Source organism: Paraoerskovia marina, from assembly GCF_900105445.1.
Taxonomy (GTDB): domain Bacteria; phylum Actinomycetota; class Actinomycetes; order Actinomycetales; family Cellulomonadaceae; genus Paraoerskovia; species Paraoerskovia marina.
Genome location: NZ_LT629776.1, coordinates 1,767,891 through 1,881,535 on the forward strand (window position 1 = coordinate 1,767,891; position 113,645 = coordinate 1,881,535).

The 113,645-nt window shown below is 70.9% G+C and carries 105 protein-coding genes, 4 tRNA genes and 1 riboswitch (2 of these 110 cut by a window edge); of the genes, 73 read left to right on the plus strand and 36 right to left on the minus strand.

What is annotated here, in order from left to right:
• Window positions 1-592, plus strand: the final stretch of a protein-coding gene (acnA, locus tag BLU20_RS07880; RefSeq protein WP_083372178.1) for an aconitate hydratase AcnA. Its footprint begins 2,165 nt before the window's first position; the window shows 592 of its 2,757 coding nt (coding positions 2,166-2,757); its start codon lies beyond the left edge, outside the window; its stop codon occupies window positions 590-592.
• A 45-nt stretch (window positions 593-637) separates the two neighbouring features.
• On the opposite strand, the gene BLU20_RS07885 is transcribed toward acnA, so the two are convergent.
• The 4 genes from BLU20_RS07885 to BLU20_RS07900 all read right to left on the minus strand — a co-directional run bounded on the left by BLU20_RS07885 (window position 638) and on the right by BLU20_RS07900 (window position 4,179).
• Window positions 638-1,045: a DUF1801 domain-containing protein gene (locus BLU20_RS07885; protein ID WP_029253545.1), complete on the minus strand. Its 408-nt coding sequence runs from the start codon at window positions 1,043-1,045 to the stop codon at window positions 638-640.
• Between the two features lie 74 nt (window positions 1,046-1,119).
• Window positions 1,120-2,031, minus strand: coding sequence for an aminoglycoside phosphotransferase family protein (locus tag BLU20_RS07890; protein ID WP_083372179.1), 912 nt, complete (start codon window positions 2,029-2,031; stop codon window positions 1,120-1,122).
• A 4-nt stretch (window positions 2,032-2,035) separates the two neighbouring features.
• The gene (locus BLU20_RS07895; RefSeq protein ID WP_157270392.1) at window positions 2,036-2,734 is read right to left on the minus strand and encodes an NUDIX hydrolase; all 699 of its coding nucleotides are present in this window, start codon (window positions 2,732-2,734) and stop codon (window positions 2,036-2,038) included.
• Window positions 2,731-4,179, minus strand: a complete 1,449-nt coding sequence (locus BLU20_RS07900; protein ID WP_083372180.1) for a GuaB1 family IMP dehydrogenase-related protein — start codon at window positions 4,177-4,179, stop codon at window positions 2,731-2,733. Before BLU20_RS07900 ends, BLU20_RS07895 begins: the two co-directional genes overlap by 4 nt.
• 109 nt (window positions 4,180-4,288) lie before the next feature.
• On the opposite strand from BLU20_RS07900, the gene dxs reads away from it, so the two are divergent.
• From dxs to BLU20_RS07930, 5 genes are all read left to right on the plus strand, one after another.
• Window positions 4,289-6,184, plus strand: a complete 1,896-nt coding sequence (gene dxs, locus BLU20_RS07905; protein WP_083372181.1) for a 1-deoxy-D-xylulose-5-phosphate synthase — start codon at window positions 4,289-4,291, stop codon at window positions 6,182-6,184.
• A 123-nt stretch (window positions 6,185-6,307) separates the two neighbouring features.
• A complete protein-coding gene (pflB, locus tag BLU20_RS07910) occupies window positions 6,308-8,584 on the plus strand; it encodes a formate C-acetyltransferase (RefSeq protein ID WP_083372182.1) in 2,277 nt (758 codons plus the stop codon).
• A gap of 1 nt (window position 8,585) precedes the next feature.
• Entirely contained in the window at window positions 8,586-9,452 is an 867-nt protein-coding gene (pflA, locus tag BLU20_RS07915) for a pyruvate formate-lyase-activating protein (protein WP_083372183.1), read from the plus strand.
• A gap of 220 nt (window positions 9,453-9,672) precedes the next feature.
• Complete coding sequence (locus BLU20_RS07920; protein ID WP_157270394.1) at window positions 9,673-10,758, plus strand: site-specific integrase; 1,086 nt, start codon at window positions 9,673-9,675, stop codon at window positions 10,756-10,758.
• Window positions 10,759-13,558: 2,800 nt separating this feature from the next.
• Window positions 13,559-13,813, plus strand: a complete 255-nt coding sequence (locus BLU20_RS07930) for a PH domain-containing protein (RefSeq protein ID WP_231959150.1) — start codon at window positions 13,559-13,561, stop codon at window positions 13,811-13,813.
• A gap of 58 nt (window positions 13,814-13,871) precedes the next feature.
• Here BLU20_RS07930 and BLU20_RS07935 read toward each other — a convergent pair whose 3' ends face one another.
• The 7 genes from BLU20_RS07935 to BLU20_RS07965 all read right to left on the minus strand — a co-directional run bounded on the left by BLU20_RS07935 (window position 13,872) and on the right by BLU20_RS07965 (window position 22,711).
• On the minus strand, window positions 13,872-14,861 hold the full coding sequence (locus BLU20_RS07935; RefSeq protein ID WP_231959151.1) for an alpha/beta hydrolase: 990 nt from the start codon (window positions 14,859-14,861) through the stop codon (window positions 13,872-13,874).
• Window positions 14,862-14,920: 59 nt separating this feature from the next.
• Window positions 14,921-16,024, minus strand: a complete 1,104-nt coding sequence (locus BLU20_RS07940) for a carboxylate-amine ligase (RefSeq protein WP_231959152.1) — start codon at window positions 16,022-16,024, stop codon at window positions 14,921-14,923.
• Window positions 16,025-16,166: 142 nt separating this feature from the next.
• Window positions 16,167-18,269, minus strand: coding sequence for a 3-hydroxyacyl-CoA dehydrogenase NAD-binding domain-containing protein (locus BLU20_RS07945; RefSeq protein WP_083372186.1), 2,103 nt, complete (start codon window positions 18,267-18,269; stop codon window positions 16,167-16,169).
• A gap of 5 nt (window positions 18,270-18,274) precedes the next feature.
• Window positions 18,275-19,549 (minus strand): thiolase family protein, encoded by a 1,275-nt coding sequence (locus tag BLU20_RS07950; RefSeq protein WP_083372187.1) that lies wholly within the window; start codon window positions 19,547-19,549, stop codon window positions 18,275-18,277.
• A gap of 169 nt (window positions 19,550-19,718) precedes the next feature.
• The gene (locus BLU20_RS07955) at window positions 19,719-20,813 is read right to left on the minus strand and encodes a lipid II:glycine glycyltransferase FemX (RefSeq protein ID WP_231959153.1); all 1,095 of its coding nucleotides are present in this window, start codon (window positions 20,811-20,813) and stop codon (window positions 19,719-19,721) included.
• A gap of 45 nt (window positions 20,814-20,858) precedes the next feature.
• Window positions 20,859-22,124 carry an HRDC domain-containing protein gene (locus BLU20_RS07960; protein WP_083372188.1) on the minus strand — a complete coding sequence of 422 codons (1,266 nt, stop codon included), beginning with the start codon at window positions 22,122-22,124 and terminating at the stop codon, window positions 20,859-20,861.
• Window positions 22,121-22,711 carry a DUF3000 domain-containing protein gene (locus BLU20_RS07965; protein WP_029253531.1) on the minus strand — a complete coding sequence of 197 codons (591 nt, stop codon included), beginning with the start codon at window positions 22,709-22,711 and terminating at the stop codon, window positions 22,121-22,123. Before BLU20_RS07965 ends, BLU20_RS07960 begins: the two co-directional genes overlap by 4 nt.
• A gap of 146 nt (window positions 22,712-22,857) precedes the next feature.
• On the opposite strand from BLU20_RS07965, the gene gndA reads away from it, so the two are divergent.
• Both gndA and BLU20_RS07975 read left to right on the plus strand, forming a co-directional pair.
• Entirely contained in the window at window positions 22,858-24,294 is a 1,437-nt protein-coding gene (gene gndA / locus BLU20_RS07970) for an NADP-dependent phosphogluconate dehydrogenase (RefSeq protein ID WP_083372189.1), read from the plus strand.
• Window positions 24,291-25,565, plus strand: coding sequence for a carboxylate--amine ligase (locus BLU20_RS07975; RefSeq protein WP_231959154.1), 1,275 nt, complete (start codon window positions 24,291-24,293; stop codon window positions 25,563-25,565). The genes gndA and BLU20_RS07975 overlap by 4 nt, the downstream gene beginning before the upstream one ends.
• A gap of 66 nt (window positions 25,566-25,631) precedes the next feature.
• Here the strand turns inward: BLU20_RS07975 and BLU20_RS07980 are convergent, their stop codons facing one another.
• The gene (locus BLU20_RS07980) at window positions 25,632-26,117 is read right to left on the minus strand and encodes a hypothetical protein (protein ID WP_029253528.1); all 486 of its coding nucleotides are present in this window, start codon (window positions 26,115-26,117) and stop codon (window positions 25,632-25,634) included.
• A 56-nt stretch (window positions 26,118-26,173) separates the two neighbouring features.
• On the opposite strand from BLU20_RS07980, the gene BLU20_RS07985 reads away from it, so the two are divergent.
• Window positions 26,174-26,833, plus strand: a complete 660-nt coding sequence (locus tag BLU20_RS07985; protein WP_172829047.1) for an SDR family oxidoreductase — start codon at window positions 26,174-26,176, stop codon at window positions 26,831-26,833.
• Window positions 26,834-26,866: 33 nt separating this feature from the next.
• A complete protein-coding gene (gene zapE / locus BLU20_RS07990; protein WP_083372191.1) occupies window positions 26,867-27,943 on the plus strand; it encodes a cell division protein ZapE in 1,077 nt (358 codons plus the stop codon).
• Here zapE and BLU20_RS07995 read toward each other — a convergent pair whose 3' ends face one another.
• Window positions 27,944-28,804, minus strand: a complete 861-nt coding sequence (locus BLU20_RS07995; protein ID WP_083372192.1) for a polyphosphate kinase 2 family protein — start codon at window positions 28,802-28,804, stop codon at window positions 27,944-27,946.
• 132 nt (window positions 28,805-28,936) lie between these two features.
• Here BLU20_RS07995 and BLU20_RS08000 point away from each other — a divergent pair, with 132 nt between their 5' ends.
• Window positions 28,937-29,161: a hypothetical protein gene (locus BLU20_RS08000; protein ID WP_029253524.1), complete on the plus strand. Its 225-nt coding sequence runs from the start codon at window positions 28,937-28,939 to the stop codon at window positions 29,159-29,161.
• 24 nt (window positions 29,162-29,185) lie between these two features.
• Here BLU20_RS08000 and BLU20_RS08005 read toward each other — a convergent pair whose 3' ends face one another.
• Entirely contained in the window at window positions 29,186-29,494 is a 309-nt protein-coding gene (locus BLU20_RS08005) for a hypothetical protein (RefSeq protein WP_331713048.1), read from the minus strand.
• A 60-nt stretch (window positions 29,495-29,554) separates the two neighbouring features.
• On the opposite strand from BLU20_RS08005, the gene hrpB reads away from it, so the two are divergent.
• Entirely contained in the window at window positions 29,555-32,065 is a 2,511-nt protein-coding gene (gene hrpB, locus BLU20_RS08010; protein WP_172829048.1) for an ATP-dependent helicase HrpB, read from the plus strand.
• Here the strand turns inward: hrpB and BLU20_RS08015 are convergent, their stop codons facing one another.
• The 4 genes from BLU20_RS08015 to BLU20_RS08030 form a co-directional block, all read right to left on the minus strand.
• The gene (locus BLU20_RS08015) at window positions 32,066-33,487 is read right to left on the minus strand and encodes a DNA polymerase IV (RefSeq protein WP_172829049.1); all 1,422 of its coding nucleotides are present in this window, start codon (window positions 33,485-33,487) and stop codon (window positions 32,066-32,068) included. It abuts the gene before it with no gap.
• A 67-nt stretch (window positions 33,488-33,554) separates the two neighbouring features.
• Window positions 33,555-33,629 (minus strand) — tRNA-Val (locus tag BLU20_RS08020).
• A gap of 17 nt (window positions 33,630-33,646) precedes the next feature.
• Window positions 33,647-33,717 (minus strand) — tRNA-Cys (locus BLU20_RS08025).
• Between the two features lie 50 nt (window positions 33,718-33,767).
• Window positions 33,768-33,839 (minus strand) — tRNA-Gly (locus BLU20_RS08030).
• Window positions 33,840-33,999: 160 nt separating this feature from the next.
• Here BLU20_RS08030 and BLU20_RS08035 point away from each other — a divergent pair.
• The 3 genes from BLU20_RS08035 (at window position 34,000) to BLU20_RS08045 (ending at window position 36,082) form a co-directional block, all read left to right on the plus strand.
• Complete coding sequence (locus BLU20_RS08035) at window positions 34,000-35,094, plus strand: chorismate-binding protein (protein WP_231959155.1); 1,095 nt, start codon at window positions 34,000-34,002, stop codon at window positions 35,092-35,094.
• Window positions 35,091-35,942 (plus strand): aminotransferase class IV, encoded by an 852-nt coding sequence (locus BLU20_RS08040; protein WP_083372194.1) that lies wholly within the window; start codon window positions 35,091-35,093, stop codon window positions 35,940-35,942. Before BLU20_RS08035 ends, BLU20_RS08040 begins: the two co-directional genes overlap by 4 nt.
• A gap of 68 nt (window positions 35,943-36,010) precedes the next feature.
• A tRNA-Val gene (locus BLU20_RS08045) sits at window positions 36,011-36,082 on the plus strand.
• Window positions 36,083-36,238: 156 nt separating this feature from the next.
• Here the strand turns inward: BLU20_RS08045 and BLU20_RS13755 are convergent.
• The 4 genes from BLU20_RS13755 to BLU20_RS08060 all read right to left on the minus strand — a co-directional run bounded on the left by BLU20_RS13755 (window position 36,239) and on the right by BLU20_RS08060 (window position 41,029).
• Complete coding sequence (locus tag BLU20_RS13755) at window positions 36,239-36,643, minus strand: hypothetical protein (RefSeq protein WP_157270396.1); 405 nt, start codon at window positions 36,641-36,643, stop codon at window positions 36,239-36,241.
• A 1,066-nt stretch (window positions 36,644-37,709) separates the two neighbouring features.
• Window positions 37,710-38,285: an anaerobic ribonucleoside-triphosphate reductase activating protein gene (gene nrdG, locus BLU20_RS08050; protein ID WP_083372195.1), complete on the minus strand. Its 576-nt coding sequence runs from the start codon at window positions 38,283-38,285 to the stop codon at window positions 37,710-37,712.
• Entirely contained in the window at window positions 38,278-40,491 is a 2,214-nt protein-coding gene (gene nrdD / locus BLU20_RS08055) for an anaerobic ribonucleoside-triphosphate reductase (protein WP_083372196.1), read from the minus strand. The genes nrdG and nrdD overlap by 8 nt, the downstream gene beginning before the upstream one ends.
• Before the next feature lie 217 nt (window positions 40,492-40,708).
• Window positions 40,709-41,029 carry a DUF3467 domain-containing protein gene (locus BLU20_RS08060; RefSeq protein WP_052367103.1) on the minus strand — a complete coding sequence of 107 codons (321 nt, stop codon included), beginning with the start codon at window positions 41,027-41,029 and terminating at the stop codon, window positions 40,709-40,711.
• 174 nt (window positions 41,030-41,203) lie between these two features.
• Between BLU20_RS08060 and BLU20_RS13760 the strand changes: the two genes are divergently transcribed.
• The 9 genes from BLU20_RS13760 to BLU20_RS08100 all read left to right on the plus strand — a co-directional run bounded on the left by BLU20_RS13760 (window position 41,204) and on the right by BLU20_RS08100 (window position 49,080).
• The gene (locus tag BLU20_RS13760; RefSeq protein WP_155990709.1) at window positions 41,204-41,350 is read left to right on the plus strand and encodes a hypothetical protein; all 147 of its coding nucleotides are present in this window, start codon (window positions 41,204-41,206) and stop codon (window positions 41,348-41,350) included.
• A 128-nt stretch (window positions 41,351-41,478) separates the two neighbouring features.
• Window positions 41,479-43,446, plus strand: coding sequence for a threonine--tRNA ligase (gene thrS / locus BLU20_RS08065; protein ID WP_231959363.1), 1,968 nt, complete (start codon window positions 41,479-41,481; stop codon window positions 43,444-43,446).
• Window positions 43,447-43,448: 2 nt separating this feature from the next.
• A complete protein-coding gene (locus BLU20_RS08070; protein WP_029253499.1) occupies window positions 43,449-44,009 on the plus strand; it encodes an HIT family protein in 561 nt (186 codons plus the stop codon).
• Window positions 44,009-44,638: a phosphatidylinositol phosphate synthase gene (pgsA, locus tag BLU20_RS08075; protein ID WP_029253498.1), complete on the plus strand. Its 630-nt coding sequence runs from the start codon at window positions 44,009-44,011 to the stop codon at window positions 44,636-44,638. The genes BLU20_RS08070 and pgsA overlap by 1 nt, the downstream gene beginning before the upstream one ends.
• The gene (locus tag BLU20_RS08080; RefSeq protein ID WP_157270398.1) at window positions 44,635-45,600 is read left to right on the plus strand and encodes a phosphatidylinositol mannoside acyltransferase; all 966 of its coding nucleotides are present in this window, start codon (window positions 44,635-44,637) and stop codon (window positions 45,598-45,600) included. The genes pgsA and BLU20_RS08080 overlap by 4 nt, the downstream gene beginning before the upstream one ends.
• Window positions 45,601-45,608: 8 nt before the next feature.
• On the plus strand, window positions 45,609-46,802 hold the full coding sequence (locus BLU20_RS08085) for a glycosyltransferase family 4 protein (protein WP_083372984.1): 1,194 nt from the start codon (window positions 45,609-45,611) through the stop codon (window positions 46,800-46,802).
• Window positions 46,799-47,452 carry a hypothetical protein gene (locus tag BLU20_RS08090; RefSeq protein WP_083372198.1) on the plus strand — a complete coding sequence of 218 codons (654 nt, stop codon included), beginning with the start codon at window positions 46,799-46,801 and terminating at the stop codon, window positions 47,450-47,452. The genes BLU20_RS08085 and BLU20_RS08090 overlap by 4 nt, the downstream gene beginning before the upstream one ends.
• Window positions 47,453-47,525: 73 nt before the next feature.
• Complete coding sequence (pdxS, locus tag BLU20_RS08095; protein ID WP_029253494.1) at window positions 47,526-48,434, plus strand: pyridoxal 5'-phosphate synthase lyase subunit PdxS; 909 nt, start codon at window positions 47,526-47,528, stop codon at window positions 48,432-48,434.
• Between the two features lie 88 nt (window positions 48,435-48,522).
• Window positions 48,523-49,080: an NUDIX hydrolase gene (locus tag BLU20_RS08100; RefSeq protein ID WP_043109956.1), complete on the plus strand. Its 558-nt coding sequence runs from the start codon at window positions 48,523-48,525 to the stop codon at window positions 49,078-49,080.
• On the opposite strand, the gene BLU20_RS08105 is transcribed toward BLU20_RS08100, so the two are convergent.
• Window positions 49,077-50,885 (minus strand): chloride channel protein, encoded by a 1,809-nt coding sequence (locus BLU20_RS08105; protein WP_083372199.1) that lies wholly within the window; start codon window positions 50,883-50,885, stop codon window positions 49,077-49,079. The genes BLU20_RS08100 and BLU20_RS08105 overlap by 4 nt on opposite strands.
• A 52-nt stretch (window positions 50,886-50,937) precedes the next feature.
• On the opposite strand from BLU20_RS08105, the gene BLU20_RS08110 reads away from it, so the two are divergent.
• From BLU20_RS08110 to BLU20_RS08160, 11 genes are all read left to right on the plus strand, one after another.
• The gene (locus tag BLU20_RS08110; RefSeq protein ID WP_172829051.1) at window positions 50,938-51,399 is read left to right on the plus strand and encodes a MarR family winged helix-turn-helix transcriptional regulator; all 462 of its coding nucleotides are present in this window, start codon (window positions 50,938-50,940) and stop codon (window positions 51,397-51,399) included.
• Between the two features lie 37 nt (window positions 51,400-51,436).
• Window positions 51,437-52,042, plus strand: a complete 606-nt coding sequence (gene pdxT, locus BLU20_RS08115; protein WP_083372986.1) for a pyridoxal 5'-phosphate synthase glutaminase subunit PdxT — start codon at window positions 51,437-51,439, stop codon at window positions 52,040-52,042.
• Between the two features lie 8 nt (window positions 52,043-52,050).
• Window positions 52,051-52,806, plus strand: coding sequence for a YebC/PmpR family DNA-binding transcriptional regulator (locus BLU20_RS08120; RefSeq protein WP_029253489.1), 756 nt, complete (start codon window positions 52,051-52,053; stop codon window positions 52,804-52,806).
• Between the two features lie 53 nt (window positions 52,807-52,859).
• Window positions 52,860-53,423 carry a crossover junction endodeoxyribonuclease RuvC gene (gene ruvC, locus BLU20_RS08125; RefSeq protein ID WP_029253488.1) on the plus strand — a complete coding sequence of 188 codons (564 nt, stop codon included), beginning with the start codon at window positions 52,860-52,862 and terminating at the stop codon, window positions 53,421-53,423.
• A gap of 59 nt (window positions 53,424-53,482) precedes the next feature.
• Window positions 53,483-54,100, plus strand: coding sequence for a Holliday junction branch migration protein RuvA (gene ruvA, locus BLU20_RS08130; protein ID WP_083372201.1), 618 nt, complete (start codon window positions 53,483-53,485; stop codon window positions 54,098-54,100).
• Between the two features lie 10 nt (window positions 54,101-54,110).
• Window positions 54,111-55,160 (plus strand): Holliday junction branch migration DNA helicase RuvB, encoded by a 1,050-nt coding sequence (gene ruvB / locus BLU20_RS08135; RefSeq protein WP_407946485.1) that lies wholly within the window; start codon window positions 54,111-54,113, stop codon window positions 55,158-55,160.
• Window positions 55,161-55,320: 160 nt separating this feature from the next.
• Window positions 55,321-55,761 (plus strand): preprotein translocase subunit YajC, encoded by a 441-nt coding sequence (yajC, locus tag BLU20_RS08140; RefSeq protein ID WP_083372203.1) that lies wholly within the window; start codon window positions 55,321-55,323, stop codon window positions 55,759-55,761.
• 77 nt (window positions 55,762-55,838) lie between these two features.
• Window positions 55,839-57,770: a protein translocase subunit SecD gene (secD, locus tag BLU20_RS08145; RefSeq protein ID WP_083372204.1), complete on the plus strand. Its 1,932-nt coding sequence runs from the start codon at window positions 55,839-55,841 to the stop codon at window positions 57,768-57,770.
• Window positions 57,770-58,870 (plus strand): protein translocase subunit SecF, encoded by a 1,101-nt coding sequence (gene secF / locus BLU20_RS08150; RefSeq protein ID WP_083372205.1) that lies wholly within the window; start codon window positions 57,770-57,772, stop codon window positions 58,868-58,870. Before secD ends, secF begins: the two co-directional genes overlap by 1 nt.
• Window positions 58,867-59,436: an adenine phosphoribosyltransferase gene (locus tag BLU20_RS08155; RefSeq protein WP_083372206.1), complete on the plus strand. Its 570-nt coding sequence runs from the start codon at window positions 58,867-58,869 to the stop codon at window positions 59,434-59,436. Before secF ends, BLU20_RS08155 begins: the two co-directional genes overlap by 4 nt.
• A 69-nt stretch (window positions 59,437-59,505) precedes the next feature.
• Entirely contained in the window at window positions 59,506-61,782 is a 2,277-nt protein-coding gene (locus BLU20_RS08160; RefSeq protein ID WP_407946454.1) for a RelA/SpoT family protein, read from the plus strand.
• 17 nt (window positions 61,783-61,799) lie between these two features.
• Here the strand turns inward: BLU20_RS08160 and BLU20_RS08165 are convergent, their stop codons facing one another.
• From BLU20_RS08165 to BLU20_RS08175, 3 genes are all read right to left on the minus strand, one after another.
• Window positions 61,800-62,447: a hypothetical protein gene (locus BLU20_RS08165; protein ID WP_083372208.1), complete on the minus strand. Its 648-nt coding sequence runs from the start codon at window positions 62,445-62,447 to the stop codon at window positions 61,800-61,802.
• A 63-nt stretch (window positions 62,448-62,510) separates the two neighbouring features.
• Window positions 62,511-64,019 (minus strand): DUF349 domain-containing protein, encoded by a 1,509-nt coding sequence (locus BLU20_RS08170; RefSeq protein ID WP_083372209.1) that lies wholly within the window; start codon window positions 64,017-64,019, stop codon window positions 62,511-62,513.
• Window positions 64,016-64,735 carry a peptidylprolyl isomerase gene (locus BLU20_RS08175; RefSeq protein ID WP_083372210.1) on the minus strand — a complete coding sequence of 240 codons (720 nt, stop codon included), beginning with the start codon at window positions 64,733-64,735 and terminating at the stop codon, window positions 64,016-64,018. The genes BLU20_RS08170 and BLU20_RS08175 overlap by 4 nt, the downstream gene beginning before the upstream one ends.
• 112 nt (window positions 64,736-64,847) lie before the next feature.
• On the opposite strand from BLU20_RS08175, the gene BLU20_RS08180 reads away from it, so the two are divergent.
• Both BLU20_RS08180 and hisS read left to right on the plus strand, forming a co-directional pair.
• Window positions 64,848-65,558 carry an MBL fold metallo-hydrolase gene (locus BLU20_RS08180; RefSeq protein ID WP_083372211.1) on the plus strand — a complete coding sequence of 237 codons (711 nt, stop codon included), beginning with the start codon at window positions 64,848-64,850 and terminating at the stop codon, window positions 65,556-65,558.
• 39 nt (window positions 65,559-65,597) lie between these two features.
• Entirely contained in the window at window positions 65,598-66,989 is a 1,392-nt protein-coding gene (gene hisS / locus BLU20_RS08185; protein WP_083372212.1) for a histidine--tRNA ligase, read from the plus strand.
• A gap of 21 nt (window positions 66,990-67,010) precedes the next feature.
• Here the strand turns inward: hisS and BLU20_RS08190 are convergent, their stop codons facing one another.
• From BLU20_RS08190 to BLU20_RS08200, 3 genes are read right to left on the minus strand one after another with little or no spacing between them, the layout of a single operon-like run.
• Window positions 67,011-67,802 (minus strand): energy-coupling factor transporter transmembrane component T family protein, encoded by a 792-nt coding sequence (locus BLU20_RS08190; protein WP_083372213.1) that lies wholly within the window; start codon window positions 67,800-67,802, stop codon window positions 67,011-67,013.
• Complete coding sequence (locus BLU20_RS08195; protein ID WP_083372214.1) at window positions 67,799-69,490, minus strand: ABC transporter ATP-binding protein; 1,692 nt, start codon at window positions 69,488-69,490, stop codon at window positions 67,799-67,801. Before BLU20_RS08195 ends, BLU20_RS08190 begins: the two co-directional genes overlap by 4 nt.
• Window positions 69,487-70,152 (minus strand): ECF transporter S component, encoded by a 666-nt coding sequence (locus BLU20_RS08200; protein ID WP_231959158.1) that lies wholly within the window; start codon window positions 70,150-70,152, stop codon window positions 69,487-69,489. Before BLU20_RS08200 ends, BLU20_RS08195 begins: the two co-directional genes overlap by 4 nt.
• A 73-nt stretch (window positions 70,153-70,225) precedes the next feature.
• Window positions 70,226-70,332: riboswitch (TPP riboswitch) on the minus strand.
• Window positions 70,333-70,517: 185 nt separating this feature from the next.
• Here BLU20_RS08200 and aspS point away from each other — a divergent pair.
• Both aspS and BLU20_RS08210 read left to right on the plus strand, forming a co-directional pair.
• Window positions 70,518-72,314 (plus strand): aspartate--tRNA ligase, encoded by a 1,797-nt coding sequence (gene aspS, locus BLU20_RS08205; protein ID WP_083372216.1) that lies wholly within the window; start codon window positions 70,518-70,520, stop codon window positions 72,312-72,314.
• On the plus strand, window positions 72,311-73,132 hold the full coding sequence (locus BLU20_RS08210) for a GNAT family N-acetyltransferase (protein WP_083372217.1): 822 nt from the start codon (window positions 72,311-72,313) through the stop codon (window positions 73,130-73,132). Before aspS ends, BLU20_RS08210 begins: the two co-directional genes overlap by 4 nt.
• A 6-nt stretch (window positions 73,133-73,138) precedes the next feature.
• Here the strand turns inward: BLU20_RS08210 and BLU20_RS08215 are convergent, their stop codons facing one another.
• A complete protein-coding gene (locus BLU20_RS08215) occupies window positions 73,139-75,382 on the minus strand; it encodes an MMPL family transporter (RefSeq protein WP_083372218.1) in 2,244 nt (747 codons plus the stop codon).
• Window positions 75,383-75,465: 83 nt separating this feature from the next.
• Between BLU20_RS08215 and BLU20_RS08220 the strand changes: the two genes are divergently transcribed.
• The 8 genes from BLU20_RS08220 to BLU20_RS08255 all read left to right on the plus strand — a co-directional run bounded on the left by BLU20_RS08220 (window position 75,466) and on the right by BLU20_RS08255 (window position 83,713).
• A complete protein-coding gene (locus tag BLU20_RS08220) occupies window positions 75,466-76,857 on the plus strand; it encodes a replication-associated recombination protein A (protein WP_083372219.1) in 1,392 nt (463 codons plus the stop codon).
• A 188-nt stretch (window positions 76,858-77,045) separates the two neighbouring features.
• A complete protein-coding gene (gene rpsD, locus BLU20_RS08225; protein ID WP_083372220.1) occupies window positions 77,046-77,672 on the plus strand; it encodes a 30S ribosomal protein S4 in 627 nt (208 codons plus the stop codon).
• A gap of 119 nt (window positions 77,673-77,791) precedes the next feature.
• Window positions 77,792-78,166: a DUF948 domain-containing protein gene (locus tag BLU20_RS08230; protein ID WP_029253467.1), complete on the plus strand. Its 375-nt coding sequence runs from the start codon at window positions 77,792-77,794 to the stop codon at window positions 78,164-78,166.
• Complete coding sequence (locus BLU20_RS08235) at window positions 78,166-78,477, plus strand: hypothetical protein (protein WP_052367097.1); 312 nt, start codon at window positions 78,166-78,168, stop codon at window positions 78,475-78,477. The genes BLU20_RS08230 and BLU20_RS08235 overlap by 1 nt, the downstream gene beginning before the upstream one ends.
• Window positions 78,478-78,538: 61 nt before the next feature.
• Window positions 78,539-81,205 (plus strand): alanine--tRNA ligase, encoded by a 2,667-nt coding sequence (alaS, locus tag BLU20_RS08240; RefSeq protein WP_083372221.1) that lies wholly within the window; start codon window positions 78,539-78,541, stop codon window positions 81,203-81,205.
• Window positions 81,202-81,696 (plus strand): Holliday junction resolvase RuvX, encoded by a 495-nt coding sequence (gene ruvX / locus BLU20_RS08245; protein WP_029253464.1) that lies wholly within the window; start codon window positions 81,202-81,204, stop codon window positions 81,694-81,696. Before alaS ends, ruvX begins: the two co-directional genes overlap by 4 nt.
• 20 nt (window positions 81,697-81,716) lie before the next feature.
• Entirely contained in the window at window positions 81,717-82,868 is a 1,152-nt protein-coding gene (gene mltG / locus BLU20_RS08250; RefSeq protein WP_029253463.1) for an endolytic transglycosylase MltG, read from the plus strand.
• Window positions 82,847-83,713 carry a shikimate dehydrogenase gene (locus BLU20_RS08255; RefSeq protein ID WP_231959159.1) on the plus strand — a complete coding sequence of 289 codons (867 nt, stop codon included), beginning with the start codon at window positions 82,847-82,849 and terminating at the stop codon, window positions 83,711-83,713. The genes mltG and BLU20_RS08255 overlap by 22 nt, the downstream gene beginning before the upstream one ends.
• On the opposite strand, the gene BLU20_RS08260 is transcribed toward BLU20_RS08255, so the two are convergent.
• Window positions 83,710-84,300, minus strand: a complete 591-nt coding sequence (locus BLU20_RS08260; RefSeq protein WP_052367096.1) for a prepilin peptidase — start codon at window positions 84,298-84,300, stop codon at window positions 83,710-83,712. The two genes, BLU20_RS08255 and BLU20_RS08260, sit on opposite strands and share 4 nt — an antisense overlap.
• A gap of 115 nt (window positions 84,301-84,415) precedes the next feature.
• Here BLU20_RS08260 and aroC point away from each other — a divergent pair, with 115 nt between their 5' ends.
• The 3 genes from aroC to aroB are packed head-to-tail and all read left to right on the plus strand — an operon-like array spanning window position 84,416 to window position 87,340.
• Window positions 84,416-85,630: a chorismate synthase gene (aroC, locus tag BLU20_RS08265; RefSeq protein ID WP_029253460.1), complete on the plus strand. Its 1,215-nt coding sequence runs from the start codon at window positions 84,416-84,418 to the stop codon at window positions 85,628-85,630.
• A 1-nt stretch (window position 85,631) separates the two neighbouring features.
• Window positions 85,632-86,201: a shikimate kinase gene (locus BLU20_RS08270; protein WP_083372223.1), complete on the plus strand. Its 570-nt coding sequence runs from the start codon at window positions 85,632-85,634 to the stop codon at window positions 86,199-86,201.
• Window positions 86,198-87,340, plus strand: coding sequence for a 3-dehydroquinate synthase (aroB, locus tag BLU20_RS08275; protein WP_029253458.1), 1,143 nt, complete (start codon window positions 86,198-86,200; stop codon window positions 87,338-87,340). The genes BLU20_RS08270 and aroB overlap by 4 nt, the downstream gene beginning before the upstream one ends.
• 10 nt (window positions 87,341-87,350) lie before the next feature.
• Here aroB and BLU20_RS08280 read toward each other — a convergent pair whose 3' ends face one another.
• Together BLU20_RS08280 and BLU20_RS08285 are read right to left on the minus strand one after the other, a co-directional pair.
• Complete coding sequence (locus tag BLU20_RS08280) at window positions 87,351-88,139, minus strand: glycerophosphodiester phosphodiesterase (RefSeq protein WP_083372224.1); 789 nt, start codon at window positions 88,137-88,139, stop codon at window positions 87,351-87,353.
• Window positions 88,136-89,098 (minus strand): alpha/beta fold hydrolase, encoded by a 963-nt coding sequence (locus BLU20_RS08285; RefSeq protein ID WP_083372225.1) that lies wholly within the window; start codon window positions 89,096-89,098, stop codon window positions 88,136-88,138. The genes BLU20_RS08280 and BLU20_RS08285 overlap by 4 nt, the downstream gene beginning before the upstream one ends.
• 160 nt (window positions 89,099-89,258) lie before the next feature.
• Between BLU20_RS08285 and BLU20_RS08290 the strand changes: the two genes are divergently transcribed.
• From BLU20_RS08290 to BLU20_RS08305, 4 genes are all read left to right on the plus strand, one after another.
• A complete protein-coding gene (locus BLU20_RS08290; RefSeq protein ID WP_157270404.1) occupies window positions 89,259-90,020 on the plus strand; it encodes a DUF2975 domain-containing protein in 762 nt (253 codons plus the stop codon).
• Entirely contained in the window at window positions 90,020-90,235 is a 216-nt protein-coding gene (locus BLU20_RS08295) for a helix-turn-helix domain-containing protein (protein WP_083372227.1), read from the plus strand. The genes BLU20_RS08290 and BLU20_RS08295 overlap by 1 nt, the downstream gene beginning before the upstream one ends.
• Window positions 90,236-90,336: 101 nt before the next feature.
• Entirely contained in the window at window positions 90,337-90,621 is a 285-nt protein-coding gene (locus BLU20_RS08300; protein WP_197675385.1) for a MarR family transcriptional regulator, read from the plus strand.
• A gap of 180 nt (window positions 90,622-90,801) precedes the next feature.
• Window positions 90,802-91,257, plus strand: coding sequence for a DUF1579 family protein (locus BLU20_RS08305; protein WP_172829052.1), 456 nt, complete (start codon window positions 90,802-90,804; stop codon window positions 91,255-91,257).
• Here BLU20_RS08305 and BLU20_RS08310 read toward each other — a convergent pair.
• From BLU20_RS08310 to BLU20_RS08320, 3 genes are all read right to left on the minus strand, one after another.
• Window positions 91,254-92,405, minus strand: coding sequence for a N(5)-(carboxyethyl)ornithine synthase (locus BLU20_RS08310; protein WP_083372229.1), 1,152 nt, complete (start codon window positions 92,403-92,405; stop codon window positions 91,254-91,256). The two genes, BLU20_RS08305 and BLU20_RS08310, sit on opposite strands and share 4 nt — an antisense overlap.
• Window positions 92,406-92,689: 284 nt before the next feature.
• Window positions 92,690-93,901 (minus strand): Fic family protein, encoded by a 1,212-nt coding sequence (locus BLU20_RS08315; protein WP_029253451.1) that lies wholly within the window; start codon window positions 93,899-93,901, stop codon window positions 92,690-92,692.
• Window positions 93,902-93,954: 53 nt separating this feature from the next.
• Window positions 93,955-95,331 (minus strand): MFS transporter, encoded by a 1,377-nt coding sequence (locus tag BLU20_RS08320; RefSeq protein WP_052367094.1) that lies wholly within the window; start codon window positions 95,329-95,331, stop codon window positions 93,955-93,957.
• An 89-nt stretch (window positions 95,332-95,420) separates the two neighbouring features.
• Between BLU20_RS08320 and BLU20_RS08325 the strand changes: the two genes are divergently transcribed.
• The 19 genes from BLU20_RS08325 to BLU20_RS08415 all read left to right on the plus strand — a co-directional run.
• Complete coding sequence (locus tag BLU20_RS08325; RefSeq protein ID WP_029253449.1) at window positions 95,421-95,879, plus strand: type II 3-dehydroquinate dehydratase; 459 nt, start codon at window positions 95,421-95,423, stop codon at window positions 95,877-95,879.
• Between the two features lie 60 nt (window positions 95,880-95,939).
• Window positions 95,940-96,539, plus strand: coding sequence for a helix-turn-helix domain-containing protein (locus tag BLU20_RS08330; protein WP_083372230.1), 600 nt, complete (start codon window positions 95,940-95,942; stop codon window positions 96,537-96,539).
• Complete coding sequence (locus tag BLU20_RS08335) at window positions 96,536-96,934, plus strand: hypothetical protein (RefSeq protein WP_083372231.1); 399 nt, start codon at window positions 96,536-96,538, stop codon at window positions 96,932-96,934. The genes BLU20_RS08330 and BLU20_RS08335 overlap by 4 nt, the downstream gene beginning before the upstream one ends.
• Window positions 96,935-97,004: 70 nt before the next feature.
• Window positions 97,005-97,568 carry an elongation factor P gene (gene efp / locus BLU20_RS08340; protein WP_029253446.1) on the plus strand — a complete coding sequence of 188 codons (564 nt, stop codon included), beginning with the start codon at window positions 97,005-97,007 and terminating at the stop codon, window positions 97,566-97,568.
• A gap of 1 nt (window position 97,569) precedes the next feature.
• On the plus strand, window positions 97,570-97,986 hold the full coding sequence (nusB, locus tag BLU20_RS08345; RefSeq protein WP_029253445.1) for a transcription antitermination factor NusB: 417 nt from the start codon (window positions 97,570-97,572) through the stop codon (window positions 97,984-97,986).
• A gap of 183 nt (window positions 97,987-98,169) precedes the next feature.
• On the plus strand, window positions 98,170-98,784 hold the full coding sequence (gene pyrR / locus BLU20_RS08350) for a bifunctional pyr operon transcriptional regulator/uracil phosphoribosyltransferase PyrR (RefSeq protein WP_083372232.1): 615 nt from the start codon (window positions 98,170-98,172) through the stop codon (window positions 98,782-98,784).
• Window positions 98,781-99,794 (plus strand): aspartate carbamoyltransferase catalytic subunit, encoded by a 1,014-nt coding sequence (locus BLU20_RS08355; RefSeq protein ID WP_083372233.1) that lies wholly within the window; start codon window positions 98,781-98,783, stop codon window positions 99,792-99,794. Before pyrR ends, BLU20_RS08355 begins: the two co-directional genes overlap by 4 nt.
• Window positions 99,794-101,113 carry a dihydroorotase gene (locus BLU20_RS08360; protein WP_029253442.1) on the plus strand — a complete coding sequence of 440 codons (1,320 nt, stop codon included), beginning with the start codon at window positions 99,794-99,796 and terminating at the stop codon, window positions 101,111-101,113. Before BLU20_RS08355 ends, BLU20_RS08360 begins: the two co-directional genes overlap by 1 nt.
• Window positions 101,110-101,652: a PH-like domain-containing protein gene (locus BLU20_RS08365; protein ID WP_052367093.1), complete on the plus strand. Its 543-nt coding sequence runs from the start codon at window positions 101,110-101,112 to the stop codon at window positions 101,650-101,652. The genes BLU20_RS08360 and BLU20_RS08365 overlap by 4 nt, the downstream gene beginning before the upstream one ends.
• Window positions 101,649-102,866, plus strand: a complete 1,218-nt coding sequence (carA, locus tag BLU20_RS08370) for a glutamine-hydrolyzing carbamoyl-phosphate synthase small subunit (protein WP_231959160.1) — start codon at window positions 101,649-101,651, stop codon at window positions 102,864-102,866. The genes BLU20_RS08365 and carA overlap by 4 nt, the downstream gene beginning before the upstream one ends.
• Complete coding sequence (gene carB, locus BLU20_RS08375; protein WP_083372234.1) at window positions 102,850-106,167, plus strand: carbamoyl-phosphate synthase large subunit; 3,318 nt, start codon at window positions 102,850-102,852, stop codon at window positions 106,165-106,167. Before carA ends, carB begins: the two co-directional genes overlap by 17 nt.
• Window positions 106,164-107,006, plus strand: a complete 843-nt coding sequence (gene pyrF / locus BLU20_RS08380; RefSeq protein ID WP_083372235.1) for an orotidine-5'-phosphate decarboxylase — start codon at window positions 106,164-106,166, stop codon at window positions 107,004-107,006. Before carB ends, pyrF begins: the two co-directional genes overlap by 4 nt.
• A 123-nt stretch (window positions 107,007-107,129) precedes the next feature.
• Window positions 107,130-107,441 (plus strand): integration host factor, actinobacterial type, encoded by a 312-nt coding sequence (gene mihF, locus BLU20_RS08385; RefSeq protein ID WP_029253437.1) that lies wholly within the window; start codon window positions 107,130-107,132, stop codon window positions 107,439-107,441.
• Window positions 107,434-108,066: a guanylate kinase gene (gene gmk, locus BLU20_RS08390; protein WP_083372236.1), complete on the plus strand. Its 633-nt coding sequence runs from the start codon at window positions 107,434-107,436 to the stop codon at window positions 108,064-108,066. The genes mihF and gmk overlap by 8 nt, the downstream gene beginning before the upstream one ends.
• Window positions 108,067-108,145: 79 nt before the next feature.
• Window positions 108,146-108,424, plus strand: coding sequence for a DNA-directed RNA polymerase subunit omega (rpoZ, locus tag BLU20_RS08395; protein ID WP_029253435.1), 279 nt, complete (start codon window positions 108,146-108,148; stop codon window positions 108,422-108,424).
• A 6-nt stretch (window positions 108,425-108,430) separates the two neighbouring features.
• On the plus strand, window positions 108,431-109,639 hold the full coding sequence (gene coaBC, locus BLU20_RS08400; protein ID WP_083372237.1) for a bifunctional phosphopantothenoylcysteine decarboxylase/phosphopantothenate--cysteine ligase CoaBC: 1,209 nt from the start codon (window positions 108,431-108,433) through the stop codon (window positions 109,637-109,639).
• A 63-nt stretch (window positions 109,640-109,702) separates the two neighbouring features.
• On the plus strand, window positions 109,703-110,902 hold the full coding sequence (gene metK, locus BLU20_RS08405) for a methionine adenosyltransferase (RefSeq protein ID WP_083372238.1): 1,200 nt from the start codon (window positions 109,703-109,705) through the stop codon (window positions 110,900-110,902).
• 42 nt (window positions 110,903-110,944) lie between these two features.
• Window positions 110,945-113,113 carry a primosomal protein N' family DNA-binding protein gene (locus BLU20_RS08410; RefSeq protein ID WP_083372239.1) on the plus strand — a complete coding sequence of 723 codons (2,169 nt, stop codon included), beginning with the start codon at window positions 110,945-110,947 and terminating at the stop codon, window positions 113,111-113,113.
• Window positions 113,110-113,645 carry the 5' portion of an HAD family hydrolase gene (locus tag BLU20_RS08415; RefSeq protein WP_231959161.1) on the plus strand. Its footprint extends 100 nt past the window's final position, so only the first 536 of its 636 coding nucleotides appear in the window; the start codon lies at window positions 113,110-113,112; its stop codon lies beyond the right edge, outside the window. Before BLU20_RS08410 ends, BLU20_RS08415 begins: the two co-directional genes overlap by 4 nt.

A 113,645-nucleotide genomic window follows, 5' to 3' on the forward strand; every position in this document is an offset into this window, starting at 1 on the left:
TCGCAAGGACTTCAACTCCTACGGCTCGCGCCGCGGGAACCACGAGGTCATGATCCGCGGGACGTTCGCGAACATCCGTCTGCGCAACCAGCTCCTGGACGACGTCGAGGGTGGCTACACCTTCAACTTCGTCAAGGGCGAGCAGGACACGATCTACGACGCCGCGCAGGACTACGCCGCGCAGGGCACCCCGCTCGTCGTCCTCGGTGGCAAGGAGTACGGCTCGGGCTCGTCCCGCGACTGGGCGGCCAAGGGCACCGCGCTCCTCGGGGTCAAGGCCGTCATCACGGAGAGCTTCGAGCGGATCCACCGCTCGAACCTCATCGGGATGGGCGTCCTCCCGCTGCAGTTCCCGGCCGGGGAGAGCGTCGAGTCCCTGGGGCTCGACGGCACGGAGACGTTCGACATCGCGGGTGTCACGGCGCTCAACGAGGGCCGCACGCCGTCGACGCTGGCCGTGACCGCGACCAAGGAGTCGGGCGAGACCGTCACGTTCGACGCCGTCGTCCGGATCGACACGCCGGGTGAGGCTGACTACTACCGCAACGGCGGCATCCTGCAGTACGTGCTGCGGTCGCTCGTCAACGCCTGACCGACCCGAGTCCCGGAGGGGCGTCCACCGTCACGGTGGGCGCCCCTACGGCGTCAGGGCCTCGTAGGACCGGCGGATCAGCCGCTCCAGGACGTCCATGTCCACGCGCTCGAGGTTCGTCACGTACAGGCACCCGACACCACGCCGGTGCGGTCCGAGCTCGGCGAGCAGGTGGTCGTCGTCGTCCTGGCCGTAGAGGTAGAACGTCGTCGCCGCGGTACGCGGCGAGAACGCCGCCGCGGGCATGTCGCCCTCGTGCCCGGTCGCGTACCGGTAGTGGTGGCTGCCGTAGCCGATGATGCTCGGCCCCCACATCACGGGCTCCAGCCCGGTGATCTGCGCGTGCAGGTCGAGGAGCGTGTAGGCGTCGCGGCGCCGTGTCGGAGAGCGGACGGTCTCCACGAACTGCCCGACGTCCGCGTCGGTCGGACGGGTCTTCGCCTCGTACGCCATCTCCTGACGGTAGCGAGGATCGACCGCGGGCGCCGACCGGGGCGGTCGAGGAACGGCCGCATCGGGAACGTTCGTTACGGGAACAGTTGCGGTGCGTCGTCGAGCACGGCGTCGATCGCGGCGAGCCCGAGGCGGCGGTAGGCGGCGTGGTCGTCGCTGCTCTCGACGAGCGCGCTGGCCACGACGACCGCCCATCCCGCTGCCCGCCGCCACGTGGCCCTCGAGGTGTCGCAGAGCTCGGTCACGACGGAGCGGAACTCGTCGCGCGCGGAGCGGTCGAAGGTGAGCCACGCGGTGGCGAGGTCGGTCGCCGGGTCACCCGCACAGACGTCGCCGAAGTCGATCACCGCACGGAGCTCGTGCGGCGCCGCCGTGTCGAGGACGAGGTTTCCCGGGTGGAGGTCGCCGTGGAGCCATCGCGGTGGGCCGTCCGCGACCGGTGCGGCGCACGCGGCGTCCCACACCTGGGTCAGGTCGCGGGCACGCGGTACGACGCCGGCATCCAGCCGTCGGCGCACGTCGCCGTCGCGGTGCGTCAGCGGGACCCCGCGGTACGGGTTTTCCGGGGCACCGGCCGGGGCGGGCGTATGGAGCGCCGCGAGGAACGTGGCGAGCGGTCGGGCGGCCGCACCACGGCTCCGGCCGTCGAGGCTCAGCGCGCTCACCCCCTCGAACCACGGGACGACGCTCCAGGCCCACGGGAACGACGACGTGGGCCTGCCCACCCGGACCGGTGCTGGTACGGGACAGGGGACGAGCGCAGCGATCGACGGCAGCCAGCGCTGCTCGTGGCGGACGAGGTCGGCCGAGAGACGACGGCGCGGCAGTCGGACCGCGAGGTGGTCGCCGAGGCGCAGGGTCGCGTTGTCCCACCCGTCGGTCTCGGGTCGCAGGGGCAGGGTGGCGAGGTCCGGGTGCTGCTCGCGGAGTAGCTCCCGGACGAGGTCCGTGTCGATCCGGACGTCGGCGCGAGGGGTGTCGGCCACGGCGCTAGAGGACCGGACGTTCGTCTGCCGCGTCCCAGGGTTCCGCCCAGCCGAGCCGCTCGAAGAGAGCGTCCAGGACCCCTCCTGTGAAACCCCAGACGATGTGCTCGCCCTCGTTCCCGACGACGCGGAAGGCGGGGCTCCGGAACGTCCGCGAGCCGTGTCGCACGACGGCCGTGAACCGGGACCGGGGGTCGAGAAGGTCTGCGACCGGCGCACGGAACACGTACGCCGACTCGCGCTCGTCCACGACGGCGACGGGCGAGGGCTCGGCCCACCACGCCAGCACCGGGGTGACGCGGTGGTTCGAGACGGGGAGGGGGAGTGCGCCCAGCGGGCCCAGCACCTCGACCCCGGCAGGGTCGAGGCCGGTCTCCTCGACCGCCTCGCGCATCGCGGCGTCGAGCACCGAGTCGTCCTCGGGGTCGACCCGCCCGCCGGGGAAGGCGACCTGCCCGGGGTGGCTGCCGAGCGTCGTGGCCCGTGCCAGGAGGAGCACGTCCAGCTCGGCGGCCACGGCCTGCGAGCGGTGCTCGGCCGGGACGTGGTCCAGGGCCCCGAACAGGACGAGGACGGCCGCCTCACGGGCCGTGGCGTCCAGGCGTCCGACGGCGAGCCGCCACGGGCGAGGCCAGGCCCCGCCGTCGTCGGTCAGGTGAGCGAGCTCGTCCCGGGCCCGGCCGAGCGGTCGAGAGGCGCTCACCAGCCGGCGGGCAGCGGACGCCCCTCCTCGTACCCGGCCGCCGACTGGATGCCGACGACGGCGCGTTCGGCGAACTCCGGCAGGCTCGTGGCCCCCGCGTAGGTGCAGGAGCTCCGGAGTCCGGAGGTGATCTCGTCGATCAGGTCCTCGACGCCGGGACGCTGCGGGTCGAGGTACATCCGGGAGGAGCTGATGCCCTCCTCGTACAGGCCCTTGCGGGCACGGTCGAACGCTGATCCGCCGGCCGTCCGCGCGGCGACAGCCCGGGCCGAGGCCATCCCGAAGCTCTCCTTGTAGCGACGCCCGGTGCCGTCGTCGTGCAGGTCGCCCGGCGACTCGAACGTCCCCGCGAACCACGACCCGATCATCACCTGCGAGGCTCCTGCGGCCAGGGCGAGCGCGACGTCGCGCGGGTGTCGGACCCCGCCGTCGGCCCACACGTGCTTGCCCAGCTCGCGGGCGGCGGCGGCGCACTCGAGCACCGCCGAGAACTGTGGCCGCCCGACCGCCGTCATCATGCGCGTCGTGCACATCGCCCCGGGGCCGACCCCGACCTTGACGATGTCTGCGCCCGCGGCGACGAGGTCCCGGACGCCGTCGGCGGTGACGACGTTGCCTGCGGCGATCGGCACGGTCGGCTCGAGCGCCCGGACGGCGGCGAGCGCCTCGAGCATCTTGGTCTGGTGGCCGTGCGCGGTGTCGACGACGAGGACGTCGACGCCGGCCCGCAGGAGGTCGGCGGCCTTGGTGGCGACGTCGCCGTTGATCCCGACGGCGGCGCCGATGCGCAGACGGCCGGAGTCGTCGAGGGCGGGGGAGTAGATGCTGGACCGCAGCGCGCCCTTGCGCGTGAGGATGCCGACGAGGGCACCGTCCCGGACGACGGGTGCGACGTGGACCCGTGCGGTGTGCAGCTGCTCGAACGCGCGACGGAGCCCGTCGGTGCCGTCGAGGTCGGCGGCGTCTACGACGACGCTTGCGTCCGACATCACCGCGTGGACCTGGGTGAAGCGGTCGACACCCTCGCAGTCGCCGCCGGTGACGATCCCGAGGACCTGCTCGTCCTCCACGACGACGGCGGCCCCGTGCGCCCGCTTGCCGAGCAGCGTCAGGGCCGTGTGCACGGTGTCGTGGGGGCCGACCGTCACCGCCGTGTCGACCACCGGGTCCTTGGCCTTGACCGAGGCGACGACGTCCGCGACCACGTCGGTCGGCACGTCCTGCGGGATGATCGCGATCCCGCCGCGTCGTGCCACGGTCTCTGCCATCCGACGCCCGGCGACCGCCGTCATGTTCGCGACGACGAGCGGGAGGGTGGTCCCCGTGCCGTCGTCCGTCGCGAGGTCGACGTCGAACCGTGAGGTGACCTCGGAGCGGGACGGAACCATGAACACGTCGCCGTAGGTGAGGTCCGTCGTGGGGTGCTGATCGGAGAGGAAGTGCATACCCTGAGTCTACGGTGGTGGTCTGTGACACTGCGCACATGCCACGGCGGTGTCACCATCGGGCCGGTCGACCGCCTATGGTGGTCCGGCTATGGAGAACGGAGCACCCATGTCGTCAAGTCGCGGGCCACTGCTGGCCGGCATCACGTCGCCGGAGGACGTACGACGCCTCTCGAGCGCCCAGACCGTCCGGCTGTCCCAGGAGATCCGGGACTTCCTCGTCGACTCGGTCTCACGGACCGGGGGACACCTGGGGCCCAACCTCGGCGTCGTCGAGATGACGGTCGCGATGCACCGTGTCTTCCGCTCGCCGACCGACACCTTCGTCTTCGACACGGGCCACCAGTCCTACGTGCACAAGCTGTTGACGGGGCGTCAGGACTTCTCCGAGCTGCGGTCCAAGGACGGGCTGTCGGGCTACCCGAGCCGGGCGGAGTCCGCGCACGACGTCGTCGAGAACTCTCACGCGTCGACCGCGCTGAGCTGGGCCGACGGGATCGCCAAGGCCAACGTCGTGCGTGGTCTGACGGACCGCCATGTCGTCGCCGTCATCGGCGACGGCGCGCTGACGGGCGGCATGGCCTGGGAGGCGCTGAACAACATCGCGGAGTCGCAGGACCGCAGGCTGGTCGTGGTGGTCAACGACAACGGCCGCTCCTACTCGCCCACGATCGGCGGCCTCGCGCACCACCTGGACACCCTGAGGGTCACCCAGGGGTACGAGGCCTTCCTCGGGTGGGGCAAGCGTGCCCTGACCCGTGGCGGCGCGCCCGGCCGCTTCGCCTACGACTGGCTGCACGGGCTCAAGAAGGGCCTCAAGGACGTCGTCGCCCCGCAGGGCATGTTCGAGGACCTCGGGATGAAGTACATCGGTCCTGTCGACGGGCACGACGTCGAGGCGATGGAGCGCGCGCTGCGCGCCGCACGCGCGTTCGGTGAGCCGGTGATCGTCCACGCGATCACCGAGAAGGGCCGCGGGTACAGCCCGGCGGAGCAGGACGTCGCGGACCGGTTCCACGCGGTCGGCAAGATCCACCCGGAGACCGGGCTGCCCGTGGCACCGTCGCGGTTCGGGTGGACGTCGGTCTTCGCCGACGAGATCGTCGAGATCGGGCGCGACCGCAAGGACGTCGTCGCGATCACTGCGGCGATGCTGCACCCCGTGGGCCTGGCTCCGTTCGCCCAGGAGTTCCCCGACCGCACGTTCGACGTCGGGATCGCCGAGCAGCACGCGGCTACCTCCGCGGCGGGAATGGCCTTCGCCGGCCTCCACCCGGTCGTTGCCGTGTACGCGACATTTCTTAACCGAGCCTTTGATCAGGTTTTGCTTGACGTTGCCCTTCACCGGGCGGGTGTGACGTTCGTCCTGGACCGCGCCGGAGTGACCGGGTCGGACGGGGCGAGCCACAACGGCATGTGGGACATGGCGATGCTCCGCATCGTCCCCGGTCTGCGTCTCGCCGCGCCCCGGGACGAGAAGACCCTGCGCACGGCGCTCCGCGAGGCCGTGGACGTCGACGACGCACCGACCGTGGTCCGCTACCCCAAGGGTGCGATCCCCGCGCCGATCGAGGCGGTCGACACGATCGACGGCGTCGACGTGCTCGCACGGCACACGGGCGACCCGGACGCGCCGCGCGTGCTCGTCGTGGGCGTGGGCTCGATGGTGCCCGTCGCCCTCGACGCGGCCTCGTCCCTGGCTCTGCACGGCGTTGCCGCGACGGTCGTCGCCCCGACGTGGGTGCTGCCGGTGCCGCCCGCCGTGGTCAAGCTCGTCCCGGAGCACGACGTCGTCGTCACCGTCGAGGACGGGCTCGTCGACGGCGGGGTGGGTGCGGCGATCGCCCAGAGGTCGGCGGAGGCCGGGGCGGGCTCGAGGTTCGTCCATGCCGGCATCGGACACGAGTTCCTCGACACCGCGGAGCGGTCGGAGATCCTCGACGCACAGCGGATGACGGCCGGTGACGTGGTGCGCGACGTCCTCGGCGCGCTCGGCCGAGCCTGACGCCGCGCGGTGTGATCCGCGTCTATCTCCGACATCACGGAATCTTGACGCGCCTTGTGAATACATTCACGATATCCTAAAGGGGCGACGACGGACCGTCCTCGCCGCACGGAGGAGACACGAATGACGAGCGTTTCGCAGGCTGCGCAGACCACCGGTGACGACGCACCTGTCGCTGCCTGGGCCGGATTCACTCCGGGCCCCTGGTGCGACCAGGTCGACGTCAGGAACTTCATCCAGGAGAACTACACGCCCTACGAGGGCGACGGGACCTTCCTCGCCGGCGCCACCGCCCGGACCACGGGTATCTGGGACCAGCTGAGCGCGATGTTCCCGGCCGAGCGCGAGAAGGGCGTCTACGACGTCTCCTACGACGTGCCCGCCGGCATCACCGCGCACGAGCCCGGCTACATCAACGAGGCCGCGGAGCTCATCGTCGGCCTGCAGACCGACGCCCCCCTGAAGCGCGCCATCATGCCGAACGGCGGATGGCGCATGGTCGAGGGCGCGCTCAACACCTACGGCTACCCGGTGGACCAGAACCTCAAGAAGGTCTTCACCGAGTACCGCAAGACGCACAACCAGGGTGTCTTCGATGTCTACCCGCCGAACGTCCGCGCCGCACGCAGCTCGCACATCATCACGGGGCTGCCCGACGCCTACGGCCGTGGCCGGATCATCGGTGACTACCGCCGCGTCGCGCTCTACGGGGTCGACCAGCTGGTCGCCGCGAAGAAGGTCGACAAGCTCACGCTCGAGACCCAGCCGTTCAGCGAGAAGATCGCCCGCGAGCGCGAGGAGCACTCGGAGCAGATCCGTGCGCTCGGCGAGCTCAAGGAGATGGCGGCCTCGTACGGCTACGACATCTCGGGCCCGGCGACCACCGCCCGTGAGGCCGTGCAGTGGCTCTACTTCGGCTTCCTCGCCGCGGTCAAGGAGCAGAACGGCGCCGCGATGTCGCTCGGGCGCACCTCGACCTTCCTCGACGTGTACATCGAGCGCGACCTCGCGGCCGGCGTCCTCACCGAGGAGCAGGCCCAGGAGATCATGGACGACTTCGTGATCAAGCTGCGCATCGTCCGGTTCCTGCGCACCCCCGAGTACGACGCGCTGTTCTCCGGCGACCCGACGTGGGTCACCGAGACGATCGGCGGCATGGGGGAGGACGGGCGCCCGCTCGTCACCAAGAACTCCTTCCGGATGCTCCAGACCCTCTACAACCTGGGCCCGGCACCCGAGCCGAACATGACCGTCTTCTGGACGGACAAGCTGCCGCAGGGATTCAAGGACTTCTGCTCGCAGGTCTCGATCGACACCTCCGCCGTCCAGTACGAGTCGGACGACGAGATCCGTGCGGCCTGGGGCGACGACGCGGCGATCGCGTGCTGCGTGTCACCGATGGCCGTCGGCAAGCAGATGCAGTTCTTCGGGGCGCGGGTCAACCTGGCCAAGACGCTCCTCTACGCCATCAACGGTGGTCGCGACGAGGTGTCGGGCAAGCAGGTCTCGCCGACCGTCGCGCCCGTCCCCGAGGGGCAGCCGCTGGACTACGACGACGTCCGTGCGCGCTTCGACAAGACGATGGACTGGCTCGCGGAGACCTATGTCGAGGCGCTCAACTGCATCCACTGGTCGCACGACAAGTACGCGTACGAGCGACTCGAGATGGCGCTGCACGACAAGGACGTGCTGCGCACCATGGCCTGCGGGATCGCCGGACTCTCCGTCGCGGCCGACTCGCTCTCCGCGATCCGGTACGCGAGCGTCACCCCGGTCTTCGACGACCGCGGCGTCGTCGTCGACTACGTCACCGAGGGTGACTACCCCGCCTACGGCAACGACGACGACCGCGCCGACTCGATCGCCGTCGAGCTCGTCGAGTCGTTCATGGAGAAAATCCGTCGGCACACGATGTACCGCGACGCGGTGCCCACGCAGTCCGTGCTGACGATCACCTCGAACGTCGTGTACGGCAAGGCGACGGGCAACACGCCCGACGGCCGTCGGGCCGGCGAGCCGTTCTCCCCGGGGGCCAACCCGATGAACGGCCGTGACACGCACGGCATGCTCGCCTCGGCGCTGTCGGTGGCCAAGCTGCCGTACGAGGAGTCCCAGGACGGGATCTCGCTCACGAACACGATCGTGCCCGCCGGGCTCGGCCGGACGCGCGAGGAGCAGATCACGAACCTCTCCGGCCTGCTCGACGCCTCGTTCGGCGGCGGTGGCTACCACATGAACGTCAACGTGCTGGTGCGCGAGACGCTCGAGGACGCCATGGCACACCCCGAGAAGTACCCGCAGCTCACGATCCGTGTCTCCGGGTACGCCGTGAACTTCGTCCGCCTCACCCGCGAGCAGCAGCTCGACGTGCTCTCGCGGACCTTCCACGGCACCGTCTGACATGACCTGCCAGGTCGAGACGACCGACCTCGAGGCCCCCACCCGCCGTCGTGCGGGTGCGGGGCTTCGGGGGCTGTCCACCTCAGAGGTTCCGCGTGCAGAGAAGTTCGCACTGATGCGGACCGGCGAGCTCGGGTCGATGCACTCGTGGGAGCTCGTCACGGCGGTGGACGGCCCGGGGACCCGGATGACGATGTTCCTGTCCGGCTGCCCCCTGCGCTGCCTGTACTGCCACAACCCCGATACCTTCGCGATGAAGGACGGCGACCCCGTCCTCGCCGACGAGGTGCTGGCACGGATCAAGCGGTACCGCGGCGTCTTCTCCGCGACGAACGGCGGCATCACGCTCTCGGGCGGCGAGGTCCTCATGCAGCCGGCGTTCGCCGGCCGGATTCTGCGCGGCGCCAAGGAGATGGGCGTCCACACGTGCATCGACACGTCGGGATTCCTGGGCGCCAACGCCTCGGACGAGATGCTCGACGACGTCGACCTGGTTCTCCTCGACATCAAGGCGGGCGACGAGGAGACCTACCAGCGCGTGACGAGCCGGTCGTTGGCTCCGACGATCGCCTTCGGTCGACGTCTCGCAGAGCTCGGCAAGAAGGTCTGGGTCCGGTTCGTGCTCGTGCCGGGACTTACCGACGACCCACGCAACGTCGAGCTCGTGGCCGGGCACGCCGCCGCGATCGAGGCGGTGCGCCCCGGGACCGTCGAGCGCGTCGAGGTGCTGCCGTTCCACCAGATGGCCCGCGACAAGTGGGCCGAGCTCGGCCGGACGTACGAGCTCGGTGACACCGAGCCGCCGACCCCCGAGGCGACCGAAGCCGTCCGCAACGTGTTCCGTGCCGAGGGACTGACGACGTTCTGACAGAATTCGCGTGATTCGAACTGTCACCGCCAAGGGGATTCCCCAGCTATCCGGTACGTGGATCGGAGTGCCGAAGACGTCCGCCGCGGACGGTCACCGGTGGCAGGAGGCCCGTCGCTGGCAGTGTCATCAGGTACGGCTGTTTCGGATCGAGTAGGCGCATTCGTCGGATTCGTATACATCGCTCCTGGTGTGCTCTGAGCGGACGGATGGAGGTTCGGTGGCGACACCCCTGCGCGTTCATGCTGAGACGGCCACGACCTGGACCGTCGTCGGACCGGACCGCCGCGTCATCGAAACCGTCGAGGACTACCGAGAGCTGATCCCCCAGTCGGACTACTCCCAGCACACGGTCCGCGCGTACGCCAAGGCGTTGGCGATGTGGGCGACGTTCCTCGAGGACCGTCAGCGTGCCTGGGATGCCGTGGTGCTTGCTGACTTCGGTGCGTTCTTGCGAGCCCTCCGGGCGGGCGAGATCGGTGCGGGCGTCTCGGCTCTACGGCCAGAGCGGGTGGTCTCCGGCGCCACCGTCGCGGCCCGACTTAGGCCGGTGATGCGCTTCTACCAGTTGCACGGGGCGATGGGCGTCCCCGCACCGTCCTTCCTCTACGAGCAGGTCAACGCCCGCTCCGGCCGGCACCTGCCGTTCCTCGAACATGTCGCCCGTCGGAAGGGCAGCCGACGCTCGCGGTTGAGGGTCCGGACTCAGATGAGGGACGTTCCGGTCCTCGGCCCGGCGGCGATCGATGACTTGATCGCGGCTGAAGTCGCCTTCGACCCTGTCGCTTCAGCATCGAGACTGGACGACAGGGCGTGGGGACACAACCAGCGTGGAGATCGTCCCTTGTCCGCATCCGCACGGGATCAGGCCCGAGAGTGGTTCTCGGCGGGTGTTCGTCGGCAGCCGAGCCGATCGCTTGTACGGCGACTACGTGTGGTGGCTGTGCGAGCGCGGCGCGGATGCCGCCGTCGTCGACTGGGACTCGGCGTACATCTTCTGCAACGTCTACCGGGAGCCGATGTTGGGGCCACTGCGCGTCGAGAGCGTCTACGCGCACCTCGAGCGGACGAGGCGGCGCGTGCCCCTGGTGCCCGCCGCTTTGACCCGGCACTGGTTTCGCCACATCACGCCACGGCATTGCTGCGCGCGGGCACGCCCCTGCACGTGGTCAGCGCACGGCTCGGCCACAGGAGTGTGCAGACCACGACCAACACCTACGGGCACGTCACGGACGATGCCGTGTTGGCGGCGCTAGCGAACTGGCACGAGGTCGCCGCCGGCTGGGCGGCGAGGGCCGATGGCTGAGCCCGAAGCGGGCACCGGTAGGAGCGGCTGGGCGGCCAAGCGTGCCGACCGCGTGATCCCCAACGGATGGTGCAAGCTCCCCACGGCAGACATGCAACCGCGGCAATGCGTGTCTCACCTGCGACAAGTTCGTCACCGACGTCAGGCCGCGTTCCGCACCCGATACGGAACGGCAATGGACGACGAGAACCTCTGGCTTCAAGGCCGGCAGGCCGAGACGTGCTCCCTGAGCCAGATCCTCATCGCCATCGAAGACGTCTCCGGACCTCGCCGGGCGGTCCGAGGGGCGGGGACGGTCGATCAGCCCAAGAACCCTGCCCCAGCAGCCGGAGGAACAGCATGAGTGAGCACCTCGTGGAGGCCGCGAAGGCGCGTCATGCAGACTCCCTCGCCAAGGCGAACGCCGCACTCGTCGTCCTCTCCGGAGCCGGCGAACCGACCACCTTCGCCGCAGTCGCCCGTACGGCCGGAGTGCCGACTGACTTTCTGTACGCGACGCCTAGCCTCCGGATACGCATTGACGAGCTCCGCCGAGCACATCGGCCGGAAGCCGAGATGCCGTCTGCCCCAGGCGCCGGTGCCAGCTCAGCGATTCGGGCACTCGCCGCACGGTCCAAGGACGAACGGCAGCGGCACCGAAACGAGGTGCGGACGCTCGAGCAGGCACCGGCCGCAGCCCACGGCGGGAACCTCGAACTTCGGCGCCGAATCGCACTGTTGGGTGATCGAGCACCGAGTACATTCAAGCGAACTTTTCGGCTGACGACTCGAACTCGGCGCGCTCGAAATCGGAATCGTTCCATACCTCGCAACCGAGCTCGACCAAGCCGCCGATGAGATGATCCTGTCAAAGACGATCGCCTCGTTCGCGGGCAGGACCAACACACTCGCCGACCCAGACTTTGCGCCGCGACCGTCGATCGCCTCACCTTTAACGGCGCCATAATCGAAACCGAGCGACGACTCCCGTGAAAACCTAGGATCTAGTCGAGCGTCACAGTTACGAGCAACGGTGCCGCAAGTCCTCGCCTTACGGCACAATCAGCCAATAGAGCAGCAACCCAGCCGATCGCGTCAAGGCTCCAGCCAGAAACGGAGCCATAGATGCGCAGACCATCACCACGGGGACCTTGCCAAACTCGGTCTGGAAAGGCCGAATGTGCCGCCGAGCCTTCTATGCATTTGTTAGCCTCGAAGACAGGTGATGCATATGATTCTAAATCTTCTATAAGCCCCGATGAGAATTCCGGGGTGAATCGCGACCTAGCACCCACGGCAATATCTATCGACACTCGAACGCGCTTCGGGTGTTCGAGCGCACCATTAAACCAATCTCGCATCGCTACACTCGGCGCCAACGCAGCATGGCCATTCCGTCCGACAGACAGCTGGGAGATCGGCAACACCAATTGCGCCGCTCGGAGCTCAAACTCGCCCAAGGTCGCTGCGACGGCAGCCGCGCAGCAAAGGAAGGGTTCAGTTGGAAGAGGGCGCGAATCGGGCAATTTGTCAATGCCAACCTGGAACCAGAGTGTCGGCGCAAGACTTCTGCTGTCTGTTCCTATCGGACCATATCCCCCATCATTCATTTGCCATAGGCCCGCATTTCCAACTACGCGTTCATTGCCGCTCGGGTCAACAATGACCATGCGTTCGTCGAGCCAACCCATTGCTTGCGAACGCTGGACGAACCGAGAGTACGGGTCATTGTTGAGGTTGTGTTGGCGGTCCGGATCGATCCGGGACTTGCCCCAGACTGCCCCCAGGAGCGGTCGGGGCGCAGCTGCGGCGCCCCGACCGCCATGAATGCCCGGCCGCATCTCTCCGGATGCCATCATCATCTCACCGCCACACAGAATCCTCAGAGAACCCTGCAATAGACATCTGCTTGCCGGTAAGGCACTTCTGACGTGTCGATCTGTCCATCAACATCCACGTCAACATGAGCACGCCACGACACTCGCGTGTCGTCGTTGCAGTCTTCGTGGGCGGTCACTCGGTAGCTGCTGCCGCCCCCGGGCTTCAGAGGGTTCCTGGGCGAACAGTTCATTCGTTCCCAGTAGCCCTCTGAGCCGTTCGTAAAGTACTCGTAGAGGCATACCTGTACGTGAGCAGTCGCGGCTGTGCATGTTCCCTTCTTCCACCACCCATGTGCTTGCACCGCGTCGGTTGACGAGGTGCTGGAGATGTGGGGATTATCGACACCACTCACCGGCGTGCAGCCGATAGCGTGCGTCGATGAACCTGCGTCCGGAGTGTCGGTGTCGACAGGAATCGGATTGCCCGCCTTGTCGACATACCGAGCTTGCGCGGCCTCGGCTGCGGTGGCGACTGCGGGGGTGGGCTCTGACGAAGACGCGCTCGCGGGGTTGTCAGCGAGTGCGGTAGGCGACGCTGCCACCCCAAAGCCTACTGTCAAAACGAACGAAACGACTCCGGCGACTGCCAACTTCCGCGTTCTCATCAGTTTCTCCCGACACCTTCGTCCTGGCGAGTTTGTGTCGACCGAGGGTGACACAAGTTATCACCCGGGTCAACGAGGTTTCCGGCGCCGCGCAGCATGTGTGTCGAGGAACGAGCGCTGACCACTGGGCTGACACGGGACGCGTCGCCAACGGCATACCGCCTACGCCCTCACCTGGTACTTCTCATGCGAGATCTGTGAACGCCGCAGATACGATGTGATCGACTTTCAGAACGCGGCCTATACGAAGCTCGGACCGTGGAGTCCCGCGGAAGCCGGTGAGGTACTGAGCGGCGTCCTGCTCCCTGGGAAGAGATCCTCGGCGCGTTCAAGGGGATGCGTGACTCCGTGACCGTCACGGACAAGCGGATCGTCGCTCTGAACGTCCAGGGGATGACCGGCAAGAAGAAGGACTACACCTCACTGCCGTACGGGAAGATCGAGACGTTCTCCGTCGAGACTGCGGGGACGTTCGATCTCGATGCCGAGCTTGAGCTGTGGTTCAGCGGACTTGGCAAGGTCAAGCTGGAGTTCAAGAGCGACGTCGACATTCGTTGGATCGGACACCTCGTCGGCAGCAAGGTCCTGTGACCGGTGCGCCTGCAGCTCGGTTCGTGCGCCGGGCAGCCGTCGTGATCCCTGGCGGACGCTACGGCTGGTGGTCGAGGCCGTCGAGGAGCGCGAGACTTGCCTCGACGATCTGGGCCTGGGCGTCGTCGCGGCTGATCGTGGGCGTCCCGTCGCCGGGCTGCGGGCCGTAGTCGGCGAAGTCGGCGTGCACGGCTCCGGCGATCTCGACGAACGTCGTCGCCGCAGGGAGGTTCTGCCGTGAGTCGGCGATCGCCTCGGGGGTCGAGAGACCGTCCTCGGAGCCGGAGACCGAGGTGACCGTCAGCGGGCTGTCGCTGATGTCGCCCGCCGGGTACGAAGCGTGGAGCAGGAGGCCGTCGACGGTCTCGGGGTTGGCGCCCGCGAACGACGAGGCTGCCACGCCGCCGAGGGAGTGCCCGCCGACCACCCAGGTCTCGACGTCGGGATGGGCATCGATCGCGTCCGCGGACTGGTCGATGTCGACGAACGCGATGCCGAGCGGCTCCTTGAGGCTGACCACGGTGTGGCTGGCCTCGGCGAGCGGGCGCAGGATCGCGGCGGTCGCTCGGACGTCGACCCGGGCCCCGGGGGAGTAGACGAGGCCGACGTCCGAGGCAGAACCCACGGGTGTGAAGCTGTACCAGCCCGACGTCTCGGCGACCGTGACCGTCTCGTCGGACCCGAGTGCGTCGAGCGCGCGGTCGGTCGCGCCGAACGGTTCGAGCCACCATGCGGCCCCGAGGGTCCCGACGAGCACGATGCTCAGGACGGTCGCCCCGACCACCCGCCGGACGGGATGCGCGACGTCGCGTCGCGGACGGTCCCCCTGCCGCGCGTCGCGGACGACGGCGGCGACCAGGAGGACGCCGCAGGCCGCGGCGACACCGAGGAGCGCGCCGTAGCTCCAGTGCTGGTGCTGGACGACGTCCGCGGCAGTGAGCAGGACGACGGTGGGGACGATTAGGAGCATGGCGCCGAGGGCCGCCGTGGCGACGACGCGGACGACGGCGGCCCGGGTGCGCCCGGGCGTCCCGGTTGCGGAGTTCATCGTCCTATCCTCGTCCTCTGCAGTGTCTCTCCCGGAGTCCCGCGCCCGACGGCCGTCGTTCACGCTTGGCTGGCCGCCACCGCGCGATCCACGACGTGGCGGAGGTCGCCACCTCCTTCGGCGTACCAGGCACGCTGCCGGTCGGCCCCGCCCCCGCCCGCCCACAGCGTCCCGAGCAGGTCCGTGACCGCATCCATGTCGCCTGCGTCGACGAGCGCCTCGCGCACGTGCGTGACGAGCGCTCCGACGACGTCGTGCGCCGGTGCCGGCCGCCACGTGAGAGGGGAGACGAGGTCGCCGGAGATCCCCGAGCGTCCGGCCCGCCAGGCTGCGGTCCGGAGCAGCTCGGGTGCGTCCTCGGGGGCGGGTTCGTCGGCCGCGGCCGACCGTGCGGCCGTCTCGACCAGGCCCCGCGCGAGGGCTGCGAGGAGCGTCGTCGTGCCCGGGTCCAGGCAGACGTCCGCCACCCGGATCTCGACGGTGGGGTAGGTGGGGGAGAGACGGGCGTCGAAGAAGACCATGTTCGCGTCGAGGACCGTCCCGGTCGCGACGAGCTTGTCGACGGCGGCGTGATACCGCTCCGGCGTCCCGAACGTGCGGGTGGGCCCCGACGTCGGCCAACGGGCCCAGACCTGGGACCGGAAGCTGGCATAGTCGGTGTCGTCGCCCTGCCAGTACGGCGAGTTGGCGCTGAGCGCCATCAGCGTCGGCAGCCACGGGCCGATGCGGTCCAGGACGGCGACGCCCTCCGTGTCGTCGGCGACGGCCACGTGGACGTGGCAGCCGCTGGTGAGCTGCTCCCTCGCGGTGATGCCGAAGACGCGTCGGGCCTCGAGGTAGCGCAGGCGGGACACCGTGGTGCCGGTGAAGGCGATCGGAGAGGTCGCGAGCGCGACGGCCCGGGCGCCGACCCGGTCGGCGACCTCCTGGGCACGCGATCGGCCCGCCCCGACCTCCCGTGCCAGGTCCTCCAGGGAGTCGCGAGGGTGCGTGGCGGTCTCCAGCTGCTCTTCCATGAACTCGTTCTCGACGGCCCCGGCCGCAGTGTCCGTGACAGGGCCACCGTGTGCGTCGAGGGCCGCCGCGGCCTTGGCGACCGGCGCGCCGTCGTCGCCGACGAGCAGGAATTCTTCTTCGACGCCCATGGTCCGTAGTTCCGTCATGGCCGCAGTCTGCTGGTTGGAGGCGGACCACGCTCGCGGACGGCCCCCGGTTCCGGATACCGGACGACCCGGCGCTCGCGGTCGGTCCCGAGGGGGACGGACCGCGAGCGCCGGGTCGGCGGTGGAGCGGGTGCGGGTGAAGTCAGCCCTGCGGGACGTTCGCGACGCCGTCCGGCAGCAGACGCCGGCCCAGGACCTTCTCCGAGTACCCGGTGCGGTCCAGGTACGGGGTGATCCCGCCGAGGTGGAAGCCCCACCCGGCGCCGAGGATCATGCAGAGGTCGATCTGGGTGGGCGTCTCGATCACCTTCTCGTCGAGCATGTGACCGATCTCGACGGTCAGTGCTGTGAGCACCGAGTCGAGGACCCCTGCCTCGTCCAGCCCGGTGCCGGGCGTCGCCGCGAAGGCGGACTGGATCTCCGGGTCGACGTGAGCCGGAAGGCCCTTGGCGGCAGGCTTGAGCGAGAGCCGCGTGCCGTCCTCGACGAGCTTCTCGAGCCCTGGGGACTGCGGGATGCGCTCGCCGAGGTCCTCGCGTAGGGAGGTCAGGACGTGGAGCCCGACCGCCGGACCGACGAGGTCGAGCAGCTGGAACGGAGGCATCGGCAGACCGAGCGGACGCAGAGCGCGGTCCGCGACCTCGACGGGCGTCCCGCCCTCCACGGCCTCGGCGATCTTTCCGAGGAGGAGCACCAGCAGGCGGTTGACGACGAAGCCTGGTCGGTCGAGGCAGCCCACGGCCGTCTTGCGGAGCTTCTTGGCGACGGCGAACCCGGTGGCGAGGGCCTCGTCCGACGTCTTCTCGGCCTTGATGATCTCCACCAGGGGCATCTGGGCGACCGGGTTGAAGAAGTGGATGCCGACGACGCGCTCGGGGTGCTGAAGGTCGGCCGCCATCTCGGTGATGGACAGGGCCGAGGTGTTCGTCGCGAGGATCGCGTCGGGGGAGATGATGCCCTCGAGCTCGGCGAAGACCTTCTTCTTCAGGCCCATGACCTCGGTGACGGCCTCGATCACGAAATCGCAGGACGCGAAGTCCTGGATGTCCGTCGTGCCGTGAACGGAGGCGAGGATCTTCGCCCCGGCGTCGGCCGACATCCGTCCCGACGCCGTGAGCTTCTCGACGGTGCCGCGCACGTGCTGCAGGCCCTTGTCGACGCGCTCCTGGTCGAGGTCGCGCATCACGACCGGCACACCGAGCCGCTGGGCGAACAGCATCGCGATCTGTGCGGCCATGAGCCCCGCACCGACGATGCCGACGCGGGTGACGGGCTTCGCGAGGCTCTTGTCCGGGGCACCGGTCGGGCGCTTGCCCTGCGAGACCGCCTGGAACGCGTAGACGCTCGAGCGCATCTCGTCGGTCATGATGAGGTCCGCCAGGGCCTCGTCCTCGGCGGCGAACGCGTCCGCCTGCGTCGCCGTCCGTGCCGCGGCGATGAGGTCGAGCGCGCGTCCCGGCGCGGGGCGCGAGTCGGCGACGACGGCGTCCAGGCGCTGGCGGGTCGCGTGCACGACGGCGTCCCAGACCTCGGGGGAGTCGAGCTCACGTCGCTCGACGATGACGTCGCCGCGCAGGACGGACTCCGCCCACGCGATCGACTGCTCGAGGTAGTCGGCCGAGCCGAAGAGCGCGTCGACCAGTCCGAGCTCGAGGACCTCGGCGGGCTTGAACGGCTTGTTGGCAGCGGGCCGCGTCAGGATCACGTCGACGGCCTTCTCGATGCCGATCAGGCGAGGCACGAGGTAGGCGCCGCCCCAGCCCGGGATCAGGCCGAGGCCGGTCTCCGGGAGGGCAAGTGCGCCCGCGTCCGAGGCGACCGTGCGATAGGTGCAGTTGAGCGCGAGCTCGAACCCACCACCGAGCGCCAGGCCGTTGACGAACGCGAAGGTGGGCACGCCCAGCTCGCCCAGCAGGGTGTAGGCGCGGTGACCGTTGCGGCCGAGCTCGCGTGCGTCGTCGTGCGTGGTCACCGCGGCGACCTGCGTGAGGTCGGCACCGGCGGCCAGGAAGTACGGCTTGCCCGTGACGGCGACGGCGACGATCTCGCCGGCCGCCGCGCGCTCCTTCAGGCCCTCGAGGGCCGTGGTCAGCTCGGCCATCCCCTCGGGGCCGAGGGTCGACGGCTTGGTGTGGTCGAGCCCGTTGTCCATCGTGATCAGGGCCATCGTCCCGGTGCCGCCCGGCAGGGCGACGTCGCGGACGAGGGAGTGGGTGACGCGCTCGGCGCGTGTGTCGGTGCTCATTAGGCTCAGGCCTCCTGCGTCGTCGTGTGGCCGGAGTAGTCGGCGTGGCGGGGGTTCTCCCAGATGACGGTGCCGCCCATGCCCAGGCCGACGCACATCGTCGTGATCCCGTAGCGGACCTCGGGGTGCTGCGCGAACTGGCGGGCCAGCTGCGTCATCAGGCGCACGCCCGTCGAGGCGAGCGGGTGGCCCATCGCGATGGCTCCGCCGTAGACGTTGACGCGCTCGTCGTCGTCCGCGATGCCGTAGTGGTCCAGCAGGCTGAGCACCTGGACGGCGAACGCCTCGTTGATCTCGAACAGACCGATGTCGTCGATGGTGAGCCCCGCGGTGCGCAGCGCACGCTCCGTCGCCGGGATCGGGCCGATGCCCATGACCTCCGGGTCGACGCCCGCGAAGGCGAACGAGACCATGCGCATGCGGACGGACAGGCCGAGCTCCTCGGCGACGTCCCCGGCCGCGAGCAGGCAGGCCGTGGCGCCGTCGGTCAGCGGCGAGGCGTTGCCGGCCGTCACCTTGCCGCCGGGGCGGAAGGGTGTCTTGAGGTCGGCGATGGCCTCGACCGTCGTGCCCGGGCGCGGCAGCTCGTCGGTCGTGGCGAGACCCCAGCCGTTCTCCGGGTCGCGGGTGGCGACCGGCACGAGGTCGGGCGAGATGTGACCGTCCGCGAGGGCCTGGGCGTACTTGGCCTGGCTGGCCACGCCGAACGCGTCGGTGCGCTCCTTGGTCAGGTGGCTGAACCGGTCGTGGAGGTTCTCCGCCGTCGCGCCCATGACCAGGGCGGAGGAGTCGACGAGCTTCTCGGAGACGAAGCGCGGGTTCGGGTCCATGCCCTCGCCCATCGGGTGGTGGCCCATGTGCTCGACCCCGCCGGCGATCGCGACGTCCTGCGCGCCGACCATGATCGCCGAGGCGGTGTTGGTCACGGCCGTCATCGCACCCGCGCACATGCGGTCGATGGCGTACCCGGGCGTCGTGCTTGGCAGACCCGCGAGGAGCGCGACGCTGCGCCCGAGGGTCAGACCCTGGTCGCCCGACTGGGTGGTGGCCGCGAGAGCGACCTCGTCGACCCGCTCGACGGGGAGCTCGGGGTGGCGACGCAACAGCTCACGAACGGCCTTGACGGCCAGGTCGTCGGCGCGGGTGTGCGCATAGATTCCGTCGGGACGTGCCTTGCCGAACGGTGTGCGAACACCTTCGACGAAGACGACGTCGCGGACGTGCGGGCGGACGCGCGGCGCTATGGCGCTCGCAGTCTGCTCGGTGGTGACCGAGGTCATGGAGTCTCCTTGGGGTGGACGGCGGTGTCCGGTGAGCGGCACCGCTCCTGCAAAGTAGAGGCTACCCGCGGTAGCAGGTAAATGTCACTACCTGACGGGGTGTCGTGGAGACGACGACGCCGCACGGCCCGGGTGGGCGGTGCGGCGTCGGGACGGGTCGGGCGTGGCGCTAGTGAGAACCTCGCAGCGTCCGGACGACCTTCTTCGCGGTCGGCAGCGCGCTGTTCCACGCGGAGTACCAGATCGAGAAGGGGACGTCGACGCTGCGGACGAGCTCGTCGCTGTGGTGCGCGAAGCTCTTCTTGAACTCGCTGATCCCGTCGTTGAGCAACCCGTTCATGTCGTAGCGCACCACGCCCGCCTCGCGTGCCAGCTCCATGGCGTGCCACTTGACCGGGGCGTTGGCGCGCAGCTTGCGCCCCGCGTCGTTGATGCCGCCGTACAGCTCGAACGAGGTCGAGGCCGACTGGACGCACCAGACGAACGCGACCGGCGCGCCGTCGTCGTCGAAGGCCGCCACCAGCACCGAGGCGTCCGCCATCTCGCGGTGGATGGCCAGGTAGTAGGCGTCCTCGTGGAGGGCGAACCCGGCGCGCTCCGCCGTCTCCTTGTAGACCTCGAGCACCGCGCGGACGGTCTCCTCGTCGACGACGCGGCGTACGTCGAGGCCGGACCGTCCGGCCTTGCGGATGTCGTACCGCGTGGACTTGCTCATCGACTTCATGAGGGTCTCGGGGTCCTTGGTCAGGTCCACGATGAGTGTCGACGGGTAGAGGATCGGGTTCGGCGACGGCCGCGCGTCGGCGAGCGTCAGTGAGGTCCCCTCGGGCCAGTCCGGCTCGAGGGTCATCCCGACGCCGCCGATGGTCGACTTCGCCCAGGCGGCGATCGCCGTGGTGACGGCCGAGCGCTGCGGCTCCCTGCCCACGCCGTACCCGCCGCCCGCGTAGGCGCCCTCGGGACCGGACTCCACGTCGTCGCGCACGCCGTCGTCGTCGGCGGGGGAGACGACCACCGGGCCGCGGGGGACGTGGCACAGGGCCTTGAACTGGGCGGGCAGACGACGGACCAGGATCTGCGCCGCGCCGACGAGCTCCTCGCCGTCGAGCACGTGCAGACGTCGCGCCGTCCAGGTCCCGGTGCTCTTGACCTCACCCCATCCCCACAGCTGCAGCGGGTGGCCCCCCGCGTCGAGGATCGAGCGATCCCAGGCGTCGCGGTGGGTGATCTCAACGACCGTCAGGTCCATCTTCGGCTCGTGCACGCGCTCGACCCTATCCTGTCCGTCCTCGTCGCACGGCGACCGCGGTCAGGCCCCGGCCAGGCCCGCGAACGCGCGGGCGAGGGGTTCCGCGACGAGCGCACGCTGCCACGGCCTGGCGCCTCCGGCCGCGAAGGCCTCGTCGAGGTGGTCGGCGTCCAGGCGTTCGGGCGGGGACCAGCACACCGCGCGCAGCAGGGACGGCTGGACCACGTTCTCGACGGGCATCGTGACCTCCTCCGCGACGGCGTTGACCGTGGCGCGGGCGACCTCCAGCCGTGCGGCGGCCTCGGGGTTGCGGTCGGGCCAGGCGCGCGGGGGCGGGGGAGCGTCGGTTCGCGGGCCCCGGGTCGACGGGAGCTCGGCGTCGGGGAGGGCGAGCGCCTCGTCGATGGCGACCTGCCACTGCGGGGCGCGGCGCTTGGTGGCACGGCCGGAGAACTCGCGCAGGGCGGTCAGCGCGGGGACCGAGCGCGGCATCGCGCGGGCCGCGGCGACGATCGCCCGGTCCGGAAGGATGCGGCCGGGCGCGATGTCCCGGCGCCGTGCGTTCAGGTCGCGCGCCTCCCAGAGACTGCGCACGACCGCCAGCTGGCGACGGTCGCGGAGTCCGTGCATCCCCGACGTCCGGCGCCACGGGTCCACCCGGGGGGCGGGCGGCGGCATCGTCCGGACGTGCTCGAACTCCTGGGCGGCCCACTCCGTCTTGCCGGCGGCGTCGAGGCGCGCCGCGAGCTCGTCGCGGAGATCCACGAGCACCTCGACGTCCAGCGCGGCGTACCGGAGCCAGGACTCGGGAAGGGGCCGTGTCGACCAGTCGACCGCGGAGTGCTCCTTCGCCAGTCCCAGGCCGAGGATCTCGGCGACGACGGCCCCCAGCCCCACCCGCTCGAGCCCGAGCAGTCGGGACGCGAGCTCGGTGTCGAAGATCGTCGTCGGCAGCAGACCGTGCTCGGCGAAGCCCGGCAGGTCCTGGGACGCGGCATGCAGGACCCACTCGGCGTCCCCGGCCGCCTCGGACAGCGCGGAGAGGTCCGGGAGCTCCCGCGGGTCGACGAGCCAGGTACCGGAACCGCGGCGTCTGAGCTGCACCAGATAGGTGTCCTGCCCGTACCGGTAGCCCGAGGCACGTTCGGCGTCCGCGGCGACCGGACCCGTGCCCGCGCGGATCGCGGCGACCGCGGCGGCGAGCCCCTCGGCGGTCGTCGTCACGGCAGGAATGCCGTCGGCGGGTTCGGTGAGCGGGGTGACCGGGTCCCCGGGGGTCTCCTCGGCGTCGGGCGGCCCGTCCGGAGTCTGCGTGTCCGTCGTCATGGGTCCATCGTGCCGTGTCGAGGTCGCAAAGTGGTCACGCCGTCCGGCTGGGGCGGGATCCCTGCGGCCGAGAGCATGAGGTCGTACCAGGCCTGGAGGTGGGGTGCGAGATCAGCCGTCCCGGGCGTCCAGGAGGCGCGGATCTCGACGTCGACGTCCTCGTCTGCCGTCGAGAGGACCCCGAACGACGTGGACAGGACACGTGTGACCGTTCCACCCAGGGTGTGCGCGTCCGTCTCCTCGACGGCCTCCTCGAGCCAGGACCACGCGACGTCGTCGAACAGCGGGTCCGCGGCCATGTCGACGTCGAGCATCGCCCGCGTCAGGGTCACGACCCGGAACCGGCCGTTCCAGGCGTCCTGGCCCGTGGGGTCGTACAGCACCACGATCCGGCCCGTCGCGAGCTCCGTCTCGTCCGAGCCCCCCGGGGCACGCACGGTCGCCTCGAACGCCACGGCGTAGGGCGAGATCCGACGGGGTGCCTCGATCTCGCGCAGCTCGATGCCGGCGCGCGGTGCGTGGGAGGCGAGGGCCTCGAGAGCTCCGAGAAACTCCTCCGGAACCCCGGCTCGGGGGGCGTGGATCACATGCCGAACCCTACGAGGTCGTGTCCAGGATGTGGAGGAACGGCGCGCGGAAGGGGCCTGCGACGGGCGGCCTACTAAGGTGGACCCCGGCGCCCACCGAGGGGTGTCGCAAGAACGAGACGACCTCCCGAGGAGAATCGAACCGTATGTCTGCACGTGCTCAGATCGGCGTCACCGGCCTGGCGGTCATGGGCCGCAACCTCGCCCGCAACTTCGCCCGCCACGGCTACACCGTGGCGGTGCACAACCGTTCGTACGCGAAGACCCAGTCGCTGATCGAGGAGAACGGCTCCGACGGCGACTTCGTCCCCTCCGAGTCGATGGCCGACTTCGTCGCCTCCCTCGAGCGTCCGCGCAAGGTCGTGGTGATGGTCAAGGCCGGTGGCCCGACGGACGCCGTGATCGACGAACTCGTTCCCCTCCTGGAGGAGGGCGACATCATCGTGGACGCCGGCAACGCACACTTCCCGGACACCATCCGCCGCGAGAACGCCCTGCGCGCGCAGGGGCTGCACTTCGTCGGCACCGGGGTCTCGGGCGGCGAGGAGGGCGCGCTCAACGGCCCCTCGATCATGCCGGGCGGTACCCGGGAGTCGTACAAGAGCCTCGGCCCGATCCTCGAGGACATCTCGGCCAAGGTCGACGGAACCCCGTGCTGCACCTATGTCGGCCCCGACGGCGCCGGACACTTCGTCAAGATGGTGCACAACGGCATCGAGTACGCCGACATGCAGCTGATCGCCGAGGCCTACGACCTGCTCAAGCAGGGACTGGGCGCCTCGGCGGCCGAGATCGGCCAGATCTTCGCCGAGTGGAACACCGGTGACCTCGAGTCGTTCCTGATCGAGATCACGGCCGACGTGCTGCAGCACGTGGACGCCGAGACCGGGTCGGCGTTCGTCGACGTCGTCCTCGACCAGGCCGAGCAGAAGGGCACGGGCCGCTGGACCGTCCAGAACGGCCTGGACCTCGGTGTGCCCATCACGGGCATCGCGGAGGCGACGTTCGCCCGTGCTCTGTCGGGCTCAGTCCCGCAGCGCGAGGCCGGTCGTGCGGCTCTGCCCGCCCACACGCAGGAGTGGACCATCACGGACCGCGACGCGTTCGTCGAGGACGTCCGCCTCGCGCTCTACGCCTCGAAGGTGGTCGCCTACTCGCAGGGCTTCGACCAGATCGCGGCGGCGAGCGTCGAGAACGACTGGAACATCGACCGTGGTGCGATGGCCCGCATCTGGCGTGGCGGCTGCATCATCCGTGCCGGGTTCCTCAACCGCATCACCGAGGCCTACGAGCGCGACGCCGACCTGCCGCTGCTGCTCGCCGACGAGTACTTCACCGGCGCGGTCGGCAACGGCCTGGCCGCCTGGCGTCGCGTCGTCGCGGGTGCCGCCCAGAACGGCATCCCCACGCCGGCCTTCAGCTCGTCGCTCGCGTACTACGACGGTGTCCGGGCCGAGCGTCTTCCCGCCGCGCTGATCCAGGCGCAGCGCGACTTCTTCGGCGCGCACACCTACCGGCGCGTCGACCGTGAGGGCACCTTCCACACGGAGTGGTCGGCGGACCGCAGCGAGTCGGAGGCGTGAGCCGGCCCTCAGCCGCCGTGACGGAGACCCTGCTGCCCGTCGCGGTCGGCGGAGACATCGGTGCCTACGCGATGCTGCGGGCGTTCCACGAGCGCTACGGCTGCGACGCCGTCGTCGTCTCGGCCGTGGCGACCCGGGCGATGGCCGACTCCTCGTTCGTCTCCGTGGTGGTCGAACCACGCGTGGACGAGCCGGAGCGGATGGTCGCGGCCCTCGAGCGCGTCGCCGCGCAGAACCCCGGGCGCACCCTCGTCCTCCTGACGAACGCGGACTGGTACGTGCGCACCGTCATCGAGCACCGCGAGCGGCTGGAGGGCGCCGGGTACCGGCTGCCCTACTGCTCGCTCGACGTGCTCGAGCGGGTCTCGACGAAGGAGGGGTTCGCCGAGATCTGCGACCGTCTGGGCATCGCGACGCCGCGCACGGTCGCCGTGGACGTCCCGGCTCTGGTCGCCGCCGGGGGCAGGGACGCCGTGGGTTCGTTCCCGGTCGACCTCTCCTACCCGTTGATCGGCAAGCCGTCGTCCTCGGCGGACTACTACTACGTCGACTTCCCGGGCAAGAAGAAGATCCACCACATCGGCTCGCGTGCCGAGCTGGACGAGCTTCTCGGGCACCTTGTCGACGCGGGGTACACCGGGACGTTCCTGCTGCAGGACTTCATCCCGGGGGACGAGACCCAGATGCGGTCCCTGACCGCGTATCGGGACCGGTCGGGAAAGATCACGCTGCTCGCGACCGGTCAGGTGCTCCTCGAGGAGCACACGCCCGGCACGCTCGGCATCCCGGCCGCCATCCTCGTCGAGGAGGACCGGGACGCGATGGACACCGCGCAGCGGTTCCTCGACGAGGCGGGGTACGTGGGGTTCGCCAACTTCGACTACAAGGTGGACCCTCGCAACGGCGAGCGCGTCTACTTCGAGATGAACCCTCGTGTCGGGCGGAACAACTACTACGTCACCGGCGCCGGGGCGAACATCGCCGAGGCGATCGTCGACGACTGCGTCCTCGGCGAGTCCGGCGAGCTCAGCACGCCCGACCGTGAGGTGCTCTACTCCGTCGTGCCCTACGGCCTGCTGCGCAAGTACCTCGTGGACGAGGCGTTGGCAGCGCGGGTGCACGCCGTCAAGAAGCGGGGCGACGTCGTGAACCCGCTGAAGTACGGGGCGGACTCCGGCATCAAGAGGCGGTTCGTCGTCGAGGCCGTGACGCAGAACTATCGGCGCAAGTACGCCCGGTACTACCCCGAGCCGGTGTCGACCGACGTCTGAGTCCGACGACGGGTGGTGCGGCGACGGCCGCGGACGGGGACAGGGTCCCGGTCCGCGGCCGTTCTGCTACCCGAGCTCGCTCGTCCCGAGGTACACGTGCAGGACCGGGACGTCGAAGGCGGCACGAGCCTTCGAGGCCCAGTCGGTGTGGAAGGTGTCCTCGACGGCGTGCGGGTAGGTGAACACCGCGATCTCGCTCGCGTCGTGGTCGGCGACCGCGGTCGCGACGCTCGGCAGCGGGTCGTCGTCGGTCACACGCCCGCTCGCGTCCGCCCCGGCGCCGGTGAAGGCGGCCAGGCTCTCCGCGAGCTGCTCGTCGGCGGTCTTGCGCGCCTCGTCCGGGTCCGGCTCCTGGCCGGTCACCGCTGCCCAGGCCTCTTGCAGGTACCCGAGGCTGAGATAGTCGATGAACGAGGTCACCGGGTCGTGCGAGGTGTCGGCGGGGACCAGGAGACGGAAGTGTACGTCGCGGTCCGCGTAGAGCGACAGCAGGTTCTGGACGTCGGACTCGGCGAGGGCGGCTTCGGACAGGACGAGGATCGTATCGGTCACCTGACGAGGATATGCCCGACGCGCACGCCTGTCCGTGCGGTCGGTACGGTGGGGCCATGTCGAGCGAAGCGCCCGCGGTGGTCGTCGTCGGTGCGACCGGATACGTCGGGAGCCGGCTGACCCGATGGTTCCTCGACCGGGGCTGGGCGGTTCTCGCGTGCGGCCGGGACGCCGCCGCGCTCGCGCGCCTGGAAGAGGCCGGAGCCCAGGTGGTGGACGTCAGGGCGTTCGACGACCGCTCGTCCGATCAGCCCGAGAGGGCGATGCGCGAGCTCACCGCGCAGCACACGCTGCACGGTGTGGTCGCCTCCGTCGGCGGGTGGTGGATCGGGGACCGGCTCGAAGACCTGTCCCGTGACGTCTGGGACGGATTTCTCGAGAGCCATCTCACATCCCACCTGACGTCCGTCCAGCATCTGGTGCCGCACCTGCCCCCGGGCGCGGGCTACGTCGTCCTCAACGGCGCCGCGTCCCACGTCCCGATGGCGGGCTCGGGCCCGGTCAGCGTCACCGGGGCCGCCCTGCACATGCTCGTCGAGGTGCTGCGGGCCGAGTCGACGGGAGTCCGGTTCCGCGAGGTCGTCGTGGAGCGGGCGATCGCGGGCGACGACCGCAACCGGGACCCCGAGGCCGAGGTCGCTCTCGACTCCGTCGCCGAGGCCGTCCGGGACGCGCTCGACGACGGACCGGACGTCCGCAGGGTCGACGTCGGCTGAATCCCACGGCCGGGGAGCGTACGCTCGTGCGTCGTGACAAGCGCCGACCCCACCTCCGAGCCGACCGCGACCGGCACCACGGCACCGCGGTCCCTGACCGCCGTACGACCGGCGGCCGACGCCCGACGTCTGCTCGCCGACCTCGTACCCCCGCGCCACTTCCAGGATGCGCGGTTCGCCACCTACCGTGCCGACGAGGCATACCCGAGCCAGAGGGCCGCCGTCGAGCGGCTGGAGGAGGTCGCCGCCGAGCTTCGCCGTCCGCGCGGCGGCGGGCTCTTCCGCCGGCGCCGCCCGGCGCCCGCCGTCTACCTGGACGGAGGGTTCGGTGTCGGCAAGACCCACCTGCTCACCTCCCTGGCGCACGCCGTCGGGGTGGAGCGCGCGGCCTACGGGACGTTCGTGGAGTACACCAACCTCGTCGGGGCGCTGGGGTTCCTCCCGACGGTCGAGGCGCTCGCGGAGAAGCGGCTCGTCTGCATCGACGAGTTCGAGCTCGACGACCCCGGCGACACGGTGCTGATGTCCCGACTGCTGCGCGAGCTCGGGGACCGGGGCGTCGCCCTCGCCGCGACGTCGAACACCCTGCCCGACGCGCTCGGGGAGGGGCGCTTCGCCGCCGAGGACTTCCTGCGGGAGATCCAGGCGATGGCCGAACGGTTCGAGGTCATGCGCGTCGACGGCGAGGACTACCGTCACCGTTCCGTCGTGACGGACGCCGAGCCGCTGGACGCGGGGACGATCCGCGCGGTCGTCGAGGAGACGGCCGGTGCGACGCTCGACGACTTCTCGGCGCTCGTCGACCACCTGCGCGAGGTGCACCCCAGCCGGTACGGTGCGATGCTCGACGGCGTCAGCGTGGTCGGGCTCACCGACGTCGGCCCGGTCACCGAGCAGGCGGCCGCGCTCCGGCTCGTCGTGCTGGTCGACCGGCTCTACGACCGGGACGTGCCGGTCCTGCTCGGCGGCGCCGGCGAGCACGGCCTCTTCACGGACGCGATGCTGCGCGGCGGATACCGCAAGAAGTACTACCGCGCGCTGTCGCGGCTCGGGTCGCTGGCGGAGGACGGCCGGGGCGTCGCCGAGGGCGGCGGGTCCGTACCGCGCTGACTACGAGCGTTCCAGCAGGGCGAGCTGTTCCGCGACGTCGTACGAGGCCGTGGGCCAGTCCAGGTCGAGAGAGCGGAACGCGTCGAGGACGAGCTCGGTGACCACGAGGCGTGAGTACCACTTGTGGTCGGCGGGGACGACGTACCACGGCGCCGCCGGGGTGCTCGTCCGGTCGAGCACAGCCTGGTACGCCTCCTGGTACGCGGGCCACTGAGCCCGGCCGGCCAGGTCGCTCGGGTCGTACTTCCAGTGCTTGTCGGGCCGCTCGAGCCGCTTGCGCAGCCGCTCCTTCTGCTCGTCCAGCGAGACGAACATCGCCACCTTGACGATCGTCGTGCCCGACGCCGCGAGCTCGGCCTCGAACTCGTTGATCTGGTCGTAGCGAGCCTCCCAGGTGGCGCGGGGCACCAGGTCGTCGACGCGCGCGATCAGGACGTCCTCGTAGTGGGACCTGTCGAAGACCCCGAGCATCCCGGGACGGGGTGTGCGACGTCGGATCCGCCACAGGAAGTCGTGGGCCAGCTCCTCGGCGGTCGGTGCCGCGAAGGCCGCGTGGTCGACGCCCTGGGGGTCGACCATGCCGATCACGTGGCGGACGATGCCGCCCTTGCCGGCGGTGTCCATCCCCTGGAGCACCAGCAGGACCGACCTCTCGCCGCCCGTGCGCCCGTGGGCGAAGAGCCTCTCCTGCAGGTCGGACAGGTCTCTCCCGCGGCGTGCCATCGACTTCTCGGCGGCCTTGCGCCCGTGATCCCACCCTGGCGTGGCACCGGGATCGAGGGTGGAAAGGTCGAAACCGGCGTCTACCCGCAACGCCTCGGTCGGCGGGACGGAGAAGTGGCTCGTGCGCGGGTTGCTCATCTCCAGATCGTGCCACCTCTGCCCGGATCGCGCAGATTCGTGCGCATTGGCGTTGCGGTCGCCGTGTGAAGAACTCGGACACGTCGCGTGCGACACGATGCGATCGGGCGGTCGACCTGATAGGCAGGAGCTATGAGCTCGCACCCAGGTTCATCCTTCCGTCGCGACGACCCGAACACCTCGGACGTCGCCCAGGCACGTCTGTCGCCGTACCGGCGCTCCCGTCACACCGAGCCGAGCGCCGTCCTCGAGGGGGGCGACCCCTCGCGCGCACCCCAGTCCCTGGGCGGCGCGAGCCGGACCCAGCCGGCGCGCGGATGGCCCGCCGTCTCGTGGGACGACCCCGACGAGCTGTAGGACGCCGACCGGCCTCGCCGGCCGTCAGCCGAGGCGCGGCAGCCTGGTCGCGTCGACGTCGATCAGGCGGGGCATCCCTGCGGGTGCCACGGCGCTGAGGGCCAGATAGCGGGCCTCTGCCCGGTGCAGGCGGATGTGCTCGTCGACCGACCAGTCCGGCCCGTTCGTGAGCACCATGCCGCACGAGCACTCGATCTCGACGTGGCCCGTCCGGTCGGGGGTGGCCTGACCCACCGTGACGTGGGAGGAGCGTGCGGCGGCCTTCGCGTGGCGCATCGCGGCGCTCACCGCGCTCGGGCCGGGCATCTCGTCGGCTGGTTCGGAGTTCTCCACGAGACAGAACCCTATGCGGTCCGTGCACGGAACGGCCGCCTCGTCGGGCACACTCGCAGTGTGGACCCGATCGACGCTCTTCTCGCAGATCCGCCGCCTCTCCCTGTCGCCGCGGCTCTCGACCGGGTGGTCGGGCGACGCGCCGAGACGGGGTCGGTGGTGGTCCAGGCTCCACCGGGCACCGGGAAGACGACGTTGATCCCGCCCGCACTGGCGGCACGGTACCCGGGGCGCGTGCTCGTGACCCAGCCCCGACGCATCGCCGCTCGTGCCGCCGCCCGCCGCCTCGCCTCGTTGCTCGGCGAGCCGCTCGGCCGGACCGTCGGGCACACCGTTCGCGGCGAGTCGAGCACCTCGCGCGCGTCGCGGGTGGAGTTCGTCACGACCGGGGTGCTGCTGCGCCGCCTGGCACGCGATCCTGAGCTGCCGGGCATCCACACGGTCGTCCTCGACGAGGTGCACGAGCGGCATCTCGACGGCGATCTGGCACTCGCACTGCTCTCCGACGTCAGGGAGAACCTCCGGGCCGACCTCGGTCTCGTCGCGATGTCGGCGACCGTCGAGGCGGGACGCACCGCCGCCGCCCTCGGGCCGGGGACCTCTGTGGTCGACGTCGAGGGCACCGTCCATCCCGTCGACACCGTCTGGTGTCCGCCGCGCACGCCGGCGACGGACGCCCGTGGGGTGGCCCCGGCCTTCTGCGACCACGTCGCCGACGTCGTCCGTCGCGCCGTCGACGAGACCACGGGTGACGTCCTGGTGTTCATGCCGGGCGCCCGGGAGGTCGACCGGGTGCTGCGGGGCCTGGGCGGGCTCGGTCTCGACGTGCTCGCCCTGCACGGGCGCCTCCCGCCGGGGGACCAGGACCGGGCCCTGACGCCCGGCGCACGCCGCCGCGTAGTGGTCTCGACGGCCGTGGCGGAGAGCTCGCTCACGGTGCCGGGCGTCCGTGTGGTGGTCGACGGGGGACTCTCGCGCGAGCCGCGCACGGATCACCGCCGGGGGCTCGCGGGGCTCGTGACGGTCTCGGCGAGCAAGGCGTCCGGCATCCAGCGAGCGGGCCGCGCCGGTCGGGAGGGGCCGGGGACGGTCTATCGCTGCTGGTCGTCCACGGACGACGCGATGCGCGCGGAGCACCCCGAGCCTGAGATCCGCACCGCCGACCTGACCGGCTTCGTCCTGACGCTGGCGCGATGGGGGACTCCGCGCGGCGACGGACTCGCGCTGCTCGACCCGATGCCCGACGCGGCGCTGGAGTCCGCGCTGACCACCCTGCGCGAGCTTGCACTGCTGGACGACGCCGACCGGACGACCGTGCTCGGCGGGCAGGTCGCAGACCTGCCGCTCGACCCACGCCTCGGGCGGGCGCTGCTCACGGGTGCCGACGTGGTGGGTGTCGCGCGCGCGGCGGACGTCGTCGCCGCCCTCTCGGAGGACGTCCGCGTGAACGACGGCGACCTGCCTGCGGCGTTGCGGCGGCTGCGTCGGGGTGGGACGGGGTCGAGGGCCTGGGAGCAGCAGTCGCGTCGTCTAGCCCGTGCGGTTCCCGGCCCTGGGTCTGGCGGGGCAGCCGCACCGCGGGATCCTCGCCCGAGGTCGTCGATGTCCGACGACCTTGCGGTCGGTGTCGTCGCGGCGCTCGCCCACCCCCGGCGCGTGGCCCGTCGGCGGGATCGAGGCGACTCGTACCTCATGGCGTCCGGCACCGGAGCGGTGCTCCCTCCCGGCTCGCCGTTGACGGGCGCGCCGTGGTTGGCGATCGCCGACGTCGAGCGCTCACCCGGTCGGACCGACGCGATGATCAGGTCGGCCGCACCGATCGACGAGGAGACGGCCCTCGAGGCCTCCCAGGGACTCCTGCACGAGGACGACGAGGTGAACTGGGCGAACGGCCGGGTCGAGGCGCGTCGCGTGACGAGGCTCGGTGCGATCCCGCTCGGGGCGAGCGTCGTGAGCTGTCCGTCTCCCGAGCGGGTGCGCGACGCCGTCGCCGAGGGCCTGCGTCGGGACGGGCTCGACATCCTCCGGTGGAGCGACGCCGCCACGGCGCTGCGCCACCGGCTCGCCTTCCTGCACGGTGCCCTCGGTGAGCCGTGGCCCGACGTCTCCGACGAGGCGCTGATCGCGCAGGTCGACCGGTGGCTCGGAGCCGACCTCGACGGGTCGCGGGGACGGGTCGACCGGATCGACACCGCGCAGGCGGTTCGGCGTCTCCTGCCGTGGCCGCAGGCCTCCCGCCTCGACGAGCTCGCGCCGGAGCGCCTGGAGGTGCCGAGCGGGTCGCGCGTGCGGGTCGACTACAGCGGTGACCAGCCCGTCCTGGCGGTGCGCCTGCAGGAGGCGTTCGGCTGGCAGGTGACGCCTCGCCTCGCCGACGGCCGCGTGCCGGTGCTGGTCCATCTGCTCTCGCCGGCAGGACGCCCCGCGGCGGTGACGGCCGACCTCGGGTCGTTCTGGGCCAACGCCTACCCCCAGGTGCGCGCCGAGCTCCGTGGGCGCTATCCGAAGCACTCGTGGCCGCAGGACCCGGCCGACGGTGTTCCGAGTCGACGCGTCCGGAGACCGCGGTAGTTAGGACGAAGGGTCGGGTCCGTCGACCGTGTCCGCGAACCGGACGACGGCGAGCGGAGGCACCACCGTGACCGGATGGGTCGTCAGGTCGATCACCCGGGATCGGGCGGGGGGCGTCTCGTGGGTCTCGAACCGGACGGTGGCCTCGTCTCCGCGGACGTGGACCACCCAGCCGCGCCCGTGCTCCGGGTGCTCGATGTCGAGTCCCGGCCGGGCGTTCGCCGCGGTGAGCGGGCCACGGATGGTGCGGCGGCTCGACCCGACGACAGGCCCTGCCTCCGGCTCTCGTGCGTCGAGGACGGCACGGTCGAGGTCCGCGGTGTCCGCGTCCTCCTCCCACCCGAGGGTCAGCTGGGCGTGGGGCGAGAGGTTGTGGAACGAGACCCCCAGAAGTCGGACGGCGTCCCGGGCGCCGACGCCGCGGACGGCCTCGTGCGCCGCCGCACGCAGGGTCGCCGGGTCGGCGCTCGGCTGCGACAGCGTCGCGGAGCGCGTCACGGTCGTGAAGTCGGCGAACCTGACCTTGGCGACGACGGTGCGCGCGCCTCCGCCGTGGGTCGCCAGGCGGCGCAGGGCCTCGTCCGTGACGGCGTCGACCGCGCGGGCGATCGTCTCGCCGCCGAAGATGTCCGTGGGATAGGTCCGTTCGGCCCCGACGGACTTGCGCTCGCCGGAGGGTGCGACCGGACGCAGGTCGATGCCGTGCGCGAGTCGGTACAACGAGGACCCGTGCGCCTCGCCGACGGTCTCGGTGAGGACGTCGAGACGCTGGTGGCGCAGATCCGTCACCAGGCGTACGTCGAGGCGCTCGAGCGCGGCCGCGGTCGCGGGGCCGACGCCGGGGATCGCGCGGACCGAGAGCGGCAGCAGGAACGCGTCCTCGTCCGACGGGTCGACCACGAGGAGTCCGTCCGGCTTCGCGACGTCGGAGGCGATCTTCGCGACGAGTTTGGTCCGCCCCGCCCCGATGGACACCGCCAGGCCGGTGCGCTCGCGGATCCGTGCACGGACCGCCTGCGCCGCCTCCGCGACCCGGCTCTCCCAGGGGCCGGCTGCGAGATCGACGAAGGCCTCGTCGATGCTGAGAGGCTCGACGAGCGGGGAGAGCCGGGCCAGCTCGCTCATGATCACGCGTGAATACGCGGAGTAGGCCTCGAACCGGGGGAACAGGACCGCTGCGGCGGGGGAGAGGCGGCGTGCCCGGCTCATCGGCATCGCCGAGTGCGCTCCGGTGCGGCGGGCCTCGTACGACGCGGTGGCGACGACGCCCCTCGGGCCGTTGCCTCCGACCAGGACGGGCTTGCCGCGCAGGGACGGCTTGTCGCGCTGCTCGACGGCGGCGAAGAAGGAGTCCGCGTCGGCGTGGATCACCGACGGCACACCGCGAAGCCGTGCGGCGTCGGAGCTGAGCGCGGAGTCCACGAGACCTACTCTGCCTGAGTCTGGCAAACAGCGAAGGCCCCGACCGTGGTCGGGGCCTTCATCCTGCTGGTGGGCGATACTGGGATCGAACCAGTGACCTCTTCCGTGTCAGGGAAGCGCGCTACCGCTGCGCCAATCGCCCAGAGATGTACTGCTGAGAGGTGGAGATGGGATTCGAACCCACGTATACGGCTTTGCAGGCCGCTGCCTCGCCTCTCGGCCACTCCACCCTGAGAGAGTCTGCCTCGTTGATCAACACGTGATCGGAGAGCGTTCTCCGAGCGGATGACGGGATTCGAACCCGCGACCCTCACCTTGGCAAGGTGATGCTCTACCACTGAGCCACATCCGCACGATCGGGCCGCTCGGGGTTTCCCCCGGGCTTTCCGGCGCGATCAGAACTCTAATAGACCCGGGGCGAGAAGTACAAACCGGGGCCGTCGGGATCGGCTCTTCCGCGAGATTCCGCCGATTCGTACACCCCCGGTGTCGGCCTCGGTAGCGTTCTGGGTGTGCTGAGCAGCCAGAGTTCCCCGCCCGGAGCGGGTTCGGACGTCGGATCGGGCTGGGCCGCGTTCGGGTCACGGTCGGGGCGCGGCGTCGTGGAGTGCGTCGACCTGCACGCGGACCCGGGCGCTCTGGAGCGTGGCGGCCTCTGGTTCGTGGTCGCGGACTTCGAGGGTGCCGAGCGCGGCGGACGGGCTCGCGCCTGGCGGTTCGCGGAGTCCGGGCCGCCGCCGGCCCCGCGTGCGTGGCGGGGTCCTCGTCCGGACCGGTGGCGGTCGTCGTCGGACCAGCAAGAGTACGAGGCGGCCGTCTCCACGGTGCGTGCCAGGGTCCGATCCGGCGACGTCTATCAGGTCAACGTGTGCCGGGTGCTCTCGGCCGAGCTGTCGCCCGAGGGTTCGGAGCCGAGCGCCGCGGCCCTGGCGCACCGGCTGGCGCAGGGAAACCCGGCACCCTACGCCGGGGCGATCCACGTCCCCGCCGGCTCCGGCGTCGACCCCGTCTGGGTCGTCTCCGCCTCGCCCGAGCTCTTCCTCCGACTGGATCAGGGGATCGTGACCTCCGGTCCCATCAAGGGGACGGCGACGACGGCGGCGGGGCTGTCGGCGAAGGACCGTGCGGAGAACGTGATGATCACGGACCTGGTGCGCAACGACCTGCAGCGCATCTGCGAGCCGGGGACCGTCGGCGTCGACCGGCTCCTCGCGGTCGAGCAGCACCCGGGCCTGGTGCACCTCGTCTCGACGGTCAGCGGCGCGTTGCGGCCTTCGGCGTCACCGTGGTCGGACGTGCTGGCGGCGACGATGCCCCCTGCCTCGGTCTCGGGCGCCCCGAAGCGCGCGGCGCTCGGCATCGTCGACGAGCTGGAGACGGAACCTCGGGGGCCCTACTGCGGCGCCGTCGGATGGGTGGACGCGGACCAGGGGGCGGCCGAGCTCGCCGTCGGGATCAGGACGTTCTGGTGGTCCGACGGTGTCCTGCGGTTCGGCACGGGTGCGGGCATCACCTGGGGCAGCGACCCGCGTGCCGAGTGGGAGGAGACCGAGCTCAAGGCGCGTCGGCTCGTCGCGCTCGCCTCTGGTGCAGAATGTGACCCATGACTCCGGTGATCTGGGTGGGCGGCGTGCTGGTCGACGCGACGCAGCCGTCGGTGAGCGCCGTCGACCACGGTGTGACGGTGGGCGACGGCGTCTTCGAGACGTGCCGCGTCGACGACGGGGCGCCGTTCGCGCTGACGCGACACCTGGCGCGGTTGCGCCGGTCTGCAGAAGGGCTGGGGCTCGACGCCCCGGACGACGGCACGATCCGGTGTGCTGTCCGTGAGGTGCTCGCGGCGGCGCCCGACGCCGGCCGGCTGCGCATCACGGTCACCGCAGGGCTCGGGCCCCTCGGGTCTCAGCGCACGCCGGGCGAACAGACGATCGTGGTCGCCGCCTCGGAGGCCGGCGCGTCACGACCCGCGCGGGTGGTCCGTGCCCCGTGGGTGCGCAACGAACGGTCCGCGGTGGCGGGGCTGAAGACGACGTCCTACGCCGAGAACGTCGTCGCGCTGCGTTACGCGTCCGAGCGTGGCGGCGACGAGGCGGTCCTGGCCAACACGCACGGCGAACTGTGCGAGGGGACGGGGTCGAACGTTTTCGTCGAGCGCGGGGGAGAGCTGCTCACACCACCCCTCTCGTCCGGATGTCTCGCCGGGATCACCCGCGAGCTCCTGCTCGAGTGGGCCGCCGACGACGGCCTCGCGGTGCGCGAGGCGGAGGCGGGCGAGCTGGGCTTCGAGGTGCTCGACGACGTGCTCGACGGCCGGGCGCAGCTGTTGATCACCAACAGCGTCCGGGACGCGCAGGCCGTCACCTCGCTCGACGGCGTCGACCTGGAGGCCGGGCCCGTCTCGCTCGCCGCCGAACAGCTCTTCGCCCGACGTCGCGCGGCCCAGGTCGACCCGTAGGCGTCCGATTGGAACTGAGGGGTCCGAACCGGCTACTATCGTCCAGCACGCAGGGCCTGCCCTGCGACGGGCGATTGGCGCAGTGGTAGCGCGCTTCGTTCACACCGAAGAGGTCACTGGTTCGAACCCAGTATCGCCCACCGATGCGGAACCCCGTCTGACCAGCAACATTCCAGGTCAGGCGGGGTTTCTGCGTGTCAGGGCCCGTAACCCTACCTCGGCGCCATCGCCGAGAAGCTTGACGAGCGACACGATGAGGTCCTCCGCATTCTCATCCACGCGAAGTGCTCAAGAAACTACTGCTGGACGAGACCGTTCCTACCACCACTGGCCCCGCCCACCTCCACCTCTGACTCCCGGTTAAGACGGTTTCGGCGAATTATTTCTTGGATCGAAATCTCGGGTTTATGCTCATCTGCTACGACGTAGTTACCCTTACCAATGTACGTCCGCCCCAGTTCATTGTGAGCAGTCGAATACCCCAGCCGCTTCTCTTTGCGACCTTTTAGCATTGAGAGCGCTGAAAATAATGCACCAAGCAACATGAAACCGCAACCGGAAAACGTGACCACCTTCCCGACACCCTCCAAAGATGGGTTCAGTAAAGCGGTGAGAAATCCGCCAATCATCATCGCGCCACCAATCAACAACGCTATAGCAGTCCACGCCATGTACCGGATTTCCGTAGGCCCGGGGACCATCTGGTCCACCCTGCGCCCTGGGGTCCATTCAGCCCCCGGGGCGCTACTCCCGCTGTCTTGTTTGATCACGAACATACCCTCCAAATGGTGTCGACCCGATTCCCGCTGACCATACCGACCCCACACTATCTAACCCGTGTCGCACCTCTTCAAACGCGCCAAAATTTCGAAACGCCGGCCTCGCCGCCTCTACCAGGTAGGGTCCAAACCTGACAGCCAATGGCTTGCCTGCTTTAAGGAGAGTCCCGCCCGCTCCCATGGCAGTGGTTGCCAAACCGAAACCACATGCGACCGAAAAGAACTCAATGGTACAATCGATTGCAGTTGCTGCGACGCCAAGAACGGGCCCTGAAGGCGTTAGGGGCGTGCTCGCGGACCTGGAAGCACTTACGTGCAGACGGTGCGACCGAGGGCGTCGCCAACCAGGCGGCGAACGAAGCGTTCCATGATGCCTACAAGTCCGCTCAGGGATGCATGGACTGTGACGGGTCGCAACAGTGGCCCGCGCATGCCCTGCAGCCGTGGCCCTCGTGGCGGTACATCCTGGAAGTCAGCAAGTGCGACGTCGTGTGTGGCCATCACCACGACGTGCGCACGGAGGCTCGTGCTTGGGGCATCGAGCGTGACGAGGCAGCACGACGGATCGGTGCGGCAAGGCGGTCTGTGGTGCTCGGAGCGACGCGAGCCGAGCGGTTGAAGTCGAGACGAGGGTTTGAACACCGAGCATTCGCCTCGAAGTCTCCTCCTGAGCGACTGCCAAACCCGTACACCGGGGCTTCTGCCTAGACTCGGCGGACGGGTCAGACTGTCAGTCCAGGTCATACCCCAGGGGCGCCGGTTTCTGGAGTCGCGTTGGCGGCTCAGGGGGAGAATGGGTGCATGGGTGTAGACCCTCGGGAGGATCAAACCGCCACTGCACCCCCGTCGGCCTCTTAGATTGTGCATAGTTGCAGTTCACATGGGGGGTGCGGTACTGGTTCGAACCGAGTATCGCCCACCCGAGACGAACGGCCCCAGATCTGCGGAGACGCGGACCAGGGGCCGTTTGCGTGCGGCCGTGCACGCGTCAGACGGCGGGCGCCGCCGATCGCCGGCCGGGTGTCCACGGCAGGGGGGACTCCGCCACGAGCGATCCCGACACGTCGAGGACCCGCTGGTTGCGGCTGCCGCGGAACGCGAGGGAGAGGTCGCGTTCGTCGCGTCGGAACGGTCCGTCGACCAGGACGTCGACGTGTTGGAGCAGGTCTCGCTTGTCCGGGCTGTCGGCCAGGAGCTGCTCGAACGTGTACCCGCTCCACGCCCAGATGTCCTTGGAGCCCCCGAAGCGTTCGCGGACGCGCCCGGCGAGCCGGAGACAGACCTCGGTGTTGAGGAACGGCTCACCGCCGAGAAGACTCAGCCCCTGGACCGCCGGGTGTGCGAGGTCGTCGAGCACCCGGTCCTCCAGCGCGCTGGTGTACGGCGAGCCGTAGCGAAAGCTCCAGGCCGCCTCGTTGAAGCAGCCGTCGCACGCGAAGAGGCACCCGCTGACGTACAGGCTGCACCGCACGCCCTCGCCGTCGACGAAGACGAACGGCTTGTAGTCGGCGACATGCCCGTGGCTGACCCGTGCGGAGACCCAGTCGGGCCGGGGCTCACGCATCTCGTGGTCCTGCGTCGGGGGAGGGCAGCGTGGCGTCGAGGTGCTTGACCCGCGCCGAGATCTCGGCATGGCGGCCCTGCACCATGGGGCGGGCCTGGGGGTTGCCGAGGTAGCCGCAGGTGCGCTTGACGACGTCGCACGTGCGCGGGTCGTCGTTGCCGCACCCCGGGCAGGCGAAGCCCCGGGCAGTGGGGGTGAAGTCGCCGGAGAAGCCGCACGCGTAGCAGCGGTCGATCGGGGTGTTGGTCCCGAGGTACCCGACGCGGTCATAGGCGTAGTCCCACACGGCCTCGAGCGCGGACGGGTTCTGCTCGAGCACCGGGTACTCGCAGTAGTGGATGAAGCCGCCCGAGCTGAACTGCGGGTACGGGTGCTCGAAGTCCAGCTTCTCGAACGGTGTCGGTTTCTTGCGTACGTCGTAGTGGAAGCTGTTGGTGTAGTAGCCCTTGTCGGTGATGTCGGGGACGGTGCCGAAGCGGGCCGTGTCGAGGCGGCAGAAGCGGTCGGTCAGGCTCTCGCTCGGGGTGGCGTACACGGAGAACCGGTAGCCGTGGGTGCGGGTCCAGGCCTCGGCCGCCTCGGCGAGCCGGCGGACGACGTCAAGCGTCAGTGCCTTGGCGTCGGGGTCGCTCTCCCAGGCGCCGCCGAAGAAGGCGGTCGCCACCTCGTACAGTCCGATGTACCCGAGCGATACGGTGGCCCGGCCGTCCCGGAACAGCTCGTCGACGGCGTCGTGAGCGCCGAGTCGTCGGCCAAAGGCTCCGTACCGGTACAGGATCGGCGCGTTCCCGGGAACCGCCTCGGTGCAGCGGGCGATCCGGTAGACCAGGGCGTCGTGGACGGTCTCGAGCCGCTCGTCGAGGAGCGACCAGAACCGCTCGACGTCGCCGTTGGCCTCGAGAGCGATGCGGGGGAGGTTGAGGGTGACGACGCCCAGGTTCATCCGTCCGTCGACAACCTCGTTCCCGTCGGGGTCGGACCAGGACGGCAGGAAGGAGCGGCAGCCCATCGGCGTCTTGAAGCTCCCCGTGATCTCGACGATCTTGTCGTAGTTGAGCACGTCGGGGTACATCCGCCGGGTCGAGCACTCGACCGCCAGCTGCTTGATGTCGTAGTTCGGGTCGGTCGGCTCGAGGTTGAGCCCCCGCCGCAGCGAGAAGATCAGCTTGGGGAAGATCGCGGTGCGGTGCTCGGCCCCGAGCCCGTCGATCCGGACCTGGAGGATCGCCCGCTGGATCTCCCGCTCGAGCGGCCCCGCGCCGAGCCCCAGGCCGAGGGAGGTGAACGGTGTCTGGCCGTTCGACGTGAACAGCGTGTTGATCTCGTACTCCAGGGACTGCATCGCGTCGTAGACGTCCTTGCGGGTCCGGGCCTGCGCGTACTCCTCCCGACGCTCGGGCTCGCTCACCCACCTCTCCGCCTCGGCGCGGTGCTTCGCCAGGTTCTTCGCGGCGTAGGGCGCGAGCAGCTCGTCGATCCGGTCGACCGAGCATCCGCCGTACTGGCTCGAGGAGACGTTCGCGATGATCTGGGCGATCTGGGCGGTCGCGGTGCCGATCGACCGGGGGGACTCGACCTCGGCGTTGCCGATCCGGAAGCCCTGGCCGAGCATCGACGTGAAGTCGATGAGGCAGCAGTTCGTCATCGGCGAGTACGGGTGGTAGTCGAGGTCGTGGTAGTGGATGTCGCCCTTCTGGTGGGCGTTCGCGACGTGCGGCGGCATCATGCCGAGCCCGACGACCTTCCCGACGGCCCCGGCGGTCAGGTCTCTGCGCGTGTTGAAGACGTTGCTGTCCTTGTTGGCGTTCTCGTTGACGACGGTGGAGCGTCCGGCGTCGAGCTGGTCGAGGGCTGTGTCGAGGCTCGTCGAGGCGGCCCGGTCCGCGGCACGTTCGACCCACCGTCGTTCGTATGCGGCGGCGGCATCGGCGAGTCCCGCCGCCGCGAGTCCCTGCATCACGGCCTCGCGGATGTCCGCGACGGAGATCTCCGCCCGCCTGTGAGCGCCGACCTGCGTCACGACGCCGTCGACCAGATCGGCGACGTCGGCGTCGCGGGAGGCGCAGGACCGCGTCGCGGCACGGACCGACCGTGCGAGTCGAGCCGGATCGAACGCGAGACGCCGTCCGTCCCGTTTCGTCACGATCGACGCGATGCCCTCGACGGCGCCGTGGTTCGACGGACGATCCGACTCGACAACAGTCACGGTTCTCCTCGGGCTTTGGCGAGCCTCGCCGCGCGAGGGGCATCGCGATTCACATCATCTAGTGGGTCGATCTGAATCTGATACTAGATGTAGTGGTCGAGGCGTGCTGCCGGGAGAAGGCCTGTCAGATCGTCCGTCGCATCAGGCTGCGGAGGATCTGTCGAAAATAGGTGTGGTGTCAGAATGTCGGGCGTGCGCCGGTGCGGCCCGCCGGACGTCAGGCGCTCGGGCCCGACTGGCGACGCCCCGTCTCGCGCTCCCAGGCGTCGAGCTGCTTGGTCAGGGCGCTCGCCAGCTCGAAGACCTGCTCCGGAGGGATGCGGATGCGCGAGACGACCTTGACGGGCAGGTCCGACACCTCGCGGTCCGTCTCGGGGTCGCGCCGCGAGATCGGTGGCGACTTCATCGCGACGAAGTCGATGACGAACGTCGACTGGGTATGCCACAACCGGGCGAAGTCGGCGGGGACTCCCGCCTCGTTCTCCACGGGCAGGTCGATCTGAAGATTGCGCTGCTGGCGTTCTGCCGGCTGGTCCATGAGTGCCTCCTCGGTGTCGTGGGCGACGCTACGGCGTCGGGCAGGGCAGCGCACCAGGGGCGAACGGGACGTTGCTCAGATCTCCGACGCCTGCCGGGTGAGGGCGACGTTTCCGGCCTAGCGTGGACCAGAGCGGGGCACGAGCCTCGCCGTCCCGGACGCAGGAGGTTGACCGTGAGCGACATCTTCAACAAGGCGAAAGAGGCCATGACCGACGAGCGCGTCGACCAGGTCGCCGAGCAGATCAAGGACAGGACGCCGGACGACGTCGACGACAAGGTGGACCAGATCAAGGAGCAGGCGAAGAAGTACAACGACTGACCCGCCAGGGATCGGTAGGATCAGGGGCGCCGCCGGTCGGTGGCGCCCCTGTCGATCTCGAGGAGATTTCCGTGTCGCAGCCCGATGTGTCCGCCGTATCCGTCACCGTCGACGGTGAGGCGACGACGATGACGCCGGGCACCACCGGCGCCGACCTGTTCGCCGGACGGCGCGAGGTGGTCGTGGTCCGGGTCGACGGCGAGCTCCGCGACCTCGACCAGCCACTGCCCGAGGGTGCCGTCGTCGAGGCGGTCACGATCGACTCTCCGGACGGGCTCTCCGTCCTGCGCCACTCTGCGGCCCACGTGCTCGCCCAGGCGGTCCAGCAGGTGGACCCCGACGCGAAGCTCGGCATCGGCCCGCCGATCACGGACGGCTTCTACTACGACTTCGACGTCGAGACGCCCTTCACCCCCGAGGACCTGAAGAAGCTCGACAAGGCCATGGCGCGCATCATCAAGGAGGGTCAGACCTTCCGTCGTCGTGTCGTAACCGAGGACGAGGCGCGCGCAGAGCTCGCGGACGAGCCGTACAAGCTCGAGCTCATCGGGCTCAAGGGCGGCGCGAGCGACGACGACGGGTCCTCCGTCGAGGTCGGTGCCGGCGAGCTGACGATCTACGACAACGTCCGCGGTGCCGGACGCGAGAGCGAGACCGTGGTCTGGAAGGACCTCTGCCGCGGCCCGCACCTGCCCAGCACCAGGCTCATCGGCAACGGGGTCCGGCTCATGCGCAGCGCGGCCGCCTACTGGCGAGGCAGCGAGAAGAACGACCAGCTGCAGCGTGTCTACGGCACCGCCTGGCCGACCAAGGACGAGATGCTGGCCTACCTCGACCGGCTCGCCGAGGCCGAACGGCGCGACCACCGTCGTCTCGGCTCCGAGCTCGACCTCTTCTCCTTCCCGGACCAGATCGGCTCCGGGCTTGCGGTGTTCCACCCCAAGGGCGGCATCATCCGCAACGAGATGGAGGACTACTCCCGGCGCAAGCACGTCGAGGGCGGCTACTCGTTCGTCAACACCCCGCACATCACCAAGGGGCAGCTGTTCGAGACGTCCGGCCACCTCGACTGGTACCGCGAGGGAATGTACCCGGCGATCCACCTGGACGAGGTGCTCGACGACGACGGCGCCGTCGTCAAGCCGGGCCAGGACTACTACCTCAAGCCGATGAACTGCCCGATGCACAACCTGATCTTCGACTCCCGCGGGCGCTCCTACCGCGAGCTGCCGCTGCGGCTGTTCGAGTTCGGGACGGTGTACCGGTACGAGAAGTCGGGCGTCGTGCACGGCATGACCCGCGCGCGCGGGTTCACTCAGGACGACGCGCACATCTACTGCACCCGTGACCAGATGAAGGACGAGCTCACCACGACCCTCACCTTCGTGCTGGACCTGCTCAAGGACTACGGGCTCGACGACTTCTACCTCGAGCTCTCCACGCGGGACCCGGAGAAGTCGGTCGGCTCGGACGAGGTCTGGGAGGAGGCGACCCGCACCCTCGAGGAGGTCGCCACCGCCTCGGGGCTCGAGCTCGTGCCCGACCCGGAGGGCGCCGCGTTCTACGGTCCCAAGATCTCCGTCCAGGCACGCGACGCGATCGGTCGCACCTGGCAGATGTCGACCATCCAGCTCGACTTCAACCTCCCCGAGAAGTTCGAGCTCGAGTACACGGCCGCAGATGGCACCCGTCAGCGTCCGGTGATGATCCACCGTGCACTCTTCGGGTCGATCGAGCGCTTCTTCGCCGTGCTGCTCGAGCACTACGCGGGCGCCTTCCCCGCGTGGCTCGCCCCCGTCCAGGTGCTGGCGATTCCGGTCGCCGAGCCCTTCAACGCCTACCTGGAGGAGATCGTCGGCCGGCTGCGCGCGCAGGGCATCCGGGCCGACGTCGACGTGTCCGACGACCGGTTCGGCAAGAAGATCCGCAACGCGAGCACGCAGAAGATCCCGTTCGTGATGATCGCCGGAGGCGAGGACGTCGAGGCCGGCGCGGTCTCGTTCCGCTTCCGCGACGGTACGCAGGAGAACTCCGTGCCGGTCGACGAGGCCGTCGAACGGGTCGTGGCTGCCGTGCGCGACCGCGTGCAGGTCTGACGATGGCAGCGCCCGGACCCCGCGTCGACGCGGCCGGTGACTTCCCGCCGGCCGACGACTCCCTCGAGCGTCTGTGGACCCCGCACCGCATGGTGTACATCGGGGGGCAGGACAAGCCCGAGGACGCCTCGGCGAACGCCTGCCCGTTCTGCCGTGCGCCCGAGCGGGACGACGAGGACGCGCTCGTGGTCGCCCGCGGGGAGCACTGCTTCGTCGTCCTGAACCTGTACCCCTACAACTCGGGACACCTGCTGGTCTGCCCGTATCGGCACGTGGCCGACTACACCGACCTGACCGCGCCGGAGACCGTGGAGCTGGCGGAGATGACGCAGACGGCGATGACCGTGGTCCGTTCGGTCTCCTCGCCCGCGGGCTTCAACCTCGGGATGAACCAGGGCGACGTCGCGGGCGCGGGGATCGCCGCGCACCTGCACCAGCACGTCGTGCCGCGGTGGCTCGGCGACGCGAACTTCCTGCCGATCGTGGGCCAGACGAAGGCCGTGCCCGAGCTCCTGGCCGACACCCGGCGACGGTTCGCCGAAGCCTGGCCGGAGGGGGACTGATGTTCGGCAGGCTCCGCGGGCTGACCACCCGGATCTTCACCCCGCTCGGCGCACTCCTCCTGCGGTGGGGCGTGAGCCCCGACGCCGTCACCGTCGTCGGCACCCTCGGCGTCATGGTCAGTGCGCTCTGGCTCTTCCCCACGGGCCACCTGTTCGCGGGGACGATGGCCGTCATGGTCTTCGCCTTCTCGGACGTCCTGGACGGCAACATGGCGCGCCAGGCCGGACGGACGGGCACCTGGGGCGGGTTCCTCGACTCCACGCTCGACCGGCTCGCCGACGCCGCGGTCTTCGCCGGCCTCCTGCTGTGGTGCTGGTCCGTGGACGACGTCTGGGGGATGGGCGCGGCGCTCGCGTGCCTGGCGCTCGGCGGGGTGGTGCCGTACGCGCGTGCCAAGGCCGAGAGCCTGGGGGCGACCGCGAGCGTCGGCATTGCCGCTCGCGCGGACCGCCTCGTCCTCGCCCTCGTGGCCTCGGGATTCGTCGGGATCGGCGTCGACCAGCTGCTCCTGACGGGCATGCTGACCCTGCTCGCGGCCGCGAGTGCCGTCACGGTCGTCCAGCGCATCCTGGTCGTCCGGCGCCAGCTCGCGACGGCGGAGCCCGACCCGACGCCGCGGACCGGGTGATCCGTATCGCCCGCTCTGCGTTCCTCCTCGCCTGGAAGCATGCCCACCGGGTGCCCGCGCCCGTCCTGCGCGGGGCGTTCGGTCTCGGTGCCGACTACGTCTGGTGGCGTCGGACGACCGGGGTCCGTCGCCTCGAGGCCAATCTTCGCCGCGCCCGTCCCGAGGCGTCCGTCGACGAGATCCGCAGGCTCTCGCGCGCCGGCATGCGCAGCTACATGCGGTACTACAGCGAGGTGCTCACGCTCGCGCACCTGGGGGACGACGTCGTCGACGCCCGGGTGCGTACCCGCGGGGCCGACGCCGTGCGCGCCGAGCTCGCCGACGGACGCTCACCTCTCCTGGCGCTCGGACACCTGGGCAACTGGGACCTCGCGGGTGCGTGGGCCGCGCGCCACCTCGCGCCGGTGCTGACCGTCGCGGAGCGGCTCGAACCGCCCGAGCTCTTCGACGAGTTCGTCGCGCTCCGCAACGCCGTCGGGATCGAGATCATGGCCCTCGGCGACGTCGGGGTGTTCCGCGACCTCACGCGCGCCGCCGGGGCCCCGGGCCGGGTGCTGCCCCTCCTGGCCGACCGTGACCTGACCGCCAGCGGCATCGAGGTCGGCCTGCTCGGCGAGCGCGCTCGTGCCGCGGCGGGGCCCGGGGCGCTCGCGGCCGCCACCGGGGCACCCCTGTTCGTCGCCGTGCTCTACTCCGAACGGCTCCACGGGACGGCACGCCGTGCCGCACGGTCGCCCTGGGGAATGGTGATCGAGTTCCGGCGCGTCGAGATCCCTGACGTGCACCGTGCTGAGAAGATCCAGGCGATCACCCAGGCCTGGATGGACCTTCTCGGCGAGGGGATCCGCGAGCACCCGGAGGACTGGCACATGCTGCAGCGTGTGTTCGTCGACGACCTCGACGCCGACCGCGACGCCGAGATCCGGCGTCGGACACCCGCCGACGAAGGAGGCGCAGGATGACCCGGCCGCTGCGGATCGGCATCGTCTGCCCCTACTCCTTCGACGCGCCCGGGGGAGTCCAGTTCCACATCCGCGACCTCGCCGAGGAACTGATGGAGCGGGGACACTCGGTCGACGTCCTCGCCCCGGCCGACGAGTCCACCCCCGTCCCGGACTACGTGACCTCGGCCGGCAAGGCCGTCCCCGTCCGGTTCAACGGGTCCGTCGCCCGGCTCACCTTCGGGCCTCGTGCGAACGCCAAGGTCCGCCGATGGCTCGACGCGGGGCAGTTCGACGTCCTGCACCTGCACGAGCCGATGACCCCCAGCCTGAGCATGCTCGCCCTCTGGGCCGCCACGTGCCCCGTCGTCTGCACGTTCCACACGTCGCTCGTCCGATCGCGTGCGCTCCAGTTCGCCAACCCGCTCGCCCGGTCGAGCCTGGAGAAGATCGACGCGCGGATCGCGGTCTCCGAAGACGCCCGCCGCACGCTGATCGACCACCTCGGGGGAGACGCCGTCGTCATCCCCAACGGCGTCTACGTCGAGAAGTTTGCGGACGCCAAGCCCGCCGCACGATGGCAGGGAACACCCGAGCGTCCGACCGTCGCGTTCCTCGGTCGCCTGGACGAACCCCGCAAGGGGCTGCCTGTGCTGACCGGCGCGGTGCCGACGATCCTCGCCAGGTATCCCGGCGCCCGGATCCTGGTCGCCGGGCGGGGCGACGCCGGGCACCAGCAGGCGCTCGCGGATCTCGGCGAGAACGCGTCCGCCGTCGAGTTCCTCGGCGGCCTGAGCGACGAGGACAAGCGGTCCATGCTCGCGTCGGTCGACCTCTACGTCGCCCCCCAGACCGGTGGTGAGAGCTTCGGCATCGTCCTCGTCGAGGCGATGAGCGCCGGGGCCGGGGTGGTCGCGAGCGACCTCGGAGCGTTCCGACGGGTGCTCGACGACGGTGCGGCGGGCGGCCTGTTCGCGACGGGTGACAGCGAGGCCCTCGCCACGTCGGTCCTCGACGCCCTCGATCACCCGGAGCAGACCGAGGAACGCCGGGCCGGCGCGACGCAGTTCGTCCAGCAGTTCGACTGGTCGAGCGTCACCGACCGGATCGTCGCCGTCTACGAGACCGTTCTCGCGACGAGCGAGGCCGGCCGCGACGTCGGTTCGCGGCGCACGCTCCTCTCGCGCCTGACACAGCGCGCACGGATCAAGGACGACGCATGACCGGGGCCGAGACGGCCATCGTCGTCATCGCGGTGGTCGCGGTCCTGACGTGGGTCGGGGTCGTCGCCGCGACGCGGCTGGACCGGATCCACCGCAAGGTCGTCGCCTCCCGTCTGGCGCTCGACGCCCAGCTCGTCCGCCGTGCAGCCGTCGCGACGGAGCTGGCCGGCTCCGGCGTCCTCGACCCCGCCAGCTCGTTGCTCGTGGCCGAGGCGGCCTCGGCCGTGACCCAGGACGCGGAGGACGCGCGGAACGAGCTCGCGCTCGCGCTGCCCGACCTCGACGAGGAGTCCGTGCGCTCGGTGCGCGCCGGCCTCAACGGGTCGGTCGCCGAGTCTCGCGTCCGGGCGGAGAGCGAGCTGTCGGAGATCCTGCGCACGGCTTTCGGCGACCCGGACGAGATCCGGGCGCTCGCCGAGGACCCAGACGCCGCGCCGCTGGTCCACGCGCTCGGGGCCGCGTGGTACCGCGCACAGCTCGCGCGGCGCTTCCACAACATGGCTGTCGCGCACGCGCGCCAGTACCGGCGCCACTGGTCGGTGCGCCTCCTGCGACTGGCCGGACATGCACCGATGCCCGTGACCGTCGACCTCGACGACGCGCTCCCGGACGGGCTCGACCACGGGTCGGTCAGCGTGGTCGGTGGGTGATCGCGGCGCGTACGATGGTCCGGCGGCGTCCGCGGGGCGATCGCACGACCAGCAGAGTGAAGGTGAGGTAGTGGTGACGAACGAGACCACCCCGGAGGGCACGAACGTCGGGACCGCGCACGTGAAGCGTGGAATGGCGGAGATGCTCAAGGGCGGCGTGATCATGGACGTCGTCACGCCGGAGCAGGCGAAGATCGCCGAGGACGCCGGTGCAGTGGCCGTCATGGCTCTCGAGCGTGTCCCGGCCGACATCCGCGCCCAGGGCGGCGTGTCGCGCATGAGCGACCCGGACATGATCGACGGCATCATCGAGGCCGTCTCGATCCCGGTGATGGCCAAGGCGCGCATCGGCCACTTCGTCGAGGCACAGGTCCTGCAGTCGCTCGGTGTCGACTACATCGACGAGTCCGAGGTCCTCACCCCGGCCGACTACGCGAACCACATCGACAAGTGGGCGTTCAAGGCTCCGTTCGTCTGCGGTGCGACGAACCTCGGCGAGGCGCTCCGTCGTATCACCGAGGGTGCGGCGATGATCCGCTCGAAGGGCGAGGCCGGCACCGGTGACGTCTCGAACGCGACGACGCACATGCGTCAGATCCGTCAGCAGATCCGCGCGCTCGCGTCCCTGCCCGAGGACGAGCTCTACGTGGCCGCCAAGGAGCTCCAGGCGCCGTACCAGCTCGTCAAGGAGGTCGCGGCCACGGGCAAGCTCCCCGTCGTGCTCTTCACCGCGGGCGGCATCGCGACCCCTGCCGACGCCGCGATGATGATGCAGCTCGGTGCCGAGGGCGTCTTCGTCGGGTCCGGCATCTTCAAGTCGGGCAACCCGGCCGAGCGTGCCGCGGCCGTCGTCAAGGCCACGACGTTCTTCGACGACCCCGACGTCATCGCGAACGTGTCGCGCGGTCTCGGCGAGGCGATGGTCGGGATCAACGTCGACGAGATCCCGGAGCCGCACCGGCTCGCCGAGCGCGGTTGGTGACGACATCCTGATCGACGACGCCCCCGGACCGGACGGTCCGGGGGCGTCGTCGTGCATCGGTCGGGCGTGGAACCCGTAGCCTGGCCCGATGGTCGACCTTCCTCCGCGCCGGCCCGTCCTCGGAGCCGACTGGGTGCCCGGACCGGACGGTCTGCGGCACCGACGCGCCGCGCGCGTGATCCTGCTGGACCCGGACGGCCGGGTGCTGCTCGTGCGCGGGCACGACGTCGACCAGCCGGGCCGGTCGTGGTGGTTCACCGTCGGCGGCGGGATCGACCCGGGCGAGTCGGCGTGCGCCGCCGCCGTGCGCGAGGTCCGTGAGGAGACCGGGATCGTGCTCGCCGAGGCTGATCTCGAGGGGCCCGTCGTCCGGCGCAGCGCGCTGTTCGACTTCTTCGCCGAGCACTGTCGCCAGGACGAAGAGATCTTCGTCGCCCGGGTCTCGCGCGAGAGCGCCGGTGCGCTGAGCCGGGACGGGTGGACCGCCGTCGAGCGCGAGGTGGTCGACGACGTGCGCTGGTGGTCCGCGACCGACCTGGAGACCGTCGACATCGAGGTCTTTCCGGCCGAGCTTCCCGACCTGGTGCGTTCTCTCGGGGCAGGGTGGGACGGCGTCGTGCGTCACCTGGGGACCGGGGGCGGCTAGCGCTCCGCCGCTGCCAGGCTCCGGTTCGCTGGGCGGGCTGCGCGGTTGGCGGACGGTGCGGCCGAGAGCGCGGTGAGCACCGTGCGGTGCGAGAGCCATCCGACGAGCGCCTCGCCGTCCGTCACGGCCCCGCCCTCGTCGTGGGGGAAGCGGCGTAGCGCCTCGAGAGCCTCCAACAGCGTCGAGGAGACGGGGATCCGTGCGACGTCGTCCACCGCGTCGCCGACCCGTGCCTCGGTCGCCTCGTCGTCGAGCTCGAGCACCTCCGAGGCCGCGTCGGCACGGAACTGGCCGACGAGCGCACCCTCGTCGCACACGGGAAGCGTCGTGCGGCCGCTGCCGAGCAGGAGCCGGGTGGCGCTGCTCACGCGGGTCGACGACGTGACGGAGGAGGGCGCAGGTTCCATCACCGTCCGGACGGGGACGTCATGGAGGATCTGGTCCGCCGGGTGCCCGTCGAGGACGACTCCTCGCCGGCGCAGCTTGAGGGTGTACACCGTGTTGGCGCTCAAGAGCCTGCTCGTCCCGGTCGCGAGCACGATCGCGAGCATGAGCGGCAGCACGACCGAGTACTGGTCCGTGAGCTCCACGAGCATGATGACGGCGGTCAGCGGCGCGCGGGCGGTCCCGGCGAAGACGGCGCCCATCCCCACGATCGCGAACGCCCCGGGCGAGGGCGCGAGGTCCGGGGCGACAGCGTGCACGACCTGCCCGACGGACGCACCGAGCACGGCACCGATGAAGAGCGAGGGTGCGAAGACGCCGCCCGAGCCGCCGATGCCGAGCGTCAGGCTCGTGGCGACGACCTTGCCGACGAGGAGCAGCGCGAGGAACCCGACCGCGTACCGACCGGCCACGCTCGCCTCCAGGACGGGATACCCGACGCCGTACATCTGGGGCAGCACCAGGAGGACGACCCCGAGCACAAGGCCGCCCACGGCCGGGCGGGCCCACTCCGGCCCGCGCCAGATCCTGTCGCAGAAGTCCTCGGTGGCGTAGAGGAACCGGACGAAGACCACGCCGACGAGTCCGGCGAGGACACCGAGCGCGGCGAAGACCAGGTAGGCCCAGGGACTGTCGACGGCGAACGGGGGCAGGTCGAGGAACGGTGCGTCGCCCACGAGGGCGCGCGAGACGATCGATCCGACGACGCCGGCGACCACGACCAGGCCGAACGACCCCGCCGAGTACGAGCGGAGGATCAGCTCCATGGCGAACAGTACGCCGGCGACCGGGGCGTTGAACGTCGCGGCGATCCCCGCCGCCGCGCCGGCCGCGACGACGGTGCGTACACGATGAAGGGGCAGGTGCAGGGCCTGGGCGATCCCCGACCCGAGCGCGGATCCGATCTGGACGATCGGTCCCTCCCGCCCGACGCTGCCCCCGGAGCCGATACAGATCGCCGAGGCGACGGCCTTGACCGCCGCGACGCGAGGGCGGATGCGGCCGCCGTTCCGGGAGACGGCGAGCATGACCTCCGGGACGCCGTGGCCGCGGGCCTCGCGGGCGTAGCGATAGACGAGCGGTCCGTAGATCAGGCCGCCGACCGCCGGGACGAGGACGACGAACCAGGGGCCGAGCCAGCTCACGCCCTCGTACCCGGGGTGGGTGCCGGGTGCCGCGGCCGAGAAGTCGGCCGTGCCGCTGAAGAGCGTGGTCGTCTCCGTGATGAGCCATCGGAACCCGACGGCGGCGAGTCCGGTCACCGCGCCGACGGCGACCGTGACGGCGACGATCCCGACAGTTCCGACACGAATGCTCGCCGCTGTTCGTGTGCGGAGACCGTGCAGGAGACATGTAGGCATGCAATGAATGTATCAATACACGGACCAGGTTCCGGCCAGATATCCTGATCGGATGTCCGCCGTCGACGACTCCGCCCGTGCCACGCTCCAGGCCTCGCGCGCGCTTCTGGGCGTGATCGCCCGTTCCGTCGCCGATGCGCTGGAGGAGGTCTCGCTCCCGCAGTTCAGGGTCCTCGTGCTCCTCGCCCACGACGGACCGACGCGTTCGGGCGTCGTCGCCGACCATCTCGACATCCACCCGTCGACGTTCTCGCGCAACGCCGACAGGCTCGTGGCCGCAGGGTGGGTCGTCCGTACCGAGGACCCCGACCGGCGCGGGGCCGTCCGTATCGAGCTCACCGCGCGGGGGCTGCAGCTCGTGGAGGACGTGACCGAGTCCCGCCGACGAGCGATCGCCGAGATCCTCGGGGCGATGACCTCTGCCGAGCGGGAGGCTCTGACCGCCGCCCTCGACGACTTCTCCCGGGCGGCGGGAGAACCGGCCGCCCGTGACCTGCGGACCCTCGGCATCTGAGTACGGACCCGTCGTCGGGCCCGTCTACGATGGCCCGGTGAAACCCTCCATCGGTGTGCTGGCCCTGCAGGGCGACGTCCGCGAACATGTCTCCGCGCTTGAGCAGAGCGGGGCGCGGGCCGTCCCGGTGCGCCGCCCTGCCGAGCTGGAGGCCGTCGACGGCCTCGTCCTGCCGGGCGGGGAGTCGACCACGATTGACAAGCTCCTGCGGATCTTCGAGCTGCGAGACCTGCTGGTCGAACGGATCGGCCAGGGCCTGCCGGTCTACGGGTCCTGCGCCGGGATGATCCTGCTCGCCGACCGCGTGATCGACGGCTCCCACGACCAGCAGACCGTGGGCGGCATCGAGATGACCGTGCGGCGCAACGCGTTCGGGCGGCAGGTCGACTCGTTCGAGACGAACCTCGAGATGGCCGGGATCGCCGGCGGGGCGTTGCCGGCGACGTTCATCCGCGCCCCGTGGGTCGAGGAGGTCGGAACCGGCGTCGAGATCCTCGCCCGGGTGCCCGACGGCCGGGACGACGCGGCCGCCGGTAGGATCGTCGCCGTACGCCAAGGAGCGCTGCTCGCGACGTCGTTCCACCCGGAGATCACGGGGGACGCGCGCGTGCACGAGCTCTTCGTCACCATCGTGAAGGAGTAAAGCGGGCAATGTCAGGTCACTCCAAGTGGGCTACGACCAAGCACAAGAAGGCCGCGATCGACGCCAAGCGTGGCAAGTTGTTCGCCAAGCTCATCAAGAACATCGAGGTCGCCGCGCGGACCGGTGGCGGGGATCTTGCGGGCAACCCGACCCTCTTCGACGCCGTGCAGAAGGCGAAGAAGTCGTCGGTGCCGAACGACAACATCGACCGCGCGGTCAAGCGCGGCTCGGGTGCCGACGGCGGTGGTGTGGACTACCAGACGATCATGTACGAGGGGTACGGCACCGGCGGGATCGCCGTCCTCGTCGAGTGTCTGACCGACAACAAGAACCGCGCGGCCGCCGAGGTGCGGACCGCGTTCAGCCGCAACGGCGGCCAGCTCGCCGACCCGGGGTCCGTCTCCTACCTCTTCTCCCGCAAGGGTGTCGTGATCGTGCCCAAGGAGGGGACCGACGAGGACTCCGTGATGGAGGCCGTGCTCGAGGCCGGGGGCGAGGAGGTCACGGACCTGGGCGAGTCGTTCGAGGTGCTGTCCGAGGCGACCGACCTCGTACCGGTGCGCACGTCGCTGCAGGAGGCCGGGATCGACTACGACTCGGCGGACGTCATCTGGCACCCCTCCATGCAGGTCGAGGTCGACGTCGACGGCGCCCGCAACATCCTGCGCCTCATCGACGCGCTCGAGGACAGTGACGACGTGCAGAACGTCTACGCGAACTTCGACGCACCCGACGAGGTCCTGGCCGCGCTCGACGAGGACTGACCGGCGCGGCGTGGGGTGCGACGCGTGTCCCACGCCCGTGGGACAGTGACCCGGTGCGAGTCTTCGGGGTGGATCCGGGCCTGACGCGTTGTGGCGTCGGTGTCGTCGACCAGCTGTCCGGGCGGCGCGCCGCCCTCGTCGACGTCGGCGTGCTGACGAGTCCGGCCGAGACCTCCGTCGACCTGCGTCTCCTGCAGATCGACCAGCGCCTGGGCGCGTGGATGGACGAGCACGTCCCCGACGTCGTGGCCGTCGAGCGTGTCTTCGCCCAGAACAACGTCCCGACGGTGATGGGGACCGCGCAGGTGGCGGGGCTGGCCATGGTCGCGGCGGCCCGGCGGGGGATCCCCGTCGCGCTCCACACGCCCAGCGAGGTCAAGGCTGCCGTCACGGGGTCCGGACGCGCGGGCAAGGAGCAGGTGCAGCGGATGGTCGCCCAGATCCTCAGCCTCGCCGAGCCGCCGCGACCCGCCGACGCGGCGGACGCGCTCGCCATCGCGATCTGCCATCTCTGGAGACCGGGGGGTGCGCTCCAGGGCGGCGACCGGCACCAGCTCACCGCCGCGCAGCGGGCGTGGGCGGCGGCCGAGCACACGGCGCGCCGCGGCAAGCGGTGAGAGGCACCGTGTAGCGTGAGATTCGTACATATGTTCGCCTGAGCTCAGGGAGGCCTGGTGTGATCGCATCGTTGTCCGGCACGGTGGAGGCGGTCTCGCTCGACCGCACCGTGATCGACGTCGGGGGAGTGGGCTACCTGGTCCACGCGACGCCCGCGACTCTCGCGGGGCTCCGTGTCGGCGAGCGCGTGCGGCTCGCGACGAGCCTCGTGGTCCGCGAGGACTCGATGACGATCTACGGATTCGGCGACGACGACGAACGTCATGTCTTCGAGACCGTGCAGTCGGTCAGCGGCGTCGGCCCACGGCTGGCGCTCGCGATGCTCGCCGTGCACACCCCGGACGGGCTGCGTCGGGCGGTGGCCTCGGAGGACCTGGCCGCGCTGGTCCGCGTCCCGGGCATCGGACGCAAGGGGGCGCAGCGGATCACCCTCGAGCTGGGTGACCGGCTCGGCGTGCCCGCCCAGGCCGAGCCCGGCCCGTCCTCGTCGGAGGTGGGGACCGACCAGCGCGACCAGGTCGTCGACGCGCTCGTCGGACTCGGGTGGACCACCAAGGTCGCGGACGAGACGGTGTCCACCGTCCTCCGGCAGGCCGACGCCGAGATCGTCGAGGAGGCCGATGTCGCCGGGGCGCTCCGGGCCGCCCTGCGGATCCTGGGGGCCCAACGTGGCTGACTTCGACCAGGTGGGGGCGGACGAGTCGCTCCTCGGCACCGTGTCCGAGCGGGTCGTGACCTCGGGCGCCGACGACCTGGAGCGAGCCGCCGAGGCGGCGCTCCGACCACGCGCGCTGGCCGACTTCGTCGGACAGGCCACCGTTCGGGACCAGCTCTCGCTCGTCCTTCACGCCGCGCTCGGGCGCGGTGTCCCACCGGATCACGTCCTCCTGTCCGGCCCGCCCGGTCTGGGCAAGACGACGCTCGCCATGATCATCGCCGGGGAGCTCGGGACGTCCTTCCGCGTGACGTCGGGCCCGGCGATCCAGCACGCCGGCGACCTCGCCGCGGTGCTCTCGTCGCTCGAGGAGGGCGAGGTTCTCTTCATCGACGAGATCCATCGGCTCGCGCGGCCCGCGGAGGAGCTGCTGTACGTCGCCATGGAGGACTTCCGCGTGGACGTCGTCGTCGGCAAGGGGCCCGGGGCGAGCGCGATCCCGCTGACCCTTCCGCCGTTCACCGTCGTCGGCGCGACGACACGCGCGGGGCTGCTGCCCGCCCCGTTGCGAGACAGGTTCGGGTTCACGGGGCATCTCGACTTCTACGCGGCGGGCGAGCTCGAGCGGGTGCTCGTCCGGTCGGCGGGTCTGCTCGGTGTCCGTCTCGACGCGGACGCGGCTGCCGAGATCGCCTCCCGCTCACGGGGAACCCCGCGGATCGCCAACCGCCTGCTGCGGCGCGTGCGGGACTGGGCGCAGGTGCGCGGGGACGGAGGGCTCGACCTGCGGGCCGCCCGGGCCGCGCTCGAGGTCTACGAGGTCGACGCGCTCGGGCTCGACCGGTTGGACCGGGGCGTTCTCGAGGCTCTCTGCACACGGTTCGGCGGTGGCCCGGTCGGGCTGTCGACGCTTGCCGTGAGCGTCGGTGAGGAGCCGGACACCGTCGAGACCGTCGCGGAGCCCTACCTCGTCCGCGAAGGTCTGATGGGGCGGACGCCGCGCGGCCGCGTCGCGACTCCCGCGGCATGGACGCACCTCGGCCTCACCCCGCCGCAGCCCGACGGGCTTTTCGGCACGTGAGACGAATTGCCCCTGAATGTGACGGACCGCTCACTTCAAGGCCCTAGACTGTCTGCACCTCGCGTCAGCACCTCGGGTGTGTGCGGTTCGCCCCAGGGTGGACCACACGCCTAGACTGCGCGTGCCGCTCTGCCCGCAACCCGAAGGACTGTGACTCCTGATGGACCCCCTGATCATCTTTGCCATCCTCGCGGTGGGACTTCTGTTCCTCATGAGCAGCCGGACGCGCAAGCAGCAGCGCAAGCAGCAGGAGTTCCGTCACTCCCTGGTGCCGGGCGACGACGTGATGACCGCCTCCGGCCTGTTCGGGACCGTCGTCGAGGTGGACGACGTCAGCGACATCATCACGCTCGAGACCGAGCCCGGCGGTGCCCAGACGCGCTGGCTCCGTGCCGCGATCGCCAAGCGACTCGAGGGCGAGGAGTACGAGACCGGGGAGGACGAGGAGACCGACGACGAGCAGCCTGTCGTCGACCTCGCCAAGGACGACCAGTCTGCCGCGGACGACGTCACGATCCCCGACGACCTCTCGGGCCTGTCCAAGGACACCTCCTCGGGCGACGACGCGCAGCAGCGCGACGAGGACGACAAGACCAAGTGATCAAGCGCCCGGGGTGATCCCCGGGCACGACGGTGCGCCGACGATGGCGCCGCCCTGACACGAGAAGAGACGGACTGTTGGCCAGCACCAAGTCACGGACGCGACCTGTACGCACACTGGTCGTCCTCGGTGCATTGATCGTTGCGCTCTTCGCATCGATCTTTGCCGGGACGCAGCTCGACGCGAAGAGCGAGGACAACCCGGGCGGCGCGAGCTGGTCGCCCGAGCTCGCGCTCGACCTGCAGGGCGGGACCCAGCTCATCCTCTCGCCGGTGACGGACGACGGGCAGGAGGTCACCGACGAGGACATCAACCAGTCCATCGCCGTGATCCGCCAGCGCATCGACTCGTCGGGCGTCGCCGAGGCGGAGATCGCCCGCCAGGGGGACAGCAACATCGTCGTCGGCATCCCCGGTGAGGTCAGCCAGGAGACGATCGACCTGATCGTCACGCCCGCGCAGATGACGTTCCGGCCGGTGCTGTCCGTCGGTTCGCCGCTGCCCGCCGAAGACCCGGACGCCGAGACCGAGACGCCGAGCTCCGACGAGTCCGCGGACGCGACCGGCGACGAGAGCGCTGACGCCGCGCCGGAGGATTCCGCCGACGCGACGACCGAGGACGCCGAGGCAGACGCCGAGGACGGCGCGACCGACGCGGCGACCGAGCCGGCACCGGAGCCGACCGATCCCAGTGACCTCGCGCAGATCACGCCGGAGGTCCAGGCCGAGTTCGACGCCCTCGACTGCACCGACCCGACGAACCTCGTCGGCGGCGAGCCGAGCGACCCCGACGCACCGCTGGTCACCTGTGACCAGGACGGGTTCGCCAAGTACATCCTCGGCCCGGTCGAGGTCGAGGGCAGCGACATCGACCACGCGACCTCGGGCCTTCGCACCAACAGCCAGGGCATTCAGACGAACGAGTGGGCGGTGAACCTGACGTTCACCGACGAGGGCGCCGACACCTTCCAGGGAGTCTCCGAGCGTCTCGTCGGCCTGCCGAGCCCGCAGAACCAGTTCGGCATCGTCCTCGACGGGCTCGTCATCTCGGCACCGTCGATGAACGCCGTCATCACCAACGGCCAGGCGGAGATCTCGGGCAACTTCACGCGCGAGTCGTCGGCGACGCTCGCGAGCCAGCTGAACTTCGGTGCGCTGCCGCTGACCTTCGAGGTCCAGAGCCAGGAGCAGATCTCTGCGACGCTCGGCGCCGACCAGCTCGAGAAGGGTCTGATCGCCGGTCTCATCGGTCTGGCGCTCGTCGCGGTCTACTCGCTGTTCCAGTACCGCGGGCTCGGCCTCGTGACCGTCGCCTCGCTGCTGATCGCCGGGCTGATCACCTATGGGGTGATCACGCTGCTCTCGTGGACGTACGGGTATCGGCTGTCGCTGCCCGGCGTCGCGGGTCTGATCGTCGCGATCGGCATCACGGCAGACTCCTTCATCGTCTACTTCGAGCGTGTGCGCGACGAGCTGCGCGACGGGCGCGGGCTCACCGCCGCCGTCGACCGGGGCTGGTCGCGAGCGCGTCGCACGATCGTGGCCTCGGACGCCGTCAACTTCCTCGCTGCGGCGATCCTCTACCTCCTGGCGGTCGGCGGGGTCCAGGGCTTCGCGTTCACGCTCGGGCTCACGACGCTCGTGGACCTGCTCGTGGTCTTCCTCTTCACGCATCCGCTGCTGCAGCTTCTCGCGAAGACGAAGTTCTTCGGCGAGGGGCACCCCGGGTCGGGCCTCGACCCGCGTCGTCTCGGCGTCACGTCCGTCCGCTACGCGGGCCGCGGCACGACGCGACGCGCGAAGAGCCGGGACGACGTGCTCTCGCTCGACGACGAGGCGACGACCGACGCGTCGGACACCCCCGCGCGCCTGCCTCAGCCCGCCACGGTCGGAGGCGGTGCCGACGGGATGACCATCGCCGAGCGACGCGCGGCGCGCCGACGTGAGGCCGACGCCGAACCGCCTGTCGACGGCGACGGCACGTACGCACAGGACGAGGAGAAGAACTGATGGCAAGCGGATTCGCCCAGTGGGGGAACGACCTCTACACCGGTCGTCGTTCCTACGGGATCGTCGCCGGCCGCAAGAAGTTCTTCGCGGCATCGATCATCGCGGTCGTCCTCGCGCTGCTCGTCGTGACCTTCAAGGGTTTCGACCTCGGCATCGAGTTCCGCGGAGGGTCGGAGTTCGTCGTCTCGAACGTGGACGACACCTCGGAGCAGACTGCGATCGACGCCGTCCAGGACGTCGCGCCGGGCGAGGTGCCGAAGGTCTCGGTGCTCGGAGGCGACTCGATCCGTGTGCAGACGGAGGAGCTCACCACGGGTGAGCTGGAGACGATGAGCGATTCTCTCGCCGACGCCTATGGTGTCTCCGCGGAGGAGGTGACGTCCACCTACATCGGTCCGGTCTGGGGCAAGGACGTCTCGGCCGCCGCGCTGCGCGCACTGGTGATCTTCCTGCTCTTCGTCGCCGTCGTCATGGCCGTGTACTTCCGCAGCTGGCGCATGTCCGCCGCGGCGATCCTCGCGCTCTTCCACGACGTCGTCATCACCGCGGGCGTGTATGCGCTGATCGGTTGGGAGGTGACGCCGGCCACGGTCATCGGGTTCCTCACGATTCTCGGCTACTCCGTGTACGACACGGTCGTCGTGTTCGACAAGGTGCGTGAGAACACGAAGGGCGTGCTCGACCAGTCGCGGTCGACGTACGCCGAGCGGGCGAACCTGGCCGTCAACCAGACGCTGGTCCGCTCGATCAACACGTCGGTCGTGGCGCTCCTTCCGGTCTCGTCCATCCTGTTCATCGGAGCGTTCCTGCTCGGTGCAGGGACGCTGCGCGACATCGCGCTGGCCCTCTTCATCGGCATCGTCGCGGGAGCGTACTCGTCGATCTTCCTGGCCACGCCGTTGGAGGTCGCCCTGCGTGAGCGCGAGCCGAAGATCAAGGCGCACACCGAACGCGTCCTCACCGAGCGTGCGGCGCGCGCCGAGGAGTCCGGTGACGACGCGGACGCCGCACTCGCCGCCGCGGGCATTGAGGGCGGGGCACAGCTGATTCCCGGCCACCACCGGGGGAACAGTTCCCAGCCCCGGCGTCGTCGCAGATGACGCTCGAGGTCCGCGAGCCTGAGCTGTTCGAGCCCGGTCGCGCGCACGAGGCTCTCCGCCGCGTGCGCGCGGTCCCGGACCATCCGGTCGCCGGCGTCACGTTCCAGGACGTCACCCCGTTGCTCGCTGACGGGCAAGGCCTGCACGACGTCGTCGAGGCGTTCGCCCTCGCTGCGGCGCGTCGTGGTGAGGTCGACCTCGTCGTGGGTATGGAGGCGCGCGGCTTCCTGCTGGGCGCGCCCCTGGCGCTCCGTCTCGGCACCGGGTTCGTCCCGCTTCGCAAGGCGGGCAAGCTGCCGCCGCCCACCCGATCCGTGTCCTACGAGCTCGAGTACGGTTCGGCAGAGCTCGAGGTAGGCCGTAAGTCGATTCCGGCGGGCGCTCGTGTCCTCGTCGTCGACGACGTCCTGGCGACCGGGGGCACGGCCGAGGCGGCGTGCGCACTGGTCGAGCAGTGCGGGGCGCGGGTGGTCGGTGTCGACTTCCTTCTCGAGATCGACGTGCTGGCCGGGCGGACGCGGCTCTCCGGTCGCTCGGTGACGTCGCTCTTCGGAGTCCCGGCGTAGGATCGACGCATCACTGACAGCGGGCGCATATCGCCCGTTGGCCCAGAAGTTGCGACGACGGAGGTGGCTTTGAGCGACGAGACGCGTACCACTCCCCGCTCGCGGGGACGGATCTCCCTGTTCGGTGCCAAGTCGCAGGCCTCGCCGACGCTCGAACCGCTCCTCCAGGCGGTGCGGACGAACCATCCGAAGGCGGATGTCTCGGGGATCTCTCGCGCGTACCGCACGGCGGAGAAGGCGCACCGGGGTCAGATGCGCAAGAGCGGCGATCCGTACATCACGCATCCCGTCGCGGTGGCGACGATTCTGGCGGAGCTCGGGATGACGCCGTCGACCCTGCAGGCTGCGCTGCTCCACGACACCGTCGAGGACACGGACTACTCCCTCGAGATGCTGACCAAGGAGTACGGCGAGGAGATCGCCATGCTCGTCGACGGCGTCACCAAGCTCGACAAGGTGACGTACGGCGACGCGGCGCAGGCGGAGACCGTCCGCAAGATGGTCGTCGCGATGGCGCGCGACATCCGCGTGCTCGTGATCAAGCTCGCGGACCGGTTGCACAACGCCCGGACGTGGAAGTTCGTCCCGGCCGCGTCGGCCGAGCGCAAGGCGCGCGAGACGCTGGAGATCTACGCGCCGCTCGCGCACCGGCTCGGGATGAACACGATCAAGTGGGAGCTCGAGGACCTGTCGTTCGCGGCGTTGTACCCCAAGGTCTACGACGAGATCGTCCATCTCGTCGCCGAGCGGGCGCCGGCGCGCGAGGAGTACCTCGCGGTCGTGCGGGAACAGGTCACGGCCGATCTCCGTGGTGCCAAGCTCAAGGCGACGGTGACGGGGCGTCCCAAGCACTACTACTCGATCTACCAGAAGATGATCGTCCGCGGGCACGACTTCGCGGAGATCTACGACCTGGTGGGCGTGCGGGTGCTCGTGGACTCGGTCCGCGACTGCTACGCGGCGCTCGGCTCGTTGCACGCGCGGTGGAACCCGGTCCCGGGCCGGTTCAAGGACTACATCGCGATGCCGAAGTTCAACATGTACCAGTCGCTGCACACGACGGTGATCGGCCCGGGCGGCAAGCCCGTGGAGATCCAGATCCGCACGCACGACATGCACCGGCGCGCGGAGTACGGTGTCGCGGCGCACTGGAAGTACAAGGAGGCTGCGAAGGCGGGCAACGTCCCCGCCGACGGATCCTCGGACATGCACTGGTTGCGCCAGCTCGTCGACTGGCAGAAGGAGACGGCCGACCCCGCGGAGTTCCTCGACTCGCTGCGGTTCGAGATCGCCGGCGGAGAGGTGTACGTCTTCACGCCCAAGGGCGACGTGCTGGCGCTTCCGGTGGGCTCGACGCCGGTCGACTTCTCCTACGCCGTGCACACCGAGGTCGGCCACCGCACGATGGGCGCGCGGGTCAACGGCCGACTCGTCCCGCTCGACTCGGCACTGGACAACGGCGACGTGGTCGACGTGCTCACGTCGAGCTCCGAGAACGCTGGTCCGAGTCGCGACTGGCTGAGCTTCGTCAAGAGCCCCCGGGCACGCAACAAGATCCGGCAGTGGTTCTCGAAGGAGCGCCGCGAGGAGGCCGTCGAGCACGGCAAGGACCAGTTGGCGCGCGCGATGCGCAAGCAGAATCTCCCTCTGCAGCGGCTGCTCTCCCACGAGTCGCTCCTGGCACTCGCCAACGAGCTTCGCTACCCCGACGTCACGGCCCTGTACGCCGCGATCGGGGAGGGCCAGACCTCCGCGTCGACGGTCGTCAAGAAGTTCCTGCAGTCGATGGGCGGCGACGAGGGGACGACGGAGGACGTCGCCGAGACGGCGCGTCCGGGCCAGACGGCGCGGCGCGTGCGGACCGGGGACCCCGGGGTCACGGTCAAGGGCGTCGACGACGTCTGGGTCAAGCTGGCGAAGTGCTGCACGCCGGTGCCGGGCGACGAGATCATCGGGTTCGTGACCCGCGGAGCGGGCGTCAGCATCCACCGTGCGGACTGTGCCAACGTGGAGGGGCTGCGTCGGCAGCCCGAGCGGTTCGTGGACGTCTCCTGGTCGACGAGCGCGAACACCATGTTCCTGGTCCAGATCCAGGTCGAGGCCCTCGACCGTTCCCGGCTTCTGTCGGACGTGACCCGGGTGCTGTCCGACCACCACGTGAACATCCTCTCGGCCTCGGTCTCGACGTCGAACGACCGGGTCGCGATCTCGCGGTTCGTCTTCGAGATGGCGGAGCCGGGCCACCTGACCAAGGTGCTCGCAGCGATCCGGACGATCGACGGGGTCTTCGACGTCTACCGGATCACCGGGTCCAAGCAGGAGTCCGTGCCACAGCTGCCCGAGTAGTCGGACGTCCGCGGGCCTCAGGCTGGTGCGGACCGGAGCGGGGGACCGAGCCGCAGCGCCGCCTGCATGAGGACGTCCTCGGCCACCGCACGCCCTGTCCACCGGTACCTGAGGTTCAGCGCGCGCGCCGCGCCGTGCGGACTGAGGCCTGTCGCCTCGCAGACGGCCACGACCGTCTCGACGGCCTCGGCGACGGCGGCGGGCTCCGGCGGGCCGCCGCCACGACGTCGCGGCACGTGGGGGCCGGAGGCGACGTCGAGCACCGTTCGTAGCGGTGAGGTGACGGGGGCTGCTCCCCAGGTCACGGTCTCGCCCGCGAGGAGGCGGACGTAGCGGGTGTGCACCGTGCTGACGGCACGCGGCCGCCCGGCGCCGGGTGGGCAGATGAGCTCGAGCACCGCGGGTGCGGGCCCGCCGACGAAGACCCAGGCGGCGCTACGGCCCGCGAGGACGGTCGCGCGCGCTGCGGCGGTCGTCAGGACCTCGGCACGCAGGGCCGGTGTCAGGGGTGTCCCCGCGACGACCGCGGCGTCGCCGAAGACCTGCGTGAGCGCTCCGCGGCGGAGGAGCTCGTCGAACGCGACCCGACCGCCGACGTCTCGGGGCAGGACGACGGCGCCGATCTCGGTCGAGTACGGCGTCAGCAGAGCGCGAAGGGTGGCCACCGCCCCACCCTCGCGCAGGGGCGAGCCCGACCGCCAGGCCCGACCCGCCCCTGTGGACGACCGTCAGCCGCGGGAGTCCTGCGCGGCCTGCTCGATCTGCTCGAGCCAGGCCTTGCGCGCCTCGAGGGCCGCCGTGACGTCCTTGACCTTGCGGTCGATGCCCGAGGCCTTCGCGGCGACGAGATCGGCCTCGAGAGAGGCGATCGCGTCCTGCAGCTGGGCCGCTGCGCCCTCGGCCCGTGCCTGCTGCTCCGGGTTCGTCTTCTTCCACTTCGCCTCGTCGGCGTCGCGGATGGCGTTCTCGACGGCGCGGAGACGGCCCTCGACCCGCTGGAGATCCCCGCGGGGGACCTTGCCGGCAGCGTCCCAGCGGTCCTGGATGTCCCGCAGCGAAGCCTTGGCCGCCTCGAGGTCCTTGACCGGAATGAGGGCCTCGGCCTCGGCCAGGATCTCCTCCTTGACCACCAGGTTGGCGCCGTACTCGGCGTCGATCTCGGCGTTGGCGGCGTCGCGCGCACCGAAGAAGACGTCCTGTGCGGACCGGAATCGGGCCCACAGGGCGTCGTCGTCTCGGCGTGCGGCGCGACCGGCGGCCTTCCACCGGGTCATCAGGTCGCGGTAGGCGCCCGCCGCGTGGCCCCAGTCGACGCTGCTGGAGAGAGCCTCGGCCTCGGCCACGATCTGCTCCTTGAGTCGCTTCGCCGTCGCGTTGCGCTCCTCGAGCTCGGAGAAGAAGTGGCGGCGTTCACGGTCGAAGGCGGTGCGTGCGTGGCTGAACCGCTTCCAGAGCTCCTCCTCGACCGTGCGGTCGATGCGGGGGCCGTTGTGCTGTGCGGCCTTCCACTGGTCGAGCAGGCCTCGGAGCTTCTCGCCGGCAGGACGCCACTGCATCCGCTCGGGATCCGTGGTCGCGATGGACTCCGCGGCCTCGACGATCTTGGTCCGCTCGGTCACGGCCTCCGCCTTCGCCGCGGCGCGCTCGGCTGCGATCTCGGCGCGACGCTCGTCCGCACGGACGCCCAGCGCCTCGACCTTCGACCGCAGTGCGGCGAGGTTGCCGACGGCAGAGGGCTCCGCCGTCTCGGACCGCAGCCGTTCGAGGGTGGAGTCGATCTCCTTGACGGTGAGGTCGGTGCTCGCCAACCGGGCGTCGAAGAGGTCCACCTTGGCGTTGAGGTCCAGGTAGCGACGCACGTACATCGCCAGCGGGTCGTCGCCCGTCCCTGCGGCGAACTGACCGACGGCCCGTTCACCGCTCTCCTCGCGGACGTAGACGGTGCCGTCGTCGTCCACCCGGCCGTAGGTCGCGGCCTCCTTGGCGGCTGCTGCGTCGTTCGGTGCCGGGACGGGCTGCGCGGCAGGTCCCGGGGTCTGCTTCGACGCGGCGGCGGGCGGTCCGGGCCGCGGGACGGGCCGGGGCTTGGGCGTCGGCTTCGGCCGCGGCGCCGGGGCAGCAGGCTGCTCGGGCGCGGGTTCCGGTGCGGGCTCGGGGGCAGGACTCACGTCCGAGGTGCGAGCGGAGGCCTCGGTGGGCGTCGGCTCGGGCGCCTGGTTGTCGGTGCTCTCGCTCACTTGATTTCCACTCCTTCGATGGTGACGGGGGTGGCGGGGGAGCCGTCGGACGCCCCGTCTGCCGTGCCCTCGTCAGCGACTGCCTGGACGGCGTCCAGGCCAGATGTAACCGTGCCGAACACTGTGTACCCACCACCGTCGGTGGGCAATTCGGTGTCTTGGTAGACGATGAAGAACTGGCTTCCCATCGAGTCCGGCTCGGCCGTGCGTGCCATGGCGATGGTGCCTGCGGGATAGATACCGTCGGCGGGGGCGTTCTCGATCGGGCCGAACGAGTAGCCGGGTCCGCCGGTCCCGGTGCCCGTCGGGTCCCCGCACTGGAGCACCCAGATCCCCGCGGTGGTCAGGCGGTGGCAGTCGGTGCCGTCGAAGTAGCCGGCGTCGGCGAGGGCGACGAAGTTCGCCACCGCGGCGGGTGCGGCCGCGCCGTCGAGCGTGACCCCGATCTCGCCGACCGACGTCGTCAGCTCCCCGGTCCACTCCCGGCTCTCCGCCGTGGACGGGTCCGGTGCCGACGTCGGGACGTCCGTGTCGGAGTCCCCGTCCTGGGAGACGAGCCACCAGGAGCCGAGCCCCACGAGGAGCAGGACCGCACCGATCGCCACGAAGGCCCACGTCCTGCGCCTCTGGGCGGCCCTCGCGTCGAGCGCCGCCTGCCGCTTCTGTTCACGACGGCGCTGCGCGGCGCGTTCTCGATCGCGTTTGCTCGCGGACAACTCTGTCGTCTCCTCTGTGCTGCGTGACCCGCCGAGATCGGCGGCGCGCCACAGTCTAGGCGGGATGGCGGCCTTCGTGCTGGACGTCGCGCGTCGTGGCTAGGCTGGGACGATGCTCTCCCTCACCACGATCACGTCCACGGTGCTCGGCGCCAACTGCTACCTGGTCGCGCACGACGACGGGACGTGCGTCGTGATCGACCCGTCCGGCGGTGTGGTCGGTGCGGTGCGTGAGCATGTCGAACGGCACGGGTTGCACGTCGCCGCCGTGCTTGCCACGCACGGGCACGTCGACCACGTGCTGGATGCCGCGGCGGCCGTCGCCGCGTTCGACGTTCCGCTGACGGTGGCCGAGGCCGACGCGTACCGGATCGCCGACCCGTTCGGCACGCTGGAGCCCGCCGGGTCCGGTCTTGTCCCCGCGATCGCTGCGGCGGCCGGGATCGACGTCGACGACCACCGCGTGCCGGAGAGGGTCGAGACGTTCTCCGGGGTCGCGACCGAGATGCGCTTCGGCGGCATCGACGTGACGTGCCTGGCCGCACCGGGGCACACCGAGGGCTCGACGCTCTACCGCGTCGACGGCGTCGAGATCGACGGGCAGGAGCGCCGCCTCGTCCTGACGGGCGACGTGCTCTTCGCGGGGACCGTCGGGCGGGTCGACCTCCCGGGCGGCGACGCCGCGACCATGCAGCACACGCTGACGACGGTCGTGGGCGCGCTCGACGGCGATCTCGTCGTGCTGCCCGGGCACGGCCCCGCCACCACGATCGCGCGCGAACGGACGACCAACCCCTATCTCACCGGGGCGGCACGTCTTTGACGGGGACACGGGCCGTCGTCGTCTGGGAAGATCTCTGCCATGGCACGCCCAACACCTCTGTCCGGATTCCCCGAGTGGCTCCCCGACGCGCGCGTCGTCGAGCAGCACATCCTCGACACGCTGCGACGCACCTTCGAGCTCCACGGCTTCGCAGGCATCGAGACCCGCGCCGTCGAACCGCTCGACCAGCTCTTGCGCAAGGGGGAGACCTCCAAGGAGGTCTACGTCCTCTCGCGTCTCCAGGAGGACGGCTCGGGCGGTGACCGTGCCGACAAGCAGCTCGGGCTCCACTTCGACCTCACCGTGCCGTTCGCGCGGTACGTCCTGGAGAACGCCGGCAGGCTGACGTTCCCGTTCAAGCGTCACCAGATCCAGAAGGTCTGGCGCGGGGAGCGCCCGCAGGACGGGCGGTTCCGCGAGTTCGTGCAGGCGGACATCGACGTCGTCGGCGCCGGCGAGCTGCCCTACCACTACGAGGTCGAGCTTCCCCTCGTCATGGCCGAGGCCCTCGGGGCCCTGCGGGAGATCGGCGTGCCGGAGGTCCGGGTCCTGGTGAACAACCGCCGGGTCGCCGAGGGCTTCTACCGCGGGATCGGCCTCGAGGACGTCGACGGGGTGCTGCGGAACATCGACAAGATCGACAAGATCGGCCCAGAACGGGTGGCGCAGCTGCTCGTCGACGAGTGCGGTGCGACGGCGGAGCAGGCGCAGGCCTGCCTGGACCTCGCCGCCATCCACGGCGCCGACACGACCGTGGTCGACCGTGTCCGGGCGCTCGCGGCGTCGCACGGGGTCGAGAGCGCTCTCCTCGACCAGGGGTTGTCCGAGCTCGGTGCGCTGATCACCGCGGCGTCGCGGCGCGCGCCGGGCGTCGTGGTGGCTGACCTGAAGATCGCCCGCGGCCTGGACTACTACACCGGTTCCGTCTACGAGACGGTGCTGGTCGGGCACGAGGAGCTCGGGTCGATCTGCTCCGGGGGGCGCTACGACACGCTCGCCTCCGACGGCGCGAACACGTACCCGGGCGTCGGGCTCTCCATCGGCGTCTCGCGCCTCGTCTCGCGTCTCGTCGGCGCAGGGCTCGTCGCGGCGACCCGGTCGGTCCCCGCGGCCGTGCTCGTGGCCGTGACGGACGAGGAGTCCCGCGCGCAGTCGGACGAGGTCGCGCTCGCGCTGCGCGCTCGAGGTATCCCGTGCGACGTCGCCCCGGCGGCCGCCAAGTTCGGCAAGCAGATTCGCTACGCCGACCGACGCGGCATCCCGTTCGTCTGGTTCCCCGGCCGGGACGAGCTGGCCGACGACGGCAGCACGACCCGCGGCGCGGACCAGGTGAAGGACATCCGGTCGGGGGAGCAGAGCTCGGCCGAGAGCGCGTCGTGGTCGCCCCCGGCCGAGGACCTCTGGCCGCGCGTCGTCCCGGCCGCGCAGTAGCGCCCGGGACGCGGCCGTGGGCTATCCCGCGGTCAGCGCACCGGGTCCCGTCAGCCAGCCCGCGGCGGCGCCGATCACGAGCACGGTCGTGACGGTGCCGCCGACGGCGGCAGCGAGCGCGACGTCCCCGGGCCCCAGCGGGACGGGGTGTGCCAGGGTGCGCGGGCCTGACCCCAGCCCGCGTGCCTCGAGGGCCACCGAGATGCGTTCGGCCCTGCGGACCGCTCCCACGAGCAGCGTGAACGTCGCGGCGCCGGTCGCGCGGACGCCCGTCGGGAGCCGACCGGGCTCGTGTCCCGGGTCCCGCAGCGCCTGGGCGCACCGGATCGTCGTCCACTCGGCCGGCAGCTGTTCGAGCACGCGCATGCCCGCGAGGACGGCGAACGTCGCGCCCGCCGGCACACGCGCGTGCTGGTGGAGGCTGGTCATCAGACGGACGGGGTCGGTCGTGGCCACGAGGATCACGGAGATCACCCCGAGGTAGAAGACGCGGATCGCGAGGGCCGCCGCCACGTCGAGCCCGTGGTCGGTGACCCGGACCGGTCCGACGACGGCGACCACGTCCCCGGCCGAGCGCAGCAGCACGTTGCCGACGAAGATCGACAGCGCGAACGCGAGGAGCGCGGCGTGGGCCCCGGCCAGGGTCCTCGGGGGAACCCGCCCAGCCACGACGGCGGCGCACACGGCGGCGGCCCACAGGATCGTCGGTGTCCACGGGTCGGTGACCGCGACGATGACGGCGGAGGCGGCGAGCAGCGTGCCCAGCTTGACGGTCGGGTTCCATCTGCCGAACGCCGAGGTGCGCGCGGTCATCGTCGGCCCCCGTCCGTCGCGGCGACGTCGTGCACCTCGAGTCCGGCCAGCACGCGCTCGTCGATCCCGACGAGGAAGTCTTGGACCGTCGTGGGGGACGCGAGCGCGGACCAGCGTTCGAGGAGCCGGGTCGGCCGAAGGCCCGCGGCACGAAGCCCTTCCGTGTCCCGGAGGACCTGGTCCGCCGGACCAGCCGTCGCCGGCCTCCCGTCGACGAGGACGAGGATCCGGTCGGCGAGGCGGCCGGCGAGCTCGACGTCATGGGTGACGACGAGGACGGCCCGTCCGTCGCGGGCGGCCTCCCGCAACGCCGCCTGGGTGGCCACGGTCGCCGCACGGTCCAGGCCGTACGTCGGCTCGTCGGCGAGGACGACGTCCCCGGGATGGACGAGAGCGGTCGCGAGAGACAGACGCCGCTTCTCACCGCCGGACAGGCCGAACGGCGACCTGTCGGCGAGGGAGGTCAGGTCGAACCGCGCGAGCGCGTCGTCGACGACCCTGCGCAGGTCGTCGCCGTCGAGGCCCGCGAGCCGCGGGGTCCACGCGACCTCCTCGGCGACGGTCCGGGCCACGAACTGGTGCTCGGGGTGCTGGACGACGAGCGAGACCCGGCCCCGGTCGATCCGGCCTCGGGTGGGCGCAAGACCGGCGAGTCCCCGCACGAGTGTCGACTTGCCGCTCCCGTTCGTCCCGAGGACCGCCACGACCTCGCCACGGTGCAGGTCGAGGTCGACCGCGCCGACCGCCTCCACGAGCGGTTCCCGGCGACGCCGTCGTCCGGACGGCGAGCCGTGGCCCACCGCCAGCCCGCGCGCATGCAGGACCCGTTCGCCGCGCGCGGGCGTGAACCCGCACTGCTGCGCCCGCACCTCACCGAGCCAGGCGTCGGTCTCGGTCGACTCCCAGTCCGGCGGGGCTCCTGCGACGGCGAGGAGGGCCGAGGTCGGCACCCAGCACCCCCGGCGGACCAGGGCGCGGGCCTGGTCCCTCATGACGTCGGCGGTCGGGCCGTGCGCGACGACCTCCCCGTCGACCAGCACGAGCGTCGAGTCGGGCAGTGGGTCGAGGTCGTCGAGGCGGTGCTCGACCACGACGGTCGTCGTCTCGCCGGCGGCCAGCCGCCCGACGAGCGCGCCGACGGCGCGCGCCGCCTCGGGGTCCAGGAGGGCCGTCGGCTCGTCCAGGAGCAGGACGGCCGGCGAGGGGGCCAGGGCCGCGGCCGTCGCGACGCGCTGGCACTGTCCGCCCGAGAGGGTGCCGGTCCGTCGACCGGCGAGCCCGCCCGCGCCCGCCGCGTCCAACGCGCGCGCCACCGCCGGCCCGATCTCCTCGACGCGCCACTCCCGGTTCTCGAGCGCGAACTCCACCTCGGCGTCGACGGAGTCGAGGCACACCTGTGCCAGCGGGTCCTGCTGCACCAGCCCCAGGTGCCCGGCCAGCGCCCGCGGCCCCCGCTCCCACGCACCGGGCACACCGATCACGACCCGGCCGTGGAGATCCGCGTCCACCGTGTGCGGGACGATCCCCGCGAGAGCCGCGACGAGGGTGGACTTGCCGGACCCCGAGGGGCCGACCACGAGCAGGCTCGACCCGGACCGCACCCGGAACGACACGTCGCGGAGCACGGACGTCGGTTCCCCCGGGAACCGCACGTCCAGGTGCTCGACGACGAGGTCCGACGACGTCACGCCGTCACCCCCGCCGCAGCTGCCCCGCGGCGGCGCTCGCGGCCGATCGGGTAGTTGTCCAGTACACCCGTGCGCAGCAGACGGTCGCCGATGAACTTCGCCGCCAACCCGCTGAGCACGATGCACGAGACGATCTGGACACCGAGGCGGAGCACCAGGTAGTCCTGTCCGAGGTACCCGTTCGCCACGCACTGGTAGGCAAAGGTCACGACCGCCGCGGTGACCCCGCTGAGCACGAACACGCCCCAGCCGTAGCGGCGGTACCGCGTCAGGGTGAACGCTAGCTCGGCCCCGACACCCTGGACCAGTCCGATGACGAGGATCATCGGCCCGAACGGCGAGGCAAACACCACGAGCTCGACGGCGGCCGCCAGCATCTCCGCGACCACGGCCACGAACGGCTTGCGCACGATGTACACCGCGAGGGGGGCCACGACGATCCACGCCCCGGCGAGGACGTTCTCCGCGAGCGTCCCGAAGGGCCCCAGCGCCAGGTGCAGCGGACCGTAGATCTGGTCGGCCACCCAGAACACGAACCCGAAGACCACCCCGAGGACGGCGAGCAGCACCGTGGTGTGCAGGCCGGAGGACCGCCGCTCCAGACGTGCCCCGCCCGCCCCGGTCGACGGCTCCGTCGCGTACGACTGCGAATCCTGGTCCACAAGCATCTCCCTGCGTCGGCCCCGGGGGTGGACGCAGCAAGACCCCGGACAGCGCGCACCCTGACGGCGCGCAACGGCCGACGTCGCCCTGCTCCCTTCGCTGGTACGAACCAGATCAGGTTCCACGGGTCAGCGGATCTTCCGCAATCTCAGCGCGCGAGCGCACCCCGGGGGCTAGTGAGGCCAACCTAGAGCCGCGCGACGAATCGGGCAATCTGCGACCCCGCCCGTCCCACCCTGTGAACGGGCCGAGCGGTGGAGTCCGCCCGGACACCGACTAGACTTGTCGCGGTGCGCCACGCGGCGCTCGCGGCAGACCCCCCGGGGCAGCCGCCCACCACCCCCCGATCCGGAAGGACCCCTCCGTGCTTCGCACCCACACGGCCGGCTCACTGCGGGCCGAGCACATCGGCCAGACCATCACCCTGACCGGGTGGGTCGACCGCCGCCGCGACCACGGAGGCGTGGCCTTCATCGACCTGCGCGACGCCTCGGGCATCGCCCAGGTGGTCATTCGCGACGAGGCCGTCGCCCACCCCCTGCGCAGCGAGTTCGTCCTCCAGGTGACCGGAGAGGTCTCGCAGCGACCGGAGGGCAACGCGAACGCCAACCTGCCGACCGGAGAGGTCGAGGTCGTCGTGAGCGACGTCGTCGTGCTCAACGAGTCCGCGCCGCTGCCCTTCCAGGTCTCGACCGCGCTCGACGGCACCGAGACCATCGGCGAGGAGGCACGGCTCAAGCACCGCTACCTCGACCTGCGACGCCCGACGCCCGCGCGAGCCCTGCGCCTGCGGTCGAAGGCGAACCAGGCCGCCCGGGCCGTGCTCGACGCCCAGGACTTCGTCGAGATCGAGACCCCGACCCTCACGCGCTCGACCCCCGAGGGTGCTCGCGACTTCCTCGTCCCCGCGCGCCTCGCGCCGGGCTCCTGGTACGCGCTGCCGCAGTCGCCGCAGCTCTTCAAGCAGCTGCTCATGGTCTCGGGCATGGAGCGCTACTACCAGATCGCGCGCTGCTACCGCGACGAGGACTTCCGTGCCGACCGCCAGCCGGAGTTCACCCAGCTGGACGTCGAGATGAGCTTTGTCGAGCAGGACGACGTCATCGACCTCGGCGAGCAGATCCTCGTCGCGCTCTGGAAGCTCATCGACGTCGAGATCCCGCGCCCGATCCAGCGGATGACGTTCGCCGACGCGATGCGCCTGTACGGCAGCGACAAGCCCGACCTTCGCTTCGGCAACCCGCTGATCGAGCTCACCGAGTACTTCGCCGAGACACCGTTCCGCGTCTTCCAGGCCGACTACGTCGGTGCCGTCGTCATGGCCGGCGGGGCGTCCCAGCCCCGCCGTCAGTTCGACGCGTGGCAGGACTGGGCCAAGCAGCGCGGCGCGCGCGGTCTCGCGTACGTCACGTTCGCCGAGGACGGGACGCTGGCCGGGCCCGTGGCCAAGAACCTCTCCGACGCCGAGCGTGCGGGCCTGGCCGAGGCGACCGGCGCCCAGCCCGGCGACGCGGTCTTCTTCGCCGCCGGCAAGGTCGACGACTCGCGGGCGCTGCTCGGCGCCGCTCGCCTGGAGATCGCCCGCCGCACCGGCCAGATCGACGAGAACGCGTGGTCGTTCGTCTGGATCGTCGACGCGCCGCTGTTCAAGCCTGCCGGCCAGGACGACGACGTCGACCTGGGCAGCTCAGCCTGGACGGCCGTGCACCACGCCTTCACGTCGCCGACCCCGGAGTGGGTCGACACGTTCGAGCAGAACCCCGGCGAGGCCCTCGCGTACGCCTACGACATCGTCTGCAACGGCAACGAGATCGGCGGCGGCTCGATCCGTATCCACCGTCGAGACGTGCAGGAGCGGGTCTTCGAGGTGATGGGCATCGGTCAGGCCGAGGCGCAGGAGAAGTTCGGCTTCCTGCTCGACGCCTTCGCGTTCGGGGCTCCGCCGCACGGCGGGATCGCGTTCGGCTGGGACCGGATCGTCTCGCTGCTCACGGGGTCCGACTCGATCCGGGACGTCATTGCGTTCCCGAAGTCGGGCGGCGGGTTCGACCCGCTGACCCAGGCCCCGGCCCCGATCACGCCGGCCCAGCGCAAGGAAGCGGGCGTCGATGCCGTCCCGGAGGACGACGCGGACGCGTCCGAGGGCGCCACCTCCGCATGAGTGCGGGTGCGGGGCCGCTCACCGGCCTCGCACCCCGGTGGCGGACTCACCCCTGGCTCGAGGTCGACGCGCGCCGGCGGGGTGTACGCGCCTGCTGGAGCAGCGCCGAGGCCTGCCTCGTGCTGACGGGATTCGTGGACGACCGCCCCGGGATGCCGACCCCTGCCGCGGACCAGCTGGCGGTCTGGGGGATCGGCGCCCCGGTCGCCGCGGCGGAGCTCATCCTCGACGTGGCCGAGCGCGGGCAGTTCCCCGGAACGGCGACAGGACCGTCCGACGGCCTCGTGGTGGGCGGATGCGTGCCACGCGGGATGCCGGTGCTCTCGTCGGCCGCGGACCACCCGGGCCTGCCGGCACTCCTGACCGGGCCGACGACCTCCGACTGGGACTGGTTCTCGACCACCGTGGCGCCTGCGGCGCATCCTGGTGAGGTGCACGTGCGCGAGCTCGTCTCCGGCACCGACCGCGAGGCGGCCGCGCACTGCCTCGCCGAGGCCAACCCGCACGCCGAGGCCGACCCGTGGGCGCAGGAGACTCGCTGGTGGGGCTACGACGACGGGTCCGGTCTCAGTGCCGTCGTCGGGGCGCACGTACGTCCCGACGGGTGGGAGCTCGGCGGGATCGGGACGCTGCCGGCCGCCCGTGGCCGGGGGTCCGCCGGTGCGCTCGTCGCCGTCGCGACGCGCGAGGCGCTCCGCCACGCGGACCGCGCCGCGCTCGGCATGTACGCCCACAACGTCGCCGGCCGGGCGCTCTACACGCGAGCGGGCTACGTCGTCGGTCAGGAGTTCTCCGGCTGGCGGACCCTCCCGTCCTGACGGACGTCAGTGAGTGATGGCGAACCTGCGGTAGAGCGCGCGCAGCGGTCGCGGTGCCCACCAGTTGGCGCGGCCGAGCACCGTCATCGTGGCCGGCACCAGGAGCATGCGCACCAGGGTGGCGTCGATCGCCACCGCGACGGCGAGCGCGAACCCGACCTCCTTGATCACGAGCAGGTCCCCGACGACGAACCCTGCGAACACCACGATGATGATCAGCGCGGCGGAGGTGATGATCCGCCCGGACCGCTGCAGACCGAGTCGGACCGACTCGTCGTTGGAGTACCCCGCGTCGTGCAGCTCCTTGATCCGGGAGAGTAGGAAGACCTCGTAGTCCATGGCCAGGCCGAACGCGAACGCGATGACCAGTGCGATGACGTAGGTCTCGATGCCGCCGGTCGAGGTGAAGTCCAGCAGGTTCTCCAGATGCCCGTCCTGGAACACCCACACGAGGACGCCCAGGCTCGCCGCGAGCGAGAGGGCGTTCGTCAGCAGGGCCTTGACCGGGATGACGACGGAGCCCGTCATCAGGAAGAGCAGGATCAGCGTCGCGGCCACGACGATGCCGACGGCCCACCAGACGCCGTCGGCGAGGGCGTCGACGAAGTCCGCCTGTCCTGCCGCCTGGCCCGTCACCCACGCGGGGAACGGGACCGGGAGCTCTCGGATGTCACGGACCACGGTCACGGCCTCGGCGCTGCCCGGGTCGTCGGTGTCGAGCTGGACGCCGAAGACCGAGTAGTCGGCGCTCGCCGTGGCCGACCCGACGGCGCTGACACCCTCGAGGTCGGCGACCTGCTCGGCCCACTGGTCGGTCGCCGCAGGCGTCGACCGCGTGACGACGATGATGTCCGGGCTCTGGCTCGCGGGGTACTCGTCGGCGAGCGTCTCCACGAACTGGCGCTGGGGCGCGTCGGCGGGCAGGAGCTCGATCCCGGAGTTGCGGAGCTGCAGTCCGGCGGCGGGGAGAGCAAGGACCACCAGGACCGTCGTCGAGGCCAGGATCACCCACCACGGGTGCCGCTGGACGCGGCCCGCCAGGGCGGAGAACACACCTTCGTCGGACTGCACGTCGGCGGTCCGCCGTGCGACGGCTCGCAGTCCGGGGATCCGCTCGAACAGACCGGGCCGTGCGAGGCGTCGTCCGGTCATCACGAGCAGGGCGGGCACCAGGGTCAGAGCGGTGGCGACGGCGATGAGGACGGCGATGACGCCGGCCGCGCCGATCGCGCGCAGGATGTCCGGGGTGAAGACGAGGAGACCGGAGATCGAGATCGCGACGGTGAGGGCGGAGAACGCCACGGTGCGGCCCGCCGTGGCCATCGTGCGCGTGATCGCCGTCAGGACGGCGCCGTCGCCGCGGCGACGGCGCACCGCCGCGCCGTCGTCTGCGTCGAGGACGAGGTGGAGCTCCTCGCGGTACCGCGAGACGATCAGCAGCCCGTAGTCGATCGAGAGGCCGAGCCCGAGCAGCGTGACCACGTTGACGACCGACGCGTCGACGTCCATGAGGTACGAGAGACCGAGCAGGGCGCCGAGCCCGACCCCGATCGAGGCGATCGCGCCGATCAGCGGCATGGCGGCCGCCACGAACCCGCCGAAGACGAGAACCATCACCAGCAGGGCGATCGGGAGCGCGACGAGCTCGCCGGTGCGAAGGTCCTCCTCGACCTGGTCGGTGACGGCCTCGACGATCAGGTCGTTGCTCCCCACGAGACCGGTCACGCCGGGAGAGAGGGCCGCCAGGTCGTCGTCGACGGTGTCGAGACGTTCCTCGACCTCGGCCGCGACCTCGTTCTCGCGCTCGCCCGTCAGGTCGGCCTCGGTCGTCACCTCGACGACGAACCCGTCGCCGTCGGCGGCGAGCAGGCTCGCCGCCGCGGGGTTCTCGAGAGAGTCGGGAAGGATGTACGGGTCGATCACGGACTCGACACCGTCGATCAGGAGCAGGTCCTGCTGCGCGGGTGCCAGAGCCTCCGCGATGCCGTCGGTCGCGGGGTTGATGCCCTCGACGAGGAGCGTGATGGACTCGCCCTCGTCGGACTGCGCCGCCAGCACGTCGTTCGCGTACTGGCTGTCCGAGCCGGGAACCGTCGGCTCGCCGGTCGAGAGCCGCTCGAACAACGACTCCCCGTGCACGCCCAGCACCGCCAGGGCGAACCCCAGCGGGGCGATCACGAGCCAGACCAGGGCCGTCCAACGGGGGCGCCGCGCGATCGCGCGGCCGAGGTTCTCGAACACGGGGGTCAGTCTGTCACTAACGTGACCGGACCGACGGGATGCTGTGCACGGCGAGACGCCCCGACGTCGGACCCGGTCCGTACCCTCGGAGCATGGACCTGTTCGACACCGCCGGGATCGCGGACCACGGCACCCCGGCCACCAGCCCCGGCGCGCCCCTGGCCGTACGGATGCGTCCCGCGAGCATCGACGAGGTCGCGGGGCAGGGGCACCTGCTGGGACCCGGATCGCCGCTGCGACGGCTCGTCGACCCGGCCGACCCCGGCTCCCGACGGGCCGCGCCGGGATCGGTGATCCTCTGGGGTCCGCCCGGCACGGGCAAGACGACCCTCGCGTACGTCGTCGCGGCGACGTCCGGACGACGGTTCGTCGAGCTGTCGGCGGTGACCGCCGGCGTCAAGGACGTGCGCGCCGTCGTCGAGGACGCCCGGCGGCGCCTCGCCTCCTCGGGCGAGGAGACCGTGCTCTTCGTCGACGAGGTCCACCGCTTCTCGAAGTCGCAGCAGGACGCGCTCCTGCCGAGCGTCGAGAACCGCTGGGTGACGCTCGTCGCCGCCACGACGGAGAACCCCAGCTTCTCGGTCAACTCACCGCTCCTGTCGAGGTCACTCCTCCTGACCCTGCAGCCGTTGAGCACCGACGACGTCAGGAGGCTCGTCGACCGTGCCCTCGTCGACCAGCGTGGCCTCGCCGGGGAGGTCGCGCTCGACGACGGGGCCGCCGAGCACCTGCTCCGCCTCGCCGGCGGCGACGCCCGCAAGGCGCTGACGATCCTCGAGGCCGCCGCCGGTGCCGTGCTGACCGACGCCGCGGCGGACGACGACCACCGCCCTCCCGCACGCATCGACCTCCCCGCCGTCGAGCGGGCGATCGACGTCGCCGCCGTGCGCTACGACAAGGACGGTGACCAGCACTACGACGTCATCAGCGCCTTCATCAAGTCGATCCGAGGCTCCGACGTCGACGCCTCCCTGCACTACCTCGCGCGCATGATCTCGGCGGGGGAGGATCCCCGCTTCATCGCGCGACGGATCATCATCTCCGCCGCCGAGGACGTCGGACTCGCCGACCCCTCCGCCCTGCAGACCGCAGTCGCCGCCGCCCAGGCCGTCGCCCTCATCGGGATGCCGGAGGCCCGCATCGTCCTCGCCGAGGCCGTCGTCCACCTCGCCACCGCCCCCAAGTCCAACGCCGCCTACCTCGGCATCGACGCGGCGCTCGCGGACGTCCGTGCCGGGGGAGCGGGCCCCGTGCCGACGCATCTGCGGGACGCCCACTACCCGGGTGCCAAGAGCGTCGGTCACGGCCAGGGGTACCAGTACGCCCACGACGCGCCGCACGCCGTCGCCCCGCAGGCCTACCTGCCCGAGAATCTGGGGTCGGCGCGGTACTACACCCCCAGCGACCGTGGTTTCGAGCGGAGCGTCGGGGAGCGTCTCGTCAGGGTCCGCGAGATCCTGTCACGGGCTCGGCGTGGCCAGTGACCGAGCACATGCCCGGAGCGGCGCGGGCGGCGGCCGGCGTGCGATAGACTGTCGTGGTTGCCTACCGGCGACACCTGGGACCTCGGCCCCGTGAGCACCGCTTCGGCAGGTTCTCCGACGGCTGGTCCAGCACCCGGCTGGTTCCGGGTGCGACGTCCATCGCACACGACAGGTAAGGAAATACCACTGTGTCCTCCGTGACCCGTTCGCGCCGCCAGGTTCGCCTGAGCCGCGCCCTGGGCCTTGCGCTCACCCCCAAGGCCGTCAAGCACTTCGAGAAGCGTCCGTACCCCCCGGGCGAGCACGGCCGCGCCCGCCGCCGCACCGAGTCGGACTACGCGGTCCGTCTGCGCGAGAAGCAGCGTCTGCGTGCGCAGTACGCGCTCCGCGAGAAGCAGCTCGCCCGTGCCTACGAGGACGCCCGCAAGGAGTCCGGCCTGACCGGTGAGGCTCTCGTCGAGAACCTCGAGGTCCGCCTCGACGCCCTCGTCCTGCGCTCCGGCTTCGGTCGGACGATCCTGCAGGCGCGCCAGGCCGTCGTGCACCGCCACATCCTCGTCGACGGCAAGATCGTCGACCGCCCCTCGTTCCGCGTGAAGCCGGGTCAGACGATCCAGGTCAAGCCGAAGAGCCAGACGACCGTCCCGTTCCAGGTCGCCGCCGCCGGTGCGCACCGCGACGTCCTGCCGGCCGTCCCGGGCTACCTCGACGTCCAGCTCGAGAAGCTCTCGGCGACGCTCGTCGACCGCCCGAAGCGTGCCGACGTGCCCGTCACGTGCGACGTCCAGCTCGTCGTCGAGTACTACGCTCGCTGATCTCGCACAGCAGTTCTCGAACGCCCCGGGCGTGACGCGAAGGCGTCGCGCGCGGGGCGTTCGTGCATCCGGGTAGTGTTCCCTCGAAGCCTTCCCCCTCTCGTACAGGAGCAGCAGACATGGTCGGAGATATCGCCGGACTCATCGCAGCGATCGCCTTTGTGCTTCTCGTCGGTGCGCTCGCCGTCCCGCTGGTCAAGCTGGGTCGCGTGTTCGACGAGGCGCGGACGAGCCTGCGCGAGGCGACCGACCACGCCGTGCCGATCCTCGACGAGGCGGCCCAGACCCTGGTCTCCACCAACACCCAGATGGAGCGGATCGACGCGATGACGACGTCGGCCGCGCAGGTCAGCGAGAACGTGTCGGCGCTCTCGAGCCTCTATGCCGCGACCTTGGGGCGGCCACTGGTCAAGGTCGCCGCCTTCAGCTACGCGGCCCGGCAGGCGTTCGGCGCGGCGACCGCCGCCGGCCGCGGCGCAGGGAAGGACTCCTGATGCGGCGAGTCTTCTGGATCGGTGTGGGCGTCGGGGTGACGGTCGTCGTCATGTCGCAGGGGCGCAAGCTCGTCGCCCGCTACGCTCCCGCCTCTGTCGTCGACCGGTCCATGGACGCGGTGGACGACGCCGGCGCCCGGACCGTCGCCTTCGTCCAGGCCTTCCGCGCGGAGTTCACGGACGCACGCGCCCGGCGCGAGGCGGAGCTGACCGGCTCCCTGCTCGCCGAGGGGCAGACTCCTCCCGAGGCGGTCCGCGCGCGTCACCGTGCGGACGACGACGAGGACGAGCTCGGCTACTCCTTCTTCTGACCGAACCGGCGTCCCCTGCGGGCCGCCGCACCTCCCACCCGAACGACCCCCGAAGGACATCATGCGTACCGCCGAGATCCGTCAGCGCTGGCTCAACTACTTCGGTGGCCACGGGCACACCGTGGTGCCGTCCTCGTCCGTGGTCTCCCCGGACCCGTCGACGCTGTTCACGATCGCGGGCATGGTCCCGTTCATCCCGTACATGACCGCGGAGCAGACGGCGCCGTGGCCGCGGGCGACGAGTGTCCAGAAGTGCGTGCGGACGCTGGACATCGAAGAGGTCGGCAAGACGACGCGGCACGGCACGTTCTTCCAGATGAACGGCAACTTCTCCTTCGGTGACTACTTCAAGGAGCAGGCGATCACCTACGCCTGGGAGTTCGTCACCGGCTCTCAGGAGGACGGCTTCCTCGGGTTCGACCCGGACTCCGTGTGGGTGACGGTCTACCACGACGACGACGAGGCCCGTGAGCTGTGGCGCCGGATCGCCGGGCTTCCCGACGAGCGCATCCAGGCCCGCGGCAAGGCCGACAACTACTGGACGACGGGCCAGCCCGGACCCGCGGGCCCCTGCTCGGAGATCTACATCGACCGAGGTCCCGAGTACGGCCAGGACGGCGGACCGGTCGTCGACGAGAGCCGGTTCCTCGAGATCTGGAACCTCGTGTTCATGCAGTATCAGATCGACGACGTGCGGTCCAAGGACCAGTTCAACATCGTCGGCGAGCTCGCCCGCAAGAACATCGACACGGGCATGGGCCTGGAGCGGGTCGCGTTCCTGCTGCAGGGCAAGGACAACATGTACGAGATCGACGAGGTCTACCCCGTCATCGAGGCCGCCGAGAAGCTCTCGGGCAAGACGTACGGCGCGGTGCACGACGACGACGTCCTCTTCCGCGTCGTGGCCGACCACGTGCGCTCGTCCCTGATGATCATCGGGGACGGTGTGCGCCCGTCGAACGAGGGCCGCGGGTACGTGCTGCGCCGGTTGATCCGACGCGCGGTGCGGGCGATGCGCCTGCTCGGCGTCACCGACCCGGCCATGCCGGGCCTGCTCCCGGTCTCCCGCGACGCGATGTCGCCGTCGTACCCCGAGCTGGCCGACGACTTCGCCCGGATCTCGGCCGTGGCCTACGCGGAGGAGGAGGCGTTCCGCCGCACCCTGGTCCAGGGGACGTCGATCTTCGACGACGCCGTCGCGGAGGCGAAGTCCGCCGGGACCGCGACCATCGGTGGCGAGAAGGCCTTCGCCCTGCACGACACCTACGGCTTCCCGATCGACCTGACGCTTGAGATGGCAGCCGAGCAGGGCGTGAGCGTCGACGAGCCCGCCTTCCGGTCGCTGATGGCCGAGCAGCGTTCGCGGGCACGGGCCGACGCACTCGCCAAGCGCCAGGGCGGAGCGGACGTCGGCGCCTACGAGGAGCTGCAGAAGCAGCTCTCGGCGCCGGTCGAGTTCCTCGGCTACACGGACGCGACGGCGTCGGTGACGGTCACGGGTCTGCTCGTCGACGGCGTCGCCGCACCGGCGGCCACGGCTCCGGCGGACGTCGAGATCATCCTCGACCGCACGCCGTTCTACGCCGAGGCCGGCGGTCAGCTCGCCGACCAGGGGACGATCGTCCTCGACGGCGGCGCGACGGTCGAGGTCGACGACGTCCAGCGTCCGATCAAGGGTCTGTCGGTGCACCGCGGACGCCTGACCGAGGGAACCGTCGCGCTCGGCGACCCCGGGACCGCGCAGATCGACGTCGCGCGCCGCACCGCGATCAGCAAGTCGCACTCGGCGACCCACATGATCCACAAGGCGATCCACGAGTCCCTCGGCAAGGACCACACGCAGGCGGGCTCGGAGAACTCCCCGAGCCGCATCCGTTTCGACTTCCGTTCCACGGGTGCGGTCCCGGCAAGCGCGCTCTCCGAGATCGAGGAGCGGGTCAATGTCCAGCTCGCCGAGAACCTCGAGGTCACCGACGTGACGATGCCCATCGCCGAGGCCAAGGCCCTCGGTGCGATGGCGCTCTTCGGAGAGAAGTACGGCGACCAGGTGCGGGTCGTGTCCATCGGCGGTGACTGGTCGCGCGAGCTGTGCGCGGGCACGCACGTGAGCCAGACCGGTCAGCTCGGTCTGGTCACCCTGCTCGGCGAGTCCTCGATCGGTTCCGGGGTCCGCCGTGTCGACGCGCTGGTGGGCAACGGCGCGTACGGTTTTCAGGCGAAGGAGCACGCGCTGGTGAACCAGCTCGCCGGGATGGTCAACGCCCGCGCCGACGAGCTCCCCGACCGCATCGGGTCGCTGATGAGCCGCCTGAAGGACGCGGAGAAGGAGCTGGCGGGTCTGCGTCAGGCCCAGCTGCTCGGCGCTGCGGCCTCGCTGGTTGAGCAGGCGCAGACCGTGGGGACGACGCGCGTCGTGACGCACGACGCCGGCGTCGTCGCCTCCGCGGACGACCTGCGCGCGCTGGCCCTCGACGTCCGCGCGCGTCTCGGCGAGGACGGTGCCGCCGTCGTCGCGATCGGCGGTGTCGCCAAGGATCGCCCGCTCGTCGTGGTCGTCACGAACGCCGACGCCCGCGGCGCCGGCATCCGCGCCGGGGCGCTCGCCAAGGCGGCTGCCGGCACGCTCGGCGGCGGCGGCGGCGGCAAGGACGACATGGCCCAGGGTGGTGGCAGCGACGTGTCGGCCCTCCCGGCCGCGCTGGACGGGATCCGGAGCTCGATCGCGTGAGCGACCACTCCCCGGAGCCGCTCCCGCGCGGGGCGCGGCTCGCGGTCGACGTCGGTGCGGTACGTGTCGGCCTGGCCGCGAGCGACCCGGACGGTCTCGTGGCGACTCCCGTCGAGACGCTGGCGCGCGACACCTCTGACGCCGAAGTCCCGGCGGACGTCGCCCGGATCGTCGAGGAGGTGGCCGAGCGGAACGCCGCGGTGGTGTACGTCGGCCTGCCCAAGCACCTGTCGGGCAGCGAGGGAGCCGCGGCGGAGCACACCCGTGCCTACGCGGCCGTGCTCGCCGCCCAGATCGCCCCGGTCCCGGTGCAGATGGTCGACGAGCGCATGAGCACCGTGACCGCGCACCAGGCGCTGCACGCTGCCGGGCGTGCGGGTCGGAAGCACAGGGCTGTCATCGACCAGGCGGCAGCCGTTATCATTTTGCAATCAGCCCTCGACGCGGAGCGATCCTCGACGCAGCGAGCCGGCGAACGTGTAGGTATCTGACGAACTAGGAGGACGCTCCCGTGAGCGACTTGTTCCCCGGAACTTCGACGTTGGAGGCCCAGCAGCCTCCCGCGGCGAATTCGCGCACGGAGGAGCGGCGTCGGCGCCGCGCGAAGCAGCGCAAGCGTCAGCGTCGCCGCAACGCCCTGCTGGCGATCTTCCTGATCCTCGTGATCGTCGCGGCCGTCGCCTACGTGCTGCGGCCGCAGATCATGGCGATGGTCGACGACTTCCGCCCGGACACCGTGGCGGACTACGCCGGGCCGGGCACGACTCCGGTCGACGTCACGATCGAGCCGGGCTCGACCGGGTACGACATGGCCGCCGTGCTCGAGGGGGCCGACGTCGTCGCGAGCCAGCAGGCGTTCGTCGACGCGTTCGAGGCCAACCCGAGCGCGGGCCAGATCCAGGCGGGCACGTTCACGATGCTGACGCAGATGGACGCGCAGTCCGCGGTCGCGCGGCTCGTGGCGAACGACTCGCGGGCCGAGACCAAGCTGACGATCCCCGAGGGATACACGGTCGACCAGGTGGTCGAGCGTGCCGCGTCCGTCACGGGACACTCCGTCGAGGAGTACGAGGCCGCCATGGAGGACACGGAGGCGCGAGGTCTGCCGGCCGAGGCGGGGGGCGACTACGAGGGATGGATGTTCCCCACGACCTACCTGCTGCCGCCGGACAGCACGCCGGCCACCGTCATCTCGCAGATGGTCACCCAGACGACCCTCGAGCTGGACTCGCGCAACGTGCCGGAGGAGGACCGCGAGGAGGTCCTGAACAAGGCCTCGCTCGTCGAGCGTGAGGCGAAGGCCGTCGAGGACCGCCCGAAGATGGCACGGGCGATCGAGAACCGTCTCGACGTCGGCCAGCGCCTGGAGATCGACGCCGCGGTCGCCTACGGCCTGGGGATCTCCGGCACGGAGCTGACCCGCGAGGACACCGACGACCCGAGCAACGAGTACAACCTGTACGAGCACGCGGGTCTGCCGCCGACGCCCATCGCCAACCCGGGCGGTGCCTCGATCGACGCGGTCCTGGAGCCTGCCGACGGCGCCTGGGTCTTCTGGACCGCCGTGAACCTCGACACCGGCGAGACGAAGTTCGCCGAGACCTTCGAGGAGCACCAGCAGAACGTCGCGGAGCTGCGCGAGTGGCAGGCGGCGAACGGGTGACGGCTCGTCGTGCCGCGGTGCTCGGGCATCCTGTCGCCCACTCGTTGTCCCCGGCGCTGCACCGTGCCGCGTACCGCGCGCTCGGACTCGACGACTGGACGTACACCGCGGTGGACGTGCAGGAGGCCGAGCTGGCGGGATTCGTCGACGCGATGGACGAGTCCTGGGCCGGGCTCAGCCTGACGATGCCGCTCAAGCACGCCGTCATCCCGCTGCTCGACTCGGTCGAGCCGCTCGCCGAGGTCGTCGGCGCGGTGAACACGCTGCTGCCGTCCGGCCGCACGCGCGTGGGGGCGAACACCGACGTGCACGGCCTCGTGGCGGCGCTCGGGGAGGGGCTCGGCCAGCAGGCACGCACGGGCCCGCCCGCGCACGCCGTGATCCTCGGTGCCGGTGCCACGGCTGCGTCGACGCTCGCAGCGCTCGGCGAGCTCGGGTGCACGAGCCCGCACGTCCTCGTGCGGTCGTTGGCGCGGACCGGAGAGCTGCGCGCCGCAGCGCACCGGATGGGCGTCACGCCGCAGTTCTCGCGCCTCGACGCCGCGACGGACGTCCTTCCGCGGGCCGACGTCGTCGTCTCGACGATGCCGAAGCACGCCGCCGACCCGTGGGCGCAGGTCCTGGCGGATTCGGGGGCACCCGTCTCCGGCGTCTTGCTCGACGTGGTCTACGACCCGCGCCCGACGGAGCTGTCCCGGGCCTGGTCGCGCGCCGGGGGCGTCGTCGTCGGCGGTGAGCGGATGCTGCTGCACCAGGCGGCCGAGCAGGTCCGCCTGATGACGGGGCACGCCGCGCCGGTCACGGCGATGGACGAGGCCCTGCGGTCGGCCCTGGCTCCGGTCTAGAAGGAGAACGCGCCGGCGCTGTCGAGGCCGATCGCGACCGCCGCTCCGACGAGCATGAACGGACCGAACGCGAAGGCGGTCGTCCCGGTCGCTCGACGGGCCAGCAGCAGTGCGAGCGCCCAGAGCCCGCCGAGGGTGAACGCCGCGAACGTGCCGAGGAACCAGGCCTCCCACCCGCACCAGGCGAGATAGAGCCCGACGACGCCTGCGAGCTTGACGTCACCGAGGCCGAGCCCGCCGGGGCGCACGATCGCCAGTGCCAGGTAGGCCGCGAGGAGCAGGAAGGCGCCGAGCGCCGCGCGACCGAGGTCGGCGAGTGTGTCCGGACCGATGAGCACCGTCAGTCCGAGGACCACGAGCGCGGCGGCGGCCGTCGGCCCGGTCAGGGCGTCGGGCAGGCGGTGGCTGCGCAGGTCGATGACGGTCAACGGACCGCAGGCCACGGCCAGTACCACGAACGCCACGGTGTCGGGAGCGGGCCACCTGCTGACCAGGACTGCGAGCACCAGCGCTGCCGACAGCGCGAGCGAGACACGGCGGTCGGCCCGTGTCTCGGTGTCGATGCGGGCGGCGAGGTCGGCGAGCATGGCTGCGACGCTAGCGTCGAGAGGCCGTCCGCAGCCGGTTGTCCACAGGTTCACCCCGCCGTCCGCACGGTGGGCGGCCGACGGCCGTGCGGGCGTGTCGTGGGAGGATGACGCCATGCTTCGGTGGTTGACCTCAGGTGAGTCGCACGGTGAGGCGCTGGTCGGGATCCTTGAGGGGCTTCCCGCCGGCGTCGAGATCGTGACGGCCGACGTCCAGGATGCTCTTGCCCGCCGCCGGCTCGGCTACGGCCGCGGGGCGCGGATGAAGTTCGAGAAGGACCAGGTGCGCATTCTCGGCGGCCTGCGTCACGGGATCTCCCAGGGTGGTCCGCTCGCGATCGAGATCGGCAACACCGAGTGGCCCAAGTGGGTCGACGTGATGTCGGCAGACCCGGTCCCGCCCGAGGCGCTGCAGGTCGACGCGGGCACGGGTGACGTGCGGGAGGTTGCGCGCAACCGTCCGCTGACCCGGCCTCGTCCCGGACACGCCGACCTGGTGGGCATGCGCAAGTACGGGTTCGACGACGCCCGTCCCGTCCTGGAGCGTGCGTCGGCGCGCGAGACCGCCACCCGCGTGGCACTCGGGACGGCGGCCGCCCATCTGCTCGAGCAGGCGTTCGGCGTCCGGCTCGTCTCCCACGTGGTCGCCATCGGTCCCGTCGAGGTGCCCGAGGACGCCGTCCTGCCGACGGCGGACGACGTTGCCGCCCTCGACGCCGACCCGGTGCGCTGCTTCGACCCCGAGACCTCGGCGGCGATGGTCGCCGAGATCGACCAGTGCCACAAGGACGGCGACACGCTCGGCGGTGTCGTCGAGGTGCTGGCCTACGACGTACCGACGGGTATCGGGTCCTACGTCCACGCCGACCGGCGCCTGGACGCGCGCCTGGCGGCCGAGCTGATGGGGATCCAGGCCATCAAGGGGGTGGAGGTCGGCGACGGCTTCCGCACGGCACGCCGTCGTGGGTCCGCGGCCCACGACGAGATGGTCCGCGAGGACGGCCGCATCACCCGCCTGAGCAACCGGGCCGGCGGCGTCGAGGGTGGTATGACCAACGGTGAGGTCCTGCGCGTGCGCGCCGCGATGAAGCCGATCTCGACCGTCCCGCGGGCGCTGCGCACGATCGACACCGCCACGGGCGAGGCCTCCACGGCCCAGCACCAGCGCTCCGACGTCTGCGCCGTCCCGCCGGCCGCCGTCGTCGCCGAGGCCATGGTCGCACTCACCCTGGCCCAGGCCGCCCTCGAGAAGTTCGGTGGTGACTCGGTGCCGGAGATCCGCCGCAACGTCGAGTCGTACCTCGCCGCCATCCCGGAGAACCTGCGCTGAGATGAGCACCGCACCCACCGGACCGCTGGTCGTCCTGGTCGGCCCGCCCGGCTCCGGCAAGTCCACCGTCGCCGCGATCCTCGCCCGTACCTGGGGCGTGGCCCACCGCGACACCGACGACGACGTGGAGCGCACGGCGGGCAAGCCCGTCGCCGACATCTTCGTCACCGACGGAGAGCCCGCCTTCCGCGACCTGGAGCGGGCGGCCGTCGTCACGGCCGTCCGCGAGCACGACGGTGTCCTGTCCCTCGGCGGCGGGGCCGTCCTCGACCCCGACAGCCGCCGGGTTCTGGCGGACTATGCCGAGGCGGGCGGGACGGTCGTCTTCCTCGACGTCTCCCTCGCCCACGCCGCGCCCCGTGTGGGCTTCAACCAGTCCCGCCCCCTGCTGCTCGGCAACCCGCGGGCCCGGTGGCAGGCACTGATGAACGAACGCCGCGCGGTCTACGAGCAGGTCGCGACCACGACCGTGCTGACCGACGCGCGCACCCCCGAGCAGGTGGCGGCGGAGATCGCCGCCGACCCCCGAACCGACGCGCGGGTGACCCCCGCACCGCAGGAGGAGCAGTGAGCACGATCGAGACCACCCGGGTGCAGGTCGCCGGGGAGAGCCCCTACGACGTCGTGATCGGGCGCCATCTGCTCGGCGAGCTGCCCGGGCTGCTCGGCCCTGACGTCCGGCGTGTCCTCGTCATCCACCCGTCCTCGCTCGCGGCGACGGCAGAGACGATCCGTGCGGACCTGGCCCAGACGGGCCTGGAGGCGTTCGCCGCCGAGGTGCCGGACGCCGAGGAGTCCAAGACCGCGCAGGTCGCGGGATTCCTCTGGGGGGTGCTGGGGCAGGCCGACTTCACCCGCTCGGACGCGATCGTGTCGGTCGGCGGGGGAGCGACCACCGACCTGGCGGGCTTCGTGGCTGCGACGTGGTTGCGCGGGATCCGCGTGGTGCACGTCCCCACGACGCTGCTCGCGATGGTCGACGCCGCGGTCGGGGGCAAGACCGGGATCAACACCGCGGAGGGGAAGAACCTCGTCGGTGCGTTCCACCCGCCGGCCGGGGTGCTGTGCGACCTGGTGGCCCTCGAGACTCTGCCGCGGTTCGACCTCGTCGCAGGCCTCGGCGAGGTGGTCAAGACCGGCTTCATCGCCGACGAGCGCATCCTCGAGATCGTCGCCGACCATGCGGCCGAGCTGCGGGACTGGAAGGGCGCCGACGCGGCGGACGAGACGTGGGCGGCGCTCGCCGAGCTCGTCGAGCGGTCCGTCGCCGTCAAGGCACGGGTGGTCGGTGCCGACCTCAAGGAGGCGGGCCTGCGCGAGATCCTCAACTACGGGCACACCCTCGGGCACGCGATCGAGCTCGTCGAGCGGTACCAGTGGCGGCACGGCGCCGCCGTCTCCGTCGGGATGGTCTTCGCCGCCGAGCTCGGACGGCTGGCCGGGAAGCTCGACGACTCGGTCGTCGACCGCCACCGCGAGATCCTCACGTCGCTCGGGCTTCCGACGACGTACCGCGGGGACCGGTGGGAGAAGCTGCTGTCGGGGATGCGCCGGGACAAGAAGACCCGGGGCGACCTGCTGCGGTTCGTCGTCCTGGACGCCGTCGGCCAGCCGACCCGTCTCGAGGGGCCCGACCCGACACTGCTCGCGGCGGCCTACGCCGAGATCAGCGAGGACGCCCCGACCGGCCGGGCTCCGATCGCCCTGTAGGTCGGCGCACTCACCACACGCCGCGGGCGCGCAGCACCTTCTCGAGCAGGTCCGCGCGGTCGGTCACCAGACCGTCGACCCCGAGGTCGAGCAGCTGGTGCATGTGGTCGACTGCGTTGATGGTCCACACGTGTACCTGCCGGCCCGCCCGGTGGGCGGCGGCGACCGTCGAGCGGTCGACGACCGTCACCGGTCCCTGGCGCACGGGGACCTGCAGCGCCTGGACGTCCGCCAGCGCGCAGCGAGCGAGTCGGGCCGAGCGCAACCGCGCGGCGCCGACGAAGGCCGCCACCTCCCCGGTGGCCGCCGACGTCGCGACGGCCCGTCCCAGAGCGGTCAGGGTCGCCCGACGGCGTGCCCGGGAGAACGACGTGACGCAGACCCGGTCCCACGCACCGGTCCGGGCGACCGCCTCGGCCACCGGCACCGCCCCCGAGGCGGCCTTGACGTCGATGTTGACCCGCAGGTCCGGCCACGTCCCCAGCACGTCCTCCAAGAGGGGGACCGGCTCGACGCCACCGATGCGGGCCTCGCGCACCTGCGCCCACGGCAGCTCCGCGACGAGCCCGCGCGCATCCGTGGTCCGGTCCAGCGACGCGTCGTGCAGAGCCACCGCCACACCGTCACGGGTGGCATGGGCGTCGGTCTCGACGTAGCCGAACCCGAGGTCGACCGCCCCGGCGAACGCCGCCATCGAGTTCTCCAGTCCCGAGAGCGAGAAGCCACGATGCGCGAGTGCGACCACGCCGCCTGGTGCGTCGAAGTACGGAAACACCCACGACGTCGGACGCCCGCTCACGGGGCACCACCGGCTGAACCGGCGCTCGCGGCGAACGACAACACCTCGTCGAGGTACAGCGCGCGAGGCTCTGGTGCCGACAGCGACAGGTCGTGCACCCCGCCCTCGACCGCCACCGTCCGCACGTCGTCACCCAGCCGCGGCGCCAACCGTTCGATGTGGGCGACGTCGAGCACCGTGTCCTGCGCATCGAGCAACGGGTTGTCCGGGGAGTCGATGCCCGAGGACGCCGAGTGTGCGACCAGCACCGGGCAGCCCACCTCGAGCCCCGCCGCCAACCGCACCTGACCGCGCACCACCGCACGCAGCCAGCCCGCACGCGCCGGCAGCCCCTGCGGACGCTTCAACGCCGTGTCGAAATCCCAGCGCCCTCCGTGCTCGACATGCTGATACGTCGCGTACCAGGACGGCGCGGACGTCACCTGCACCATCGGTGACAACGGCGCCGCGACGTCGAGCATCGCGAACGCCACCGGCGACAACCAGCTGCTGGCCCCCACGTCCAGGAACGGACTGTTCAGCACCAACGCGTCGACCGTGCGGCGCTCGCGGTGCGAATGGGCCCACAGCGCGGCCACCAGCCCCCCGGTGGAGTGCGCGTGCACGATCAGCGGGAGGCCGGGGTGCGCGGCCCGCGCCAGAGCCACGGCCGTGCTCAGGTCGGTCGCCTGCTCGTGCAGGTCCGACTGGTAGTGCGGGACCTCGCCCGGTCGCAGGGACCGACCTGCGCGGCGGGCGTCGACGGCGTAGAAGACGAAGCCGGCTCGTGTGAACGCCTCGGCGAGGTGCGCCTGGAAGAAGTAGTCATTGTAGCCGTGCAGGTGGACGACGACGCCTCGCGGATCGGACGGCGTCCGGCGTGGCCGGACGAGCGTCGCGCTGGCGATCGGGGCCGACTCAAAGGTGCCACCGAGCGGCGCGTCCGGGGCCCAGGGCAGAGCTGCTGCGGCGTTCGTCATGGGTCGAACCTATGCCCTGCGCGCCGGTCTGCACCGGCGGGACGGTGCGCGGTGGGCGGTCGACGTCCTGGTGAACCACGGACGGCTTGACGCCCCCTCTTGTGGTAAACATATCGTTTATCGATGCGAACGCATCGCGAGACGATACGGGGACAGGCGCATGAAGCAAGCACGACGCGTCTTTCGGATCGGGAGCTGGGCGGCGTTGGCGGCCACGATCGTGATGGCGGCGACGGTCGCCGCGACGGTCTACACCGGGGTCCAGGCGCTCGCGGGTCACACCACCTACCCCGTGGAGCACAGGCTCGGGCCTCTGACCTTCCGGGACACGCTCTCGACGGGGGTCGCGGCCGGTGGAGACGTGTGTCAGGTGGCGCGCGTCGATTCGATCGACGGCACCCCTGACTGCAACAACTTCTTCCTCAGCGCCGACAGTGAGACCGACGTCGACGGTGCCGTTCGACGTCAGGCCGCCGATGTGCATCCGGTCACCGTGCGACTGACGGGCGAGGTCCAGCTCGCCTCGAGCGGGGGATGGAGCAACTTCGTCGCCGCCCAGCTCGTCAAGAAGGTGCTCGTCGGGGTCGGGGTCGTCGCATGGCTCGCGATGGTGTGGCGGCTTCTCGCAGCTGCGGCCGCGGGAACGGCGTTCAGTCCTCGCACCGTGCGGTTGCTGCGTGGTCTGGGATGGCTGACCATCGCAGGCGCGGCACTGGCCCCCCTGCTGAGCCACTACACGTCCATCGTCCAGACCGGCTACGGTGCGCAGTCCTTTGGCGAAGAGATGATGCTCGCACCGTGGGACGGCGCCTCGACCGGTGTGGACTTCGTCCAGATCGCCCTCGGTGTCCTGGTCCTCCTCGTGGCCGAGGTGTTTCGCCACGGGGCAGACATCGAGAACGAGCAGAGGTTGACGGTCTGATGGCGATCGCCGTCCGTCTCGACCGGATGCTCGTCGAGCGCAAGATGACCCTGACCGAGCTCGCCGAGCGAGTCGGTATCACGGTCGCCAACCTGTCGATCCTCAAGACCGGCAAGGCCAAGGCCGTGCGCCTCGGCACGCTCGACGCCATCTGTCGCGAGCTCGAGTGTCAACCGGGAGACATCCTCGAACACGTGGACGACGACGACCGCTGACGTACCGGCACCGTCGTCCGGTCGAGACTCACACCGAACGCTCGGGAACCGCCCGGGTCCTTCATGGCTCGCACACAGGTGCGGTTGCCAGGATCAGCAGCGTGACCCCTTCCGATCCGGTGCGGCGGCGCCTGGCCGCCATCTCGAGCACGACGCTCACCATGCAGCAGCTGCGCGTCCTCGCGATCCTCCACGCGCACGGCCCCCAGCGGGCGACAGAGCTCGCGAACCGGCTGCAGGTCAGCGCGGCCACGACGTCGGGCATCCTCGACCGGCTCGAGGCAGGCGGCTACCTCGAACGTCGACAGCACGAGCTCGACGGGCGGGCCCGGGCGATCACCCTGACGCCGCACGGTCGCGCGTCGATCCTGGCCGTCGTCGACTAGAGGGGGCACCGCCGCCGCAGCCCCGCCGACACGCGCCCGGTCCCGTGCACCCCCGATCGCGCGCATCGAGCTCTCGGGCACACCATGGAAGACAACCGGCTCCCCGGCGGCCGTCGAGAACGCCCGGGCGCTCGCGGACAGCCACCAGGAGACGGACAGGCCGACCAGGACGGGGACACCATGACCGACACCACCACCGGGGGACCGCACGAGGCGCTCGCGGTCTTCCTCGGCAGCTGGCACGCCGAAGGGGTCTCCTACGGTGGACCCACCCAGACACCGGCCGACCCGCACGCAGAACCCGCCCCGTGGCGAAGCATCCACACCGCACGCTGGCACACCGGCAACTACTTCGTCATCCAGGACGAACGCGCCAACGGCCCCTTCGACACCCTCAGCATCCTCGGGTGGGACCGCGACACCGAACGCTACTTCGCACGGACCGTCGAGAACCACGGGTACACCCGCGACTACACGATGACCGTCGACCGTCGCACGTGGACGCTCACCGGCGAGAACGAACGAGCGACGTTCGAGTTCAGCGCGGACGGCCGCACCCAGACCGTCACCTGGGAGTGGAGACCCCGGGACGCGTGGCTGCCCCTGTGCGACCGGGTCGCCCACCGCATCGACTAGTCGCGACGTCCGACAGCGTGCGGGTAGTCGGCATCCCGCCCCTGGAAGGCAAGGATCGCCGGGTTCAGCACGACGCCGTCACGGACCTCGATCGCGCGACGCACCGTCTCGTCCTCCACCCAGGCGTCGGGCCCACCCATGACCGTACGAAGAAACGACATCAAGGCAGAGCTGATCTCCCACGTCGCCGAGTTCCACAGGTACGAAGGACTGTGGTCGACCGCGTAGTACAGCACCCCGTTCCCGACGGCGAACGCCGGCTCCTCGAACGACGTCGGCCGGGCCCAGCCGAACGCCATACCCTCGTCGCACGACACGTCCACGATCACCGTCCCCGACGCAAGGTCCGGCAGATCATCGTCCGTCAAGAACATCAACGGAGCCTCGGTGTCCTGCAGCACGCAGTTGACGATGATGTCGTGCTCACCCAGGAACTCCGGCAACGGCACCCGGCCCTCCGCAGTCACCGCGTGCCCCACCCGACCCCCGCTCGGATCGTCGTCCAACCGGACGATGCGCGCCGAATGGATCGGGGCCGCCACCGCCGCCACGTCCCGACGCGTCAGCACGTCGACGTCATGCACCCCCAGAGCATCCAACGCCGTCACCGCGCCACGCGCCGTCGCACCGAACCCGATCACCACCGCACGCAGCCGCGGACCGTAGTCCCCGGCCATCCCCGCCAGCTGCATCGCATGCAGCACCGAGCTGTACCCCGCCAGCTCGTTGTTCTTGTGAAACACGTGCAGGTTGAACGCCCCGTCCGGACCCCAGTGGTTCATCGCCTCGAACGCGATCAACGTCAACGACCGGTCGATCGCCACCTGCGTCAGCTCAGAGTCCTGGACACAGTGCGGCCACCCCCACAGCACCTGACCCTCCCGCAGCTCCACCACGTCGCTCAGCAACGGCTTCGGCGCCAGCACCACGTCCGACTCCGCGACCAGCTCCTCCCGAGACCGCAGACCACCCACCCACGCGCCCACCTGCTCGTCCGAGAACCCGAACCGCTCGCCGTACCCGCGCTCCAGCAGCACGAACGGACGAAGATCCTCAGGGATCTGCCGCAGATGACGCGGATGGATCCCCAGGCGCAGCTCGTTCTCCTTGCGCGACCGGGCAAGAATGCCAAGAGTCAGGGGAGTCATGACGGTGTCCTCCAGGGCCCAGGCGGTTTCGAGAGAATCGCACCAGCAGCCACCGGGCCCACCAGGGGAGGCTCTGCCTCGAACCGTACGCCCCTTTCCACCCGCCACCGACCACCAAGCCCGGCCGCCTGCCTCCACACCGACGAACACGCCCCGCCACCCCGGCGCACGGCACCTCACGAAACGGTGCACGAGGACCTGACGGGCGCTCGCGGACAAGGCCCTGGCATAAATAGTGTGCCAAGCGTGGTCAACCCACCGTGGTTGCGCAGCGCAAGAAGCCCTCAGTCCACCGAGGCAGGGGAGCCGAGGCGCCGACGTCCCGCGCGTGCTGCGAACTCGTCGAGGGCGGTGAGGACCTGGGGTGCCTGCCAGAGGATCGACCGCCGTCGCCCGCCGACCTCGACGAGCGCACCGGCGTCCACCAGCCGGTCGATGGCGCGCCGGGCGTTCGGTTGGGTGACGCCGAGCTGCTCTCGCACCAGCTCGGTCCCGAGCACGGGGTGGCGCAGGACGACGTCGAGGAGCGGCCACGCGGCCGAGTCTGCGCGCGCGGTGAGGTTCGCGGCCCAGGTGGCACGGGCGTCGAGCAGATCGGCGACGAGGCGACGACCGTTCGACACGGAGAGGACCGCTGCGGCGGAGAGCGCGTCCACGATCGGTGCGGCGTCTCCTGCGCGGAAGGCGGTCAACGCTGAGAAGTACCCCTCCGTGTCGACGAGCAGGCCGGCGGAGACGGGCACGGTCACGGTCCGGGTCAGCCCGCGGTGCCTGAGGAGTGCATGGATGAGCGCTCGCCCCGTCCGGCCGTTGCCGTCGACGAACGGGTGGATCGTCTCGAACTGCGCGTGGGCGACCGCAGCGTGCGTGAGCGCCGGAACGTCGGTTCGTCGTGCGAACGCGACCAGGTCGGCAAGGTCGTCGGTCAGGCGGTCGTGGTGGGGAGGTGTGAAGACGGCGTCGTGCGGCGAGTACGCGGTGCCGCCGATCCAGACCTGCTCCGTGCGGAGCTCCCCGGCGTACGGGGCCGGGGACATCAGTGCGTCGTGCATCGTCAGGATCCCGGTGATGTCGACCCCCTCGGACAGGTTTACGGCGGCGGTCATCGCGCGGACGTTGCCGACGATCTGCTGCGCGTTCGCGCGGGCGTCCTCACCGATCTCGGCGAGCGCGATCTGACGTGCGCCCGACGTGAGGTTCTCGATCTGCGACGACGAGGCCGACTCCGAGCGCAGGAGCACCGCTGCGAACGGCGCGACGTTTCTGCCGACCTCCTGGTCGAAGTCTCCGATCAGGCGCGAGGCCTCCTCGGCGGCGGCCGCGGTCGCGCGCGGCACGCGGACGTCGGTGTCCGCGATCCTCGGTACGACGGCGGAGGTGTACGGCCTGCGGAGACGCTCGGCCGCACTGCGAGAGAGCGCTTCCGGCGGCAGCGACGACCGCCAGCGGTGCTCCTCGCCGGCGGTCGCGGGCCAGGGGGTCGAAGCGGATGACATCTCGTCACCGTAGCACTCGATCATTAATTAAAGGATGATAAGCGTCGTGCTCGTCATCCTTTCCGGTCGCGGGCACCGTTGATCCCGAGTCCGGCCGGGAAGCGCACGCGGAGCAGGACGACCAGACCGAGCAGGATGACGGCGACGAGCCCCAGGATCCCCCAGTACTGGGCACCGCCCAGCGTCACCGCCACGGAGAAGGCGAGGGGTGCCAGGAAGCTTGCGGCGCGGCCCGTCGTCGCGTACAGGCCGAACGCCTCGGCCTCGTGGCCGGGGGTGGCCAGTCGACCGAGGAGCGCGCGGCTGGCCGACTGTGCCGGCCCGACGCATCCGGAGAGGACGAGTCCGCAGACCCAGAAGACGGTCGTCCCGCCGTCGTGCAGGAAGAAGACGCCCAGGCCCGCGGCCACCAGGATGACGAGCGACCAGACGACGACGCGGCGCGGACCGACCTTGTCGTCCAGCCAACCCCCGACGAAGGTCGAGAGGCCGGCGACGAGGTTAGCCGCGATCGCGAACACGATGACCTCGCTCGCGGAGAAACCGAAGGTCCCGGAGGCGATGACGGCCCCGAACGTGAAGACCCCGGCGAGTCCGTCGCGATAGATCGCGCTGGCGACGAGGTACCAGAGCGTCGAGCGCTGGGTGCGCCACAGGCCGGCGATGTCGCGGCCGAGCTTGCGGTACGCGTCTGCGACGCCGAGGGAGGTCCTGGCCGCCGTGCGCGGCTCCTCCGGGACCATGGTGAGGACCGGGACGGCGAAGAGCGCGAACCAGAAGGCTGAGATCAGCACCGAGACGCGGATGTTCATCCCGTCCTCGCCCGTCACACCGAACCACCCGACGTCGGGGTTGATGAAGCCGACGAAGAGGACGAGGAGGAGGACGATGCCACCCACGTACCCCGCGCCCCAGCCCCATCCGCTCACGCGGCCGATCGTGTCCGGCGTCGAGATCTGCAGGAGCAGGGCGTTGTAGGCCACCGACGCGAGCTCGAAGAACACGTTGCCGACGCTCAGCAGGACGACCCCGAGGATCACCGCGTCCGAGAGCGAGCCCGGCTCGGGGCGGACGAAGAACATCGCGACCATCGAGGCGAAGACCATGGCCGAGTTGATGCCGAGCCAGAGCTTGCGCCGTCCGGACGCGTCCGCGAGCGTCCCGATCGCGGGGGCGAGGACGGCGATCACCAGGCCGGCCGCTGCGAGTCCCCAGCCGAGCCACGCGGAGTGCTCCGCCATGACGGCCGTCGCGTCCGCGCCCTGCTCGACGAAGTCCTCGCTCGTGATCCAGCGGGTGAAGACGAAGGTGGTGACGACGGCGTTGAACGCGGCCGACCCCCAGTCCCAGAGAGACCAGGCCACGACCTGGCGACGGCGGCCCCCTGACGCAGGCGCGGGCACAGTGGCGGAGGTCACGTCGTCGGGCATGTCGTGATCGTAGCCGTCGAGGGGGTTCGCGAGGCGGCCGGCGGCACGGCGCGGGCGTGCCGGGTGTCGTGGCCGCTAACCTCAGGGGCATGACACGTGTCCTCGTCCTCAACGGACCCAATCTCGCCCGTCTGGGCGTCCGCGAGCCCGACGTCTACGGGCACACGAGCTACGACGGTCTGGTGGAGGCGGCCGCGGGGTGGGGTGGCGCCCTGGGCTTCGAGGTCGAGGTCCGCCAGACCGACGACGAGGCCGAGATCGTCGCATGGCTCCACGAGGCCGTCGACACGAGGTCGCACGTGGTGATCAACCCTGCGGCGTTCACGCACTACTCCTATGCGTTGCGGGACGCGGCCGCGCAGGTCACCCACGGCGGGCTGCGGCTGATCGAGGTCCACATCTCCAACCCGTACGCACGGGAGGAGTTCCGTCACCGGTCTGTCGTCGGCGCGGTCGCGACGGGGACGATTGCCGGGTTCGGCGTCGGGTCGTACCGCCTGGCCCTCGAGGCTCTGCGTGAGCTGGTCGGGGACGGAGCCGATGCCTAGATCGGTCAGTATCAAGGTTCAGAACTTGATCCGGGCGGATCAAGTCTGTACTATGGATTCATGTTCGTCCTGACGATCGACCAGCGTGGCAGCACCCATGCGTCCGACGAGGTGCCCGCGCTGCTCGACGCGCTGACCGAGACCTCGCCGACGGCGCTGCTCCTGCCGTACGAGCGGACGGTCGGCGACGAGGTCCAGGGTCTGCTCGTCGACGCGGCGACGGTCGTCGAGACGGTCCTGAGGATCGCGGGCCGTGGCGGGTGGAGCGTCGGTCTCGGCATCGGGTCCGTCCGTGAGCCGCTGCCCGGCAGCACCCGCGAGGCGACGGGGGACGCCTACGTCCGGGCGCGCGACGCCGTCGACCGGGCGAAGGGCCGTGGGCTGACCGTCCCGCTGGCCGTGACCGGAGCCGACGAGGAGCGCGCGCACGACACCGAGGCCTTCCTCCGGCTGCTCGCTGCGGTCGTGGCCCGCCGCTCGACGGCGGGGCACGAGGCCGTCGCCGCGCTCCGGCGGGTCGGGGGGACCCAGAAGGAGGCGGCAGCCGAGCTCGGCATCAGCGAGCAGGCGATGAGCCAGCGACTTCGCGCTGCGCTCCACGACGAGGTCGAGGCGGCACGCCCGGTGGCGGTCCGCATGCTGCAGGAGGCAGACGGATGAGCGAACCCTGGTTGACGATCGTGTCCGTGGTGGTCGGGGCCGGTGCCCTGGCCGCGAGCGTCGGCGGGGGGAGCCTGATCGTCCCCTGGGTCCTGCGATCGGCGTCACGCGGGGCGGCGCAGGACGACGGGCCTGCCGGGGCGCAAGCCGTCGCCGCGCTGCGCGGGGGCACGTGGATCGGGATCCTCGAGCGACTCGCCGTCACCGGGTGCCTGCTCGCCGGCTACCCCGCGGGGATAGCCGTGGTCGTCGCGATCAAGGGGCTCGGTAGGTATCCCGAGCTGCGCGAGCGGCCGGTCGCGTCGGAGCGGTTCGTGATCGGGACGCTCGCGTCGATGGGCTGGGCAGGGCTGACGGGACTGCTCGGAGTCTGGGTGATCGGGCTGCTGGCGTAGACTGGACCGAGTTTTCGCGCGGCGGCACGTCCCCGCGCCCATCCGACACGACGACAGGAAGTTCTCACCCGTGGCAACGAGCAATGACATCAAGAACGGCACCGTCCTGCGTATCGACGGCCAGCTCTGGTCGATCATCGAGTTCCAGCACGTCAAGCCGGGCAAGGGTGGCGCGTTCGTCCGCACCAAGATGAAGAACGTCCTGTCCGGCAAGACGGTCGACAAGACGTTCAACGCCGGTGCCAAGATCGAGACCGCGAGCGTCGACCGTCGCGACATGCAGTACCTGTACCAGGACGGCGACGACTTCGTCTTCATGGACACGGACACGTACGACCAGCTGATGGTCCCGGCCACCGTCGTGGGCGACGCCAGCAACTACATGCTCGAGGGCATGATGGTGAACGTCGCGCAGAACGACGGCAACCCGCTCTACGTCGACCTGCCCGCCTCCGTGGTCCTCGAGGTCACGTACACCGAGCCCGGCCTGCAGGGGGACCGCTCCACGGGCGGCACCAAGCCCGCCACGCTCGAGACCGGCGCCGAGATCCAGGTCCCGCTCTTCCTCGAGCAGGGCACCAAGGTCAAGGTCGACACCCGTGCGGGGACGTACCTCAGCCGCGTGAACGACTGACATGGGCGCCCGGACCAAGGCGCGCAAGCGCGCCCTCGACGTGCTCTTCGAGGCCGACCAGCGCGAGGTCGACGCGGGGACCCTTCTCGCCGACCGCGTCGTCGAGCCCGGCACCGAGGCGGCGCTCCCGCAGTACACCGTCGAGATCGTCGAGGGTGTGCTCGAGCACCGTGAACGGATCGACGAGATCCTGTCGACGTACTCGCACGGCTGGACGATCGAGCGGATGCCGTCGGTGGACCGTGCGCTGCTGCGGATCGGCACCTGGGAGATGCTCTTCAACGACGACGTCCCCGACGTGGTCGCCATCGACGAGGCCGTGGACCTGACACGCGGTCTGTCCACGGACGAGTCCCCGGACTTCGTCAACGGACTCCTCGGCCGGATCCTCTCGCTGAAGCCGACGCTGCTCGCCTGACGAGACCTCGCCACGCGAGCCACGACGACCCCGCACCCCGACCGGTGCGGGGTCGTCGCCGTCTGTGACGCATCTCGCGCGCCGCATGCTGGATGCGTGGGCGGAGCACTCTGGCGGGCGCGCTAGTCTGAGCGTGTCAGAGATCCTTTAAGACTCGTCCAGTGAGGCGAGGAAGGAGCCAGAATGACTCGCTCACCTGTGCCCGCAGACAACGCACCCGCGTCCCCGGGCAGCGCCGGTCGCCCCGAGGGCACGGTCGTCCTCGGCGAGGCCGACATCTCCCGGGCACTGACCCGGATCGCCCACGAGATCCTCGAGCGCAACCGCGGCGCTGCCGACGTCCTTCTTCTCGGCATCCCGACGCGCGGCGTCCCGCTCGCACAGCGTCTGGCGCGTCGAATCGCGGAGGTCGAGCCGCAGGCAGACCCCGCGACCCTCGTCGGCCGCCTCGACGTGACGATGTACCGGGACGACCTGCGGAACAACCCCACGCGGACGATCGGGCGGACGGACGTGCCCGCCGGCGGCATCGACGGGAAGGTCGTCGTCCTCGTGGACGACGTCCTCTACTCGGGCCGGACCATCCGCGCGGCCCTCGACGCGATCGTCGATCTAGGTCGGCCCCGCGCGGTGCAGCTCGCCTGCCTCGTCGACCGCGGGCACCGCGAGCTGCCGATCCGGCCGGACTTCGTCGGCAAGAACCTGCCGACCGCCACCGACGAGCGTGTCCTCGTGCGCCTTGCGGAGACCGACCGCGACAACGCGGACTGCGTCGTCATCGCCGGGGGTGCTCGATGAGACATCTGCTCTCGACCCAGGACATCTCTCGCGACGAGGCCGTCCGCATCCTCGACACGGCCGCCCAGATGGCGGCGACGCAGGGCCGCGAGATCAAGAAGCTCCCCACGCTGCGGGGGCGGACCGTCGTCAACCTCTTCTACGAGGACTCCACCCGGACCCGTATCTCGTTCGAGACCGCGGCGAAGCGGCTCTCGGCGGACGTGATCAACTTCTCGGCCAAGGGCTCGAGCGTCTCCAAGGGCGAGTCCCTCAAGGACACCGCCCTGACGCTGCAGGCGATGGGCGCCGACGCCGTGGTGTGTCGGCACCAGGCCTCGGGAGCTCCGCACCTGCTGGCGAACGCCGGCTGGTTGGACGCCGCCGTCGTCAACGCGGGTGACGGCATGCACCAGCACCCCACGCAGGCGCTCCTCGACGCGTTCACGATGCGCCGCCACCTTGCGACGCACCTTGCGGGAGGCGCGGCACGTCCGGACGACGACGTGGCCGACGGCACGGACCTCGCCGGGCTGCGTGTCGCCATCGTCGGTGACGTCCTGCACTCCCGCGTCGCGCGGTCGAACGTTCACCTGCTGGCCACGCTCGGCGCGCACGTGACCCTGGTCGCCCCGCCCACGCTCCTCCCGGTCGGCGTCCAGACGTGGCCGTGCGACGTGTCGTTCGACCTCGACGCCACGCTCCGGGACGTCGCGCCCGACGCGATCATGATGCTGCGCGTGCAGCGGGAGCGGATGAGCGGGAGCGGCAGCGGCGGGGGAGCGTTCTTCCCCAACCCGCTCGAGTACACCCGCAAGTACGGGCTAGACCCGCGCCGTCTGGCGACCCTCGCCCCGCACGCGATCGTGATGCACCCCGGACCGATGAACCGGGGGCTCGAGATCTCCGCCGAGGCGGCCGACTCGCCGCGTTCGGTCATCGTCGAGCAGGTCGGCAACGGCGTGGCCGTGCGCATGGCAGTTCTCTACCTCCTCCTGTCGGGGGACAACTCCGAAGGGACGACACTCTGATGAGCACGACGACCATCCTCCGCGGCGCCCGGCCGACGGGCGGCGACCCCGTCGACCTGGTGCTGCGCGACGGCGTCATCGCCGAGATCCTCGACGAGGGGACCGCGTCGCACGAGGGCGCGGCCGTCGTCGACGCCACCGGTCTGGTCGCCCTCCCCGGACTCGTCGACCTGCACACGCACCTGCGCGAGCCGGGCCGCGAGGACGCCGAGACGATCGCCTCGGGAACGCGCGCAGCGGCAGCCGGCGGCTTCACCGCCGTCCACGCCATGGCGAACACGACGCCGGTCGCGGACACGGCAGGCGTCGTCGAGCAGGTCTGGCGGATCGGACGCGACGCCGGCTGGGTGGACGTCCACCCCGTGGGTGCCGTCAGCGTCGGCCTCGACGGGACGCAGCTCGCGGAGCTCGGCGCCATGGCCGACTCGGCGGCGCGTGTCCGCGTCTTCTCCGACGACGGCAAGTGCGTGCACGACCCGATCCTGATGCGACGGGCCCTGGAGTACGTCAAGGCGTTCGACGGTGTCGTCGCCCAGCACGCCCAGGAGCCGCGCCTCACGGAGGGCGCCCAGATGAACGAGGGTGTCGTCTCGGCGGAGATCGGGCTCACCGGCTGGCCCGCGGTCGCGGAGGAGGCGATCATCGCCCGCGACGTGCTGCTGGCCGAGCACGTCGGTTCCCGTCTGCACGTCTGCCACCTCTCCACGGCAGGGTCGGTCGACCTGGTCCGGTGGGCGAAGAAGCGCGGCGTCGACGTCACGGCCGAGGTCACGCCGCACCACCTCCTGCTGACCGACGACCTGGCGCGCGACTACGACCCGACGTTCAAGGTCAACCCGCCCCTGCGGACGGCTGAGGACGTCGAGGCCGTCCGCGCGGGTCTCGCCGACGGGACGATCGACATCGTCGCGACCGACCACGCCCCGCACACCCGTGAGGACAAGGACTGCGAGTGGGCCGCCGCCGCCTTCGGCATGACCGGCCTCGAGACCGCGCTGTCCGTCGTGCAGGCGACGATGGTCGACACAGGGCGTATGAACTGGGCGGACGTCGCCCGGGTGCTCTCCGCGGCACCGGCCCGGATCGGTCGGATCGACAGCGGGGACCGCGCGCAGGGTCGACCGCTCGCGGTCGGCGAGCCGGCGAACGTCGTGCTGGTCGACCCCGCGGCGACCCGGGTCGTCGACGGGGCGGAGCAGGCGACGGCGAGCACGAACACGCCCTTCCGCGGGCGGGAGCTCCCCGGGCGGGTCGTCGCGACGTTCCTGCGCGGTCGCGCGACGGTGCTCGACGGGTCTCCGGTGGAGGTGACCGCATGAACCTGCCCCAACCCGTCGCCGTCGCCATCTGGGTCGTCGTCGGTCTGGTCCTCGTCGCTCTGGTGGTCCGCGGGTTCGTGCGGATGCGGCGCCGTGGCGTCGACACGATCGGGGACCTGCCGGGACGTCCCGACGACCTCGGCGAGATCGTTCTCGGCGCCGTCGACGTGACCTACGTCAGCTCCACCCTGGCAGGAGAGGCGCTCGCCCGGGTCGGTGTCCACCACCTCGGGGACCGCTCCCGGGGGACGGCCACCGTCCACGAGAACGGCGTCGTCGTCGAGCGGTCGGGAAGCGCCCCGCTCTACGTCGGACGCTCCGCGCTGGAGGGCGTCCACATCACCAACGGAATGGTGGGCAAGCAGCTCGGGACGGGCACCATCGTCGTGCTCACCTGGAAGGCGCCCGCGACCGCACCGAACGACAGCATCACCCTGGACACAGGCCTGCACGTGCGACGAACGAGCGATCGCGAGCAGCTCATCGCCGCGATCGACGCACTCGTCCCATCCACCATCGACGGGGAGGAAACCTCGTGAGCATCGCACCCACCGCGCCGCTGCGCGCACCAGCCACGACGGACGAGGCCGTGCTCGTCCTCGAGGACGGCCGGACCGTCGTCGGGCGCGCGTACGGCGCCCGCGGCACGACCGTCGGCGAGATCGTCTTCAACACCGGCATGACCGGGTACCAGGAGACGCTGACCGACCCGTCGTACCACCGGCAGATCGTCGTCATGACCGCCCCGCACATCGGAAACACGGGGGTCAACGACGACGACGACGAGTCCCAGCAGATCTGGGTCAGCGGCTTCGTCGTCCGCGACCCCGCGCGGCGGGCCTCGAACTGGCGCGCCACACGGACCCTCGACGAGGACCTGGAGTCCCAGGACGTCGTCGGGATCAGCGACATCGATACGCGCGCCCTCACGCGTCATCTGCGGGAGCTCGGCACGATGCGGGCCGGGATCTTCTCGGGCGAATCGCTCGAGAACGACGGGGTCCGTCGCCCGACGGCGGACCTGGTCGCCGAGGTCAAGGCTGCTCCGCGCATGGCGGGGGCCGACCTGGCGAAGGAGGTCAGCGTCTCCGAGGCCTACACGGTCGAGCCGCAGGGCGTCGACGAGGCGACCGCCACGGTCGTCGCCGTCGACCTCGGCATCAAGTCGATGACGCCGCAGCGGCTCGCCGAGCGCGGGCTCCGGGTCCACGTCGTGCCGAGCACCACGACGATCGACGAGATCGTCGCCCTCGCCCCGGACGGCGTCTTCTTCTCCAACGGTCCTGGCGACCCGGGAGCGGCGACCGTCGAGGTCGACCTGCTCCGGTCGGTCCTGGACCGCCGCATCCCGTACTTCGGGATCTGCTTCGGCAACCAGATCCTCGGCCGCGCCCTCGGGTACGGCACGTACAAGCTCGGGTACGGCCACCGCGGCATCAACCAGCCGGTGATGGACCGCCGCACGGGCAAGGTCGAGGTGACGGCGCACAACCACGGCTTCGCCGTCGACGCCCCGCTCGAGGGTGAGTCCACCGCACCGCACGACGGCGGACGGTACGGCCGCGTCGTCGTGTCCCACGTCGGACTGAACGACCAGGTCGTCGAGGGGCTCGAGTGCCTCGACCTCCCGGCGTTCTCCGTGCAGTACCACCCGGAGGCCGCGGCGGGCCCGCACGACGCCGCCTACCTGTTCGACCGCTTCGTCGAGCTCATGACGACCCAGAAGGAGGCCTCCGATGCCGCGCAGAACTGATCTCAAGAGTGTCCTGGTCATCGGCTCCGGCCCGATCGTCATCGGCCAGGCCTGCGAGTTCGACTACTCCGGCACCCAGGCGTGCCGCGTCCTGAAGGAGGAGGGCCTCCGGGTCATCCTCGTGAACTCGAACCCGGCGACGATCATGACCGACCCGGAGTTCGCCGACGCGACCTACGTCGAGCCGATCACGACCGAGGTCCTGACCACCATCATCGCGAAGGAGCGGCCGGACGCGCTGCTGCCCACGCTGGGCGGGCAGACGGCGCTGAACGCGGCGATCGACCTGGACAACGCCGGCGTGCTCGCCGAGTACGGCGTCGAGCTCATCGGTGCGAACATCCCCGCCATCCAGAAGGGCGAGGACCGCCAGCAGTTCAAGGACGTCGTCGAGAAGTGCGGGGGAGAGAGCGCCCGGAGCGCCATCATCCACACCGTCGACGAGGCGATCGCGGCGGCGGACGACCTGGGATACCCCATGGTGGTGCGTCCGTCGTTCACCATGGGTGGGCTGGGTTCCGGGATCGCGTACGACGAGCGCGACCTGCGCCGCATCGTCGGTGCCGGTCTGCACTACTCGCCGACCACGGAGGTCCTGCTCGAGGAGTCGATCCTCGGGTGGAAGGAGTACGAGCTCGAGCTCATGCGCGACAAGCACGACAACGTCGTGGTGGTCTGCTCGATCGAGAACGTCGATCCCGTCGGCGTGCACACCGGTGACTCGATCACCGTGGCCCCGTCGCTGACGCTGACGGACCGTGAGTTCCAGAACCTCCGGGACATCGGCATCGCCGTCATCCGCGAGGTCGGTGTCGACACGGGCGGCTGCAACATCCAGTACGCCGTGCACCCCGAGACCGGTCGTGTGGTCGTCATCGAGATGAACCCGCGCGTCTCCCGCTCGTCCGCCCTCGCCTCGAAGGCGACCGGATTCCCGATCGCGAAGATCGCCGCCAAGCTCGCCGTCGGGTACACCCTCGACGAGATCCCGAACGACATCACGCAGGTCACCCCGGCGTCGTTCGAGCCCACGCTCGACTACGTCGTGGTGAAGGTCCCGCGGTTCGCGTTCGAGAAGTTCCCCGCGGCCGACCCGACGCTCTCGACCACCATGAAGTCGGTCGGCGAGGCGATGGCGCTCGGACGAAACTTCACCGAGGCGCTGGGCAAGGCGCTGCGCTCGATCGACAAGTCGGGATCCGTCTTCCACTGGGACGGAGAGCCGCTCGGCGGTGCCGACCTGGACGCGCTGCTCGTGAGGATCGCCCGTCCGACGGAGAACCGTCTCATCGGCGTGCAGCAGGCGCTGCGTTCCGGCGCCACGCTGGAGCAGGTCTTCGAGGCCACGAAGATCGACCCGTGGTACCTGGACCAGATCCAGCTCGTCAACGAGGTCGCGGCCGAGGTGGCCGGTGCGGATGCGCTGACGTCGACGCTCCTGCACCGGGCGAAGCGTCACGGACTCTCCGACGCGCAGATCGCCGCGCTGCGGAACATGTCGGAGTCGACCGTCCGCGAGGTCCGCAAGGCACTCGGCGTCCGGCCCGTGTACAAGACCGTCGACACGTGCGCGGCCGAGTTCGCCGCCGCGACGCCGTACTTCTACTCGACCTACGACGACGAGTCCGAGGTCGCGCCGCGCGAGCGCCCCGCGGTGATCATCCTGGGCTCCGGCCCGAACCGGATCGGTCAGGGCATCGAGTTCGACTACTCGTGCGTCCACGCGACCCTCGCGCTGCGGGACCGGTTCGAGACCGTGATGGTGAACTGCAACCCGGAGACGGTCTCGACCGACTACGACACCTCCGACCGGCTCTACTTCGAGCCGCTGACGTTCGAGGACGTCCTCGCGGTGTACGAGTCCGAGCTCGCCGCGGGCCCTGTCGAGGGGATCATCGTCCAGCTGGGCGGGCAGACCCCGCTCGGCCTGGCGCAGCGACTGGCCGACGCCGGCCTGCCGATCCTGGGCACGAGCCCCGAGGCCATCGACATGGCCGAGGACCGGGGAGCCTTCGGCCGGGTCCTCGAGGCCGCGGGGCTGCCGGCACCGCAGTTCGGCACCGCCCTGTCTCTGACGGAGGCGCAGGAGACGGCCGAGAGGATCGGCTACCCGGTGCTCGTCCGCCCGTCGTACGTCCTCGGTGGTCGCGGGATGGAGATCGTCTACTCGCGCGAGCAGCTGACCGGCTACGTCGAGCGTGCGCTCGAGGCGGCCGGCGAGGTCGCCCGCGCGAGCGCCGGCCTGCCCGCGCCGTTGCTGATCGACCGCTTCCTCGACGACGCGATGGAGATCGACGTCGACGCGCTGTACGACGGGACGGACCTGTACCTGGGCGGCGTCATGGAGCACATCGAGGAGGCCGGCATCCACTCCGGCGACTCGGCGTGCGTCCTCCCGCCGGTCACGCTCAGCGAGTCCGAGATCGCACGGATCCGTCGGTCGACCGAGGCGATCGCCGCCGGGGTCGGTGTGCGCGGTCTGCTCAACATCCAGTTCGCGCTCGTCTCGGACGTGCTCTACGTCCTCGAGGCGAACCCCCGCGCGTCGCGGACGGTCCCGTTCGTCTCGAAGGCGACCGGCACCCCGCTGGCCAAGGCCGCGTCGCTGATCATGACGGGCTCGACGATCGCCGAGCTCCGCGCCCAGGGTGTGCTGCCCGCGGCCGGTGACGGTGGCGATCTCGACCTCGACGCCCCGATCGCCGTCAAGGAGGCGGTCCTGCCCTTCAAGCGGTTCCGTACCGACGACGGCACCGTCGTCGACACCCTGCTCGGACCGGAGATGCGCTCGACCGGCGAGGTCATGGGGTTCGACGCGGACTTCCCGCGCGCCTTCGCGAAGTCCCAGGCGGCCGCCTTCGGTGGTCTTCCGACGTCGGGCTCCGTCTTCGTCTCGACGGCGGACCGTGACAAGCGCGCGATCATCTTCCCGATCAAGCGGCTCGCCGAGCTCGGTTTCGACATCCTGGCGACGACGGGAACCGCGAACGTCCTGCGGCGCAACGGCATCAGCGTCACGACGGTGCGCAAGAACTCCGACGGTCGGGGACCGGACGGGGAGCCCACGATCGTGGACCTGATCACGGACGGCAAGGTGGACCTCGTGGTCAACAGCCCGTCGGGTCAGGGCGCCCGTGCCGACGGCTACGAGATCCGTGCGGCCACGACGGCGGCCGACAAGACGATCGTCACCACCGTCCAGCAGCTGGCCGCGGCCGTGCAGGGCATCGAGGCGGTCCTCGAGGGTCCGTTCGACGTGTCCAGCCTTCAGGAGCACGACGCGCGGGCGAACGCCCGATGACCGCGGCGTTCGGGGCTCGACTCGCCGCCGCGATGGACGAGCACGGTCCGTTGTGCGTGGGGATCGACCCGCACCCGGGGCTCCTCGCGTCGTGGGGTCTTCCCGACGACGTGGGCGGGCTCCGGGAGTTCGCGCTGCGTGTCGTCGACGTGCTCGGCGGACGGGTGGCTGCCCTCAAACCGCAGTCGGCGCTCTTCGAGCGGCACGGGGCCGCCGGCATGGCGGTTCTCGAGGACGTCGTCTCGGCCGCTCGCGCGGCAGGCACGCTCACGATCGTCGACGCCAAGCGGGGCGACATCGGCTCGACGATGGCCGGCTACGCCGACGCGTTCCTGTCCGACGGCTCACCGCTGGCCGGCGACGCGGTCACCGTCTCGCCCTATCTCGGGTTCGGTTCGCTGAGCCCCGCGGCGGATCTGGCGGCGCGTACCGGACGGGGGATCTTCGTCCTCTGCCTCACGTCCAACAAGGAGGGGCACGAGGTCCAGCACGCCGTCGGATCCGACGGGGCGAGCGTCGCCGCGTCCGTCGCGGCCCAGGCGGCCGTCCTCAACGCAGGTGCGGACCCGATGGGCTCGGTCGGGCTCGTGGTCGGGGCGACCGTCGGGGACGCGGTGCGCGAGACGGGCACGGATCTCGAGGCGGTCAACGGTCCGTTGCTCGCTCCTGGGCTCGGTGCCCAGGGCGCCGGCGCGGCGGAGCTCGCGAAGGTCTTCGGAGCGGCACGCCCGCGGGTGCTGGCGTCGACGTCACGTGCCGTGCTCGGTGCCGGACCGGACGGCCTGCCCGACGCGGCGCGTACGGCGGCCGACGAGGCACGTGGTGCTCTGAGGGCCTGACCTGCGTGGTCGTCCTCGGCGCGTTGCCGTTGCCACATCTGTGCGTGCTCGTTACTTTCGGTCCACGGGGTGTGACCCCGACCGCATGTGCGGGACTCCGCATCGACCGAGAAGGTGACTTGCGTGGCACTTCCGAACCTGACGCCCGAACAGCGCACGGCAGCGCTGGAGAAGGCTGCCGAGGCGCGCCGTGTGCGGGCCGAGATCAAGAACCGCCTGAAGTACTCGCAGGGCTCCTTGCGAGAGGTCGTCGAGCTGGGCCAGAAGGACGACGTCGTCGGCAAGCTGAAGGTGTCGGCGCTGCTCGAGGCGTTGCCAGGCGTGGGCAAGGTCAAGGCCCGTGCGATCATGGAGGAGATCGGCATTGCCGAGACCCGTCGCGTGCGGGGACTGGGACCGCACCAGTCCGCCGCCCTCATCGAGAGGTTTGGCTGAGATTTCCGCTGCATCCACCGGGGTTCCCGCGGAACCCCGTCCTGCCCGACTGACCGTACTTGCCGGACCCACCGCCGTGGGCAAGGGCACCGTCTCCGCCGACGTGCGCGAGCGCTACCCCGACGTCTGGTTGTCCGTCTCGACGACGACGCGTCCGCCCCGCCCGGGGGAGGTGGAGGGGGTGCACTACCACTTCGTCTCCCCGGAGGAGTTCGACGCACTCGTCGCCGACGGGCAGATGCTCGAGTGGGCCGTGGTCCACGGGCGCAACCGGTACGGCACCCCCCGGGCCGCGGTCGAGCAGCGACTGGCCGACGGGGTCAGCGCGCTGCTGGAGATCGACCTGCAGGGAGCCCGACAGGTCCGAGAGTCGATGCCCGACGCACGCTTCGTCTTCCTCGCCCCGCCGTCGTGGGAGGAGCTCGAACGACGCCTGGTCGGGCGGGGGACCGAGGGGCCGGAGGAGCGCGAACGGCGGCTGGAGACCGCGCGGGTCGAGCTGGCCGCGGAACCGGAGTTCGACGTCGTGATCGTGAACGACGACGTTCACCGCGCCACGGACGAGCTCGTCCGTGTGATGGGGATCGACCCCGTCTCGGCCGGTCGACTGGACAGCAGCGACTAGAATATTGACGACGTCCCGCGCCCAGCGCGGGTGCCAGCTGCGGGACCACCGCAGGACGAGCCAACCCACGGAGCCCACTGTGTCCGGAACCATCGCTGCCCCCGAGGGCATCACCGACCCGCCCATCGACAAGCTCCTCGAGCGTGCCGACTCGAAGTACGCGCTCGTCATCTACGCGGCCAAGCGCGCCCGTCAGATCAACGCGTACTACTCGCAGCTCAACGAGGGCCTCCTCGAGAACGTCGGCCCGCTCGTCGAGACGCGCAACCAGGAGAAGCCGCTCTCGATCGCCATGCGTGAGATCGACCAGGGGCTGCTCACGATCACGCCGTCGGAGCCCGAGCCCGCCGCCTCCTGATCGTCGATGCGCGTCCTCCTCGGCGTCAGCGGGGGGATCGCGGCCTACAAGGCCGTGCTCCTGCTGCGTCTTCTGCGTGAACAGGGCCACCGCGTCCGCGTGATCCCCACCGAGGCCGCTCTGCGGTTCGTGGGGGCACCGACGTGGGAGGCCCTGTCCGGCGAACCCGCGACCGCGGCCGTCTTCGAGGACGTCGAGCACGTGCCGCACGTCGCCCTCGGCCAGGAGGCCGACCTCGTCGTCGTGGCCCCTGCCACCGCGGACCTCCTGGCCCGGGCAGCTCATGGTCGCGCCGACGACCTCCTGACGTCCGCCCTGCTCACGGCGCGCTGTCCCGTCGTGATGGCGCCGGCGATGCACACCGAGATGTGGGAGCACCCGGCGACCGTCGCGAACGTCGAGACGCTCCGTTCCCGGGGTGTCACCGTGGTCGAGCCGGCGTCGGGGCGCCTGACGGGTACGGACACCGGGCCGGGCAGGCTGCCGGAGCCGGAGGAGATCCTCACGGCCGCGCTGTCGGCGGTACGCGCCCCCGGCGATCTCGCCGGTCGCCATGTCGTGGTCTCGGCCGGAGGCACTCGCGAGCCGATCGACCCGGTCCGGTTCCTCGGAAACCGGTCGAGCGGACGCCAAGGTGTCGAGCTCGCCCGGGCTGCGACGGCCCGTGGTGCCGTCGTCACGCTGGTCGCCGCCAACGTCGAGCTCCCGGTGCATCCGTCGGACGTCGGGCAGATCGTCCGCGTCGGGTCGGCGCTCGAGCTCGAGACCGCCGTCCGGGACGCTGCACGCGACGCCGACGTCGTGGTGATGGCGGCCGCCGTCGCCGACTTCCGGCCCGCCCGGACCCCCGAGACGAAGATCAAGAAGGTCGCGGGGCAGGCGCCGGCCGCGATCGAGCTCGTGGAGAACCCCGACATCCTCGCGGGCCTGGCCCGCGACCGCGCCCGCGCCGGGCAGATCGTGGTCGGGTTCGCCGCCGAGACCGGCGACGAGAACGGCTCGGTGATCGACCACGGGCGCGCCAAGGCTCGACGCAAGGGTGCGGACCTGCTCGCGGTGAACGAGGTCGGTGCGCACCAGGGCTTCGGGGTCGCGGACAACACCGTGACGATCGTCGACCCCGACGGCGTCGTCGTCGGGCACTCGAGCGGCACCAAGCGGGACGTGGCCGACGGGATCTGGGATGCCGTGGTGGGGTTGCTCCCGCCCGCGTGAAGCGCGTCTCATCTCGCAGTGCGGATGCCTCTGACCAGCCTTCAAGACAGTAGGGTGTGACCCATGACCGAACTGCGCCTGTTCACCTCGGAGTCAGTGACGGAAGGCCACCCGGACAAGGTCTGTGACCAGATCTCGGACGCCATCCTCGACGCGCTGCTGGACCAAGACCCGCACGCACGTGTCGCCGTCGAGACGATGGTGACGACCGGTCTCGTCCACGTCGCGGGTGAGGTGACCACCGAGGACGCGTACGTCGAGATCCCGCAGATCGTCCGGGACGTCGTGCGCCGCATCGGGTACACGTCATCGGACGTCGGGTTCGACGGCTCCTCGTGCGGCGTGTCCGTGTCGATCGGGCAGCAGTCGCCCGACATCGCCCAGGGTGTCGACAAGTCGATGGAGCAGCGGGTGGACTCCGCGGACCTCGACCCGCTCGACGCGCAGGGCGCCGGGGACCAAGGGCTGATGTTCGGCTACGCGTGCGACGACACCCCGACACTCATGCCCCTGCCCGGCTACCTCGCGCACCGCCTCGCCGAGCGCCTGGCCACCGTGCGCCGGGAGGGGATCGTGGCAGGGCTTCGCCCCGACGGCAAGACGCAGGTGACGATCGGCTACGACGGCGACCGGGCGGTCACGCTCGACACCGTGGTCGTCTCGACGCAGCACGCGCCGGACGTCTCGCAGTCCTGGCTCGCCGAGCAGATCTCCGCGCACGTGATCGACCCGGTGGTCGCCGAGCTCGGCGTCGAGCTCGACATCAGCGCCATGCGCGTGCTGGTCAACCCGACGGGCACGTTCGTCATCGGCGGCCCCCAGGGTGACGCGGGGTTGACGGGTCGCAAGATCATCGTGGACACATACGGCGGGATCGCACGCCACGGGGGTGGGGCCTTCTCGGGCAAGGACCCGTCGAAGGTCGACCGCTCCGCCGCCTACGCCACGCGGTGGGTCGCCAAGAACGTGGTCGCCGCCGGGCTGGCGCGCCGCTGCGAGGTCCAGGTGGCCTACGCGATCGGCAAGGCGCAGCCGGTCGGCCTCTATGTCGAGACGTTCGGCACCGAGACGGTCCCGACGGCCCGCATCGCCGCAGCGATCCGCGAGGTCTTCGACCTGCGGCCGGCGGCGATCGTCCGCGACCTTGACCTGCTCCGTCCGATCTACTCGCAGACGGCGACCTACGGGCACTTCGGACGGGAGCTCGACGACTTCACCTGGGAGCGCACGGATCGCGTCGACGCGCTTCGCGCCGCCGTCTAGCGTCTGCCGGACGCCGTCGGTGGCTCGTGCTCCAATGGTCGCGTGACGAAGGACAGCGCGGGTGAGCAGGACACGCTGCTCGACGTGCCGGCGACGCCGGTCCGTCGGCGTGCCGCCCGAGGGGCTGCCGCGATCGCCGCAGCGGCGCCGGTCGCGCGGGTCACGCTCGACCTGGCGCCTGCACACCTGGACCGGATCTTCGACTATCTCGTCCCCGAGTCGATGGACGCGGCGGCACAGCCAGGGGTACGGGTCAAGGTGCGGTTCGGCTCCCAGGACGTCGACGGGTACGTGCTCGCCCGCGCCGACACGACGAGCCACGACGGGACGTTGCAGCGGATCCGGCGTGTCGTCTCGGACGAACGTGTCCTGACGCCCGAGGTGGCCGTCCTCGCGCGGGCCGTGGCCGACCGGTGGAGCGGGACGATGGCCGACGTCCTGCGTCTCGCCGTCCCCCCTCGTCACGCTCGCGCAGAGCTTGCCGGCGCCGGCGCCGCCGTCGACGACCCCGACCCCGGGGCCGCGCCCGTCCGGACGCCCGACCCCGACGCTGTCTCCGCACAGGACCGTGTCGCGCGGCACTGGGAGCTCTACCGCGGAGGTGCGGCTCTCCTGCAGCGGATCAGCGCAGGAGGCGACCCCCGTGCGGTCTGGACGGCTCTTCCCGGCCGAACCGTCGCGATTCCCGAGGTCGAGGACTGGGCGGCCGGGCTGGCCGCGCTCGCGCGGACGGCGGCCTCCGCGGGCCGTGGTGTGATCGTCGTCCTGCCGGACAAGCGGGACGTCGACCACCTGGCCCGGGCTCTCGACGCCACCGGGTGGTCGTGCTGCACGGCCCGGACACCGGGGGACTACGTGCGACTGGAGGCAGACGCGGGGCCGTCGCCCCGGTACCGCAGCTTCCTGTCCGCGCTGCACGCCGACGTCCGGGTCGTGATCGGCACCCGCGCCGCGGCCTATGCCCCCGTCGCAGGTCTCGGCCTCGTGGTCTGCTGGGAGGACGGTGACGACTCCCTGGCAGAGCCACGGGCCCCCTACGCCGCCGCGCGAGACGTCCTCGCTCTCCGGAGCGAGCTCGAGGGAGCGGCGTTCGTCGTCGGGTCGCACGGTCGCACGGTCTCGGCCCAGGCCCTGCTCGCCTCGGGGTGGGCGCGTGAGGTGTCGGCGGCCCGAGACGTGGTCCGGAGCTCCGCGCCCCGGGTCCGTGCCCTGACGTCGACCGAGCTCGCGTCGGAGGGTGCGGGCGCGGCGGCGCGTCTGCCGACGGCGGCGTGGCGGACGGCCCGTCAGGCTCTGGTCGACGGACCCGTGCTCGTCCAGGTGCCACGGGCCGGCTACATCCCGGTCGTGGCGTGCTCCCGGTGCCGCGCGTCGGCTCAGTGCCCGCGGTGCCACGGTCCGCTGGGCCTCGCCGGACAGCGGTCGACGCCGCAGTGCTCCTGGTGCGGTCATCTGGCAGCAGGCTGGCGGTGCGACGAGTGCGGCAACGACGCGCTGCGGTCCGTACGGGTGGGGTCGGGGCGGACGGCCGAGGAGCTCGGACGGGCGTTCCCCGGCGTCCCCGTCCGGCAGTCCGGGGCGTCGGCACCGGGCGGTGTCCTCTCGCGTGTCGAGGCACGTCCAGCGCTCGTCGTCGCCACGCCGGGTGCCGAACCCGTCGTCGACGGCGGGTACGCGGCCGCGCTGCTGCTCGACGCCGCGGTCAGCACGGCCTCTGTCCGGCTCACGGCGGCTGAGCGCGCCGTCGGCCGGTGGGTGGGTGCGGCGTCGCTGGTGCGACCGGCGTCCGACGGAGGTGTGGTCCTCCTCGTCGGCGACGCCGCACCTGCTCCGACCAACGCTCTGGTCCGTTGGGACCCGGCCGGGCTGGCCGACCGCGAGCTCGCCGAGCGTGTGGAGCTGTCGCTCCCACCCGCCGTGCGGATCGCGTCGGTGAGCGGCGACCGCGAGGCCGTGAGCGCGGTGGTCTCGCGAGTCGCTCTCGCACGGGAGCATGCCGACTTCGTCGTCCTCGGTCCGGTCGAGATCGAGCACGACGAGCGGAGGACGACCGACCGGACGCTCGCGCGGCCGGTGCGTACCGTGCTGCGCGTACCGGTCGGTGAGGGAGGCAGGCTCGCCAAGGAGCTCGCAGCGTCGCTCGCCGTCCGCAGCGCGCGACGCGAGGGCGGCTCGGTCCGCGTACGACTCGACCCCGAGGAGATGCTGTGACGATCGACACGGTCCTCTACGACTTCGGCAACGTACTCGTCGGGTGGGACCCGCGACGTGCCCTGGTCGGCCCGATGTCGCCGGAGGAGGTCGACACGTTCTTTCGTGAGGTCGACTTCGACGCGTACAACCGTGCGCGGGACGCCGGGCGGACGATCGCCGAGGAGGCCGAGCTCGTCGCGCGCGAGCACCCGGAGCACGCGGAGGCGTTCGCGCTCTACATCGACCGGTTCGAGCTGTCCCTCACCGGTCCGGTGGAAGGTTCCGCCGAGCTGGTCGACGAGCTCGCCGAGGCAGGGCTGCGGCTGTTCGGCCTGACCAACTGGTCGGCAGAGCTCTTCGGGGCGGCCGCTCACGCCGCCCCGGCGACGACGCGGATGGAGGACGTTCTCGTGTCCGGCCGCGAGCGGCTGGTCAAGCCCGATCCCGCAATCTTTCGCCTCGCTCGCGACCGCTTCGGCCTCGACCCCACGGCGACGGTCTTCGTCGACGACAGCGCCGAGAACGTCGAGGCAGCGTCGGCCCTCGGCTT

What these genes read in the sequence shown, in the direction of transcription:
- BLU20_RS07885 (WP_029253545.1), bottom strand. Translation starts at nt 1,045, where the DNA reads ATGGCGTACGAGGCGAAGACCCGTCCGACCGACGCGGACGTCGGGCAG.
- BLU20_RS07900 (WP_083372180.1), bottom strand. Translation starts at nt 4,179, where the DNA reads ATGCACTTCCTCTCCGATCAGCACCCCACGACGGACCTCACCTACGGC.
- dxs (WP_083372181.1), top strand. Translation starts at nt 4,289, where the DNA reads ATGTCGTCAAGTCGCGGGCCACTGCTGGCCGGCATCACGTCGCCGGAG.
- pflB (WP_083372182.1), top strand. Translation starts at nt 6,308, where the DNA reads ATGACGAGCGTTTCGCAGGCTGCGCAGACCACCGGTGACGACGCACCT.
- pflA (WP_083372183.1), top strand. Translation starts at nt 8,586, where the DNA reads ATGACCTGCCAGGTCGAGACGACCGACCTCGAGGCCCCCACCCGCCGT.
- BLU20_RS07930 (WP_231959150.1), top strand. Translation starts at nt 13,559, where the DNA reads ATGCGTGACTCCGTGACCGTCACGGACAAGCGGATCGTCGCTCTGAAC.
- BLU20_RS07935 (WP_231959151.1), bottom strand. Translation starts at nt 14,861, where the DNA reads ATGAACTCCGCAACCGGGACGCCCGGGCGCACCCGGGCCGCCGTCGTC.
- BLU20_RS07940 (WP_231959152.1), bottom strand. Translation starts at nt 16,024, where the DNA reads ATGACGGAACTACGGACCATGGGCGTCGAAGAAGAATTCCTGCTCGTC.
- BLU20_RS07945 (WP_083372186.1), bottom strand. Translation starts at nt 18,269, where the DNA reads ATGAGCACCGACACACGCGCCGAGCGCGTCACCCACTCCCTCGTCCGC.
- BLU20_RS07950 (WP_083372187.1), bottom strand. Translation starts at nt 19,549, where the DNA reads ATGACCTCGGTCACCACCGAGCAGACTGCGAGCGCCATAGCGCCGCGC.
- BLU20_RS07960 (WP_083372188.1), bottom strand. Translation starts at nt 22,124, where the DNA reads ATGACGACGGACACGCAGACTCCGGACGGGCCGCCCGACGCCGAGGAG.
- gndA (WP_083372189.1), top strand. Translation starts at nt 22,858, where the DNA reads ATGTCTGCACGTGCTCAGATCGGCGTCACCGGCCTGGCGGTCATGGGC.
- BLU20_RS07985 (WP_172829047.1), top strand. Translation starts at nt 26,174, where the DNA reads ATGTCGAGCGAAGCGCCCGCGGTGGTCGTCGTCGGTGCGACCGGATAC.
- BLU20_RS07995 (WP_083372192.1), bottom strand. Translation starts at nt 28,804, where the DNA reads ATGAGCAACCCGCGCACGAGCCACTTCTCCGTCCCGCCGACCGAGGCG.
- BLU20_RS08000 (WP_029253524.1), top strand. Translation starts at nt 28,937, where the DNA reads ATGAGCTCGCACCCAGGTTCATCCTTCCGTCGCGACGACCCGAACACC.
- BLU20_RS08040 (WP_083372194.1), top strand. Translation starts at nt 35,091, where the DNA reads ATGACTCCGGTGATCTGGGTGGGCGGCGTGCTGGTCGACGCGACGCAG.
- BLU20_RS13755 (WP_157270396.1), bottom strand. Translation starts at nt 36,643, where the DNA reads ATGGTCCCCGGGCCTACGGAAATCCGGTACATGGCGTGGACTGCTATA.
- nrdG (WP_083372195.1), bottom strand. Translation starts at nt 38,285, where the DNA reads ATGCGTGAGCCCCGGCCCGACTGGGTCTCCGCACGGGTCAGCCACGGG.
- BLU20_RS08060 (WP_052367103.1), bottom strand. Translation starts at nt 41,029, where the DNA reads ATGGACCAGCCGGCAGAACGCCAGCAGCGCAATCTTCAGATCGACCTG.
- thrS (WP_231959363.1), top strand. Translation starts at nt 41,479, where the DNA reads ATGACGCCGGGCACCACCGGCGCCGACCTGTTCGCCGGACGGCGCGAG.
- BLU20_RS08070 (WP_029253499.1), top strand. Translation starts at nt 43,449, where the DNA reads ATGGCAGCGCCCGGACCCCGCGTCGACGCGGCCGGTGACTTCCCGCCG.
- pgsA (WP_029253498.1), top strand. Translation starts at nt 44,009, where the DNA reads ATGTTCGGCAGGCTCCGCGGGCTGACCACCCGGATCTTCACCCCGCTC.
- BLU20_RS08090 (WP_083372198.1), top strand. Translation starts at nt 46,799, where the DNA reads ATGACCGGGGCCGAGACGGCCATCGTCGTCATCGCGGTGGTCGCGGTC.
- BLU20_RS08100 (WP_043109956.1), top strand. Translation starts at nt 48,523, where the DNA reads ATGGTCGACCTTCCTCCGCGCCGGCCCGTCCTCGGAGCCGACTGGGTG.
- BLU20_RS08105 (WP_083372199.1), bottom strand. Translation starts at nt 50,885, where the DNA reads ATGCCTACATGTCTCCTGCACGGTCTCCGCACACGAACAGCGGCGAGC.
- BLU20_RS08110 (WP_172829051.1), top strand. Translation starts at nt 50,938, where the DNA reads ATGTCCGCCGTCGACGACTCCGCCCGTGCCACGCTCCAGGCCTCGCGC.
- BLU20_RS08120 (WP_029253489.1), top strand. Translation starts at nt 52,051, where the DNA reads ATGTCAGGTCACTCCAAGTGGGCTACGACCAAGCACAAGAAGGCCGCG.
- yajC (WP_083372203.1), top strand. Translation starts at nt 55,321, where the DNA reads ATGGACCCCCTGATCATCTTTGCCATCCTCGCGGTGGGACTTCTGTTC.
- secF (WP_083372205.1), top strand. Translation starts at nt 57,770, where the DNA reads ATGGCAAGCGGATTCGCCCAGTGGGGGAACGACCTCTACACCGGTCGT.
- BLU20_RS08155 (WP_083372206.1), top strand. Translation starts at nt 58,867, where the DNA reads ATGACGCTCGAGGTCCGCGAGCCTGAGCTGTTCGAGCCCGGTCGCGCG.
- BLU20_RS08180 (WP_083372211.1), top strand. Translation starts at nt 64,848, where the DNA reads ATGCTCTCCCTCACCACGATCACGTCCACGGTGCTCGGCGCCAACTGC.
- hisS (WP_083372212.1), top strand. Translation starts at nt 65,598, where the DNA reads ATGGCACGCCCAACACCTCTGTCCGGATTCCCCGAGTGGCTCCCCGAC.
- BLU20_RS08190 (WP_083372213.1), bottom strand. Translation starts at nt 67,802, where the DNA reads ATGACCGCGCGCACCTCGGCGTTCGGCAGATGGAACCCGACCGTCAAG.
- BLU20_RS08210 (WP_083372217.1), top strand. Translation starts at nt 72,311, where the DNA reads ATGAGTGCGGGTGCGGGGCCGCTCACCGGCCTCGCACCCCGGTGGCGG.
- BLU20_RS08220 (WP_083372219.1), top strand. Translation starts at nt 75,466, where the DNA reads ATGGACCTGTTCGACACCGCCGGGATCGCGGACCACGGCACCCCGGCC.
- BLU20_RS08230 (WP_029253467.1), top strand. Translation starts at nt 77,792, where the DNA reads ATGGTCGGAGATATCGCCGGACTCATCGCAGCGATCGCCTTTGTGCTT.
- BLU20_RS08235 (WP_052367097.1), top strand. Translation starts at nt 78,166, where the DNA reads ATGCGGCGAGTCTTCTGGATCGGTGTGGGCGTCGGGGTGACGGTCGTC.
- alaS (WP_083372221.1), top strand. Translation starts at nt 78,539, where the DNA reads ATGCGTACCGCCGAGATCCGTCAGCGCTGGCTCAACTACTTCGGTGGC.
- BLU20_RS08260 (WP_052367096.1), bottom strand. Translation starts at nt 84,300, where the DNA reads ATGCTCGCCGACCTCGCCGCCCGCATCGACACCGAGACACGGGCCGAC.
- aroC (WP_029253460.1), top strand. Translation starts at nt 84,416, where the DNA reads ATGCTTCGGTGGTTGACCTCAGGTGAGTCGCACGGTGAGGCGCTGGTC.
- BLU20_RS08270 (WP_083372223.1), top strand. Translation starts at nt 85,632, where the DNA reads ATGAGCACCGCACCCACCGGACCGCTGGTCGTCCTGGTCGGCCCGCCC.
- BLU20_RS08285 (WP_083372225.1), bottom strand. Translation starts at nt 89,098, where the DNA reads ATGACGAACGCCGCAGCAGCTCTGCCCTGGGCCCCGGACGCGCCGCTC.
- BLU20_RS08290 (WP_157270404.1), top strand. Translation starts at nt 89,259, where the DNA reads ATGAAGCAAGCACGACGCGTCTTTCGGATCGGGAGCTGGGCGGCGTTG.
- BLU20_RS08295 (WP_083372227.1), top strand. Translation starts at nt 90,020, where the DNA reads ATGGCGATCGCCGTCCGTCTCGACCGGATGCTCGTCGAGCGCAAGATG.
- BLU20_RS08305 (WP_172829052.1), top strand. Translation starts at nt 90,802, where the DNA reads ATGACCGACACCACCACCGGGGGACCGCACGAGGCGCTCGCGGTCTTC.
- BLU20_RS08310 (WP_083372229.1), bottom strand. Translation starts at nt 92,405, where the DNA reads ATGACTCCCCTGACTCTTGGCATTCTTGCCCGGTCGCGCAAGGAGAAC.
- BLU20_RS08315 (WP_029253451.1), bottom strand. Translation starts at nt 93,901, where the DNA reads ATGTCATCCGCTTCGACCCCCTGGCCCGCGACCGCCGGCGAGGAGCAC.
- BLU20_RS08320 (WP_052367094.1), bottom strand. Translation starts at nt 95,331, where the DNA reads ATGCCCGACGACGTGACCTCCGCCACTGTGCCCGCGCCTGCGTCAGGG.
- BLU20_RS08325 (WP_029253449.1), top strand. Translation starts at nt 95,421, where the DNA reads ATGACACGTGTCCTCGTCCTCAACGGACCCAATCTCGCCCGTCTGGGC.
- BLU20_RS08330 (WP_083372230.1), top strand. Translation starts at nt 95,940, where the DNA reads ATGTTCGTCCTGACGATCGACCAGCGTGGCAGCACCCATGCGTCCGAC.
- BLU20_RS08335 (WP_083372231.1), top strand. Translation starts at nt 96,536, where the DNA reads ATGAGCGAACCCTGGTTGACGATCGTGTCCGTGGTGGTCGGGGCCGGT.
- nusB (WP_029253445.1), top strand. Translation starts at nt 97,570, where the DNA reads ATGGGCGCCCGGACCAAGGCGCGCAAGCGCGCCCTCGACGTGCTCTTC.
- pyrR (WP_083372232.1), top strand. Translation starts at nt 98,170, where the DNA reads ATGACTCGCTCACCTGTGCCCGCAGACAACGCACCCGCGTCCCCGGGC.
- BLU20_RS08355 (WP_083372233.1), top strand. Translation starts at nt 98,781, where the DNA reads ATGAGACATCTGCTCTCGACCCAGGACATCTCTCGCGACGAGGCCGTC.
- BLU20_RS08360 (WP_029253442.1), top strand. Translation starts at nt 99,794, where the DNA reads ATGAGCACGACGACCATCCTCCGCGGCGCCCGGCCGACGGGCGGCGAC.
- BLU20_RS08365 (WP_052367093.1), top strand. Translation starts at nt 101,110, where the DNA reads ATGAACCTGCCCCAACCCGTCGCCGTCGCCATCTGGGTCGTCGTCGGT.
- carB (WP_083372234.1), top strand. Translation starts at nt 102,850, where the DNA reads ATGCCGCGCAGAACTGATCTCAAGAGTGTCCTGGTCATCGGCTCCGGC.
- pyrF (WP_083372235.1), top strand. Translation starts at nt 106,164, where the DNA reads ATGACCGCGGCGTTCGGGGCTCGACTCGCCGCCGCGATGGACGAGCAC.
- coaBC (WP_083372237.1), top strand. Translation starts at nt 108,431, where the DNA reads ATGCGCGTCCTCCTCGGCGTCAGCGGGGGGATCGCGGCCTACAAGGCC.
- metK (WP_083372238.1), top strand. Translation starts at nt 109,703, where the DNA reads ATGACCGAACTGCGCCTGTTCACCTCGGAGTCAGTGACGGAAGGCCAC.